Annotated in this window: 107 protein-coding genes and 2 pseudogenes (1 of these 109 cut by a window edge); 53 read left to right on the top strand and 56 right to left on the bottom strand. The window is 72.9% G+C overall.

What is annotated here, in order from left to right; all coding sequences use genetic code 11:
* Positions 1-229: the start of a polyphosphate kinase 2 gene (gene ppk2 / locus OO62_RS04685; RefSeq protein WP_033265891.1), read on the bottom strand. 590 nt of this gene lie to the left of the window's left edge; 229 of the gene's 819 nt are visible here — the first part of the coding sequence; its start codon is at positions 227-229; its stop codon lies off the left edge, out of view.
* A gap of 135 nt (positions 230-364) precedes the next feature.
* Between ppk2 and OO62_RS04680 the strand changes: the two genes are divergently transcribed.
* Entirely contained in the window at positions 365-1,048 is a 684-nt protein-coding gene (locus tag OO62_RS04680; RefSeq protein WP_033265890.1) for a CBS domain-containing protein, read from the top strand.
* A gap of 39 nt (positions 1,049-1,087) precedes the next feature.
* Positions 1,088-1,705 carry a CBS domain-containing protein gene (locus OO62_RS04675; protein ID WP_033265889.1) on the top strand — a complete coding sequence of 206 codons (618 nt, stop codon included), beginning with the start codon at positions 1,088-1,090 and terminating at the stop codon, positions 1,703-1,705.
* Positions 1,706-1,760: 55 nt separating this feature from the next.
* Here OO62_RS04675 and OO62_RS04670 read toward each other — a convergent pair whose 3' ends face one another.
* On the bottom strand, positions 1,761-2,336 hold the full coding sequence (locus OO62_RS04670) for an Rv1733c family protein (protein ID WP_033265888.1): 576 nt from the start codon (positions 2,334-2,336) through the stop codon (positions 1,761-1,763).
* A 177-nt stretch (positions 2,337-2,513) separates the two neighbouring features.
* Here OO62_RS04670 and OO62_RS04665 point away from each other — a divergent pair, with 177 nt between their 5' ends.
* Complete coding sequence (locus OO62_RS04665; protein WP_033265887.1) at positions 2,514-3,215, top strand: response regulator; 702 nt, start codon at positions 2,514-2,516, stop codon at positions 3,213-3,215.
* A 75-nt stretch (positions 3,216-3,290) separates the two neighbouring features.
* On the opposite strand, the gene OO62_RS04660 is transcribed toward OO62_RS04665, so the two are convergent.
* A complete protein-coding gene (locus tag OO62_RS04660) occupies positions 3,291-4,997 on the bottom strand; it encodes a sensor histidine kinase (protein WP_033265886.1) in 1,707 nt (568 codons plus the stop codon).
* A 265-nt stretch (positions 4,998-5,262) separates the two neighbouring features.
* Here OO62_RS04660 and OO62_RS04655 point away from each other — a divergent pair, with 265 nt between their 5' ends.
* On the top strand, positions 5,263-6,144 hold the full coding sequence (locus OO62_RS04655) for a universal stress protein (protein WP_033265885.1): 882 nt from the start codon (positions 5,263-5,265) through the stop codon (positions 6,142-6,144).
* A gap of 26 nt (positions 6,145-6,170) precedes the next feature.
* Here the strand turns inward: OO62_RS04655 and OO62_RS04650 are convergent, their stop codons facing one another.
* The 3 genes from OO62_RS04650 to OO62_RS36335 all read right to left on the bottom strand — a co-directional run bounded on the left by OO62_RS04650 (position 6,171) and on the right by OO62_RS36335 (position 8,039).
* Entirely contained in the window at positions 6,171-7,007 is an 837-nt protein-coding gene (locus OO62_RS04650) for a universal stress protein (protein ID WP_033265884.1), read from the bottom strand.
* A 109-nt stretch (positions 7,008-7,116) separates the two neighbouring features.
* Positions 7,117-7,821, bottom strand: coding sequence for a pyridoxamine 5'-phosphate oxidase family protein (locus tag OO62_RS04645; RefSeq protein WP_051732702.1), 705 nt, complete (start codon positions 7,819-7,821; stop codon positions 7,117-7,119).
* Positions 7,818-8,039, bottom strand: a complete 222-nt coding sequence (locus OO62_RS36335; RefSeq protein WP_051732700.1) for a CBS domain-containing protein — start codon at positions 8,037-8,039, stop codon at positions 7,818-7,820. Before OO62_RS36335 ends, OO62_RS04645 begins: the two co-directional genes overlap by 4 nt.
* 238 nt (positions 8,040-8,277) lie before the next feature.
* On the opposite strand from OO62_RS36335, the gene OO62_RS04635 reads away from it, so the two are divergent.
* Entirely contained in the window at positions 8,278-9,267 is a 990-nt protein-coding gene (locus tag OO62_RS04635; RefSeq protein WP_033265883.1) for an Acg family FMN-binding oxidoreductase, read from the top strand.
* Positions 9,268-9,399: 132 nt separating this feature from the next.
* On the top strand, positions 9,400-9,912 hold the full coding sequence (locus tag OO62_RS04630; protein ID WP_033266016.1) for a SixA phosphatase family protein: 513 nt from the start codon (positions 9,400-9,402) through the stop codon (positions 9,910-9,912).
* Here OO62_RS04630 and OO62_RS04625 read toward each other — a convergent pair.
* Both OO62_RS04625 and OO62_RS04620 read right to left on the bottom strand, forming a co-directional pair.
* Positions 9,875-10,666, bottom strand: a complete 792-nt coding sequence (locus OO62_RS04625) for a class I SAM-dependent methyltransferase (protein ID WP_051732697.1) — start codon at positions 10,664-10,666, stop codon at positions 9,875-9,877. The two genes, OO62_RS04630 and OO62_RS04625, sit on opposite strands and share 38 nt — an antisense overlap.
* Before the next feature lie 303 nt (positions 10,667-10,969).
* Entirely contained in the window at positions 10,970-12,046 is a 1,077-nt protein-coding gene (locus OO62_RS04620; RefSeq protein WP_435857946.1) for a S1 family peptidase, read from the bottom strand.
* A 410-nt stretch (positions 12,047-12,456) separates the two neighbouring features.
* Here OO62_RS04620 and OO62_RS04615 point away from each other — a divergent pair, with 410 nt between their 5' ends.
* Positions 12,457-14,211 (top strand): alkaline phosphatase family protein, encoded by a 1,755-nt coding sequence (locus OO62_RS04615; protein ID WP_228332380.1) that lies wholly within the window; start codon positions 12,457-12,459, stop codon positions 14,209-14,211.
* Positions 14,212-14,221: 10 nt separating this feature from the next.
* Here OO62_RS04615 and OO62_RS04610 read toward each other — a convergent pair whose 3' ends face one another.
* Complete coding sequence (locus OO62_RS04610; RefSeq protein ID WP_033265881.1) at positions 14,222-15,145, bottom strand: MBL fold metallo-hydrolase; 924 nt, start codon at positions 15,143-15,145, stop codon at positions 14,222-14,224.
* A gap of 168 nt (positions 15,146-15,313) precedes the next feature.
* On the opposite strand from OO62_RS04610, the gene OO62_RS04605 reads away from it, so the two are divergent.
* From OO62_RS04605 to OO62_RS04580, 6 genes are all read left to right on the top strand, one after another.
* Positions 15,314-15,523, top strand: coding sequence for a hypothetical protein (locus tag OO62_RS04605; protein ID WP_033265880.1), 210 nt, complete (start codon positions 15,314-15,316; stop codon positions 15,521-15,523).
* Entirely contained in the window at positions 15,510-16,907 is a 1,398-nt protein-coding gene (locus OO62_RS04600; RefSeq protein WP_033265879.1) for an Asp-tRNA(Asn)/Glu-tRNA(Gln) amidotransferase GatCAB subunit A, read from the top strand. Before OO62_RS04605 ends, OO62_RS04600 begins: the two co-directional genes overlap by 14 nt.
* A 79-nt stretch (positions 16,908-16,986) precedes the next feature.
* Positions 16,987-17,544, top strand: coding sequence for a TetR/AcrR family transcriptional regulator (locus OO62_RS04595; RefSeq protein ID WP_206738484.1), 558 nt, complete (start codon positions 16,987-16,989; stop codon positions 17,542-17,544).
* Positions 17,545-17,772: 228 nt separating this feature from the next.
* Positions 17,773-18,990: an EfeM/EfeO family lipoprotein gene (locus tag OO62_RS04590; RefSeq protein ID WP_033265877.1), complete on the top strand. Its 1,218-nt coding sequence runs from the start codon at positions 17,773-17,775 to the stop codon at positions 18,988-18,990.
* A 5-nt stretch (positions 18,991-18,995) separates the two neighbouring features.
* Positions 18,996-20,285, top strand: a complete 1,290-nt coding sequence (efeB, locus tag OO62_RS04585) for an iron uptake transporter deferrochelatase/peroxidase subunit (protein ID WP_033265876.1) — start codon at positions 18,996-18,998, stop codon at positions 20,283-20,285.
* Between the two features lie 174 nt (positions 20,286-20,459).
* A complete protein-coding gene (locus OO62_RS04580) occupies positions 20,460-22,277 on the top strand; it encodes a phospholipase C (RefSeq protein WP_106974808.1) in 1,818 nt (605 codons plus the stop codon).
* A gap of 115 nt (positions 22,278-22,392) precedes the next feature.
* Here OO62_RS04580 and OO62_RS04575 read toward each other — a convergent pair whose 3' ends face one another.
* The gene (locus OO62_RS04575) at positions 22,393-23,151 is read right to left on the bottom strand and encodes a DeoR/GlpR family DNA-binding transcription regulator (protein WP_033265874.1); all 759 of its coding nucleotides are present in this window, start codon (positions 23,149-23,151) and stop codon (positions 22,393-22,395) included.
* Positions 23,152-23,225: 74 nt separating this feature from the next.
* On the opposite strand from OO62_RS04575, the gene OO62_RS04570 reads away from it, so the two are divergent.
* Both OO62_RS04570 and OO62_RS04565 read left to right on the top strand, forming a co-directional pair.
* Positions 23,226-24,422, top strand: coding sequence for an MFS transporter (locus OO62_RS04570; RefSeq protein ID WP_033266013.1), 1,197 nt, complete (start codon positions 23,226-23,228; stop codon positions 24,420-24,422).
* A 151-nt stretch (positions 24,423-24,573) separates the two neighbouring features.
* Positions 24,574-25,581, top strand: coding sequence for a DUF2278 family protein (locus OO62_RS04565; RefSeq protein WP_033265873.1), 1,008 nt, complete (start codon positions 24,574-24,576; stop codon positions 25,579-25,581).
* 139 nt (positions 25,582-25,720) lie between these two features.
* Here OO62_RS04565 and OO62_RS04560 read toward each other — a convergent pair whose 3' ends face one another.
* Positions 25,721-27,283, bottom strand: a complete 1,563-nt coding sequence (locus OO62_RS04560) for a glycosyltransferase family 39 protein (protein ID WP_051732695.1) — start codon at positions 27,281-27,283, stop codon at positions 25,721-25,723.
* 251 nt (positions 27,284-27,534) lie between these two features.
* On the opposite strand from OO62_RS04560, the gene OO62_RS04555 reads away from it, so the two are divergent.
* The 4 genes from OO62_RS04555 to OO62_RS04540 all read left to right on the top strand — a co-directional run bounded on the left by OO62_RS04555 (position 27,535) and on the right by OO62_RS04540 (position 32,290).
* On the top strand, positions 27,535-28,005 hold the full coding sequence (locus tag OO62_RS04555; protein ID WP_033266012.1) for an Hsp20/alpha crystallin family protein: 471 nt from the start codon (positions 27,535-27,537) through the stop codon (positions 28,003-28,005).
* A 113-nt stretch (positions 28,006-28,118) separates the two neighbouring features.
* On the top strand, positions 28,119-29,261 hold the full coding sequence (locus OO62_RS04550) for an XdhC family protein (RefSeq protein WP_051732693.1): 1,143 nt from the start codon (positions 28,119-28,121) through the stop codon (positions 29,259-29,261).
* 70 nt (positions 29,262-29,331) lie between these two features.
* On the top strand, positions 29,332-30,417 hold the full coding sequence (locus OO62_RS04545; RefSeq protein WP_033265871.1) for a hypothetical protein: 1,086 nt from the start codon (positions 29,332-29,334) through the stop codon (positions 30,415-30,417).
* 199 nt (positions 30,418-30,616) lie between these two features.
* The gene (locus OO62_RS04540) at positions 30,617-32,290 is read left to right on the top strand and encodes a CocE/NonD family hydrolase (protein ID WP_033265870.1); all 1,674 of its coding nucleotides are present in this window, start codon (positions 30,617-30,619) and stop codon (positions 32,288-32,290) included.
* 68 nt (positions 32,291-32,358) lie between these two features.
* On the opposite strand, the gene OO62_RS04535 is transcribed toward OO62_RS04540, so the two are convergent.
* Entirely contained in the window at positions 32,359-33,180 is an 822-nt protein-coding gene (locus OO62_RS04535; protein ID WP_033265869.1) for an NAD(P)H-binding protein, read from the bottom strand.
* 87 nt (positions 33,181-33,267) lie between these two features.
* On the opposite strand from OO62_RS04535, the gene OO62_RS04530 reads away from it, so the two are divergent.
* The gene (locus tag OO62_RS04530; protein WP_033265868.1) at positions 33,268-33,687 is read left to right on the top strand and encodes a winged helix-turn-helix transcriptional regulator; all 420 of its coding nucleotides are present in this window, start codon (positions 33,268-33,270) and stop codon (positions 33,685-33,687) included.
* 30 nt (positions 33,688-33,717) lie between these two features.
* Here OO62_RS04530 and OO62_RS04525 read toward each other — a convergent pair whose 3' ends face one another.
* Entirely contained in the window at positions 33,718-34,311 is a 594-nt protein-coding gene (locus OO62_RS04525) for an isochorismatase family protein (protein WP_033265867.1), read from the bottom strand.
* 200 nt (positions 34,312-34,511) lie between these two features.
* Here OO62_RS04525 and OO62_RS04520 point away from each other — a divergent pair, with 200 nt between their 5' ends.
* Entirely contained in the window at positions 34,512-35,576 is a 1,065-nt protein-coding gene (locus OO62_RS04520; protein ID WP_051732691.1) for a GlxA family transcriptional regulator, read from the top strand.
* 73 nt (positions 35,577-35,649) lie between these two features.
* On the opposite strand, the gene OO62_RS04515 is transcribed toward OO62_RS04520, so the two are convergent.
* Entirely contained in the window at positions 35,650-35,895 is a 246-nt protein-coding gene (locus OO62_RS04515) for a hypothetical protein (RefSeq protein WP_033265866.1), read from the bottom strand.
* A 156-nt stretch (positions 35,896-36,051) separates the two neighbouring features.
* Here OO62_RS04515 and OO62_RS04510 point away from each other — a divergent pair, with 156 nt between their 5' ends.
* The 3 genes from OO62_RS04510 to OO62_RS04500 all read left to right on the top strand — a co-directional run bounded on the left by OO62_RS04510 (position 36,052) and on the right by OO62_RS04500 (position 38,747).
* Entirely contained in the window at positions 36,052-36,849 is a 798-nt protein-coding gene (locus OO62_RS04510) for a DUF899 domain-containing protein (RefSeq protein ID WP_033266009.1), read from the top strand.
* A 78-nt stretch (positions 36,850-36,927) separates the two neighbouring features.
* Complete coding sequence (locus tag OO62_RS04505; protein ID WP_398742072.1) at positions 36,928-38,022, top strand: M20 family metallopeptidase; 1,095 nt, start codon at positions 36,928-36,930, stop codon at positions 38,020-38,022.
* 104 nt (positions 38,023-38,126) lie between these two features.
* A complete protein-coding gene (locus tag OO62_RS04500; RefSeq protein ID WP_033265864.1) occupies positions 38,127-38,747 on the top strand; it encodes an L-threonylcarbamoyladenylate synthase in 621 nt (206 codons plus the stop codon).
* A gap of 14 nt (positions 38,748-38,761) precedes the next feature.
* Here OO62_RS04500 and OO62_RS04495 read toward each other — a convergent pair whose 3' ends face one another.
* Positions 38,762-39,178: a hypothetical protein gene (locus OO62_RS04495; protein WP_033265863.1), complete on the bottom strand. Its 417-nt coding sequence runs from the start codon at positions 39,176-39,178 to the stop codon at positions 38,762-38,764.
* A gap of 248 nt (positions 39,179-39,426) precedes the next feature.
* Positions 39,427-40,113 (bottom strand): formylglycine-generating enzyme family protein, encoded by a 687-nt coding sequence (locus tag OO62_RS04490; protein WP_033265862.1) that lies wholly within the window; start codon positions 40,111-40,113, stop codon positions 39,427-39,429.
* Positions 40,114-40,164: 51 nt separating this feature from the next.
* Between OO62_RS04490 and OO62_RS04485 the strand changes: the two genes are divergently transcribed.
* Both OO62_RS04485 and OO62_RS04480 read left to right on the top strand, forming a co-directional pair.
* Complete coding sequence (locus OO62_RS04485; RefSeq protein ID WP_228332379.1) at positions 40,165-41,202, top strand: tetratricopeptide repeat protein; 1,038 nt, start codon at positions 40,165-40,167, stop codon at positions 41,200-41,202.
* Between the two features lie 241 nt (positions 41,203-41,443).
* Positions 41,444-42,142, top strand: a complete 699-nt coding sequence (locus OO62_RS04480) for a zinc metalloprotease (protein WP_033265861.1) — start codon at positions 41,444-41,446, stop codon at positions 42,140-42,142.
* Positions 42,143-42,161: 19 nt separating this feature from the next.
* Here the strand turns inward: OO62_RS04480 and OO62_RS39890 are convergent, their stop codons facing one another.
* Positions 42,162-42,413, bottom strand: a complete 252-nt coding sequence (locus OO62_RS39890; protein ID WP_143686402.1) for a hypothetical protein — start codon at positions 42,411-42,413, stop codon at positions 42,162-42,164.
* On the opposite strand from OO62_RS39890, the gene OO62_RS04475 reads away from it, so the two are divergent.
* Positions 42,412-42,834: a TIGR03668 family PPOX class F420-dependent oxidoreductase gene (locus OO62_RS04475; RefSeq protein ID WP_398742069.1), complete on the top strand. Its 423-nt coding sequence runs from the start codon at positions 42,412-42,414 to the stop codon at positions 42,832-42,834. The two genes, OO62_RS39890 and OO62_RS04475, sit on opposite strands and share 2 nt — an antisense overlap.
* A gap of 112 nt (positions 42,835-42,946) precedes the next feature.
* Here OO62_RS04475 and OO62_RS04470 read toward each other — a convergent pair whose 3' ends face one another.
* Positions 42,947-44,401, bottom strand: a complete 1,455-nt coding sequence (locus OO62_RS04470; RefSeq protein ID WP_033265859.1) for a Dyp-type peroxidase — start codon at positions 44,399-44,401, stop codon at positions 42,947-42,949.
* Positions 44,402-44,895: 494 nt separating this feature from the next.
* Here OO62_RS04470 and OO62_RS04465 point away from each other — a divergent pair, with 494 nt between their 5' ends.
* The 4 genes from OO62_RS04465 to OO62_RS04450 are packed head-to-tail and all read left to right on the top strand — an operon-like array spanning position 44,896 to position 48,578.
* Positions 44,896-47,241, top strand: a complete 2,346-nt coding sequence (locus tag OO62_RS04465) for a sensor histidine kinase (protein WP_051732689.1) — start codon at positions 44,896-44,898, stop codon at positions 47,239-47,241.
* Complete coding sequence (locus OO62_RS04460; RefSeq protein WP_033265857.1) at positions 47,238-47,639, top strand: roadblock/LC7 domain-containing protein; 402 nt, start codon at positions 47,238-47,240, stop codon at positions 47,637-47,639. The genes OO62_RS04465 and OO62_RS04460 overlap by 4 nt, the downstream gene beginning before the upstream one ends.
* Entirely contained in the window at positions 47,594-48,001 is a 408-nt protein-coding gene (locus tag OO62_RS04455; protein WP_078617012.1) for a DUF742 domain-containing protein, read from the top strand. The genes OO62_RS04460 and OO62_RS04455 overlap by 46 nt, the downstream gene beginning before the upstream one ends.
* Positions 47,988-48,578, top strand: a complete 591-nt coding sequence (locus tag OO62_RS04450; RefSeq protein WP_033265855.1) for a GTP-binding protein — start codon at positions 47,988-47,990, stop codon at positions 48,576-48,578. Before OO62_RS04455 ends, OO62_RS04450 begins: the two co-directional genes overlap by 14 nt.
* Positions 48,579-48,624: 46 nt before the next feature.
* On the opposite strand, the gene OO62_RS04445 is transcribed toward OO62_RS04450, so the two are convergent.
* Positions 48,625-49,059 (bottom strand): DUF2267 domain-containing protein, encoded by a 435-nt coding sequence (locus OO62_RS04445; protein ID WP_051732687.1) that lies wholly within the window; start codon positions 49,057-49,059, stop codon positions 48,625-48,627.
* Between the two features lie 166 nt (positions 49,060-49,225).
* Between OO62_RS04445 and OO62_RS04440 the strand changes: the two genes are divergently transcribed.
* Both OO62_RS04440 and OO62_RS04435 read left to right on the top strand, forming a co-directional pair.
* Positions 49,226-49,891 carry a serine/threonine-protein kinase gene (locus OO62_RS04440; protein ID WP_033265854.1) on the top strand — a complete coding sequence of 222 codons (666 nt, stop codon included), beginning with the start codon at positions 49,226-49,228 and terminating at the stop codon, positions 49,889-49,891.
* A gap of 107 nt (positions 49,892-49,998) precedes the next feature.
* Positions 49,999-50,418: a J domain-containing protein gene (locus tag OO62_RS04435; protein WP_051732685.1), complete on the top strand. Its 420-nt coding sequence runs from the start codon at positions 49,999-50,001 to the stop codon at positions 50,416-50,418.
* A gap of 21 nt (positions 50,419-50,439) precedes the next feature.
* Here OO62_RS04435 and OO62_RS04430 read toward each other — a convergent pair whose 3' ends face one another.
* Together OO62_RS04430 and OO62_RS04425 are read right to left on the bottom strand one after the other, a co-directional pair.
* Positions 50,440-52,527 (bottom strand): SpoIIE family protein phosphatase, encoded by a 2,088-nt coding sequence (locus OO62_RS04430; protein ID WP_033265853.1) that lies wholly within the window; start codon positions 52,525-52,527, stop codon positions 50,440-50,442.
* A 269-nt stretch (positions 52,528-52,796) separates the two neighbouring features.
* Positions 52,797-53,180, bottom strand: a complete 384-nt coding sequence (locus tag OO62_RS04425) for a DUF5997 family protein (RefSeq protein WP_033265852.1) — start codon at positions 53,178-53,180, stop codon at positions 52,797-52,799.
* Between the two features lie 58 nt (positions 53,181-53,238).
* Between OO62_RS04425 and OO62_RS04420 the strand changes: the two genes are divergently transcribed.
* Positions 53,239-54,024: a LysR substrate-binding domain-containing protein gene (locus OO62_RS04420; RefSeq protein ID WP_051732683.1), complete on the top strand. Its 786-nt coding sequence runs from the start codon at positions 53,239-53,241 to the stop codon at positions 54,022-54,024.
* 181 nt (positions 54,025-54,205) lie between these two features.
* Entirely contained in the window at positions 54,206-55,762 is a 1,557-nt protein-coding gene (locus OO62_RS04415) for a GMC family oxidoreductase (protein WP_033265850.1), read from the top strand.
* Positions 55,763-55,801: 39 nt separating this feature from the next.
* Here the strand turns inward: OO62_RS04415 and OO62_RS04410 are convergent, their stop codons facing one another.
* Genes OO62_RS04410 through OO62_RS37615 form a run of 3 tightly spaced genes read right to left on the bottom strand, consistent with a single transcriptional unit; the run spans position 55,802 to position 59,112 of the window.
* Positions 55,802-57,058, bottom strand: a complete 1,257-nt coding sequence (locus OO62_RS04410; RefSeq protein WP_033265849.1) for an MDR family MFS transporter — start codon at positions 57,056-57,058, stop codon at positions 55,802-55,804.
* Positions 57,059-57,091: 33 nt separating this feature from the next.
* Positions 57,092-58,723, bottom strand: coding sequence for a class I adenylate-forming enzyme family protein (locus OO62_RS04405; protein WP_051732679.1), 1,632 nt, complete (start codon positions 58,721-58,723; stop codon positions 57,092-57,094).
* A 50-nt stretch (positions 58,724-58,773) separates the two neighbouring features.
* A complete protein-coding gene (locus OO62_RS37615; RefSeq protein WP_051732677.1) occupies positions 58,774-59,112 on the bottom strand; it encodes a phosphopantetheine-binding protein in 339 nt (112 codons plus the stop codon).
* Between the two features lie 247 nt (positions 59,113-59,359).
* Here OO62_RS37615 and nudC point away from each other — a divergent pair, with 247 nt between their 5' ends.
* Positions 59,360-60,343, top strand: coding sequence for an NAD(+) diphosphatase (gene nudC / locus OO62_RS41270; protein WP_033265848.1), 984 nt, complete (start codon positions 59,360-59,362; stop codon positions 60,341-60,343).
* 25 nt (positions 60,344-60,368) lie between these two features.
* On the opposite strand, the gene OO62_RS04390 is transcribed toward nudC, so the two are convergent.
* The 4 genes from OO62_RS04390 to OO62_RS04375 form a co-directional block, all read right to left on the bottom strand.
* The gene (locus tag OO62_RS04390; RefSeq protein WP_051732675.1) at positions 60,369-61,931 is read right to left on the bottom strand and encodes an amino acid adenylation domain-containing protein; all 1,563 of its coding nucleotides are present in this window, start codon (positions 61,929-61,931) and stop codon (positions 60,369-60,371) included.
* Complete coding sequence (locus tag OO62_RS04385; protein ID WP_033265847.1) at positions 61,928-62,740, bottom strand: BtpA/SgcQ family protein; 813 nt, start codon at positions 62,738-62,740, stop codon at positions 61,928-61,930. The genes OO62_RS04390 and OO62_RS04385 overlap by 4 nt, the downstream gene beginning before the upstream one ends.
* A complete protein-coding gene (locus tag OO62_RS04380; RefSeq protein ID WP_051732673.1) occupies positions 62,733-64,307 on the bottom strand; it encodes a pyridoxal phosphate-dependent aminotransferase in 1,575 nt (524 codons plus the stop codon). The genes OO62_RS04385 and OO62_RS04380 overlap by 8 nt, the downstream gene beginning before the upstream one ends.
* 62 nt (positions 64,308-64,369) lie before the next feature.
* Positions 64,370-65,083: a TauD/TfdA family dioxygenase gene (locus OO62_RS04375; RefSeq protein WP_077191577.1), complete on the bottom strand. Its 714-nt coding sequence runs from the start codon at positions 65,081-65,083 to the stop codon at positions 64,370-64,372.
* 811 nt (positions 65,084-65,894) lie between these two features.
* Here OO62_RS04375 and OO62_RS04370 point away from each other — a divergent pair.
* From OO62_RS04370 to OO62_RS04335, 8 genes are all read left to right on the top strand, one after another.
* On the top strand, positions 65,895-66,833 hold the full coding sequence (locus tag OO62_RS04370; protein ID WP_228332378.1) for an aldose epimerase family protein: 939 nt from the start codon (positions 65,895-65,897) through the stop codon (positions 66,831-66,833).
* A 56-nt stretch (positions 66,834-66,889) separates the two neighbouring features.
* Entirely contained in the window at positions 66,890-67,408 is a 519-nt protein-coding gene (locus OO62_RS04365) for a GNAT family N-acetyltransferase (protein WP_051732669.1), read from the top strand.
* Between the two features lie 56 nt (positions 67,409-67,464).
* Complete coding sequence (locus tag OO62_RS04360; protein ID WP_033265845.1) at positions 67,465-68,412, top strand: TIGR03560 family F420-dependent LLM class oxidoreductase; 948 nt, start codon at positions 67,465-67,467, stop codon at positions 68,410-68,412.
* Positions 68,413-68,430: 18 nt separating this feature from the next.
* On the top strand, positions 68,431-69,525 hold the full coding sequence (locus tag OO62_RS04355; RefSeq protein ID WP_033265844.1) for an SIS domain-containing protein: 1,095 nt from the start codon (positions 68,431-68,433) through the stop codon (positions 69,523-69,525).
* A 104-nt stretch (positions 69,526-69,629) separates the two neighbouring features.
* On the top strand, positions 69,630-69,956 hold the full coding sequence (locus OO62_RS04350; RefSeq protein WP_033265843.1) for an acyl carrier protein: 327 nt from the start codon (positions 69,630-69,632) through the stop codon (positions 69,954-69,956).
* Positions 69,953-71,401, top strand: coding sequence for a serine hydrolase domain-containing protein (locus tag OO62_RS04345; RefSeq protein ID WP_033265842.1), 1,449 nt, complete (start codon positions 69,953-69,955; stop codon positions 71,399-71,401). The genes OO62_RS04350 and OO62_RS04345 overlap by 4 nt, the downstream gene beginning before the upstream one ends.
* 90 nt (positions 71,402-71,491) lie before the next feature.
* Positions 71,492-72,265 carry a class I SAM-dependent DNA methyltransferase gene (locus OO62_RS36895; RefSeq protein ID WP_051732667.1) on the top strand — a complete coding sequence of 258 codons (774 nt, stop codon included), beginning with the start codon at positions 71,492-71,494 and terminating at the stop codon, positions 72,263-72,265.
* Positions 72,266-72,314: 49 nt separating this feature from the next.
* Entirely contained in the window at positions 72,315-73,040 is a 726-nt protein-coding gene (locus tag OO62_RS04335) for a hypothetical protein (protein ID WP_228332377.1), read from the top strand.
* A gap of 64 nt (positions 73,041-73,104) precedes the next feature.
* Here OO62_RS04335 and OO62_RS04330 read toward each other — a convergent pair whose 3' ends face one another.
* From OO62_RS04330 to OO62_RS04300, 7 genes are all read right to left on the bottom strand, one after another.
* Positions 73,105-73,605 (bottom strand): GNAT family N-acetyltransferase, encoded by a 501-nt coding sequence (locus OO62_RS04330; protein ID WP_033265841.1) that lies wholly within the window; start codon positions 73,603-73,605, stop codon positions 73,105-73,107.
* A 96-nt stretch (positions 73,606-73,701) separates the two neighbouring features.
* Positions 73,702-75,402, bottom strand: a complete 1,701-nt coding sequence (locus tag OO62_RS04325; protein ID WP_033265840.1) for a cholesterol oxidase substrate-binding domain-containing protein — start codon at positions 75,400-75,402, stop codon at positions 73,702-73,704.
* A 209-nt stretch (positions 75,403-75,611) separates the two neighbouring features.
* A complete protein-coding gene (locus OO62_RS04320) occupies positions 75,612-76,763 on the bottom strand; it encodes a substrate-binding domain-containing protein (protein ID WP_033265839.1) in 1,152 nt (383 codons plus the stop codon).
* Positions 76,764-76,836: 73 nt separating this feature from the next.
* On the bottom strand, positions 76,837-77,874 hold the full coding sequence (locus OO62_RS36330; RefSeq protein WP_106974810.1) for an ABC transporter permease: 1,038 nt from the start codon (positions 77,872-77,874) through the stop codon (positions 76,837-76,839).
* A 2-nt stretch (positions 77,875-77,876) separates the two neighbouring features.
* A complete protein-coding gene (locus OO62_RS04310) occupies positions 77,877-79,406 on the bottom strand; it encodes a sugar ABC transporter ATP-binding protein (protein WP_033265838.1) in 1,530 nt (509 codons plus the stop codon).
* A 163-nt stretch (positions 79,407-79,569) separates the two neighbouring features.
* Positions 79,570-82,416 (bottom strand): SpoIIE family protein phosphatase, encoded by a 2,847-nt coding sequence (locus OO62_RS04305; protein ID WP_033265837.1) that lies wholly within the window; start codon positions 82,414-82,416, stop codon positions 79,570-79,572.
* A gap of 167 nt (positions 82,417-82,583) precedes the next feature.
* Positions 82,584-83,552 (bottom strand): cyclase family protein, encoded by a 969-nt coding sequence (locus OO62_RS04300; RefSeq protein WP_033265836.1) that lies wholly within the window; start codon positions 83,550-83,552, stop codon positions 82,584-82,586.
* A gap of 236 nt (positions 83,553-83,788) precedes the next feature.
* On the opposite strand from OO62_RS04300, the gene OO62_RS04295 reads away from it, so the two are divergent.
* On the top strand, positions 83,789-84,406 hold the full coding sequence (locus OO62_RS04295; protein ID WP_033265835.1) for a GOLPH3/VPS74 family protein: 618 nt from the start codon (positions 83,789-83,791) through the stop codon (positions 84,404-84,406).
* Positions 84,407-84,409: 3 nt separating this feature from the next.
* Here the strand turns inward: OO62_RS04295 and OO62_RS04290 are convergent, their stop codons facing one another.
* From OO62_RS04290 to OO62_RS04280, 3 genes are all read right to left on the bottom strand, one after another.
* On the bottom strand, positions 84,410-85,747 hold the full coding sequence (locus OO62_RS04290; protein ID WP_033265834.1) for an enolase C-terminal domain-like protein: 1,338 nt from the start codon (positions 85,745-85,747) through the stop codon (positions 84,410-84,412).
* A gap of 49 nt (positions 85,748-85,796) precedes the next feature.
* On the bottom strand, positions 85,797-87,134 hold the full coding sequence (locus tag OO62_RS04285; RefSeq protein WP_033265833.1) for a gluconate:H+ symporter: 1,338 nt from the start codon (positions 87,132-87,134) through the stop codon (positions 85,797-85,799).
* 120 nt (positions 87,135-87,254) lie between these two features.
* A complete protein-coding gene (locus OO62_RS04280) occupies positions 87,255-88,202 on the bottom strand; it encodes a 5-dehydro-4-deoxyglucarate dehydratase (protein ID WP_033265832.1) in 948 nt (315 codons plus the stop codon).
* A gap of 411 nt (positions 88,203-88,613) precedes the next feature.
* Here OO62_RS04280 and OO62_RS04275 point away from each other — a divergent pair, with 411 nt between their 5' ends.
* On the top strand, positions 88,614-89,690 hold the full coding sequence (locus OO62_RS04275; RefSeq protein ID WP_033265831.1) for a mechanosensitive ion channel family protein: 1,077 nt from the start codon (positions 88,614-88,616) through the stop codon (positions 89,688-89,690).
* A 98-nt stretch (positions 89,691-89,788) separates the two neighbouring features.
* On the opposite strand, the gene OO62_RS04270 is transcribed toward OO62_RS04275, so the two are convergent.
* From OO62_RS04270 to OO62_RS04225, 10 genes and pseudogenes are all read right to left on the bottom strand, one after another.
* Positions 89,789-90,481, bottom strand: coding sequence for a hypothetical protein (locus OO62_RS04270; RefSeq protein WP_051732663.1), 693 nt, complete (start codon positions 90,479-90,481; stop codon positions 89,789-89,791).
* 182 nt (positions 90,482-90,663) lie between these two features.
* On the bottom strand, positions 90,664-90,921 hold the full coding sequence (gene tatA, locus OO62_RS04265; RefSeq protein WP_051732661.1) for a Sec-independent protein translocase subunit TatA: 258 nt from the start codon (positions 90,919-90,921) through the stop codon (positions 90,664-90,666).
* Positions 90,922-91,283: 362 nt separating this feature from the next.
* Complete coding sequence (locus OO62_RS04260) at positions 91,284-91,574, bottom strand: hypothetical protein (protein WP_033265830.1); 291 nt, start codon at positions 91,572-91,574, stop codon at positions 91,284-91,286.
* Complete coding sequence (locus OO62_RS04255) at positions 91,571-92,299, bottom strand: HNH endonuclease family protein (RefSeq protein WP_106974807.1); 729 nt, start codon at positions 92,297-92,299, stop codon at positions 91,571-91,573. The genes OO62_RS04260 and OO62_RS04255 overlap by 4 nt, the downstream gene beginning before the upstream one ends.
* A gap of 203 nt (positions 92,300-92,502) precedes the next feature.
* A complete protein-coding gene (locus OO62_RS41265; protein WP_033265829.1) occupies positions 92,503-93,618 on the bottom strand; it encodes a TerD family protein in 1,116 nt (371 codons plus the stop codon).
* Between the two features lie 257 nt (positions 93,619-93,875).
* Positions 93,876-96,638: a magnesium-translocating P-type ATPase gene (gene mgtA, locus OO62_RS04245; protein WP_078617009.1), complete on the bottom strand. Its 2,763-nt coding sequence runs from the start codon at positions 96,636-96,638 to the stop codon at positions 93,876-93,878.
* Positions 96,547-96,840: an ArsR/SmtB family transcription factor gene (locus OO62_RS04240; RefSeq protein WP_078617022.1), complete on the bottom strand. Its 294-nt coding sequence runs from the start codon at positions 96,838-96,840 to the stop codon at positions 96,547-96,549. The genes mgtA and OO62_RS04240 overlap by 92 nt, the downstream gene beginning before the upstream one ends.
* Before the next feature lie 451 nt (positions 96,841-97,291).
* Positions 97,292-98,506 (bottom strand): beta-ketoacyl-[acyl-carrier-protein] synthase family protein, encoded by a 1,215-nt coding sequence (locus OO62_RS04235; RefSeq protein WP_033265826.1) that lies wholly within the window; start codon positions 98,504-98,506, stop codon positions 97,292-97,294.
* Positions 98,507-98,803: 297 nt separating this feature from the next.
* Positions 98,804-100,252 carry a 3-hydroxybutyrate oligomer hydrolase family protein gene (locus OO62_RS04230; RefSeq protein WP_033265825.1) on the bottom strand — a complete coding sequence of 483 codons (1,449 nt, stop codon included), beginning with the start codon at positions 100,250-100,252 and terminating at the stop codon, positions 98,804-98,806.
* A 66-nt stretch (positions 100,253-100,318) separates the two neighbouring features.
* Positions 100,319-101,395, bottom strand: a pseudogene (locus tag OO62_RS04225) (extracellular catalytic domain type 1 short-chain-length polyhydroxyalkanoate depolymerase); the annotation flags it as partial.
* 216 nt (positions 101,396-101,611) lie between these two features.
* On the opposite strand from OO62_RS04225, the pseudogene OO62_RS37605 reads away from it, so the two are divergent.
* A pseudogene (locus OO62_RS37605) lies at positions 101,612-102,221 on the top strand (transposase); the annotation flags it as partial.
* Between the two features lie 104 nt (positions 102,222-102,325).
* On the opposite strand, the gene OO62_RS04220 reads toward OO62_RS37605, so the two are convergent.
* Genes OO62_RS04220 through OO62_RS04205 form a run of 4 tightly spaced genes read right to left on the bottom strand, consistent with a single transcriptional unit; the run spans position 102,326 to position 104,375 of the window.
* The gene (locus tag OO62_RS04220; RefSeq protein WP_033265824.1) at positions 102,326-102,904 is read right to left on the bottom strand and encodes a DUF3159 domain-containing protein; all 579 of its coding nucleotides are present in this window, start codon (positions 102,902-102,904) and stop codon (positions 102,326-102,328) included.
* A complete protein-coding gene (locus OO62_RS04215; protein WP_051732659.1) occupies positions 102,901-103,218 on the bottom strand; it encodes a hypothetical protein in 318 nt (105 codons plus the stop codon). The genes OO62_RS04220 and OO62_RS04215 overlap by 4 nt, the downstream gene beginning before the upstream one ends.
* A gap of 3 nt (positions 103,219-103,221) precedes the next feature.
* A complete protein-coding gene (locus OO62_RS04210; protein WP_033265823.1) occupies positions 103,222-103,698 on the bottom strand; it encodes a DUF2269 family protein in 477 nt (158 codons plus the stop codon).
* Positions 103,695-104,375, bottom strand: a complete 681-nt coding sequence (locus tag OO62_RS04205) for a DJ-1/PfpI family protein (RefSeq protein ID WP_033265822.1) — start codon at positions 104,373-104,375, stop codon at positions 103,695-103,697. Before OO62_RS04205 ends, OO62_RS04210 begins: the two co-directional genes overlap by 4 nt.
* A 188-nt stretch (positions 104,376-104,563) precedes the next feature.
* Between OO62_RS04205 and OO62_RS04200 the strand changes: the two genes are divergently transcribed.
* Positions 104,564-105,511 (top strand): GlxA family transcriptional regulator, encoded by a 948-nt coding sequence (locus tag OO62_RS04200; RefSeq protein ID WP_033265821.1) that lies wholly within the window; start codon positions 104,564-104,566, stop codon positions 105,509-105,511.
* Between the two features lie 141 nt (positions 105,512-105,652).
* Here the strand turns inward: OO62_RS04200 and OO62_RS04195 are convergent, their stop codons facing one another.
* Both OO62_RS04195 and OO62_RS04190 read right to left on the bottom strand, forming a co-directional pair.
* Entirely contained in the window at positions 105,653-106,213 is a 561-nt protein-coding gene (locus OO62_RS04195; protein ID WP_078617008.1) for a DinB family protein, read from the bottom strand.
* A gap of 137 nt (positions 106,214-106,350) precedes the next feature.
* Positions 106,351-106,950 carry a TetR/AcrR family transcriptional regulator gene (locus tag OO62_RS04190; RefSeq protein WP_033265819.1) on the bottom strand — a complete coding sequence of 200 codons (600 nt, stop codon included), beginning with the start codon at positions 106,948-106,950 and terminating at the stop codon, positions 106,351-106,353.
* Between the two features lie 150 nt (positions 106,951-107,100).
* On the opposite strand from OO62_RS04190, the gene OO62_RS04185 reads away from it, so the two are divergent.
* The gene (locus tag OO62_RS04185) at positions 107,101-108,057 is read left to right on the top strand and encodes an alpha/beta fold hydrolase (protein WP_033265818.1); all 957 of its coding nucleotides are present in this window, start codon (positions 107,101-107,103) and stop codon (positions 108,055-108,057) included.
* Positions 108,058-108,078: 21 nt separating this feature from the next.
* Here the strand turns inward: OO62_RS04185 and OO62_RS04180 are convergent, their stop codons facing one another.
* Positions 108,079-108,558 (bottom strand): SAM-dependent methyltransferase, encoded by a 480-nt coding sequence (locus OO62_RS04180; protein ID WP_033265817.1) that lies wholly within the window; start codon positions 108,556-108,558, stop codon positions 108,079-108,081.
* Positions 108,559-108,944: 386 nt separating this feature from the next.
* Between OO62_RS04180 and OO62_RS04175 the strand changes: the two genes are divergently transcribed.
* The 4 genes from OO62_RS04175 to OO62_RS04160 all read left to right on the top strand — a co-directional run bounded on the left by OO62_RS04175 (position 108,945) and on the right by OO62_RS04160 (position 112,645).
* Complete coding sequence (locus OO62_RS04175) at positions 108,945-109,778, top strand: EamA family transporter (protein WP_078617007.1); 834 nt, start codon at positions 108,945-108,947, stop codon at positions 109,776-109,778.
* Positions 109,779-110,311: 533 nt separating this feature from the next.
* A complete protein-coding gene (locus tag OO62_RS04170) occupies positions 110,312-110,899 on the top strand; it encodes a response regulator transcription factor (RefSeq protein ID WP_272868185.1) in 588 nt (195 codons plus the stop codon).
* 86 nt (positions 110,900-110,985) lie between these two features.
* Positions 110,986-111,816, top strand: a complete 831-nt coding sequence (locus OO62_RS04165) for an MOSC domain-containing protein (protein ID WP_033265816.1) — start codon at positions 110,986-110,988, stop codon at positions 111,814-111,816.
* Positions 111,817-111,886: 70 nt separating this feature from the next.
* Positions 111,887-112,645: a nucleoside/nucleotide kinase family protein gene (locus tag OO62_RS04160; RefSeq protein WP_051732657.1), complete on the top strand. Its 759-nt coding sequence runs from the start codon at positions 111,887-111,889 to the stop codon at positions 112,643-112,645.
* Positions 112,646-112,684: 39 nt separating this feature from the next.
* On the opposite strand, the gene OO62_RS04155 is transcribed toward OO62_RS04160, so the two are convergent.
* Positions 112,685-112,885: alpha/beta fold hydrolase (locus OO62_RS04155; protein ID WP_033265815.1), on the bottom strand; the 201-nt coding region annotated here is incomplete at its 5' end.

Raw genomic sequence — 112,885 nt, 5'->3', positions numbered from 1 at the left:
GGGGCAGTGCCACGATCCGCGCCACGCGGGGGTTCAGGTACTGGGTGACCCGTTTGATCGTGCTGCCCTTGCCCGCCGCGTCGCGCCCCTCGAAGACCACGACGAGCCGGGCGCCCTCGGCCCGTACCCACTCCTGAACCTTCACCAGCTCCGTCTGGAGCCGGTAGAGCTCCCGCTCGTACAGCGGCTTCGGCAGCTTTCCGCGGTCCTTGCCGTCATGCTTCGCCATGGGACGACGGTACGGAGAAAAGGCGCGGCGTGCGGCGGGTGATTGGTCCGTACGGCCCCTGCCCGGCGACGGCGGGGGAGGGGAGGCTGGAGGTGTCGCCACGGCCGCGCGGCGGCCGCTGCCGAGGAGGGCGTCATGGCACACACCCCGTGCACCGTCAGCGATGTGATGACCCGGGCCGTGTACGCGGTTGGCCAGGAGGCGGGTTTCAAGGAGATCGTCGAGACCATGGAGCGGCGGAAGGTCAGCGCACTGCCCGTGCTCGCCGGGGAAGGGCGGGTGATCGGCGTGGTCTCCGAGGCCGATCTGCTGCCCAAGGAGGAGTTCCGGGAGGTGGATCCGAGCCGGCTGGAGCAGCTGGACCGGCTGGACGACGTCCGCAAGGCCGGTGCCCTGACCGCGCGGGAGCTGATGAGCGCGCCCGCACTGACCGTGCGGGCCGGCGACACCGTGGCGCAGGCGGCGCGGACGATGGCCCACAAGTCCGTCAAACGCCTTCCGGTGGTCGATGGGCAGGGAATGCTGGAAGGCATCGTCAGCCGCTCCGACCTGCTGAAAGTGTTCCTGCGCTCCGATGCGGAGCTGGCGGCGGAGATCCGCACGGAGATCGTCGGCCGGCTCTTCCCCGCCGTGGACGACATCTCGGTGGAGGTCGCCGACGGGATGGTCACCCTCCGGGGCCCGCTCCGCGGCAGGGCGCTCCGGGCGGTGGCGGCCCGTCTCGTGCGGGCGGTGGAGGGCGTCGTCGACGTGACCTTCCACGTCACCGGCCCGGCTCCGGCCCGCACGGGGCCGGGGGCGGGGACCTTCGGTTCGTGAAGGGCACCGGACGGGCTCGGTCCGGAGGGAGGACCCGACATGAAGCGCCGACGGGTCGGGAGCGTCATGACCGATGAGGTGGTCCGGGCGCGCAGCGGGACACCGGCCGCTCAACTGGCGTGCTGGCTGCGGGAGTACGACATCAACGGCCTGCCGGTGGTGGACGCCGACGACCGGGTGATCGGGGTCGTCTCGGCCACGGACCTGGCCCGGGCGGCGCGCGGCGCGGCAGGGAGCGGGGACCTGACCGCCGGTGCGGTGATGTCCGCTCCCGCCCGGACGGTGCGGGCCGACGACTCCGTAGTCCGGGCGGCCCGGCTCATGAGCGCGAGCGGCATCGAGCGGCTTCCGGTGGTGGACGAGGAGGCCCGGCTGATCGGCATGCTCACCCGGCGGGACGTGCTGCGGATCTTCGCCCGCGCGGACGCCGAGATCCACGAAGAGGTGTCCGACGACATCCTGGTACGGGCGCTGTGGCTGAGCCCGACGAGCGTGGCGGTGTCCGTCCACGACGGCGTGGTGACGCTCGGCGGGTCCCTGGAGAGCAGCGGCCAAGTGGCCCTCGCCGTACGGATGACCCGGCAGGTCGACGGGGTCACCGCGGTCGTCAACCGCCTCACCTACCGGCACGAGGCGCCCTGGCGTCAGCGGGCGTGACCGCCGGCCGGGCACGACGGGGCGCCGGCGCGGACCTCCGGCGGTGCCGCGGGGCTCAGGTCTGGCGGTGCCGCCACTCGGCGTCCACTTCCGCCCACTCCCGCTCCCACTGCGCCGCGCGCCGCCGGTTCAGCAGCGCGGCGCCGGCCCGCTCGGCGCCCACCAGCAGCAGACCGGTGCCGGACGCGGCGACGGTGCCCACCGCGATGGTCTGCGCCAGGGAGTCCGCGGGCGTCAAAGGATCACGCACCAGCGCTCCGTGCCGGTCGAGCCAGGCGGTGGTCCGGTCACCCGCCCGCAGCCCCGGTGCCACCGCTGTCTCCCCGGTCCGCACCGCGCCGTCGCCGGCCGTCCACCGCACCGTCACATGGACCCGGCCCGCCGCGCCGCTGGGGGAGTCGACCCCGATGCGCGCGGGCGGATCGGCCGTCAGCACGGCGGAGACGCTGTGCCAGTCGTGGCTCTGCCGCTGGGCCGCGGCGTCCACCGCGCCGGCGGCCGTGACGCCGGCGGCCGGTGCCAGCACGGCGACCAGCACGCCGGTGACCAGGATCATCCAGGACTCCGCGACATCCGTGCCGCGCCTGAGCGGGCCGTGCTGCCACGGCAGGCAGAACTTCCGGAGAGGCATCGCGCACCCCTTTCGCCTGTCCTTCGACCGTGCCACGCCGGACGGCCCGGTGTGAGGGGCCGAACGGCCCCGGTCGCACGGCGCTCACCGGGCCGGGGGGCGCCGCCCTGGCACCGGCCCGCGATCGGGGCCACGATGGGGGCAGCGGGCGGAGTGCGGTATCCGTCGGAGGACGTCATGAGCGAGGCTGCGGCATTCTCACCGGAGCGGCCGATCCGGGTGTTCCTGCTCGACGACCACGAGGTGGTCCGCCGGGGGGTGCAGGACCTGCTCGACGCCGAGCCGGACATCGAGGTGGTCGGCGACGCCGGCACGGCCGACCACGCGCTGGCCCGCGGTCCCGCGCTGCGGCCGGATGTCGCGGTGCTGGACGTGCGGCTGCCGGACGGCGACGGGGTCTCGGTCTGCCGGGAACTGCGCTCGCGCATGCCGGGCCTGGCCTGTCTGATGCTCACCTCGTTCGACGACGACGATGCGCTGCTCGACGCGATCATGGCCGGTGCGGCCGGTTATGTGCTCAAGGAGATCAAGGGAGCCGACCTCGTCGCCGCCGTACGGACGGTCGCCTCCGGGCGCTCGATGCTGGACCCGGCGACGACCACGCGGCTGATGACCACGCTGCGCGGCGAGGAGAACGCCACCGAGCCGCCGGCGGACGCGCTGTCCGGCCTCTCCCCGCGGGAGCGGGAGATCGTCGGGCTCATCGGCGAAGGGCTGACGAACCGTCAGATCGGTAAGCGGCTCTACCTCTCCGAGAAGACCGTCAAGAACCACATCTCCCGCCTGCTGGCGAAACTCGGTGTGGAGCGGCGCATCCAGGCAGCGGTCCTCGCCACCCAGGCCACCTCCCCGCCCGAAACGCACCCGCGCCGGCCGTGAGCCCGCCAGTGGTCCGGACAGGAAACCCCGCCCTCCGACGACCAACCGCAGGTCGCCGCTCGCCCCGCAGGCGCCTCACTCCCGCAGCGGCGCCCACCAAGCCAGCCGGGTCCCGCCCTCCGCCGGGGCCTCGACGCTCATCCCGCCGCCCGCCCGCCGGGCCCGCTCGGCCAGATTGCGCAGGCCGCTGCGCCGGCCGCCGGCGCCGATACCCACCCCGTCGTCCTCGACGGTCAGTGTCAGCCTCCGGTCACGAACGCGCAGGGCGACGTCCGCGGCGCCCGCGCGCGCATGCCGCGCCACGTTGCTCAGCGCCTCACCGAGGACGGCGACCACGTCGTCGGCCAGTGCGCCCGGCACCTCCGTATCGAGCAGCCCCTCCATCTGGAGGGACGGGGTGAACCCCAGCGCACGGGCCTCCTGCTCCACGGTGGCGACCGTACGCAGCCGCAGCCCGTGCCTGCCGTCGGACCGGCCCCGGGCGCGGAGCCCGAAGATGGTGGACCGGATGATCTTGATCGTCTCGTCCAGGTCGTCCACCGCGCGCAACAGCCGCTCGCTCGCCTCCGGATGGTCCACGAACCGGACCGCGCTCTGCAGCGTCATACCGGTGGCGAAGAGCCGCTGGATCGCCAGATCGTGCAGGTCACGGGCGATGCGCTCACGCTCTTCGAACAGCGCCATCTGCTCCGCCGCCGCCCGCCGCTCCGACAGCTCCAGCGCGAGGGCCGCCTGGCCGGCGAAGGTCCGCAGGGGTGCGGTCTCCGCGTCGGTGAACACGGCGCGGCCACGCCCCCGGGCGAGCAGCAACACGCCACGGACCCGCTCGCCGGTGAGCATCGGCACGGCGACCGCGGGCCCCAGCCCGGCCCAGCGGGGCGGGCCGGCGGTGATTCGCGGGTCGTGCTCGACGTCCGAGCTGAGCGTCGGCGCGCCCGCGGTCAGCGCCGCACCCACGAAGGAGCCGTGCCGGGGGAGGACCAGGCCGCGGTGCAACTCGGCATCGACACCGGTCGCGAGCTCCACGCGCAGGCTGTCCCCCTCCATGGGCAGCGCCAGCACACCGAGATCCGCCGAGAGAATGCGGACGGCGTGCCCCACGATCGTCTCGAGGACGCCGTGCTCGTCCGCACCCGACAGCAGACCGGCCACGATGTCCCTGTTGGCGGCCAGCCACTGCTGGCGGTACCGGGTCTCCTCGTACAGCCGGGCATTCTCGATGGCGATGCCGGCCGCCACCGCCAGCGTCGACAGCACCGTCTCGTCGTCGGCGTCAAAGGCCCTGCCGCCGCGCTTCTCGGTGAGGTAGAGATTGCCGAAGACCTCGTCGCGCACCCTGATCGGCACGCCCAGGAACGAGCGCATCGGCGGATGGTGCGAGGGAAAGCCGTACGACGAGGGGTGCTTCCCCAGTTCGGCCAGCCGCAGCGGAGCGGGGTGGCGGATCAGCTCACCGAGGATCCCGTGGCCGGCCGGCAGCGCGCCGATGGCCCTGACCTGCTTCTCGGTGACACCGACGGGGATGAATTCGCGGAGCTGGGTGTCGTCCCCGATCACCCCGAGCGCGCCGTATTCGGCATCGACGAGCACCACAGCGGCCTCGACGATGCGACGCAGCACCAAGGGCAGCTCCAGCCCCTTGCCCACCGACAACACGGCTTCGAGCAGCAGACGGAGCGACTGGCCCGTGGTCCGCTCCACCGTGTGAAGGCGTTCTTGCAGGTCACCGGGCAGCGCGTGCAGGCTCAGCCGGGTGCTCCCGCTCCGTCCCTCGTCCTCCACGACGCCCTCCGATGGCCCACAGCGTTCAGGGCTGCGGCCACACCCACCACGGTAGTCGCGGTGCGGGCCGGACGGCGCGGCGTGCGAGCAGGGGCCGTTCGGCCTCCCCCCGGCGCCCAACGGCTCATTGGCCGCCGCCCCCGGCGTCCGGCAAGCTCGGTGACACGGGTGGGCGGCGCCGCCCGAGCGGAACGCTGTTCACGCCGGTCCGGGCCCGGGTGCCCGCCGCCGGCGTGCGCCCCTCGCCCGGGAAGGAAGGACAGTCATGGAGCCGGACATCATCACCGCGGGGCTCGACGGCTCCCCGGAGAGCCTGGCGGCCGCGCAGTGGGCAGCGGACGAAGCGGACCGCCGCGGGGCGGTGCTGAGGCTGCTGCACGCCTGGATACTGCTCGCCCCCGAAACGCCCGGTACGCCTCCCGACCGGGACCGGAACGCCCACGCCCGGCAGATCGTCCTCGGGGCCGGGGAGGCGGTCAGGGAACGTCACCCGAGGCTGCAACTCGTCGAGGAACTGGTCGCTTCGGAGGCCGAGCCGGCGCTGCTGCGCGCGGCGGAGGACTCGCGAATGGTGGTGCTCGGCTCGCGGGCGCTCGGCACGTGGGAGAGCTTTCTGCTCGGCGATGTCAGCCTGGACGTCGTGAGCCGGGCCGAGGGCCCCGTCGTCCTCGTCCGGGACGGCCGGCGGGCGGCCGCACCCGAGGCCGGCGCGGCCGGCCCACCGCCGAGGATCGTCGTCGGAATGAGCCTCAACGCGCCCTGCGACCGGCTGCTGGACTTCGCCTTCGACGCGGCGGCCTGCCGCCGGCTCCCGCTGCAGGCCGTGCACGGCCGCCCGCTCCCGGTGAACGCCTACGCCCCCTGGGGCGCCGACCCCGACGTGGCGGCAGAGGTCACCGAGGAGGCCACCGGCGCGCTGCACGAGGCCCTCCGCCCGTGGTGCGCGCGCTTCCCCGACGTAGAGGTCGAGCTGACGGTGCTGCCGGAGAGCCCGACCCGCGCCCTGGTCCAGTCGGTCCCGGGGGCCGCCCTCCTCGCGGTCGGCCGCAGACGGCACCGTCCCTTCCTCGCACCCCGCGTCGGTCCCGTCGCGCATGCCGCGATCCACCACGCGACCTGCCCGGTGGCCGTCGTCGCGCACGACTGAGCCGGGTGCGCCGGCCGGCGTGCGGCTCAGCTCCGTGGGATGACCGCCACCGGGCAGCGCGCATGGTGCAGGACCGCGAGGACGACGGGGCCGAGCGGCAGCGGCGAACGCTCCAGCCGGCGCCCGATGACCAGCAGACCGGCCCGCGAACAGGCCGCCAGCAGCACCGGCACCACACGGCCCGGCCTGGCTTCCGCGATCACGTCGACAGCGGGGAACCTCGTCCGCCAGGGACTCAGGGCCTCCACGAGCACCTTCCGCTCCCCGGCCGGCGGCTCCGCCGCGTCGTCCGGACTCGCCCGCACCACGCGCAGGCACGCGTCGTGCGCGTCGGCCGCCGTGAACGCGAAATCGAGCACGGCCTCGTCGTCCGGCTCCGGATCGCGGCACCCGCCCGTGTCCTGGACGCCGACCACGATCTCCGGCCGCGACCCGACCGCGGCCGGCTCCTCCTCCCGGACCGTGACCACCGGGAACGCGGCGCGGCCGAGGACGTGCAGACTGACCGAGCCCAGCAGGAAACCGGCGATCGCGCCGTGCCCGCGCGACCCGAGCACCGTCAGCGTGGCTCGCCGGCCGCGGTCCAGCAGCGCCTCCACCGCGTGCTCAGGAACCTCCTCGGTCGTCACCTCCAGCCCCGGCCGCAGTTCCTGCGCCGTGGTTTCGGCCAGGCCGAGCGCCGCGGCACCGTATTGCTGCTTGGTGTCGGCCTGCTGCCCGGCGGGCACGTCCCGGGGCTGGGAGGCCCAGGAGTGCAGGAGGTGGAGCGGCAGCCCGCGGGCGGCCGCCTCCTCGGCGCCCCAGCGCACCGCCGCCACGCTGCTCACCGTGCCGTCCAGTCCTACGAGAACAGAGCCGCCCATGACCCACCTCCGCAAAGTCCCCGGCTCCGGCGGTGCGGTGCCGCACCGGGCCGCGCCGTCCGGTCGGACGAGGCCGGCCGGATGCGTGCGGGCGCCGGACCGGTGAGCCTCATGTCGCAGCCGTCCACGTGGGGGCTCCCCTGACCAGGATCCGGCGGCCGGTGATCCGCCGGGGGCGGATGGTGATCCACTGTTCCCGGCCGTCGCCCGCCCAGGGCCCGGTGGGTGCGAGGTCCGCGAGGCGCCGCGCCTCGGCGGCGTCGGTGACGGCGTGGGCGGGCCCCACGACCAGCACGCTCCAGCCCTGGCTGAAGGCGTCATCGAGGTGGTCGACCTCCAGCGCGACCTCGTGTCCGGCTGCCGCGGCCGGTCCGGCGCGCGGTGCGGTGCGGTAGGCGATCAGCTCGCCGGCGACGGTGTAGTTGACGGGGAAGACCGCGGGCGCGTCGTCCACGGTCACCGCGACACGGCCCACCCCGTGGGTGGACAGCTTCGCGCGGCACTCCTCGGGACCGAGCGCCACCATCTCGGGGTGGGCCGCGGCCCGGCCGACGCCCGCGGGCAGTTCGGTCGTCCCGCCGGTCAGCTCGGCCACCGTCGTCTCCAGCGCGCCGGCGAGCCGCAGCAGGAACCCGATGCCGGGGCTGGCGCCACTCTCCTCGACGTACCGGAGATAGCCCGGCGAGGCGGCGGCACGCGCCGCGACCTCCGCTCGGGTCAGGCCCAGTTGCCGCCTGCGGAGCGCGGCCCGCCGCCCCAGGTCACTGCGGCTCCGGCCGGGCTCCGGCGCGGAACCGGTCGCTTCGGTCGTCATGGTGCACACCTCTCCTCCACCATGCCCCTGTCCCCGCCCGTCGGCGCCAGGTCCTCGGACACCGAGACGATCCCGGCCGGCCGGCCCGGACCGTCGAGCACCGGCGCCGCGCTCACCGCGTTGTCGGCGAGTGTCCGCACGATGTCCTTGAACGGTGTGTCGAGCCGAACGCTGACGACTTTCCTGGTCATGAGCTCGTCCATGGTGCGGTGCGCCATCTCCGGCTCCTTCCGCCGCGGCGGCCGGCCGGTGCACGCGGGGCCGCCCGCCACTTCCAGGGTGTGCACCGCGCCCCCGGCCCCGGCATGAGCCGGTCGGCCCCCGCGGGGGTCCGGCCGACCCTCGGGCCCGGGTGGCCCGGCGGCAGGGACCTACGGCCTCTGGCGCCGGCCGGTGCGGCCGTCGCACGCTGAGGAGAGCGACAGGCCCGCCGTCCGATTTCCCGGGAGGCTCCCGGTGTTCACCCAGTTCCTCGACGACACGCTGGTCCGGGCACTCGTGTCCGAAGCCGTCAGCGCGCCGTCCATGCACAACGCCCAGCCGTGGCGCTTCGGCTACGCCCGCCACAGCCGGACCTTCACGCTCTCCGCCGACCTGGAGCGCACGATGCCGCAGGCCGACCCCGCCACCCGCGCCCTGCACCTGGGCTGTGGAGCGGCGCTGCTCAACCTGCGGGTGGCCGCGGCGCACGTCGGTCACCGCACCTCGACGACCCTGCTGCCCGACCCCCGGCGCCCCGAGCTCCTGGCGACCGTGCGGCTGGACGCGCCGCACGAGCCCGCGGACGAGTCCCTCCCCGCGCTCCATCCGGCGATCCGCGCCCGCCACAGCAGCCGGTACCCGCTCTCGGAACGACCGATTCCGGAGAGCACCCGCGCCGCCCTCGTCGAGGCCGCCGCCCGGGAAGGCGCGGAACTGGCCTTCCTGACCGCGGTCCACCGCGCGAACGTTCTGGACCTGATCGAGCACGCCGAGGGCTACAACCGCATGGACGACGCCCGGGACGCCGAGCAGCGGCACTGGACCCGCGACAGTGCCGCGGGCACGTCCGACGACGGGGTCCCCGACTACGCCTTCGGGCCCCGGAAGCGAGGCGGCGCGGCCCCCGCCCGCGACTTCGCCGGGCGGGGCACGGTGCCCGGCCGGGCCCGCGCCGACTTCGAGGCGCATCCCCAGATGGCGTCGCTCAGCACCAGCGGTGACGGACCGGCCGACTGGCTGCGCGCCGGCCAGGCCCTGGAACGCGTTCTGCTGCTCGCCACCCAGGAGGGGCTGGCCGGCTCCCTCGCCGCGCAGGCTCTCGAATGGCCCGAACTCCGCTGGATCCTGCGGGACCCGGTCTCCGGGACCGGCCACGTCCAGATGATCCTGCGGCTGGGCTACGGCCCGGCGGGCCCCCGCACCCCGCGCCGCCCGGTGGACGAGGTGCTGACCATCACGCCGTGAACCGAGCCCACCGGGGCACAACCATCGGAGGTGACCGCCGCACGCGCTTTCGCGGACCGCGCCGGGGTGTGAAGCTGGCGGTCGGACAACAGACTTTCACCGTCGACCCCATGGGGAGGCCCCGTGACCGGAGTGCGCCGGCTCGTCGTCCTGAGGCATGCCAAGTCCGCCCGGCCACCGGGCGTGGACGACCACGCCCGGCCGCTCGCCGGGCGCGGGCGGCGCGACGCGGTGGCCGCGGGCCGCTGGCTGCGGGACGCCGACTGCCTCCCGGACCTGGTGATCTGTTCCACCGCGGCCCGGGCGCGGGAGACCTGGGAGCTCGCCGCCGCCCAGTTGCCGGCGCCGCCCCCGGTCCGTCACGACGGCCGGCTCTACGGCGCGGACGCCGCCGACCTGCTCGCCGTCGTCCACGAAACCCCGGACATCGTGGGCACGTTGCTGCTGGTGGGGCACAATCCCGCGGTGCAGGACCTCGTTCTGCTGCTCGCCGCGGAGGCCCTCAGCGACGCCCTGGAACGCGTCCGCGAGAAGCTCCCCACCAGCGCGATCGCCGTTCTCGCCCAGCACGACCCCTGGCCGCGGGCCACCCCGCGCACTGCCCTGCTCACCGATCTGGCCGTGCCGCGCGGTCCGGACCACTGAGTGCGGCCGGCGGCCACGGCCGGGCGTCGCGGCGGAAGAGCGCCGTCCAGAGGAACGGCTCGCCGAAGCACGCCGACTCCGGCGACTCGTCGTGCATCCGGCGCAGTGCGACTTCCGTCAGGTCACCGAAGATCCGGCGCAGCGACTCGGGGGTGTAGGCGAGGCCACCGTGCAGGCCGGACCGGCGGTAGAAGTCGGTGTCGTCGAGCTCCGAGCCCATCGCACCGGACGCGAAACAGGTGAGGGCGAAGTGCCCGCCGGGGGCGAGCGACCGGTCGAGGAGCGCCAGGTAGCTGATCCGGCGGTGCGGCGGCAGATGGTGGAAGCAGCCGGAGTCGTAGATCAGGTCGTACGGGCCGCGGAGCGCGCCGCCGTCCGCGAGCGCGAACGCGTCGCCGGGCAGGAACCGCACCCCGGCCCCCGCCGTGCGGGCCCGCTCCTCGGCCCAGGCGAGGGCCGCGGGGGAGAGGTCCACCGCGTCGACCTCGAAGCCCCGCGAGGCGAGCTCCAGGGCGTTGCGCCCCGGGCCGCAGCCCAGGTCGAGCGCGCGCCCCGGGCCGAGCAGGCCGCGGTCGAGGTACTCGACCAGGTTCTCGTCGGGCTTCGCCACGAAGAACGGCACCGCCTTGGAGCGGTCGGCGTAGAAGTCGTCCCACCACGCGGCCCCGTCGGCCGTCCAGCGGTCCGCCTCCGGCGCGAACAGGCCGTCCAGCAGCCTGAGGACGTCGTCGACGGTGCGGATGCTCCGGTCCATCCGGATCCCCCTTCCCGATCCGTCGATCGTAGGGTCGACCGCGGGGAAAGCCCAGCTCGGAGCGGGTGGCCGGAGGTCATGACCGGCCGTGTGAGCGCCCTGGGGGAGGCGGTGTGGGGCCGTCCCTCACGGCAAGGGTCCGGGCGCCGTCGGAGCCCCGGGAGGGCCCGTTACGGGGCCGTTCCCGGCCCCGCCGGGCCGGCTTTTTCCGACGACCGGTAACTGGCCTGCGCTGTGGTGGACTTGGGGCCACGGCCGGCCGTACGGGCCCGCCCGGGAGGGGGGCCCGCCGGCGGCGCGGGGTCAGCCGAGTTGCGTCCCGGTACGCGCCAGGGCCTCGCCCACCGGCTGGTAGAAGCTCTCACCGCCTGACGTGCAGTCACCGCGGCCGCCGGACGTCAGGCCGAGCGCGGCGGCGTCCTCGAAGAGCGGGCCGCCGCTGTCCCCGGCCTCCGCGCAGACGCTGGTCTGGATCAGGCCCTCGACCGGCCCCTGCTGGTAGTTGGCCGTCACGTCGACCGCGAGCACCTCACCGTCGTGGACGTGCGAGGTGCTGCCGCTGCGCCGCACCCGCTGTCCGACGATCGCCTCACCCACGCCGGTGATGCGCTGCATGCTGCCGTTGTAGAGGTTCACCTCACCGGGGTGCACCATGTCCGCCGCCGTGTACTTGACGATCCCGAAGTCGTCGCCGGGGAAGCTGCCGCCCTCCGACACGGCGGTCTCGGGGCCCCCTTGCGTGGCCGACCAGCTCCGTACCGCATGCGTGCAGTGACCGGCCGTCAGGAAGTACGGCTGGCCGGCCTTGGTGACGTTGAAGCCGAGCGAGCAGCGTGCGGTGGCGCCCCAGATGGCGTCGCCGCCGGCGAGCAGCGGACGCAGCGTGCCCGAGGACAGGCGCAGGGCGGCGCGGTCACCGAGGGAGGAGGTGACCTCCCGCAGCCGCTCCAGGCGGTCTCCGCGGACCGTGCGGTCGGCGGTGACGATCACCTTGTTGCTGCGCGGATCCATCGCCCAGGACGTGCCCGGGATCGAGGCGTGCTGTTCGAGGGTGGCGCGGGCGGCGTCCAGCGAGGCCAGCGAATGCTTGACGATCTTGACGTCGGCGCCGGCCCCACGGGCCTTGGCGGCGGCGCTCTCGCTGGTCACGTTCACGATGAGCTTGTGGTTCTCGGCGTCGTAGTAGGAGCCCGCCCCCTCGTTGCCGAGGGTCGAACCGATCTGCTTGGCGCGCTGGGCGGCGGTGGCGGCCGTCGGAGGGTCGGGTACCGGGCGGGGCGCGGCGGTGGCGTGCGGCAGGGCGAGAGCGGTGGTGATCAGCACCACCGCGCCGGCGCCGGCGAGGACGGTACGCGGCGTGGACGGGCTCATGTGCGTCAACTCGAAACCTCTGGTGGGGGTGGGGCCGGCCGGGCTGCTCCGGCACCGTCGGAGGCGGGGGCGTTCCCCTTGCCATCGAGGTCGCGTCAGCGCCACGGCCTCTGCTCAGGGACGCCTGTCGGGGTGCCCTATTCCTTTCCTGCTCCCCGCGCGCCCCACACCCGCCCGGCCGCGGCTCCGCAGGAATCACCTGGACGGCGGTGGCCGGACCACGCGGGCGGCCGAGAGCTCGGGGAGGCGGCAGCGGTCGCCGGGGCCCGCGGCCGATGGGGGGAGAATGCCGGGTGCCGGGAAACGGCCCCTTGCTGTTGAACGCGGTGCGCCCGCGGGACGTACCGCTAACGACGGCCCCGGCCCCATCGGCCTCGTCCGCCACTTCATCACCGGGCTTCGCACGGAAGGACCTTCGGGTGCTGCTCTTCACGCGCTCTCACAAGCTGCCGGACACGGACCGGGCCACCGTGGAGGAGGACCCGGTGCCGGAGGGCGCCGGGCAGCCCGCACCGGACGAGGCCGCGCCCGGTCGCGGCCTGCGCGGCCGGTACCCGGCAGCGGCGCGCGCCGCGGCCCGGGTGACCACCGTCCTGGCCGCGCTGCTCGTGCTGGGCGCGCTCCTGCTGCCCAATCAGCTCACCGCTCTGACGCCCGGCGCCTTCCTGTGCCTCCCGGTGGAGGGGATCGTCGGCGCGGCCGTCCTGCTCGTCCTGCCGCCGCGGCCGAGGCGGGTGGCGGCGCTGCTGGCCGGCGCCGGCCTGGGCCTGCTGACCGTGCTGAACTGCCTGGACATGGGCTTCTTCGCGGTGCTCGACCGGCCCTTCGACCCGGTGCTCGACTGGGGCCTGTTCGGCGACGCCGAGTCGTTCCTGGAGGACGCGGCCGGCCCGACGGGCGCCGTGGGCGCGGTGCTCGGGATCGTGGTCCTCGTCCTCGCGCTGCTGGTCTCGATGACGCTGGCGGTCGGCCGGCTGAGCCGCCTGATATCCCGGCACAGTGCGCTGGCGACCCGTACCACCTTCGTCCTCGGCACCGTGTGGGTCACCTGCGCCGCGCTCGGCACCCAGCTCGCCGGTGCGCCGGTCGCCGCCGGCCGCGCGGCCGCACTCGTCCAGGACCGGGCCGACCGGGTGCGGGTGAGCGTCGAGGACGAGCGGGTGTTCGCCAAGGAAGCGGCCACCGACACCTTCCGCGACGTGCCCGCCCGCCGGCTGCTGACCGGACTGCGCGGCAAGGACGTCATCTTCACCTTCATCGAGAGCTACGGGCGCAGCGCCGTCCAGGACCCGCGGATGGACGCACAGGTCGACGCGGCGCTCGCCGACAACACCCGCCGGCTGGACCGGGCCGGGTTCCACTCGCAGAGCGCTTTCCTCACCTCCCCGACGTCGGGCGGCGGCAGCTGGCTGGCGCACTCCACCTTCATGTCGGGCCTGTGGATCACCAACCAGCAGCGCTACCACACCGTCACCTCCAGCGACCGCATGAGCCTGACCGGTGCCTTCCGGCGGACCGGTGCCTGGCAGACGGTCGGCATCATGCCCGGCGTCAACCGGTCCTGGCCCGAGGGGAAGTTCTACGGCCTCGACAGCGTCTACGACTCCCGCAACCTCGGCTACCGGGGCCCGAAGTTCAGCTGGTCGAGCATGCCCGACCAGTACAGTCTGGCGTCGTTCGAGCGGCTGCGGCACGGCAAGCCGGGCGGCAAACCGCTGATGTCGGAGATCATCCTGACGTCCAGTCACAACCCCTGGGCGCCGCTCCCCAGGATGATCGGCTGGAACAAGGTCGGTGACGGCTCGGTCTACAACGCCATCCACCGGGCGGGCAAGGACCCCAAGGAGGTCTGGCAGGACCCCGATCAGGTGCGCACCGAGTACGCGCGGTCCATCCGGTACTCGCTGGACAGCCTGGTCTCCTACGTCACGAAGTACGGGAAGAAGAACACCGTCCTGGTCTTCCTCGGCGACCACCAGCCTGTCAAGGCCGTCACCGGCGAGAACGCCGGCCATGACGTGCCGGTCGCGATCGTCGCCCATGACCGGGCGGTGCTGGACCGGATCCACCGCTGGGGCTGGAAGGAGGGCCTCAACCCCGGCCCGAAGGCCCCGGTATGGCGGATGGACACCTTCCGCGACCGCTTCCTGACCGCGTACGGAGCCCGGTCCTAGACACCCGTTCTCAGGCGCTCGGAGGGACGGGCGTGAACCCGTACGCGTCGCCGTGCGCGGTCACCAGCCCGGCGGTCGGGGCGGGGAAGTGGGTGCCGAGGACCAGCGTGCCGCTGTCGGCGAGGGAGGCCAGCAGCCGGCGGCGGGTGGCGGCCGCCTGGCGGGGGTCGATGTCCACACAGGACGTGATGCCGGGATGCGCCATCTGCACGGGGTGGTGGAGGGCGTCGCCGGTGATCAGGGCGGTGGCGGTGCCGCCGTGCAGCTCCACGGCGACGTGGCCGGGGGTGTGCCCCGGCGTGGGGACCAGACGTAGGCCGGGTGCGACCTCGGCCCCCTCCTCGGGCAGATCGACGAGGTCGAGCTGCCCGGCCTCCCTGACGGGGTGCACGGAGTCCCGGAACATCTGCTGCCGGGCGGCGTCCATCTCCGTCGCCGCCCAGTGGTCCCACTCCGCGCGGCTGGTGACATAGCGGGCGCGCGGGAAGGTGGGGCGCCAGGCCGCGCCGTCGGCGCGGGTGTTCCATCCGACGTGATCGGTGTGCAGGTGGGTGAGGATGACCAGATCGACGGTCTCGGGGTCGAAGCCCGCCGCGCTCAGCCGGGCGGGATAGTCGCTGTCGAGGTTGTGCCACGCCGGATTGGCGCGCGGTTTGCCGTTGCCGATGCCGGTGTCGACCAGCACCCGCATGCCGTCCACCTCGAACGCGAAGCTCTGGCTGACCAGGCGCAGGGCCCCGGCCTCGTCGGCGAAGCCGGGCCGCAGCCAGGGCACGTCGGACACCAGCTCCGGGGTCGCGTCCGGCAGCAGCCAGTGGCCGGTCTCCGCGGGCAGCGGCACCTCGTCGATGCGATGGACGGTAAGGTCCCCGACCGTCCAGGTGGGTGACGGGGCGTCAGGCGAGGACGCCGAGGGGTCCGTGGGGGTGTGCATCCGGCTCTCCGTTCTCGTAAAGCTATTTATTTGCGTTAGCTGGAGAGTAGCCCCTAAGCTCCCCTAACGCAAACACTTCGCTTTTACGGTGAGCGCTGTCCCGGCCCCGAACGACGGGCCGGCCACCCTGCCGTCCACCATCCGCCCTCCGCACAGCAAGGACATGCCATGAACCCACAGGAACTGACCGCCCAGGAGGCCGCCCGGTGGGCGCTCCGCGAGGGTCTCCCGCTGGAGGCCGGCCGGCACGCCGACGTGGCCGCCACCGCGCACCACATCCGCACCGTCATCGGCACCCTGCGCGAGCTGGACTTCGGGGACACCCCGCCCGCCGCCGTCTACGCCGCCGGACAGGAGGCCGACCATGCGTCCCTTTGAGCTGACCCTGACCGAGGCGGCCGCCGCCCTCGACGGGGGCAGCCTCTCCCCGGTGGAGCTGACCGAGTCCGTACTGGAACGGATCGGCGCCGTCGACGAACAGCTGGGCGCGTACGTCACCGTGGTGGCCGGAGCGGCACGCCACGCGGCCGCGCGAGCGGAACGCGAGCGTGCGGCCGGCCGGCACCGCGGCCCCCTGCACGGCATCCCCTTCGCGCTGAAGGACGTGATCGACGCGGCCGGACTGCCGACCACCGCCAGCTCCCGGGTCAGATCCGGCCACGTCGCGCAGACGGACAGTGCGGTGGCCGGCCGCCTGGCCGAGGCCGGCGCGGTCCTGGTCGGCAAGACCCACACCCACGAGTTCGCCTACGGACTGACCACGCCGCAGACCCGCAACGCCCGGGACCGGAGCCGGGTCGCGGGCGGATCGAGCGGCGGGTCGGCGGTCGCCGTGGCCGCCGGAGCGGCCACCTTCGCCCTGGGGACGGACACCGGCGGTTCGATCCGGGTGCCCGCCGCACTGAACGGAGTGGTCGGCCTCAAGCCCACCTACGGCCTGGTCTCCCGGCACGGCGTGACCCCGCTGTCCTGGTCCCTCGACCACGTCGGGCCGCTCACCCGCACGGTGCGGGACGCGGCGTTCGTGCTGTCCGCGCTGGCGGGCCACGACCCCCGCGACCCGGCCACCCTGCGCGACGCACCGGCCCCCGACGCCCTCGTCCCGGACGGAGACCTCACGGGCCTGCGGATCGGCGTACCGGCCAACTACTACTTCGACCGGGTCGCTCCCGAGGTCGAGACCGCGGTGCGCGACGCCCTCACCCGGATGTCCGCCATGGGGGCCGAACTCGTCGACGTCGAGATCCCGTTGACCCGCTACCTTCAGGCCACCCAGTGGGGGCTGATGGTCCCCGAGGCGACCGCCGCCCACGAGCGCACCCTGCGCGCGGTCCCCGAGCTGTACGCGCCCGACGTACGGATCCTGCTGGAGGCCGGCGAACTGGTCTCGGCGGGCGACTACCTCCGCGCCCAGCGCGCCCGGACCCTGATGCGCCGGGCGTGGCGGGACCTCTTCGACCGGGTCGATCTGCTCGCCGCGCCCACGGTGCCGATGACGGCTGTCCCCTCCGGCCAGGAGAACGTCAGCTGGCCCGACGGCACCACGGAGAGCGTCGCCGACGCCTACGTCCGGCTCTGCGCCCCCGCGAACATCACCGGCCTGCCGGCCCTGAGCCTGCCGGTCGGCCGCGACCACGACGGTCTGCCCATCGGCATGCAGCTGATCGGACGGCCGCTCGCCGAAGCCACCGTGCTGCGCGCCGGCCACGCCTACGAAACCGCGCACGGCCCGCTCGGCGAGGTGGCCGGGAGCGGGGCCTGAGGCCCCGGGCACGGGCCGTCCGCCGCCCGCCCCAGACGCAAAAAATGTGCCTTAAGGTGGTGCCATGAGCCGCAAGCCCATGGCCCGCCCGGGCGGGCGCAGCGCCCGCGTCCAGGCGTCCGTGCATGCCGCCGTACGGGAGATCGAGGCGGAAGCGGGCCGCGCCGCGCTGACGGTGCCGGCCGTCGCCGCCCGCGCCGGGGTCACCCCCTCGACGATCTACCGCCGCTGGGGCGACCTCCAGGAACTGCTGTCGGACGTGGCGGTCGAGCGGCTGCGCCCGGAGGAGCCCCCGGCCGACCGCGGCAGCCTCGACGCCGACCTGACCTCCTGGGCCCGGCAGTTCCTCGACGAGATGGCCTCCGGACCCGGCCGCGCCTACGTCCGCGACGCCCTGCTCGGCGACCCGGACGGCAGCAACGCCGGGCGCTGCTCGGCCTACGCCGCCGACCAGATCGAGGCCGTCGTGGCCCGCGCGGCGGAGCGCGGCGAAACCGCCCCCACCGTCGAAGCGGTGCTGGACCACGTGGTGGCCCCGATGATGTACCGCATCCTCTTCCGCCCGGGCCCGCTGCCCGCCGCGTACGCCGACCAGCTCGTACGAGCCGTCCTGGCGGCGCCGCCCACGGGCCGCTGACCGGTGCCGGGGCACCCGGGCACCGCGCCGCGGCCCTGTACCGGCCCACGGCCCGGTGAACCCCCGGCCAACTTTCGGCATCTCTTCGGGCGTACGGATGTACGCGTGTCCCGCGCTGCCTAGCATGGGGTCGCCGGCGCTCGCCGGCCGGCACGGCAGGCGCGGTGCCGCGGCGAACCCCTCATTGAACGATCTGAACGATCTGAACGACTCCTCGGGAGGCCCGGAGTGCCGCGATCCGGCCCCAAGAAGCTGTTCACACCCCGGGCATGCGGAATCGGCGGCGCGCTCCTCGCCGGCGGGCTGCTGGCGGGCCTGGTGGTGGCCGGCGGGGGAGCGGCCGACGGCGCGGGGCGCGCACCGGCCGCGGCGGACGGGCTGCCGCACACGAGCGTGGAGGTGTCGTCGGGCGGGTGCGGACGGGGGTGGCGGCACGCCCGGCCGGGAACCCAGGTCTTCGATCTGCACAACACCTCCGACGTGGCGGCCGAGGTGTACCTCAAGTCCCCGCGCACCGGCGCGCTCTACGGCGAGGTGGAGGGCGTCGGCCCCGGCACGACGCGGCAGCTGCGGGTCCGGCTGGGCGGCGGGACGTACGCCTTCATGTGCCTGCCGGACGACGCCGACGCGGTCACCGGGCCCACCGTCCGGATCCGCGGCGGCGGCACCGGCGGACCGGCGGCGGCCCCGGTCACCGAGCACGATCTGATTCCGCCGGCGCTGGACTACCAGAAGTGGGTCGGCCGCGGACTGGACGAACTCGTCGGGCGGACCGGGCAGCTGCGGGACGCCGTGGCGCGCGGGGACCTGGCGGGCGCGCGGCACGCCTGGCTGCCCGCGCACCTCACCTACGAGCGGCTGGGCGCCGCGTACGGCACCTTCGGCGACGCCGACCGGAAGATCAACGGCACCGGCGCGGGACTGCCGCGCGGCGACCGGGATCCGGGCTTCAGCGGTTTCCACCGCCTCGAGTACGGACTGTGGCACGGCGAGTCCGCCGGCGCGCTGCGGGCACCGGCCGCCGCGCTCGCCGCCGACGTGCGGCGGCTGCGGGACGACTGGGCGCAGGCACGTATGGAGCCGGCCGACCTCGGCCTGCGGGCCCACGAGATCCTGGAGAACACCCTGCAGTTCGAACTGACCGGCCGGACCGACCACGGCAGCGGCAGCAACCTCGCCACCGCCCGCGCCAACCTCGACGGCACCCGGGCCGTGCTGAGCCGCCTGCGACCGCTCCTGGTCTCCCGCTATCCCGGACTGCCGGCACTGGAAAGGGAGTTGGACCGTGCGCAGGATCTGCTCGACGGGTTCCGGCGCGGTGGGCGGTGGACGGCGCCGGACCAGCTGGACCGGTCCCGGCGGGAGCGCACCGATGCGCTGCTCGGAGACCTGGTGGAGCGGCTGGCGTCGGTGGCGACGCTGTGCGACGCGCGGAGGACGGTGTGAGCGGGATGAGTGACGGCAGCGGCGTGCACGGCGTCGGCAGACGACGGTTCCTGCGCGGTGCCGCGCTCGCCGGTGCCGGGCTCGCGGCCGGCGGCGCCGCGCCCGCTGACGGCTCCGGGGCCGGCGTCACGGTTCCGACGCCCGGCCCCGCGGCGGCGCCCCCCGTCCCGCCGCCGGTCGCGTTCCACGGCGTCCACCAGGCGTCGGTGCTCGCCACGCCCCGCCGCGTCACCGCGTTCACCGCGTTCGACGTGACCGCCGGGGACCGCCGGGAGCTGGCCGACCTGCTGCGCACCGTCACCGACCGGGCGCGCTTCCTGACCGGCGGGGGCACCCCCGAGTCCGTCGGCATCACCGGACCGCCCACCGACTCGGGCCTGCTCGGGGCGCGGGTGCCCGGCGGTGCGCTGTCGGTGACGCTCGGGGTGGGGGCGGCGCTCTTCGCCGCGGACCGGTTCGGGCTGCACGACCGCGCCCCGCGCCGGCTGACCACCATGCCCGTCTTCCCCGACGACGACCTGCGGGCCGACTGGTGCCACGGCGACCTGAGCCTCCAACTGGCCGCCGACGACCCGGACACCGTGCTGCACGCCCTGCGGGACATCGCCCGGCACACCCGGGGCGGCATGCAGGTGCGCTGGCGGCTGGACGGCTTCGCCAGTCCGCCCCGCCCGTCCGGCACGCCCCGCAACCTCCTGGGCTTCAAGGACGGCACGGCGAACCCGGACGCCCGCAGCGCCCGGGAGATGGACCGGCTGGTGTGGGTCGGGCGCGGCGCCGGCGAGCCCGGGTGGGCCGTCGGCGGCAGCTATCAGGTCGTACGGCTGATCCGCATGCTGGTGGAGTTCTGGGACCGGGTCTCGCTGTCGGAGCAGGAGCGGATGTTCGGCCGCGCCCGGGAGAGCGGGGCGCCCCTCGACGGCGACCGGGAGCACGACGCGCCCGACTACCCCCGCGACCCCAAGGGCGAGGTGATTCCCCTGGACAGCCACATCCGGCTGGCCAACCCCCGTACCGCGGCCACCGCCGACCAGCGGATCCTGCGCCGCGCGTACAACTACGACCGGGGCGTCGACAGCAACGGCAACCTCGACATGGGCCTGCTGTTCTGCTGCTACCAGCAGGACCCGGCCCGCCAGTTCGAGACCGTGCAGCGCCGGCTGGCCGGCGAACCGCTGACGGACTACATCACGCCCTTCGGCGGCGGCTACTTCTTCGCACTGCCGGGCGTACGCGACGAAGCGGACTGGTTCGGCCGGGCCCTGCTGACCCAAAAGGGCAGCGAACGATCGTGAAAGGTCAACACCCGGTCAAGCTTTGACCTGACTTACCTGACCCAGTGTTCACTCCGGCGCCATCATGGCTCTGCCGACCCGCCGCCCGGCGGGCAGAGCATCCGGCCGTACAGCACAACCGCGTTCTTGTCCGGAGGGTGAACAAGCATGGCCAGTAGAGGAAGCCGAGCAGCGATGCGCAGACTGGGGGCGCTCACGGGTGTCGCAGCCCTCGCGGTCCTGGGCGCGGGAGCGCCTGCCGGGGCCGCCGACGGGCACCACCCCACACCTTCCCGCACGGCCACACCCATCAAGCACGTGGTCGTCCTCTTCGGCGAGAACATCTCGTTCGACCATTACTTCGCGACCTACCCGAAGGCCGCCAACACCGACGGCACCAAGTTCACCGCCTCGCCGCGCACCCCCAGGGACATCGACAACCTGCGCACCGCCGGCCTGCTGAAGCACAACCCCAACCAGTACGCGCCCAAGCGGCTCACCCCCCAGCAAGCCATGACCTGTGACCAGAACCACGACTACGGGCCCGAGCAGTACGCGTACAACGGCGGCAAGGCCGACCGGTTCGTCGAGAACACCGACTCCGGCAAGTGCTCCGGCGGGCTCTTCGGCGAGCCCGGTCTGGTGATGGACTACTACGACGGCAACACCGTCACCGGGCTGTGGAACTACGCCCAGCACTACGCCCTGAACGACCGCTCGTTCAGCTCGGTCTACGGCCCGTCCACCCCCGGAGCCCTCAACCTGGTCTCCGGGCAGACGCACGGCGTCATCTCCACCGACCCGGCCTCCGGCACCGAGAACCCCCGGCAGACCGCCACGCCCGACCCGCACGCCGTGCAGTCGCCCGACGCGAAGGGCGTCGGCACGATGGTCAACGACCCGGACCCGGCGTACGACGACTGCTCCGACAAGGACCACACCAGCAAGAACGCGCTCGCCGCGATGCAGGGACGCAACATCGGCGACGTCCTCAACTCCCGCAAGGTGAGCTGGGGATGGTTCCAGGGCGGCTTCCGGGCCAGCACCCCGTGGGACGGCACCGCGGGCCACTACGCCAAGTGCGGCGGGACCACCCACACCAACGTCGGGGGAGCGGCGGCCGTCGACTACAGCCCGCACCACTCGCCGTTCCAGTACTACAAGTCGACGGCCAACCCGCACCACCTGCCCCCGAAGAGCGTCGACGAGATCGGCCACGCCGGACCGGCCAACCACAACTACGACCTGACCGACTTCGACGCGGTCCTCAAGGCGGGCAAGCTCCCGGCCGTCAGCTTCCTCAAGGCACCCGAGTACCAGGACGCCCACGCCGGCTACTCCGACCCGCTCGACGAACAGCACTACCTGGTCAACCAGATCAACCACATCCAGCAGTCGCCGCAGTGGAAGGACACCGCGATCGTCGTCGCCTACGACGACTCCGACGGCTGGTACGACCACGCCTACGCCACGCCGCGCAACGGCTCCAAGGACACCTCGACCGGCTCCAACGGCAAGCCCACCGACAGTCCCGCCTGCCAGGCGGGCCCCGCGGCGGCCGGCGGCTACGCGGACCGCTGCGGCCCCGGCACCCGGCAGCCGCTGCTGGTGATCTCCCCGTACAGCAAGGTCAACCGGATCGACCACACGCCGACCGAGCAGACCTCGATCATCAAGTTCGTCGAGGACAACTGGCACACCGGCCGGATCGGCGACGCCTCCTTCGACAGCCGGGCCGGCTCGCTGAAGGGCATGTTCGACTTCCGGCACCCCAACAACAAGCAGGTGCTGCTGAACGCGGACGGCTCGGTCAAGTCGGTCGGGCCGGTGCGGCACGTCGAGCCGGTCGCGACGACCATCACGCAGGGGCCGGCCATGCAGAACGCGGCCTCGGCCACCGACTCCACCGGCTTCCCCGCGCTGCCGGCCGGTATCGGCGCGGCGGTGGTCGCGGCCGGCGCCACCGGCACCGTCCTGGTACTGCGCCGCCGCAAGGGTCGTGGCACCGCCTGAAACCCGGCCGTGAGCGCGTGAGCCCCGCGCCCTGAGGGGGGCGGGGCCGGCTGCCCGGCGGAGCACCGATCCCGGTGATCCGCCGGGCAGTTGCGTGTGCGCGGCCGGCCGGCGGTCACACCTGCCGTACGGTCACGCCGGCGCGGGTCAGCGCACCGGTCTCCTCGTCCGGGGCGGTCCCGTCGGTGACGAGGGCGTGCAGCGCGGTGGCGGGGGCGACGTGGGCGAGCGCGGTACGGCCGAACTTCGCCGCCTCCGCGACGGCGATGACGCGCCGGGACGAGGCGATCGCGGCCTGTTTGACGGCCGCGTCGTCCAGGTCGTAGGCGGTCAGGCCATCCGTCGCGTGCACTCCGCAGCAGCCGAGGACGGCGGTGTCGAAGCGCAGCGCGGCCAGCGACGCCGCGGTCAGCGGGCCGGTCAGCGCCAGCTCCCCCGGGCGGGGCCGGCCGCCGGGGACCAGCAGCGTCACCTGCGGGGCACCGGACAGCGCGTTCACCGCGTGCAGGGACAGCGGCATGACCGTCAGCCGGCGGTGTTCCAGGGCCCGGGCGACCTCCAGGCAGGTGGTGCCGCTGTCGAGGACGACCGACTCGCCGTCGGCGATCAGCCCGGCGACCTCCGCGGCGATCCGCCGCTTGACCTCCAGCCCCTCCTGCGACCGCAGCGCGAAGGGGGGCTCCGCACCGCGCAGCAGCAGGCTCCGGGCCCCGCCGCGGTAGCGCTCCAGCACCCCCTGCTCGGCCAGCGCCTCCAGGTCGCGGCGGACGGTCATCTCCGACGCACCCGTGAGGGCGGCCAGTTCCGCCACGCCGACGCTGCCGGCCGCGCGCACCGCGTCGGTGATCTGCCTCAGTCGCTCTGCACTCCCCATGGGCCGGATTGAACACTGCCCCCGCGCGAAAAGCAATCTTTCAAACATCAGACTTGTTCGTTATGTTCGTTCCCATGTTCATTTCGTGGAAGAGCCCCCTGCGGGCCGGCCGCCTGGCGACCTTCGCCTACTTCGCCCTGAACGGCTTCCTGATGGGGATGTGGGTCGTCCACATCCCGGTCGTCGAGCACCGCGCCGGCATCGGCCACGCGGTGCTCGGCTGGCTCCTGCTGCTGCTCGGCGCCGGGGCGTTCGCCGGGATGCGGATCGCCGGCCCGCTCACCGACCGCTTCGGCGCCCGCACCGTCGTACCGGCCGGTGCGGCGCTGTGCAGCGCCGCCCTCGTCCTGCCCGGGCTGGCCACGAACGGCTGGACGCTGGGCGCGGCACTGCTGGTGCTGGGCTGCGGCAACGGATGCCTGGACGTCAGCATGAACGCGCACGCCGTCCAGGTGGAGCGCGGCTACCGCAGGCCCGTCATGTCCGCCTTCCACGCCACCTTCTCCCTCGGCGGTGTCGCGGCCGCACTGGCCGGCGCCCGCGCCCTCGACCTCGGCTGGAGCCCGGCACTGACCCTCGGCGCGGTGGCGCTGCTCGGCCTGGTCGTCGCCGCCCTGGCCACGCCCGCGCTGCTGCCCGCCCAGCCCCGCAGTGCGACTCCGGCGCCCGCGGCCGACCGGGGTCGGCGCCGCACGCACCGGCGCATCCAGGTGCTGGCCGCGCTGGCACTGATGCTCATGCTGTGCGAGGGCGTCGCCAACGACTGGAGCGTGCTCCAGCTCCGGGACGTCCTGGGGGCGTCGCCCGCCACCGCCGCGCTCGCCTACGGGGCCTTCGCCACCGCGATGACCGCCGGCCGCCTGCTCACCGACCGGGCGGCCGGGCGCTTCGGCCCGGTCGCGATCCTCCGTTACGGCGCGTCCGCGGCCGCACTCGGCCTGACCGCGGCGGCACTGTCCCCGTGGGTCCCGCTGGCCCTGCTCGGCTGGACCCTGTTCGGCGCCGGACTGTCCGGCTGCATTCCGCAGCTCTTCAGCGCCGCCGGCCACGCGGACCGGGACGCGGCCGGGGCCAATGTCTCGCGGGTCGCCGGCCTCGGTTACCTCGGCATGCTGGCCGGCCCCGCCGTCATCGGTCCGCTGACCCGTCTGATGCCGCTCAACCTCACCTTCTTCCTGCCCGTGGCCTGCTGCCTCGCCGCCGCGTGCGCGGCAGGCGTCCTGCGGACGGAGCGGCCGGTATCCGCCGCCCTGAAGCCCGAGACCGTATGACCGCCGCCCCGGCCACGGCGACAGCTCCCGCCGGGGGCGTCGCCCCTGTGGGCCATTCACCCGAATGGCCCACAGGGGATTTGCGGTGGCGGGCCGCGGCTTACGGTCGAATCGTTCGGTGCTGTCCCGCTGGGTGAGGGAGGACGGGCATATGCCGCTGCAAGACTATGGCGTATTGGCGGGTAGAGCGGTCGACCGGCGGCGGGAAGGCGCCGCCCATACCCCGCATTACCAAATCCATCTCATGGACAACAGCGGCGCCTCCTATCGCGCCGCGGTCAACGTCCTTTCCCAGCAGGCGCCGTCCGAGCTCCTGTACATGGTCGTCGACGACTTCCGGCACCCCGTGACGCAACTGCTCCCGCCGGCCGGCAGCGGCTTCACCGCGCTGCCGTCGCGGGCGGGCGGCGCGAGTCTCGACTTCGTGCGCGGCAACCTCTTCGATCCCGCCAAAATGCGCACGCTGCCACCGGAACTGCCCGGCGTGGACAACGACTTGGCCGATCTGCTCGACCACACGGTGGAGCGCGCCATCGCCGATTCCACGGCCTCGGTCTATGTTTTCGGGCAGCGGTTCGGTGACCGGCCCCCCGAGGACAAGGTGTTCCACTTCCGTCCGGACGACGGAATCCACGACATCCACATGAACCAGGGCAACACCGGGAAATTCCGAGCCGACGACGGCGTGTGGCAGGACGGCGGCCTGCTCGTGCACCTACCCGTCGAATCCCGGTGGGTCGGCGTCTTCCTGGCCTTCCAGTCGCAGAGCTGGCACACCGACGACACCACCGGCCACACCCTCCCCACCGCGCCGCATGCGCTGCCCGCCGAGGACGAGGCGACCCTGCGCATCCTCGCCGCGCTGGTCAATCCCGTGGGGCACGCGGCCGGGGACGAGACCGTCACCCTGGTCAACACCTCCGCCGACCCGGTCGACCTGGCCGGATGGCACCTCGCCGACCAGCAGCGGCACCGGCTGCCGCTGCCGCCCGGGACCGTCGATCCCGGGAGCACCCTCGTCGTCCCGGTGCACGACGGGTTCGAGCTCGGCGACCACGGCGGATCGATCACCCTGCTCGGCCCCGACGGGCTGAAGGTCCACGGCGTCGCCTACACCGCACAACAGGCCCGCCGCGAGGGACAGACGCTCACCTTCTGACCCGCAACGACGGTCACCTGCGTCAGGTACGTGCTCCGTCCTGCTGGCCGCGTCGCCGTCGGCCCGGGAACCTCCCGTGAGGTCCCGCGTCGGCGGCGGGCTGCGGAATCCGACGGCGCAGCCGCATCAGCGCCCGTGATCAGCGGGCCCTTTCGTACACCGCCACCCGGCGCCCCCCGGTGTCGGCGGTCGTGACGCGGACGAAGTACCGGTCGAGAACCGTGCGTTTGACCAGGTCGCGGGGGGCGGGCGGCAGCGGGGCGGGCTCGGTGTCGCTGACCAGGACGATGCGGTGGCGGGCCAGCATGGCGGCCCTTATGCGGGCGGGCGACGCCTCGACGCCGTACAGCGTCCCGGAGGTGACCGGGTCCTCCGCCAGCGCGAGGTCGTCGAGTCCGCGGAACGACGACGGCGTCACGAGCGCGGCATCACGCCGCTGGTCGGGTATGTACACGACGCCGTCCCCGGGGTGGGCGAGCGCCGCGACCTCTGCCGCCGCCACCCGCACGTCGTCGGTGCGGCTCGTCGGCTCGCGCAGGCCCAGTTCGAGCGGCAGCAGCGCCAGGAACACCACCGCGACGATTCCGGCGAGCAGCGCCTCGCCCCGCACCCGCACCCCGCCGCGCCTCCAGGCGTACGCGCCCGCCGTCCGCACCGCCCAGCCGACGGCGGGGCCGACGAGCAGCGCCAGCCCGAGGTAGGAGAACAGCACATAGCGGTCGACGTAGAGCGGCGTGACGAGCCAGGAGGCCAGCAGCAGCCCGAGTTGCGGCACGGCGAGCAGCGGCAGGCCCACCGACACCGGCGACGGCTCGGTGCCCGCGGGGCGCGGCACCCGGGCACACGCCAGGGCGACCACCAGCATCGCGGTCACCCCGAGCAGACTGGCAGCGGAGGCGGGCGGTATCCACGCCACCTGGCCCGCCTGCGGACGGCTGGCGAGAACGAGCGGCAGGGCCCCCGGCACTATGACCGCGGCGGCCGTCAACCACCGTGCCGGCTGCGGGCGTTGACCGGACCGCCGGGCGATCAGGACGGTGACGCCGTGGGCCGCCAGGGCGAACAGCGACAGCCAGTTGAGCAGGGCGGTGCCGAGCATGACGACCGTGTAGCCGGCCCAGCGCCACCCGTACGCCATCCGCCGCCCGCGACCGTCCCGCGGGCCGTCGGACTCCGCCGGGCACAGCACGCCCACCAGAAGCCAGGTCGCCACCGCCACCCCGGCGGTCACCAGCGCGAACGAGCGGCCCTCCTGCGCGTAGCGCTGCATCACCGGCAGCAGGGCCGGTACCAGCCCGGCCGCGAGTGCGCCCATGGGGCCGGTGAGCCGGCGGGCGGTCGCCGCGGTGGCCGCCGCGGCGACGGTGACGGCCAGCACCGAGGGCAGCCGCAGCACGGCCGGACCGGCTCCGAAGACCTCGAACACCGCGTGGATCAGCAGGTAGTAGAGCCCGTGGACGACGTCGACGTGACCGAGCAGGTGCCAGATCTCGGGCAGTGACCGTTGGGCCACCTCCCACGTCGCGGCCTCGTCCCGCCACAGTGCGTCCTGGCGGCGCAACCCCCACAGTCCCAGTGCGAGCGCCAGGAGCGCGGGGCCGCCGGGGACCACCCAGGACGGCCACCGGCGCGGTCCCGCGGGGCCGCGCGTGGCTGTCCGCTCACCGGCACCGGGGGATCCATGACGGAGATCGACAGCCATGGCGGGCACTATACGGTCGGGGTATACGAATCTGCCCCCATGTGTGCGCGCCTGACCCGCACCTGACCGAGCGTCAGGTGTCAGTTCCGGCGGACGGCGGGGATTCGTCGCCCGGGATGTGCGTCCGGTCACCCTCCGTAAGGAGGGTTCGGGTCCCCGGGGCGGCGCGGGCGGCCGAGGTGCCGGTCGCGCGGGCCGCCGTCAGCATGGAAGAAGCATCTGCACTGCCGTCCCTCAGCGAGGTGATCGCGATGACTCTGCCCGCCCGACACCGTCACGGCACCCTGACGGAGCGGGGATCCCCCCGGTCCGAGATGACCACCGACTTCGAGGACATCTTCGAGCGGATGAACCGCTTCCTGGAGTCGGCCGGGCTCTCCCGGTCCTTGAGCGAGACGATGGCCTGGGCGCCACTGGCCGACATGACCGAGACCGACGACGCATATGTGATCGAGTGCGAACTGCCCGGCGCGAAGCGCGAGGACATCGATGTCGAGATCACCGAGCACGAGCTGGCCATCACGGGGGAAATCACCGAACGCGAACGGGAGGGCGTGCTGCGCCGCCGGGGGCGCCCGGTGGGCCGCTTCGAGTACCGCGCCCTGCTGCCCACGGACGTCAGGGCCGACGACGTCGAGGCAGCCCTTTCCGACGGCGTCCTCAAGGTGACCATCCCCAAGGCCAAGGCGGCCAAGCCGCGTCATATCGAGATCCAGGGCTGAGCCGGCCCGCGCGCGACCCGTGCGGCCGGTGGTGGCACCGGTCGCGCGGTCGGTCACGGACCCGGCGCCCCGGGCGCGCCGCCGGGCGTCGCCGCCCTGGTGAGGAGGCCGGGATGCTGGAGATCGCCGAGGAGCTGCACCGCTGGGCCGGGCAGGGCCGCCCGTTCGCCGTCGCCACCGTGGTGGAGGTCGGCGGCAGCGCGCCCCGTCAGCTGGGCGCCGCGCTGGCCGTGGACGGTGCGGGCACCGCGATCGGCTCGGTGTCCGGAGGTTGCGTGGAGGGCGCGGTCTACGAGTTGTGCCGGCAGGTGCTCGACGACGGCAGACCCGTGCGTGAACGCTTCGGCTACCACCCTGAGGACGCCTTCGCCGTCGGCCTGACCTGCGGCGGCAGCCTCGACGTCCTGGTCACCCGGGTCGACGGCGGGGTCGTCCCCGAAGGTCTGGCGGCCGCTGCGGCGGGCCGGCCGGTCGCCCTGGCCCGCATCAGCGACGGCCCGGCCGGTCTGCTGGGCCGCGTCCTGCTCGTCCGCGCCGACGGTTCCTTCGAGGGCAGCCTCGGTGCCGGCCCGGGCCCGGACCGCGCCGCGGCCGACGAGGCGGTGGCGCTGCTGGATGCCGGCCGTACGGGCTCCGTCGTCATCGGCGAGGACGGCGGCCGTTGCGGCCGTCCGCTGACGCTGTTCGTCGAGTCGAGTGTCCCCGCACCCCGCATGATCGTCTTCGGTGCGATCGACTTCGCGTCGGCGCTGGTACGGGTGGGCCGGTTCCTCGGCTACCGCGTGACGGTCTGCGACGCCCGGCCCGTCTTCGCGACGCCCGCCCGCTTCCCGGACGCCGACGAGATCGTCGTCGAGTGGCCGCACCGCTATCTGGCGGCGACGGAGGTGGACGCCCGTACGGTGCTGTGCGTCCTGACCCACGACCACAAGTTCGACGTGCCGCTCCTCGCGCTCGCGCTGACGCTCCCGGTCGCCTACGTCGGCGCGATGGGCTCGCGGCGTACGCACCGGGACCGCGCCCGGCGGCTGCGCGAAGCGGGTGTCAGCGAGGCCGAACTGTCCCGGCTGCGCAGCCCCATCGGCCTCGACCTCGGCGCCCGGACGCCGCAGGAGACGGCCCTCTCCATCGCCGCGGAGATCATCGCCGACCGCCACGGCGGCACCGGGGTCCCGCTGTCGGCCGCCGCGCACCCCGCCATCCACCCGCCCCCATGCGCGAGCGTGCCGTCTTCGGCCGGTCCGCCGCCGGGTTGACGCCGTCCCGGGGGAGGCGCCCCGTACGCTGCCCTCGTCGAGGTGGGAGTGCGGGAAGGAGCGGACCGGGGTGCGTGTACTGCTGGGCGTCGCCGGTGCCGTTGTCGTGCTCGGGCTCTTCTCCTCGGTGCTGCACTCGCTGGTGATTCCCCGGCCGACGCGTTCCAGCTTCGGCCGCTTCTTCCAGCGCCTGGTCCACGGGGCGTTCCAGCTGGTCGCCGACCGCCTGCCGAGCGCCGAGGCCAAGGACCGGGTGCTCGCCCCGATGGGGCCGGTGGCCATTGTCGTCACCCTGATCGGCTGGCTGACGTCCTTCATGGTCGGCTATGCGCTGCTGGAGGCCGCGGTGAGCCGACTGGGCGTCAGGGCGGCGCTGATCGAGTCGGGTTCCTCGCTGTTCACGCTCGGCTTCGCCAGCGGCAACCGCGTGACCCTGAACGCCATCGACTTCCTCGCCGCCGTCACGGGCCCGATCGTGATCGGTTTGCAGGTCGGCTATCTGCCCGCGCTCTACGGCGCCTACCAGCGCAGGGAGACCGAGGTGACACTGCTGCAGGCCCGCGCCGGCAGTCCGCCCTGGGGGCCGGAGATCCTCGCCCGTTACGCGCAGGTCGGCCTGCTGGACAGCCTCACCGAACTGTTCCGCAACTGGGAGCGGTGGAGCGCCGGGGTGAGTGAGAGCCACACCACCTATCCGATCCTGATCCACTTCCGGTCCCCGAAGGCGCACCGCAACTGGTTGATCGCGCTGTTGTCGGTCATGGACGCCGCGGCCCTGCGGCTGGCCTTCAGCCCCTCACAGCCGCAGGCCGAGGTCCGGATGGCGCTGCGGGCGGGCTTCATCTGCCTGCGCGACATCGCCGAGATCGAAGGCATCCCCTACGACCGCGACCCCCACCCCGACGACGCGCTGCGGCTGACCTACGAGGAGTTCCTGCTCGGCGTGGAGCGGATGCGGGAGCAGGGCTACCCGATGGAGCGCACGCCCGAGGAGGCATGGCCGCAGTTCCGTGGCTGGCGGGTCAACTACGAGGCGCTCGCCTACCGTTTGGCCCGCGACATCGAGGCGGTGCCGGCCCCCTGGTCCGGCACCCGGCGCCGGGCCGTGGCCATCCGCGCGCCGCGCACCCCGGTCGACCGCCGCCCTGCCCGGTAGCGCCCGCGCCGGCCGCCTACGGGCCGGGAAGCGCCACCGTGGACGCCGCCCCCGCGGGTTCCGGCCAACGGGGGTTACCCGAGAGTAATTTTTGGCTGATCATCGTCTCACCAGCGCTGATGCGCCGCCCGTACGCTTCCGGTCACCGCAACGGACCGGTGCCGCCGTGGCACCGCGGTCAGATCCTGAGGGAGCATCGATGGCGCGATCCCGCCGTACGCCCGGCAGTCTCCGCGGCCGGCGCAGGACGACAACTGCCGTGCTGGTCACGGCACTTGTCCTGAGCGGCGCCCTCGCCCCGCCTCCTGCCACGGCGGCCGGCCGCCCCGGCCCCGCGGTCACCGCCGCCGCACACGGCGCGCCGTCGTTCCGCACCACCGACATCCCGATGAAGGACGGCACCGTCCTCAAGGCCCATGTCTTCACCCCCGCCCCCGGCACGCCCGGCGCCGACCGGAAGGGCCGCTACCCGCTGGTCGTCCAGCCGGCCAGCTGGGGGCAGAACGACCTGGAGTACGTCGCCCAGGGCAGGCAACTGGCCGCCGACGGCTACGTCGCCGTGACGTACACGGTCCGCGGTTTCTGGCGCTCCGGGGGCCAGGTCGACGTCGGAGGGCCCAAGGACGTCGCCGATGTGTCCTCGGTCATCGACTGGGCCCTCGCCCACACCCCCGCCGACCGCCGGCGCATCGGCATGGTGGGGCTCTCCCTGGGCGGGGGCCTGACCCTCCTGGGCGCCGCCTTCGACCCGCGGATCAAGGCGGTCGCGGCGATGAGCGGCTGGGCGGACCTGACCGACTCCCTCTACGGCGGGCAGACCCGGCACCTCCAGGCGGCGGCTCTGCTCACCGCCATCCAGACGCCCACCGGCCGCCGGAGCCCGGAGTTCGCCCGGATCCTGGCGGACCTCTTTGCCGACCGCGACCTGCCCGATGTCGTCGCGTGGGCGCACACCAGGTCCCCGGCCACGTACGTCGACCGGATCAACGCCCACGGCACGGCCGTCTTCCTCGCCAACGCCTGGGGCGACAGCATCTTCAACCCCAGCCAGATGACGGCCTTCTACCAGCGGCTGAGCGGCCCCAAGCGGCTCGAACTGCGCCCCGGAGACCACGCCACACAGGAGCTGACCAGCCTGCTGGGGCTGGACAACGCCACCTGGGCGAGCGCCCGCCACTGGCTCGACCAGCACCTCAAGGCCACCACCGGCAGTGAGGCCCCCCGGCGGCCGGTGGAACTGGAGGTCCGCCCGAGCGGCACGCACGAGAGCTACCCGGACTGGCAGGCCGTCAGCACGCGGACCGCGCAACTGCGGATGGGCGGCCCGGACCCCCGCGGCACCGGCACGCTCGGCGGGACAGCGGGTCCCGGGTGGCACCAGCAGGTCGTCGGCGGCACGGATTCCGGCGCCGACGGCGGCATCCCCGAACTGTCCGGCCTGCTCGACCAGCTCGCCGCCCTGCCCCCGACCGTCCTCGTCCCGCTGCTGCCGCGCCGGTCAGCGGCCGTGTGGCAGTCGGCGCCCTACCAAACGGTGCAACACCTGCGCGGCGCCGCGCGGTTGCACACGACGGTCACCGCCTCCACCTCGCGCGGCACGGCGTTCGCCTACCTCTACGACGTCAACGCCCTCGGCGTCGGCAAGCTGATCTCGCACGCCCCGCAGAGTTGGTCGAACCGCACGCCGGGACGTGCCTTCCCGCTGGACCTCCCGCTCTACACCACCGCCTACGACCTGCCCGCCGGACACCGGCTGGCGCTGGTCGTGGACACCAAGGACCCCCTGTACGGCGGCCGTAGCCCACGGGGAAGCCAGGTCTCGTTCAGCTCCACCACGGCCGACCCGTCCGAACTGACGCTGCCCCTGCGCTGACCCACACCCCTCGGCGCCGCCCCGGCCCGCCGCGGTCCCTTCCCGGGGCCGCGCAGGTCACCGTGTTCCTAGGCGCTCGTTTCCGGTCGCGTGGCGGACGCGGCTGCGACGGCCGTAGCCAGTGGGTCGCGGGCCGGGCGGCCGAGAAGGTCTGCGAGGTCGGGGGTGGTGCCGTCCAGGAAACCGTGGCGGATTCCGGTGGCGATCGAGGCGAGCATGGGCGGTTGGAACGACAGCAGCCCCGGCGTCTCCTCCAGGAGCCTGCGCCGGTACTCGCCCAGGTCGATGGTGCGGTGCGGGACCCCGAGCCGGTCGGCCACCTGACCCGCCGTGATCGGCGTGCCGACGAGGTCGTGGACGCGCCCGCTGTGTCGTGCCGGATCCGCCGCAACGAGCGCCGCGGCATCGGCGAGATCCTCCCGCGCGACCGCGGCCAGGGCGCCGTCCCCGAACGCGGATTCCACGCCGTTCCCGGCCCACCTCAGCAGGCCGCCGAAGAGTTCGGCGTACAGGCCGTTGCGCAGGATCGTCCACGGCAATCCGCTGGCCTGCACAAGGCGTTCGGTCGCCCGGTGCGCGAGCGCGAAGCCGAGGTGGTCGCCGGCGGTGGTGAGACTCGTGTAGACGACGTGGCGAACGCCGTCGCGGACGGCGGCGTCCAGGACCGCCGCGTGCCGCCCGACGACCTGGTCGTCCTCGGCATAACCGGCGGAGACCAGCACCAGGGTCGACACCTCGGCGAGATCGAGGCTCGTAGGGTCGTCGAAGTCGAGACGCCGCATCCCCGCACCCGGCATGCGGCTGCCGCCCGTCGCGGCGACGCCGCGGGCGCGCAGCGCCGCAAGGGTGGCCGAGCCGAGGTTTCCGTTTGCTCCGGTCACCAAGATCATGTCAATCGCCGTCTTCCGTCGTGGTTCTCATCGGTAACTAGGCTTGATCCTTGATCGCACGCCCGCCGGCCACAAGAAGGCAGTTCCATGTCACTCACGCACACCGGAGTAACCGCCCCCGCCGACCTCGATCCCTGCGGACGCGAGGACCACCCCGACTGCGGCATCCGCGACGTCCTGGACCGCATCGGCGACAAATGGTCGGTGCTCGTGATCGTTGAACTTGCGAGCGGGCCGCGCCGGTTCCGCGCACTGCAGCGCGCCATCGACGGCATTTCCCAGCGCATGCTCACCCTGACCGTGCGCAGGCTCGAACGCGACGGCCTCGTGCTGCGCACCGTCTACCCGACCGTCCCGGCCCAGGTCGACTACCGCCTGACCGAGACCGGGGCCGGCCTGACCCACCTGGTCAAGGCGCTCGCCGACTGGTCGCTGGCTCACCGTTCCGCCATCGCCGAGGCGCGGCACGCGTACGACCGGACCCACCCCGACCACGACATCCGCTGAGCACAGCACGCGGTGGGCGTGCCCGGTCCGTCAGCTCAAGGACGCCTCGGAGGCGACGACGACTCCGTACAGGTCAGCGATCGTTGCGAGCGCGCTGTGGTGGAGCTGTTCCGCGGACACGTCGGCCACCACGGTCTGCAGCGGCCGGGTCGCGCAGGCGTCGGCGACCACTGTCGGCTGGTTGCCGCGCAGGAACGCCCCTTCCGCGGTGAAGGTCACGCACATGTTGGTCATGAACCCGGCGATGATGACGTTCTTGTGGCCGGCGGCGTCGAGGTGTTCACCCAGGTCGGTGCCGACAAACGCGTTGGGGGCGGCCGTCTTCACCACGACGGGTTCGCCCTCGACGGGAGCCACCCGGGGGTGGATCCGGCCGATCTCGGCCCGGATGTCGTACGGGCTGCCCGCACCGCCGTCGTTCATGACGTGGATGACCTTCGTGCCGGCCTTCCGGGCCCTGGCCAGCAGCGCGGCGGCGGCGTCGAGGGCGGATTCCCATCCCGTCAGCTCCAACACGCCGCTGGTGTAGGTGTTCTGGTAGTCGATCAGGATCAGCGTCGCATCGGCCGGCGAGGCGGGGGTCCGGTCGAGGCCGTTGAGCTCACGCAGGGTCGTCGTAGCCATGGAAGTGCCCTCCTGGGGCGTGGAGTTGAAAGGTGAGGGCCGCCGCGCGGTGGCTGTGCTGAGAACGCTACGACCCACCAGAGGTGTCGGCAATGTCGTCTAACATGCAGATACAGACATCCGCAGATACAGACATCGCGTCGCGGGCGGTGGCGCCCCGTCGGTGCCGACCGGGCGGGCCGGGGAGGGGCGGACACCACATGAGCACCGTCAAGCGACTGGTGGTCGTCGTTCTCTTCGACGGCGTCGACCTGCTGGATGTCACCGGGCCCCCGGAAGTGTTCGCGCTGCTGCAGCGCGAGGTGGACGAGGCGACGGGCTACCAGGTCGTACTGGCCGCCGAGACCCTGGCCCCCGTCACCACCTCGGCGGGGGTGCGCGTCCTCCCCGACACCACCCTCCGGGAGGTGTCCACGAGGCGCATCGACACCCTGCTGGTGCCCGGCGCGGTCGAAGTCGACAGCCGGCGCCGCGTGCGTGCCCTCACCGACCCCGCAGTCGTCGCCTGGGTGCGGACACTCGCCGGCAGGGCGCGACGCGTCGCCTCGGTCTGTGTGGGAGCGCACCTTCTCGCGGAGGCAGGGCTGCTGGACGGCAAGCGCGCCACCACCCACTGGTCCACCGCGCGGCAACTCGCGGCCGCTCACCCGTCGATCGAGGTCGACGCGGATCCGATCTTCATTCGCGATCACAACGTGTGGACCGGCGCGGGGATCAGCGCCTGCCTCGACCTGTCGCTCGCCCTGGTCGCCGACGACTTCGGCGAACCCGTCGCCCTGCGGGTCGCCCGGCAGCTCGTGATGTATCTGAAACGGCCGGGCGGGCAGAGCCAATTCAGCGTTCCGCTCGAACCCGTCTCGACGACGCGACGGGTCGAGGATCTCCGCCACTACATCACGCGGAACATCACCACACCGCTCACGGTCGCCGACCTCGCCACTCAGGCCCACGTGAGCGAACGGCAACTCACCCGGATCTTCAAGACCGAACTCGGCATGACGCCGGCCGCGTACCTCGAATCGGCCCGCGTCGAAGTGGCACGCCACCACCTCGAATCCACCGATGAAACCCTCGATCGCATCGCGTCGTCCTGCGGCTTCCAGACGATCGACACCTTGATCCGTGCCTTCCGCCGGAGACTCGACACGACCCCCACGGAATACCGCAACCGATTCCGGCACTCCCGCGAGGGCGGTGGAGGCCGCGGCGACCGTACCCCGCCGCCCGCCGTCCGGGCGGCGGACCCCATCGGCCCGGTCGCCTGAGGCAAGCGGCCGGCGCGCACCTCGCGGCCCGCCTCCGCGTCAGGCCGGCCCGCCTCCTCGCCTGCCCGGGCGGTCACCGTCGGGCCTCTTCGGCGGTCGGTTCCCATGTCTGCTGCTTGAGGGCCATCCGCGCGGCCGGGGCCCGGCCGGGGACGGTGGCCCAGTACGGGTGCGTGGTGATCCGTACCGACAGCCGCTGCAGCGTGCGCCGCAGCACCGTGGTCCGGGAGGGATTCTCCTCCTGTGCGAGCTGCCGGTAGGCGGCGTACCAGTCGCGCTGGGCCTTGAGGAGATCGTCGGGGAAGGCATAGGAAGTCACCACTGAATTGCATCACGCGTTCGAATTGCGGTGCAGCACACGTACGGGTGAAACCGACGCTGAGTGCGTGCGCGCAAGGGGGCGGAGTCGGGCGCAAGCTGGAGGTAAAGGGGCTTATGTCGCGAATTGGACGACGAGGGCGTGGTGAGGGACGAGATGAGCACGAGGGTGAACCTGCCCGAGGTGGTGTCGCGCGAGGAGTGGCTCGCCGCCCGCAAGGAGCTGCTGGCCAAGGAGAAGGAGCTCACCCGGGCGCGCGACCGGGTCAACGCCGAACGGCGACGGCTGCCGATGGTCCGCGTCGACAAGCCGTACACCTTTGACGGCCCGCACGGGAAGGTGGGCCTGCTGGACCTGTTCGACGGGCGGCCCCAGCTGGTCATGCACCACTTCATGTGGCTCTTCGACATCGACGCCGACGGCGCCGAGCACCCTCGCCCGACCGGCTGCCCCAGCTGCTCGTCCGCGGCCGACGGCATCGGCAACCTGCGCCAACTGCACGTCCGCAACACGACGCTGGTCGCGGTGACGCGGGCGCCGTACGCGACGCTCGCCGCGTTCCGGGCGCGGATGGGATGGACCTTCCCCTGGTACTCGTCGGAGGGCAGCGACTTCAACTACGACTTCCACGCGACCGTCGACGAACGGGTCGCGCCGGTGCAGATCTTCCACCGCACCGAGTCCGAGCTGGCCGAGGCCGGAACGCCGTGGTCGGAGAGCATGCGCGGCGACTGGCCCGGCATCAGCGCATTCCTGCGCGTCGGGGACGAGGTCTTCCACACCTACTCCACGTTCGGCCGCGGCATCGAGGAGTTCCACAACGGCTACCCCTACCTCGACCTCACCGCGCTCGGCCGCCAGGAGGCGTGGGAGGAGCCGACGGGCCGCGCGGTCCCGCTCGGTCTGCACGTCGGCGGCCCCGCCATGCGCCTCCCCGACGCATACGACGCCTGACCACGCACCGGCCACGCCCGCCCGGCAGGTGGCCCCCTCTTCCGGTGGCGGCGTGCCCAGTACCCTTGCACGGTGACGATGCACGAGAGCGTCGATGTGAGCGTTGACGCGATGCTGGAAGACCTCAGGACCCTCGTCGAGATCGAGTCCCCCTCGCGCGACCGGGACGCGTTGCGGGCATCGGCCACCGCGGTCGCCGCCGTCATTGAGAGCCGCCTCGGCGGGCAGGCCGTCCTCGTCGAGAGCGAAGCCGGACCGCACGTCCACTGGTCGGCCGGCGGCGCTCCCGCCGTGCTGATCCTCGGTCACCACGACACGGTGTTTCCGCTCGGCACCCTTGAACGCCGCCCGTTCAAGGTCGCGGACGGGAAGGCGACCGGCCCCGGGGTCTTCGACATGCTCGGCGGTCTGGTGCAGGCCATCCACGGCTTGGCGGCGCTCGACGACCGGTCCGGCGTCGAGATCCTGGTGACCGCCGACGAAGAGGTCGGCTCCCGCTCCTCCCGGGCCCTCATCGAGGAACGGGCCCTGGCCTGCGGCGCCGTGCTCGTGTTCGAGGGAGCCGCCGAGGGCGGAGCCCTGAAGACCGGCCGCAAGGGCTGCGGCACGTTCGAGGTCTCCGTCGCGGGCCGGGCGTCACACGCCGGGCTGGAGCCCGCCGCCGGGGTCAACGCCCTGATCGAGGCAGCGCACCAGGTGCTGGACATCGCCGCACTCGGCCGCCCCGACCTCGGCACGACCGTCACCCCGACCGTCGCGTCCGCGGGAACCCTGGACAACGTGGTGCCCGCGGAGGCGACCGTCATCGTTGACGTCCGGGTCGAGTCGGCCGACGAGAAGGAGCGCATCGAAGCCGCCTTCGCGGCACTGGCTCCCCATCTGGACGAGGCGGAGATCACGGTTCAGGGAGCGGTCGGCCGGCCCCCGATGCCCGAGTCGGCGGCGGCCGGGCTGTTCGCGGTGGCGCAGCGACTGCTTCCCGGCATCGAAGGCAGGGCGGTCGGCGGCGGCAGCGACGGCAATTTCACCGCCGCACTCGGGGTGCCGACGCTCGACGGCCTCGGAGCGGTCGGGGGCGGTGCGCACGCCGACCACGAGTACCTGGTGATCGGTGCCATGGCCGAGCGGGCGAACCTCGTGGCCGGCCTGGTGAGGGCGATTCAGCAGGCGTAGTGGAACAGGAGCCGGGCGGGTGAAAAGTCAACCCGCGGGCAAATGTGCCGTGTACTGCGCTTTTGTCGGAAGCGCAAGGTCAGGAGAGCACCTAGACTCGCCGGATGGCGAAGTACTTCGACGTGCACCCCGAGAACCCGCAGCGCCGCACCATCAGCACGGTGGCCGACAGCATCCGCTCCGGCGCGCTCATCGCGTATCCGACGGACTCCTGCTTCGCACTCGGATGCCAGCTGGGCAGTCGCGACGGCATCGATCGCATCCGGTCGATCCGGAACCTCGACGACCGTCACCACTTCACGCTGGTATGCGAGAACTTCGCCCAGCTGGGTCAGTTCGTGCAGATCGACAACGATGTGTTCCGCGCGATCAAGGCGGCCACGCCCGGCAGTTACACGTTCATCCTCCCCGCGACGCGGGAGGTGCCGCGCAAGCTGCTGCACCCGAAGAAGAAGACGGTCGGCGTACGGATCCCCGACCACGTCGTGGCCCAGGCCCTGCTGGCCGAGCTCGGTGAGCCGCTGCTCTCCAGCACGCTGCTGCTGCCGGACGAGGAAGAGCCGCTGACGCAGGGCTGGGAGATCAAGGAACGGCTCGACCACGTGGTGGACGCCGTGGTCGACTCCGGCGAGTGCGGCACCGAGCCGACCACCGTGATCGACTTCTCCGGCGGCGCGCCCGAGATCGTACGCCGGGGGGCCGGCGACGCCACGCGCTTCGAGTAGCCGCCGCGCGCTACTCATCCGACGGCGAACACCGCCCGCAGGTGCTTGCCGTTCACGAGCGCGGCGACGCCCAGCAGGACGAGCCCGCACACGCCCTGTTCGATCTTCAGCCACAGCGGGAAGGCGCCGGGCACCGCGAGGATGACGGCTATGGCCACCAGCATCACGCCCGAAAGGATCCGCAGGCGGCGATACGCCCGCCGGGATCCGCGGGCGGTGCGGACGGCGGAGACGAACATCAGCAGGGCACTGGCGACGACGATGACCACCCGCACCCATACGGCGTCGGTCACCAGTGCCGCGTCGCCGCGGAGCAGGACGATCGCGACGAGGGTGAGGACGCTGATGCCGAGGTGGCAGCCGACGAGCAGCTTCGTGGCCCGGAACGCCGTCAGGCTGCGCGGCTGGTGCAGGTTCTCCTCGGCTGTCACAGCTCCTCCTCGGTGGTGTCCCGGTGCCCTGGTGCCCCGCTGTCGGCCTCCTTCGCGGACCGACGTTCCCAGCATCGGTCCCGTCCGCCGTCGTCTCGTCGACCGTGCGGACGAGACGCCTCGCGGCCGGCCTCAGGGGTCCGTCGGGGTGGGCCCGTAGTGGGAGGGACAGCCGTGGCCGCCACCACCTCGGCCTCGCGCTCGGCACCAAGCTCCTGCCCGAGGCGGGCTTCCCGCGCGGCCGGTGGTCAGCCCACGACGGAACGGGCGACGCGGAACCCCACGTCATCGACCTGGAAGGTCGGATGGCTGCGGCGACGCGCCGAGGCCCGGCAACTCCAGTGCTCGTCGAACCAGCCGCCGCCCCGCAGCACCCGGTAACTGCCGTAGACCGCGGGGTCGTAGACGTCCCAGCACCAGTCCCAGACGTTGCCGAGCATGTCGTAGAGGCCCCACACGTTGGGACGCTTGCCGGCCACCTCGTGGAGGCGCTCCTGCGAGTTGCCGCGGTACCACGCGATCTCGTCGAGCGGCCCGTAATGCGGTCCGGTCGTACCGGCGCGGCAGGCGTGCTCCCACTCGGCCTCGGTCGGCAGCCGGTACCCGTCGGCCGTGGCGTCCCAGGTGATGCCGGCGCCCTCGGAGTCGAGGGCGGCATCGAGCCGGTAGGCGGGCGCGAGCCCCTCGCTCCGGGACAGTGCGTTGCAGAACCGGACCGCGTCCCACCAGGAGACGCCCTCGACGGGCAGCCGGTCCCCCCGCACGGTGCCCGGACGCAGGCCGGTGATCTGCGCGTACAGCGCCTGGGTCACCGGGTACGCGGCGAGCCGGAAGGGCGCGAGCTCGACCGGCCAACTGCGCCGCGTCCGGCGGTCGGACAGGGTGACCCGTCCCGGCGGGATGGCGACCATCCGGTGTGCTGTGCGGGTGTCCATGATCAGGAAACCCTACGACATCGGCGCCGGGCACTCGCTAGCGTTCGCCTCATGTCTGTTACGCGCGCAGTCGAGGCCGTCGCCACCATGCCGCCCATGGCGTCCTCGGAGTACCACGTCGTGGCGACCGGGATAGCGGAGCGGCTCGCGGCACCGGAGCTGGACGCCCTGGAACGCTGCATCGCCGACGCGTCGGACCCGCAGCGCGGCTTCAACGCGCTCTACGTCCTGCTGGCCCGGCACCGCCGCGCCCTGGACGCCAGCCGCTTCCGGGCGCTGTACCAGCGGCATGCGGCCCGTTTCGACGGGGTGCCGATGCGCGCCGTCCTGGACTCCGACATGGCGATGCTGGAACAGGCCGGGCCCGACCTGGTGACCGCGCTGCGCCACGCGGAGACGGCGCTGGCCGCCTACCCGGGCAATCTGGCGCTGGTCGCCCATCACGCCCGCATCCTGGCGGAGTACGCGTGGAGCGGGGGAGAGGTCGGACGGGAGGATCTCGCCTCGGCCGTCCGCCGGATGGAGCGGGCCATCGAAACGGCCCCCGAGCGCCCGCGCTTCCGTGCCGTGCATGCCCAACTCACGGGATTATTGGGGGACTTCGACCTCGCGCTCGCCTCCATCCAGCGCGCCCTCGATCTGGAGGACTCCGAGCAGACCGGGTATGCGATGCGGGTCGTCGAGTACCACCGGATCAGGGCGGACATCACGCTGCACCGCGAGGCGACGGCCATCCGGGCCCGCCTGGAGGAGGCCACCACGCAGGTCGCCGACACCCTCCAGGAGCGGCTGGACAAGGCCGTCGCCGACGTCGGGCAGCAGGCGAGGACCGAGCTCGGGAAGGTCAGGGCGGAGACGCTCGGCACGCTGGGGCTGCTCGCGGCCGTCATCGCCTTCATCGTCACCACCACGCAGATCGCCGACCGGCAGCCCGTCGACGCGGCACTGCGCCTGCTCACCGGCTGCGCCGGCATGCTCTCCCTCGTCTTCTCCGCATTCGCCGCCGTCTTCGGAGTGGCCCGCCCGACCCGGCTGATCCTGCCCGCACTCCTGGGCGGCGGGCTGCTGCTGGTCGCCTTCCTGACCTGAAGATTCCTGATACCTGACGCATCGTCATCGGACCGGCTCGTTACGGGGCGTCGATGCGCGCACCCCTCACTCCTTGGGGGCGGTGCGGGGCTCGGGCCGCGCGTGGCGGCCCTCCAAGCAGATCAACCGCCCTGCCGTGCAGCGAAGTTGATCAAGTTTGGTAGGCAACTGATCCCCGCGCTCGTACGTCTGATGTGAAGAGTCGACACAATCCCCCCACAACTTCATAAGGAGCCTCCGCATGCGCAAAACCCTCGCCGGCGCCGCCGCAGCCCTCACGGTGTGCGCCGTCCTCACCACCCCCACCCCCACACATGCCGCCACCCTCATCACCGCCGGCACCGGGTGGAAAATCGCCACGCAGCTGGGCGTCACCTCGATTTCCCCCAGCCGGACGTACACCATCACGTTCGCCACCGAGACCCTGCGGAAGCGCTACACCCCGCTCCTCGCCCCGGCCGTTCCCCAGATCAACGCGGCCGGCATCCATCTCAAGATCGGTGGGGTCGAGACGGTGAACCCCGCGAAGTGCGGTCCCGCTTACCACGTGCAGATCATCGAGATCTACCGGCCCATGGGCCGCGCCGGCTTCAGTCAGGCCATGCCCTGCCCCAACCCGGCCGGCGGAGTCGGCATCGGCGGGATGGTCGCCTACGACTCCGAGTACTGGACCGGCTACCCCATCGAGCCGTACAAGCTGCGGAACACACTCGTTCACGAGCCGCTGCACGCCCTCGGCCTCGATCACCCCAACCGCCTGGACGCGGCCGGCCAGGCCGTCCCGTACGGCTGCGTGGCCACCAGCTACGGCAACACCCCGATCATGTGCAGCCCCAACGGCGGCTACAAGACCGCCACCGGCATGGGTCACCTCACCGGCTACGACATCAACGGATTAAGGGCCTTACTCGCCAACGCCAAGGCCCAGGGCATCAAGTAGGCGTGTTCGCACTTGTCAGTCAGCTGCCGCTGACCCGCCGTACGCCGCGTTCGGCGATCGCCCGGTCGGACGCACGGATTGTTGTGGCGCGGCCGATCGGGGTACCTCGCCTGGGAGTGCGGGAGAGCGCGCCGTGCGCAATTGCCTCTCCTGGGTACCCGGAGCCGAAGGAGTCGCTGTGCAGTTCGGTGTGTCGACGTTCCTCACCGATCAGCTCGTCGACGTCATGGAACGCGTCACATGAGCCGGCCGGGTGCGCAGTGCCGCGCATGACGAGCGGGCAGGCCCGGGAGCGCTTCGCGCAGGCCCGGATCGCCCGGCTCGCGACCGTTGACGTCGACGGCCGGCCGCACCTGGTCCCGGTGGTGTTCGCCCTCACCGGTGACACCGTGGTCTTCGCCGTGGACCACAAGCCGAAACGGTCGGACCGGCTGAAGCGGCTGGCCAACATCCGGGCGCACCCCGAGGTCTGCGTCCTCGTCGACGGCTACGACGAGGACTGGGGCCGCCTGTGGTGGGCGCGGGCGGACGGGACAGCCGTCGTGCTGCCACCGCCGGACGGCTCACCGGCGGCCGCGCGCCACGTCCGCCTGCTGGTGGACAAGTACCGGCAGCAGTACGCCGCGTGCCCGCCGGAAGGGCCGGTGGTGGAGATCACGGTGGGTCGCTGGTCCGGGTGGCACGCCACCTGAGGGGCTCCGTGCGCGGGCAGGTCCGCCGGGTGCGTGCGCCCACACCGCCCGGGCCCCGGGGGCGGGGCGCCGGGCGGCTGCGGTCAGATCTCAGGGCTCCGGGAGCCGGGGGTCAGCCGGCCGTGGCGACGCCCTTGAGGAAGCCCATGCTGGGGATGAAGAAGTATTCGCCTCCCCTCATGTGCACGGCCTGCTGCAGGCTCAGGGTGATCTTCTTCGTGGAGCCGTACTTCTCGGGCCACTGCTGCGGGATTTCCGTGCCCTGACCGACGACGGGGTCCAGACCGGTCTTCGGCTGCGCCTGGACGAAATCGGGGTTGTTGATCCACGACGCCTGCATGAATTCGAACTGGCGCTTGATGTCCTTCTGGACGCACAGGAACAGCAGGCCGACCTTGCCGTTGCTCTCGAAGCTGATCGCCCGGCGGGAGATACGACGGGTGCGCTCGTCCTTCAGCGTGCCGCCGAGCCGCTTGGTGTCTCCGCGCGGGTTCGCCTTCCGGATGTGTGCCTGGAAGGGGCACTTCAGCCCGTCGGTATCGGCGTCGAAGTTGAAGTTGTTCGGAATTCCCTTGTCGGTGCCTTCCGGCGTTGCCTTCTCCGAGACCGGGAATCCGTCCGGGAAGCGCCCCACCATGTACGCGCCCGCCAGCTCACGGTCGGCGTGGTTGGGCTCGGTCCGCCCGTCCGCCTTGGCGAGGGCCTTGGCCAGCTCGTGGCGGTCCCGGTTGAACCGGTCGACGTCCTGTTCGAGCTTGCGGTACACCAGGAAGGTCCCGTACCCGGTCGTCGCGTCGCCGCCGGGGTCCTTGACCAGGGCGAGCTTGAGCGGCGCGGCCGGGTTCCAGTTGGTGGTCTGCTCCCGGGCGATGTCCTTGGCGAAGTACAGCGGGTCGCTGACCCCGTCGGCGAAGCCGAAGTGCTCGTGGACGGGGCCGTTCTCCCCGCGCCGCAGGGCCTTGCCGACCTCCACGTGCACGACCTTGCCGGACGTGAGCGAGGTGGTGATGGCCTTGGCCTCGGTGGCGACCTTGCCGGGGTCGTCGTCCGCGATGATGACGAGTGCGTGCATCTCCGCGGTGTTGAACGGCGCTTCCCATTTCTCTCTGGGAGGGTCGGCGAGTGCCTCTACCGCGCCGGCGGCACCGCCGCGGAACGTTTCGTCGTCGGGTCTCTTGCTGCTGAGGTCCAGGACGTCGTACCCCTTCGACGACAGCATGACGTTGATGAAGATGCTGCTGGGCTGCTTGGCCAGCTCGGTGCTGAGGTACGCCTCGGGGTCGTCCTTGCTCTCCGAGGCCGCGAAGATGCCGGCTCGGGTGCGGGAGTCGTCCCACTGCTTGAGCGCGGAGGTCACCTTGTTCTTCGCCAGCTCGGCGAGCCAGGTCCTGGCCTCCTTCTTCTTCGCGGCGTCAAAGGTGATGAAGAGGTGCTGGCTGTGGTCCCGGCCGTGGCTCTTGAGGATGTTCCCCTGGATGTCACCGAGAAGGGCCTTCTCTTCCTCGGAGAGCTTCCCGTTCGGATCCTTGGGTCCGAAACCGTTTTCCGTATCGAAGTCGATGGCCATTGATTGCTCCGTTCCTACGGGGGCGAATGGGCGGCAGTGCCGCGCCTTCTTCGTCCCCGGGTGCGGATAGCTCGCCACGCGGGCCACCTCCAGATCCCCCGTACGTCCGTGCGATTCATCCATATGGCGACGTCATATGCTCCGAAAAAGGTGCCTTGGGCAAGGGTATTGCGGGGCTCCTGACGGGCCGCCGGTCGGGCCGGACGTACCGAAGCCTGACGGGTCGTGAAGTGTGCGGCGGGGGCCGCGATGGGTGCCTTTTCCGCGTTCGCCGCCCTCGCGGAGGTATCGGCCGGCCTGTGGCTGCCGTCGGCCCGTCAGGTGCCCCTCCCAGGACCTCGATCACCCCCGCGACCTCACGTTTTCCTGTCCTGGCTGGTTATGATCGGCTCCCCCCACGGCCTCACCGATGCCGGACCGGCGCCTTCCGTTCCCCTGACGGAATGGCCGACCCGTTATTGGTCTTCTGTTCCCCTCTCCGCCCACGAGGACTGATGACTGCCACAGCCCCTGAAGGCCCCCCGCCCGAAGGCCCAAGAGAGCCCGCGAAGAGACGCCGACGGAGCGTCATACGCCTGCGCACCCTGCTGGTCTGGCTCGCGGTGGTGCCCACCGTGGCGATGGGCGCCCAGGTCGTCGTCACCGCCGACCGGCTGCTCCAGCAGTCCGCGCACCTGCGCGCCGATGTGGCCGACGGTGAGCGGGTCGGCCGGCCGCTGTACGAACTCATGGCCGACCTGCAGGCCGAGCGCAGCACGACCGCCGCGCGCTGGGCCGGCTCGCCGGTGCCGAAGGGCGAGCTGAGCCGTCGGCGCGCGGCCACGGACCGCGGCGTCGCCGCGTTCCGGCGCGCGGCCGACTCCGCGGACGCGCGTGCGGACGACCGCGTCGACGGCTACGTCAGCGCGGTGGAAAAGGAGCTCGAAGGGCTGGACGCCTACCGCGAGCGCACCGACGCCCGCAGCGGCAGCGCCGACCGGGCCACCGGCTACTACAGCGGTGTGATCGAGCGGATGCTCCGCGTCTTCCAAGAGTTCAGCAACATGGACGACGCGACGGTCACCCAGCAGAGCCGGCCGGTGGTCGCCCTGGTCGAGGCGTCGGAGGTGCTCGCCCGCGAGGACACCCTCCTCGCCTCCGCGGGGCCGGCCGGAAAGCTGAGCACCGCCCGGTTCGCCGAGCTCACCAACGCCGTGGGTGCCCACCGGTTCCTGTTCGGCACGACGGTCGTTCCCTACCTGCCCGAGAACGGCCGGCAGGGCTACGCCCGGATCGCCGCCTCGGACGCCTGGAAGACCAAGACCCGCATCGAGGACGCGGTACTGGCCGACCATCACGACATCCCGGGCGGGATCGCGTTGCCCGGCGCCGTGCACGGCTGGCCGGCGATGTACGGCAAGCTCGTCCCGCAGCTGTCCGCGCTCGACGCCGAGCAGCTGCGCGGGGTCATCGAGGCCGCCGACACCACCGCCGACGAACTGGAGACCCAGGTCTTCTGGCTGGTCGCGGGCAGCGGCGCCGGCCTGCTCCTCGTCGTGGCCGTCGTGGTGTTCACCACGCGCACGGTGCTGCGCCGCATGGCCAACCTGCACCGGCGCACGGTGACCGTCGCCCAGAAGACCCTGCCGGACATTGTGGAGCGGCTGCAGCGCGGGCAGCGCATCGACCCCGACGCGCTGCCGGAGCGGAGCCGGGACCGGGACGAGGTCGGCCGGATCAGCGACGCGTTCGCCCGGGCCGTCTCGGTGTCCGTCGAGGGATACCGGCAGCTCGCCGACGAACGCCAGGGCTTCGGCATGTTCGCCGCGGGCATCGCGTCCCGCACCGGGAACCTGGTCAGCCGTCAGCTGAGCCTGACCGAGGACCTCCAGGACACCTTCGGCCATGACGAAGCGCTGCTCGCCCAGCTGATGAAGTCCGACCAGCTGACGGTGGGTATGCGCCGGCAGATCGAGAACCTGCTCATCCTCGCCGGCGGTGAGGTCCCCGACCCGCACACCGAGCCCATGCGCGTCGCGGACGTGCTGCGCGAGGCCGCCGCCGAGGTCGAGGAATTCCGGCGGATCGAGCGGGTCGCGCTCGACGAGGTCAGTGTGGAACCGCGGGTGATCAGCGCGATCAGCCACCTGCTCGCCGAGCTGCTGGACAACGCGACGCGGTTCTCCCCGCCGGCCTCCAGGGTGTCCATCCGCGCCGAGCTCGTCACGGACGGGCTGTCGGTGGAGATCGAGGACCGCGGGCCGCGGGTGGCCCCCGAGCGCTACGAGGAGATGAACGGACGGCTGCACGCCGCTCCGCCGTACGCCGTGCTGGCGGAGAACGCCCACCGGCTCGGCCTCTTCGTGGTCGGTCACCTCGCCGACCAGCTCGGGGCCAGGGTCACCCTGCGGCGCTCGACGTACGGCGGGACGGCGGCCATCGTGATCCTCCCCGAGGAGCACCTGATCCGTACCGAAGAGCGGTCCGAGGGCGGTGCGGAACCCCGCGTCCCCGCGCCGCAGCGCCCGGCCGAGCGCAAGCCCGAACTCCTCCTCACCGCGCGCGCTGCCGCGCCGGCCGATCCCGCGCCGGCCGATCCCGTGCCGGCCGGCGCCGGCCTGCCCCGCCGCCGGCCGGCCGAGGCGCCGGCGGCCCCGACCACGCCCGGCGAGAAGTCCGCCCTGCCGCCGTTGCCGGAGCGCGTACCGCAGACCCACCTCGCCAAGCAGCTCCGCGAGCAGCGCACGCCGGAACCGGCCGACGAGGACACCGCGACGCCCGAAGAGGTGGCCGACGCCTGGGCGGACTACGAGCAGGGCACCGAGACAGTGGAAACAGAGCTTCGACAGGACCAGCCATGACGACGAACGACATGATCTACAGCATTCTGGACAGCCACCTGAGCAGGATCGCCGGCATCGAAGGTGCCGTGCTGCTCTCCAACGACGGCATCAAGCTCAGCGCCTACCTGCTGGAACGGGACCAGGCGGAGCGGATAGCCGCGGCGTCCTCCGGCATCGCGGCCACCATGAAGGCGATCTCCCGGGAGGTCGGCGGCGGCCGGGTGATCCGCCAGCTGGTGGAGATGAACGACCGTTACCTCTGCATCGTCGGGTGCGGCGAGGGCAGCACGCTGATCGTCGTCACCTCGCGCAAGGCCCGGCTCGGGGAGCTGGGCGGTGAGGTGGTACGGGCCTCGCAGGCGCTCGGTGAATGGCTCGGCACCCCGGAGCGGGCGCCGGCGCCCAAGCCGTCATGACGGCCGATCAACCGCCGGTCAGGCCGCGCCGCCCGCGGTTGTACGCCCTCACCGACGGGCGGACGGCCGCGCCGTGCACCGTCCTGACCATGGACACCCTGATCACGGCGACGGTCGCGGCGGACGCCGACGGCAGCCTGGCCACCGAATGGCAGGCCATCCTCGGCATGTGCCAGCCGCCGAACGGGCGGGCCGTCGCCGAGATCGCCGCCCGCATGCACATCCGCCTCACCCCGATGACGGTCCTTCTCAGCGAGCTGGCGGACCGCGGTTTGATCCATCACCGGCCGCCCCTCGAAGCGGCCGAAACGTCCAACGTCCACCTGCTCATGAGAATCAGGGACAACCTTGCCCGGATATGACACAGACGCCCAGGAAGAGTCCCCCGTCAAGATCCTGATCGCCGGTGGATTCGGCGTCGGCAAGACGACCTTGGTCGAAGCGATCTCGGAGATCGAGCCGCTGCGCACCGAGGAGCGGCTGACCGCCGCGGGCATCGGCGTCGACGACCTCGACGGCATCGAGTCCAAGACGGCGACGACCGTCGCGATGGACTTCGGCCGGATCACCCTCACCGACGCCGGAGTCGTCCTCTACCTGTTCGGCACGCCCGGCCAGGAACGCTTCTGGTTCATGTGGGACGACCTGCTGGCGGGGGCGCTCGGGGCGATCGTCCTGGTCGACACCCGGCGGCTGGACCGCAGCTTCCCGGCCGTCGACTTCTTCGAGAACCGCGGGCTGCCGTTCGTCATCGGCGCGAACTGCTTCGACGGCGAACAGCCCTACACCGCCGAGCAGATCAAGGCGGCGCTGCACCTGAGCGACCCGGACACGCCCATCCTCATGCTCGACGCCCGCTCCCGCGCGGACGTACGCGCCGCGCTGCTGTCGCTGCTGGACCTGCTCATCGCCGGCGCGGAAGCCGCCACCCCGGTCTGACGCCGACGGGACGGGTGGGGACCGGGGCGCCGACGCGCCCCGGCCCTCATCCCGCCGGCCCGGCGTGCGCCACCCCCTGCCCCGCCTCGGCCCCCTCGGGGCGGCCGAAGAGCAGGTCGTAGCCCGGGGGCAGCTGGAGCAGCACCCGCTGGAGGAGTTCGTCCCCCGCGGCGTCGGCGGCGACGCTGAGGACGGCGCCGACGTCCCACTTGGCGGTCTCCTCGGTGGCGCCCTCAATCCACGCCGCGGTGGCCCGGACGAACCGGTCGGGGTCCAGTGGCTCGGCGGCCTGGAGCGGGTTCAGCAGTATCAGGGCGTACGTCTCCGGCAGCCGCGCGGCCAGTTCGGCGCGTTCCTCACCGACCAGGTGTGCGCCCAGCAGGGCCAGGACGACTCTGGCCGCCCGTTCCGCTTCCTGCGGGGTGGCGTACTCACCGCGTTCCTGGACGTGCGCCAGGAACGCCTCCCATCGCATCGACACGACCGCTTGCCCCCTTGTCTGCCGGAGCGCGGAGGGCGGCTGCGGGAGCGCGTCCGCTCCGGGCTCCGTCGATGGCCCAGGTGCCTTGTCCACTTCCTGTTGTAACTTGTCATCTATCGGATGACAAGCGTGAAGTCCCCCGCAAGCGAGGAAAGGGGGCGAAGGCATGTCTGACCTGGATCATTCGCCGGAATCCGGCCCCGCCTCCTTCCGTGCCGTCGAGGCCGCGCTGCGGAGCGTCGACGAGGCACTGCGCACCGCGCACAGCACGCGCTCCGCCGACCGCACCGGCGCCGAGGCGGCCGGTCCCGGGGAGGCGTTGGCCGCGCTGTCCCTGCTGGGTGAGGTACGCCGGCAGCTCGCCGGATGGGAAACCGGGCTGATCGAAACCGCTCGGGCGGCGGGCGCCAGCTGGGCCGATCTCGCCGAGGCGCTCGGTGTCGCCAGCCGCCAGGCCGCCGAACGCCGCTATCTGCGCCTGCGCCCCGGCGCCGCCGGCACCACCGGCGAGCAGCGCGTCAAGGCGGCCCGCGACCGCCGTGCCGCCGACCGCAGCGTCACCGCCTGGGCCCGCCACCACGCCGCCGACCTGCGCGGGCTCGCCGGCCGGATCACCGCGCTGACCGATCTGCCCGCCACCGCCCGCCGCCCCGTCGAGCAACTCAGGACGGCGCTCGCCGGCGACGACGCGGCCGGTCTGGTCGGCCCCCTCGCCGCCGTGCTGCCCCATCTGCGGCGCCGGCACCCGGCTCTCGCGGCCCGCATCGAGGAGTTCACCCGGCACACCGAGCGGGTGCGGCAGGACAGTGACGACCAGCGACGGGACCGCTGACACCGGGCTTCCGTTTGACAACGGCCCCGCGGGCCCTTATCGAGGGGTGCAGAAGCTTCTTCTTCGGCGGTCCGCGCCGCCCGACGACCGGGCAGGAGGTGGTGGCGATGCCGGCACCGGAACACGATCCCTACGCCGTCCTGGGAGTCCCGCCCTCCGCGTCCGCGCGGGAGATCACCGTGGCCTACCGCAGGCTGGTGCGCACCCTGCACCCGGACACCGGCGCCGGCCGCCCGGCCGCCCGGCACGGGCTCGACGAGGTCCTGGCCGCGTACCGCACCCTGCACGACCCGCGCCGCCGGGCCGCCCACGACGCGGCACGCCGCCGTCGCGAGCGGAGCGGCCGGCCCGCCACGGACGCACAGCCCGTGGTCCGCGTCCACCGGTCCGAGGCGCCGATCCGGCTGCGTACGGGCCCGGTGCGCATGGAGTTCACGTACGAACTCCGGCTGCGGCGCGACGAACGGGACGCCGTGGAGAGCCTCCTGGCGTGGCTCCTGCGGCCGTTGCGGGGCCGGGACCGCTGAGGGCGCGCGCCCGGTACGCCGCTACGGGCCGGGTGCGAAGGGCTGGGTGCGGGCGATCAGCAGGGCGACGTCGTCGGGGTCCTCCGGGCGCCGGAGTTCGCGCAGCAGCAGGTCGCAGGTCTCCTCCAGGGAGAGGCCGGGCGCGTCGAGCAGCTGGCGGAGGGTTTCCAGGCGTTCGTCGATGGCGTGGTGGCGGGTCTCGACCAACCCATCGGTGTACAGGACGAGTTGATCGCCGGGCTCCAGTCCGAAGGTCGTGGTGGTGAAGGGGACGCCGCCGACGCCGAGCGGGGTACCGGTGGGCAGGTCGAGCAGTTCGGGACGCCGCCCGCTGCGGACGAGGACGGGGGGCAGATGGCCGGCGGTGGCGATGTGGCACGCGGCGCGGTGCGGATCGTAGGCGGCGTAGACGCAGGTGGCGATGTAGTGCTCCAGCCCCGCGGTGATCTTGTCGAGGTGCTGGAGGACCTGCGCGGGATCGAGGTCGAGGTCGGCGAAGGCACTGGTGGCGGTGCGCAGCCGGCCCATGGTGGCGGCCGCGTCGATCCCGCTGCCCATGACGTCCCCCACGACCAGCGCGGTCTTGTCGTCGTCGAGCGGGAGGACGTCGTACCAGTCGCCGCCGATCTCGTACGTGGCCTGCGCGGGCCGGTAGCGGGAGGCGATCTGCAGGCCGGGGAGGTGGGGCGGGTGATCGGGGAGCAGGCTGCGCTGCAGCGCCTCGGCGGCGTTGCGCACGCTCTGGTGCGAACGGGCGTTGTCGATGCAGACCGCGGCGCGGGAGGCCAGCTCGGCGGCGAGGGTCAGGTCGTCCTCGTCGAACGGCTGCGGGTTGCGGGTGCGGCTGAGGCCCAGGAAGCCGAGGATCTGGCCGCGGGCGGTGAGCGGGACCAGCATGTACGAGTGCAGCCCGGCGCGGGCCAGCAGGGTGGCGGCGTGGCCGTCGCGGGCGATCTGCGCGAGGTCGTCGTCGTTCACGCGGGGGATCAGGATCGGGCGGCCGGTGCGCACGCAGCGGGTGGCGAGGCGGTCGGCGTCGTAGGCGACGGTCTCACCGGGCGGGTCCGCGGCCTCCGCGGCTTCGGTGGGGTAGGCGGCCTGCACCGCGAGGGCGCGGAAGACCGCGGGGCCGTAGCCGGAGGCCCGGCGGTGCTCGTCGAGGACGGAGTCGAGTACGTCGACCGTGGCCATGTCGGCGAGCTCGGGAACGGTGACCTCGGCCAGCTCCTGGGCGGTCTGCCCCACCTCCAGGGTGGTGCCGATGTGCGCCGAGCCGTCGGCTATCAGGGCCAGGCGCTGCCGGGCCTCGGCGGCCTCCACGGACGCCTGGTAGCGGTCGGTGACGTCCACCACCAGATCGGCGACCCCGAGCACCCGCCCCTGGGGGTCCTCCAGCCGGTACAGCGAGATCGACCAGGCGTGGAGGTGGTCGAGGTCGGCGGGGGTGCGGCCGACGATGGTGGCCTGGTCGACCATGGGGACACCGGTCTCCAGGACCTGCCGCATCGCGGCTTCGGGCACCTCGAACTTCGCCGCGCTCATGATCTCGCGGTAGTGGCGGCCCAGGTGCTCCTTCGCGGGGACGCCGTGCATCCGCTCCAGGGCGGGGTTGACGGCCACGTACCGCAGGTCGGTGTCGAGGATCGCCACCCCGATGGGGGACTGCGAGATCAGCCGGGTGGAGAGCGCGACCTCCCGCTCCAGCTCGCGCAGCGTCGTGGAGTCGGTGGCGAGCCCGAGGGCGTAGAAGTCGCCGCGGTCGTCCAGCAGCCGCATGTTGCGCAGCTCCACCAGACGTTCGGTGCCGTCCTTGTGCCGTACCGGGAACACCCCGCCCCAGCTCCGGCCGGTGTCCATGACCTCGGCGAACTTCTTGATCACCAGGTCCCAGTGCTCTTCCTGGACCAGCAGCGGAGCGGCGTACTGCCCCAGCGCCTCCTCCGAGGTGTAGCCGTAGAGGTCCGCCGCCTGCGGGCTCCACAGGACGATCCGCCCCTCGTCGTCCAGGAGCACCGCGGCCACACCGAGGAGGTCCAGCAGGCCACTCGGCTCTGCCGGCCGGTCCTGCGGCTCACCGGCTTCGGGCGGACGACCGTCGGCTGCGCTCACCCGGCACTCCTTCCACCTGACGGACCACGTGGGCTGTCCCCTCGCGCCGGTCCGTGGCCTGTCCACTCGCCTGTGGGCTGTCCCCTGTCCGGTGAGAGCTTCGTCGTCTCCATCGTCCCCCTGGACCGGCGGAACGCACACTCCGTCCCGGGCCCGGCGGAGCGCGGCCGGCCGGGAGTGGCGCAGGGTGCCGGGAAGGATGCGCTGGGTAGTGGCGTTACCGCAAAAGGACGGCCCGCCGGGTGTGGCGGGCCGGCCGGGGTGGACCCCTACTCCGTGTCCTTCGCCTTCTTCTCCTTCAGGCGCTGCGCTTCCTTGCGGACCTCGGCCTGGGTGGCGCGTTCCCGCTCCAGCCACTCGGGGCCTTCGTCCTTCAGCGCGTCGATCTGCTCCGTGGTGAGCGGCTCGGTGACCCCGCCCCGGGCGAGACCCGAGATCGAGATGCCCAGCTTCGCGGCGACCACCGGCCGGGGGTGCGGCCCGTTGCGTCGCAGTTCGCGCAGCCACTCGGGCGGGTCGGCCTGGAGCGCGTTCAGTTCGGAGCGCGAGACGACACCCTCCTGGAACTCGGCGGGGGTGGCCTCGAGGTAGACACCCAGCTTCTTCGCCGCGGTGGCGGGCTTCATGGTCTGGGTGTTGTGGTGCGACGTCATGCTGCCCAGGATATCGAGCGTATGCACTACCGCTGACCACGGCCGTTACCCTGGTGCGGTGACAGGCTCGGAAGAAACCCCTTCGTTCCGGCTCGCGTACGTCCCGGGAGTGACGCCCACGAAGTGGGTGCGGATCTGGAACGAGCGGCTGCCCGACATCCCCCTGGACCTCGTCCAGGTGCCCGCCGCCGACGCGTTCGGCACCCTGCGGGCCGGCGGCGCCGACGCGGGCTTCGTACGCCTCCCGGTCGACGGTGCGGACCTCGCCGCGATCCCCCTCTACACCGAGACGACGGTCGTCGTGATCCCCAAGGACCACCTCGTCGCGGCGGTCGACGAGGTGACCACCGAGGACCTGGCCGACGACATCGTGCTGCACCCCCTCGACGACAGCCTCGACTGGGAACGGATGCCCGGACGGCCCGCGATCGAGCGGCCGGCCACCACGGCCGACGCCATCGAGCTGGTGGCGGCGGGAGTGGGAGTGCTGGTGGTCCCGCAGTCACTCGCCCGCCTGCACCACCGCAAGGACCTCACCTACCGGCCGGTTTCGGACGCGCCCGTCTCGCGGGTCGCGCTGTCGTGGCCGCAGGACGAGACCACCGACCGGGTCGAGGACTTCATCGGGATCGTGCGCGGACGCACGGTCAACAGCTCGCGCGGACGCCGCCCGGACCCGGCGGAGCCGAAGGCCGGGCGCACCGCGACCGCGACGGGCGGCGCACGGCGCAAGCCCACCGCCGGCAAGCCCACCGCCGGCAAGCAGACCGGCGACGGCCGTCGGCGCGGTTCCGGCGCGGCCCCCAAGGGCGGCAAACGCGGCAAGCCCCGCCGCCGCTCGTAACCCTCTGGGCGCCGGCTCCCCGGCGCCGGCCGACGACGTCGGGACCGGCCCGTTCCCAGCCGTGGGCGGCCCCGCTGACCGCCCCGGAATCCCCTGACAATGGCCGGATACCCGGTGTGCCCGGCCTCGCCCGTACGGCTTGGGTGGAGGGGGCCGCGGGAGCGTCGGGTGAGGGGGACGGATGTACGACTACATCGTCGTGGGTGCGGGGTCGGCCGGGTGTGTGCTGGCGGCCCGGCTGACCGAGGACGCGGACGTCCGCGTGCTGCTCGTCGAGGCCGGGCCGGTGGACGACGCCCGGGAGATCCACGTGCCGGCGGCCTTCGCCCAGCTGTTCCAGACCAAGTACGACTGGAGCTACCTGAGCGCCTGCGAACCCGGACTGGACGGCCGCCGCCGGTTCCTGCCCCGCGGCCGGATGCTCGGCGGGTCGTCGTCGATGAACGCGATGATCTACATCCGCGGCAACCGGCGCGACTACGACGCCTGGGCCGCCGCCGGCGCCGAGCAGTGGAGCTGGGACGACGTCCTGCCGTACTTCCTGCGGGCCGAGGACTTCCAGGGGCCGACGTCACCCTGGCACGGCACCGGCGGGCCCCTCACGGTCAGCGAGGGCCGCTCCCGGCACCCGCTGATGGCCGCGTACGTGGCGGCCGCCCAGGAAGCCGGCCACCCCTTCACCGCCGACTTCAACGGCCCCGAACAGGACGGCGTGGGCTACTACCACCTCACCCAGCGGGACGGCCTGCGCTGCAGCACGGCCGTCGGCTACCTGCGCCCCGCCCTGCCGCGGCCGAACCTCGACGTGCTCACCGACGCCCGGTGCACCCGGGTGCTGTTCGACGGCGACCGCGCGACCGGCGTCGAGGTGGACCGGGCCGGTGAGCTGGTGCCGCTGCGCGCCGAGCGGGAAGTGGTGCTCTCGGCCGGCGCCTACAACTCGCCGCAGCTGCTGATGCTGTCCGGCATCGGCGTGGCGGACGAACTGGCGGCCCACGGCATCACCGCCCGGGTGGACCTGCCGGTGGGGGAGAACCTCCAGGACCACCCGCACGTCGGCCTCTCCTACCTGACCGACACCCCCTCCCTGCTGACCGCCCAAACGCCGGACAACGTACGGCTGTTGGAGACCGAGGGCCGCGGCCCGCTCACCTCCAACGTCGGCGAGGCCGGGGCCTTCCACCGCACCCGCGCGGACCTCGACGCCCCCGACATCCAGGTGCACGCCGTCCCGGTGATGTTCCACGAGGAAGGCATCAGCCCCGCCTTCGACCACGCCTTCATGTTCGGCGCGGTGCTGCTCACGCCCACCAGCCGGGGCAAGGTCTCCCTGCGGTCGGCGCTCCCCAGCGCCGCCCCGCACATCCTGCACAACTACCTGACCACCGAGGACGACCGCGCCACGATGGTGCGGGCGATCAGGTTGCTGCTGGACATTGCCGACCGGCCCAGCCTGCGCAAGCACCGCAGGGCCGACTTCAAGGTCCCCGCCTCCGCGACCGACGAGGACCTGCTGGCCTTCGCCCGCCGCGAACTGCAGACCCTCTACCATCCGGCGGGCACCTGCCCCATCGGCCCCGTCGTCGACTCCCGGCTCCGGGTGCACGGCGTCCGCGGCCTGCGCGTGGCGGACGCCTCCGTGATGCCCACCCTCGTCCGCGGCAACACCAACGCCCCCACCATCATGATCGCCGAAAAGGCCGCGGACCTGCTCCGCGACGTCCCGGCCCGGACCTGACGCGCGTGCCGGCCGCCGGGGAGGTCGGCAACGCCCGGATCACGCCACCGTGTCCGGTGTCTTCGCGCGGGTGTCCGACGCGGCCGTCTCCCAGGGCCGGCGCATGACGTGGGCGTAGCCGAGGGCGGCGAGCACGCCGACGGCCAGGCTTCCCAGCCAGAGGACGGGGGCGCCGAACCGGTCGATGACCGAGCCGCCGAGCAGCGGGGCCGCGAAGGCGGCGACCGACCACGAGAGGGTGTAGACGCCCTGATAGCGGCCGCGGCCCTCGACCGGGGAGAGGCGGGCCACCAGGGACATCTGGGTGGGCGAGTTGACGATCTCGCCCAGCGTCCAGACGCAGACGGTCAGGACGTAGAAGGGGACGGAGTCGGCGAGGGCGCAGAGGCCGAAGCCGACGCCGGTGAGGAGGGCCGAGAGCACCAGCAGCGGGCCCGGTGAGCGGTGTTCGATGAAGCGTGTCACCGGGATCTGCAGTGCCACGATGAGCACACCGTTGGCCGCGATCACCACGCCGAAGTCGGTGCTGTCGAAACCGGCCCGGCCCATCGCCAACGGCAGGGCGACCAGGCCCTGTTGGTAGAGCATCACCAGGAGCAGGTTCAGCCCGACCACGGTCATGAAGCGGACGTCGCGCAGCACCGTCCACAGCGAGGTGGCGCCGGCCGGATCGGGTCCCGGTCGCGCCGGGCCGGGGCCGGGGCGGGTCTCCGGCAGGCGGAAGTACGCCACGACCGCGCAGAGGGCGGTCAGCAGGGCCTCGCCCAGGAAGAGCCAGAGGTAGGAGTAGCGCGCGATGAGTCCCGCCGCGGACGCCGACAGGGCGAACCCGAGGTTGATGGCCCAGTAGTTGAGGGCGAACGCCCGGACCCGCCGCCGTTCCGGCACGAGGTCGGTCATCATCGCCTGCACCGCGGGCCGGGACGCGCTGGTGGCCATCCCGGCGAGCGCGGCGAGCGCCGCGATCGTCGTGGGACGGGAGGCGAAACCGAGCAGCGCGACGGTGCCGGCGGTGGCCATCTGGGACGCCAGCAGCGTCGGCCGGCGGCCCAGCCGGTCCGTGAGCACCCCCGCCACCAGATTTCCCGCCGCCCCACCCAGCCCGTACAGCGCGGCGACCAGGCCCGCGTAGGACGCCGAATAGCCCTTCTGGACGGTGAGGTACAGCGCGAGGAAGGTGGAGACGAACGCCCCGAGCCGGTTGATCAACGTGCTCGCCCAGAGCCACCAGAACGCGGCCGGCAGCCCGGAGAAGGTGTTCCGGACGGCGCGGGTGGCCGTAGCCGTGGTCGACATGCGTGTTCTCGTCGTCATGGACCGGACCGCCGGTCAGGACTGCGGGCCGGTCGCGGGCAGCGCCCGGGGGGTCGCCGCGAGCAGCTCCCGCAGTCTGGGCCGGAGGACCTTGCCGGTGGCGGTCCGCGGAATGCTCGGCATCCGTACGAAGCGGGCGGGCAGCACCGCCGGGTCGAAGAAGCGCCCCAGGTGCTCCAGCAGCACGGCGTCGGTGGTGTCGTCGGCGGTGGCCACCGCCGCCACCACGACCTCGCCCAGGAAGCGGTCCGGGGCGGTGTCGCAGGCCGCGTCGCGGACCGCGGGCAAGGTCTTGAGGGCCCGTTCCATCTCCTCCAGCGACACCGTTTCGCCGCGCACCTTGGCGATGTTCTTGGCCCGCCCGGTGAGGACGACGAAGCGCAGTCCGGTCTCCGGCTCGACGACTTCGTAGCCCAGGTCCTGGGAGTGGAACCAGCCGTCCGCGAACGCCTCCGCGGTCGCCTCCGGGTTCCCTTGGTAGCGCGACATCACGTTGTGCCCGCGCATGCACACCTCACCCCGCTCGCCGGGCTCGGCCCGCTGCCCGTCGGGGCGGAGTACGGCCACCTCGTTGCCGTACAGGGCGGTGCCGGCGGAGGGGATGTCGCAGTCCAGCATCAGGGCACGGTAGGCGGCGTCGGACAGGCCGCGCGGCATGGTGGTGGAGAAGTTGGTCGTCTCGGTCAGGCCGTACCCCTGGAGGATCCGGACGCCCCAGCGCTCGTGCACCGCGCGCGCCGTGGACCGGGACAGCGGGGCCGCGGCCGAGACGAAGTAGGCGAACTCCTGGGGGAATTGCGGGGTGCGCCAGGTCTGCAGCAGTGTCTCCAGGATGCTGGGGACGACGCTCGCGATCCGTGGGCGGTACTCGTTCAGCACGCGTGGGTAGCCGAAGGGGTCGAATCCGGTGAGCAGGATGCCGTGCGCCCCGGCGGCGAGGGTGCCGAACAGGGTGAAGTGCATGCCGTTGACGTGGTGGACCGGCAGGCAGCCGAGGAAGCGGTCGCCCGGTCCGAGACCGTGGTGCCGGCGCAGCGCCTCGGCGTTGACCGCGCCGTTGTAGTGCGACTGCGCTACCAGTTTGGCGGCGGCCGTCGACCCCGACGTGCCGAAGTAGAAGGCGTCCGCCCCCGGGTCGAGGTCCGGACCGGTCCAGTCGTCGTCGGCCGCGGGCAGTTCCCGGGGGTCGGGGAGCGGGACCCACGGCACCGTGGCGTCGGCGGCGGCGTCCGGGGCGCGCAGCAGGGCCTTGGCGCCCAGCGCCTCGGCCTGCTCGGTGATCCGGCCCGCCGGGTCGGCCGGGTTCAGCGAGAGGATCGAGCAGCCGGCGAGCAGCAGCCCGAACACGGCGGTCACCGACCGCAGTTCGTTGACCGGGGCGAGGGCGAAGACGTCCCCGGGGCGGGCGTCCAGCTCCCGGGCCGCCCATGCCGCCAGGCGGCGGCTGAGCCGGAGGGTGTCGCGGTAGGTGAGGGTGAGCGCGGTGTGGTCGGCGCCGTGGAAGGTCAGGTACGGCGCGGACCCGTCGCGGTCGGCCCGGTGGGCCAGCAGCTCCGGCATCGTCGGGTGCACGGGGAGCCGGTCGGTGAACTCCCGTTCCGTGCAGCGGTGGGCGAGCCGGTGGTCCTCGTCGGGGGTGGCGTGCATGGTTCCTCGTCGTGGTAGGGGCGTGGTGCGGTTGGCGCGGAGGGGAGGGGTCAGCCGGCAGGGGGTGCCGCGGGCGCGGCTCCGGACGCCTTGAGGGCGTCGGCGATCGTGCGGATGCTGCCGAAGGTCTCGGCGGTCACCGCGTCCGAGGGGAAGGTGACGCCCAGCGTCTCCTCCAGATCCACCAACAGGCGCACCACACCCAGCGAGTCGAAGCCGTGCTCCGGGAGCGGGGCGTCCGGTCCGGCGGACGCCAGCGACGCGCGGTCGGGGGCGTTGCGCAGGACGACCTCGCTCACCGCCGCGAGCAGCTCACTCGCGGCAGCGGCCGAGGGGTCGGGAGCGGTCGAGCGGGCGGGCTCCGGCGGGTGCTCCGGGGGTTCGTGCACGACGATCGTCCTTTCTGCGGTGGTGAGTTCGCGCGGCTTGTGGGCGGGCCGCTGCTCGGTGATTAGCCCGTTATGCGGGTCTTGTGATGCTTTTCACTCATTGCTGGATTGGCGGCCGTATGCCTTGTTCCGTCCGGAGGCATGGCCTAGGTTCCCGAGCGGAACATGACACGACGTCAACTGCACGCTCGTCAGTCGTACTTCGGCCGCAGCCCCGGCGGCCCCGGACCGTCCCAGTGAGGCTCATGTGAAGCACCCGTCCCCCTCGGCACGGCAGGACACCGCGCACCACGTCCCCAGCGGAACGCCGGCCGCCGGGCCCCCGGAGCCGCTGGACCGCGCCGCCGGCCGGCGGGAGGACGCGGCATGGCTCCGCGCGGCCTGGGAGCGGGAGAGCACCCGGGTGCTGCCGCTGGCCGAGGGCCGCACCCATGTGAGCGAGGGGCCCGACGGGTGGCGGCTGGCGCTGGTCCGGCCGCGCGACTGCCCGCCGGACGGCACCCGCTACTTCCTCGGTACCGACCGCACCGGCGCCGCGTACTTCGCGTACGCCACCGGCCGGCTGCCCGCCCCGCCCACCGGCACCGCGCGCGTCGCCGCCCTCGACGACGGGGCGTATCCGCTCGGCGACCGGGACCACGGCATGCTCGTGCACGCCACCGCCCTGGAGAACTGGCACCGCACGCACGGCCGTTGCCCCCGCTGCGGCGACCCCACCGCGGTGGAGTGCGGCGGCCACGTCCGGCGCTGCGGGGCGTGCGGCGCCGAGCACCATCCCCGTACCGACCCCGCCGTGCTCATGCTGATCACCGACGCGGGCGACCGGTGTCTGCTGGGCAGCCGGACCCGCTGGCCCGCGCACCAGTACTCGGTGCTCGCCGGATACGTCGAGCCCGGGGAGACGGCGGAAGCCGCGGTGCGGCGCGAGGCCGCGGAGGAGGCGGGGGTCGCGATCGGCGCGGTGCGGTGCGTGGAGACCGAGGCGCACCCCTTCCCCGGCAGCCTGATGCTGGGCTACGAGGCCGGCGCCGTCTCGTCCGCCGCGCGCGCCGACGGGAGCGAGATGGCGGCCGTCCGCTGGTTCACCCGAGACGCGCTGGCCCACGCCGTGCGCACCGGAGACGTGGCGCTGCCGGACCGCCGCTACCTCGCCCGCCGGCTGGTCGAGCGGTGGTACGGGGGCCCGCTCGACCCCGCGCCGGAGTCGGCCGGCGCCCCGTGGACCGAGTGAGCGGCCGGGGCGGCGCGTCGGCTGGTCAGTGCGCACCGGCGCCCACCCCGGCGCCCAGCGCCACCCGGTCGATCTTCCCGGCCGGGGTCAGCGGCATGGCCGCGACCACGCGGTAGGCGGACGGCCGCATCCACTCCGGCAGGCGCAGCGCCGCGTGCGCGCGGACCTGCTCCAGGCTCGTCCCCGGCGCCGTCCGCAGGCACGCCGCCAGCACGCCCACCCCGCCCTGGGTGTGGGGCAGCACCACGGACTCCAGCACCCCCGGGCAGTCGGCGAGCGCGGCCTCGACCTCCCCCAGCTCCACGCGGTACCCGCGCACCTTGACCTGGTGGTCGGTGCGGCCCAGGAACTCCAGCCGGCCGTCCGGCGTCCGGCGGGCGCGGTCCCCGGTCCGGTACATCCGCGTGCCGTCCGCGGCCCACGGGTCGGGCAGGAACCGCTGCGCGGTCAGGCCGGGGCGGCCGAGGTAGCCGCGGGCCAGCGTGGGGCCCGCCACGTACAGCTCGCCCGGCTCGCCGACGGCCACCGGGCGCAGCCGGTCGTCCAGCAGGCGGACGGTCTGGCCGGGCAGCGGGGTCCCGAGGTGCGGCTCCACCCCGTCCGTTATCGGTGCCCACAGGCTGTCCACCGTCGTCTCCGTGGTGCCGTACACGTTGACCGCGTCCAGGACGCCCGCGGCACGGTGCCCGGCCAGGGTCCGCCACAGCGCGGGCGGCACCGCCTCGCCCCCGACCCACAGGCGCAGGCCGGAGCCGGCCGGCAGGGCGCGGGCCAGCCGGTCGGCCGTCAACTCGGCCAGGCCGGGGGTGAGATCGAGGTCGGTGAGCCGGGCCTCCGTCACGGCCCGCACCAGCCGCTGGGGGACGCGGCGCGCCAGGTCGTCGACGATCACCACGGTGTCACCGCGGCAGACCCGGGCCCATTGCTGGAGCGAGGCGTCGAAGGAGGGGCTGGCGCTCCAGCCGACCCGGGCCGGGCCCGGCCGGACGGCGCCGGCCGCCTCCAGGCCGGCCAGGAAGGCGGCCAGCGCGCCGTGCTCGACCTGGACGCCCTTCGGCCGGCCGGTCGACCCGGAGGTGTAGATGACGTAGGCGAGTTGGCCGGAACCGACCGCCGGCAGCGGGGTGCCGGCGTCCGGGGGCGGGCCGGCGTCGGCCGGCGACAGGACGGTCAGGTGCGCGGGGAAGACGTCCTCCGGCGGCCGCGGCGCGTCGTCGCCGCCCGTCAGGACGACGGTGGTCCCGCTGTCCCGCACCAGATAACGCAGCCGGTCGGCGGGGTAGGCCGGGTCCAGCGGCAGGAAGGCGCCGCCCGCCCGCAGGACGCCGAGCGCGGCGGCGATGAAGTCCGCCGAGCGCGGCAGGCACAGCCCGACGACGGTCTCCGCGCCGACGCCGTGGGCCAGCAGGCGGGCCGCCACGGCCGCACTGCGCCCGGCCAGCTCCGCGAACGTCGTCCGGGTCCCGCCGTCCTCGACGGCCACCGCGTCGGGCCGCGCCGACGCGGTGGCGAGGAAGCGCGCCGGGAGCAGGCCCGGCCGGCCGTCCGGCGGTCCGCCGGGCGGCCCGGCCGGTGGCCGAAGGGTCACGGCCGGCCTCCCGTGGTGCGTACGGCGTCCATGTACGACGCCACCCGGGCCGGGTCGATCTCACTGCCCCAGCCGGAGCGTTCCAGGCAGCTGCCGACGAACGCGCCGTCGGCGGCCGCCAGCAGCCGTGCGGCGTTGTCGTGGTGGGTGTGCCCGGCGAGGATGACCGGCAGGTCCGGGGCCGCCGCGCGCACCGCGTCGATCATGCGCAGGGTGGTGTCGTCGTCGCGGTGGCACAGCGAGACGGCATCGGCGCCCGCGCCCGCGGCCGCCTTCGCCACCTCCGCCGTGGTCTTCCCGCCGCCGAACCACGAGAAGTGCATCGAGTCGATGTCGGCGATGATGCCGAGGTCCTCGCCCGCGATCTTCCGGCGGTATTCCATGATCCGCAGCGGGTCCGGAGTGACCATGCCGTGCGGGGAGAGGGTCTGTCCGACCAGCGCGCCGACCCGGACGAAGGAGCCGCCGGTCACCTTCGCCACGCCCAGGGAGGCGCTGACGGCGTGGCGCATCATCTGCACACCCACGTGGAAGCCGGCGCCGGTGGCCCGTACGACGGCGTCGGTGATCAGGGTCATGGCGGCGGTCCGTGCCGGATCGGACTCGTCCGCCACGCTGTAGACCCGCTCGACGGTCTGGATGAGGCAGCCGTCCGCGCCGCCCCGCTCCAGGGCCACGGCCGACCGTACGGCGCTGTCCAACGTCTTGCCCAGCGTGCCGTCCTGATGGAACGGGGTGCCGGGCAGCGGCCGCAGGTGGATCATGCCGAGGACCGTCTTGCGGCCGTCCCGGCGTGGGAAGTCAGCCATGGCGCACCGCGTCCCGGGCCGCGTAGGCCCCCAGCCGGCCGACGGCGGTGTCGAGGTCGCGCCAGCTGCGGGCCGAGGTCACCCGCACCGTCCCGCCGGAGAAGCAGAAGTTGAGGATGCCGGGGTAGGTGGACACGCCGGTCTCGCGCAGCAGGTCGCGGAAGCACCGGTAGGAGTCGTCCCAGCCGGGCAGCGTGAGCGCGGTGTTGATCGAGTAGCGCGGTTTGAGCACGGTCGCGAACTCCGACAGGCGGGCGTGCGTGGCGTCGCGCAACGTGAGCAGACTCCGCTCGCGGGCGTCCCGTTCGGTGGCGTAGTTGGTGTACGCGGCCTGGAGTCGCTCCGCCGTCAGACCGTAGGACGCCTCGAACTCGCGGACCTGCTCGGCGCCGACGGCCTGCAGGCCGGTGACCCGCCAGCGCTCCATCCGGGCCAGCACCTCGATGAGCGTGTAGAAGAAGGACGGCGGCCCGCCGAAGTGGGTGGAGGCGTACTCGTAGTACTCGGCGATCAGATCGCTGTCGGCGGTGATCCAGCCGGCCTTGATACCGGGCGCCGACCAGTGCTTGGAGAGGCTGGAGATGCGGACGACATTGCGCGCGGCGCGCGCCGGCGACAGCGGGTTCACCGGCCCGAGCCACTCGTGGCACTCGTCGAGCAGGATCAGCGTGGACGGCGACAGCGCGTTCAGCAGCCGGACCAGGTCGGCCTCTGCCACCCCGGCGCCGGTCGGGTTCGCGGCCGTCTGCAGCATCACCAGCGGGGTGTCCGGGGACAGCGCCGCCAGCAGCGGCTCCACCGACATCCGGCCGTCCTGCGTCGGCAGCGGCACCAGGCGGGTGCCGGTGCGGCAGGCGATCGACTCCACCAGCGGCGGGTAGTTGGGTGTCGCGCACAGCGCGGGGGCGGTGCGCGGCCCGGAGCGGGAGGTGAGGAAGTCGGCCATCGTGCTGACCGCCACGGTGCCGCCCATGGTGAGCGCGATGTTGCCGGCCTCGTAGGTGGCGCCGGGAATCCGGGCGCTCTCGTACGCGGCCACCGCCTCGCGGGCCTGCAGCCGCCCGCAGGAGTCGGAGTAGCCGTACCAGTCGCGTTCGAGGGCGTAGCGGATGCACTCCTTGAGGACCTCGGGGAGCCCCCACTCCTCCTCGTCGACCGCGCCGCCGGAGAGCATCAGGTGGTCGTCGGAGCGCAGGTCGCCGTAGAGGTCGTCACGGAAGTAGAAGTTGAACAGCTCCTTGACGAACCGCACCGTGGCCCGTGAGGTCAGCACCTCCTCCGCGGTCGTGCTCCGCCGCACCCTGGCGGAACGCCACTGCTCGGCAAGCCGGGGACGGGCGGCGTGCGCACCCGACTCCGCGTCCACCCGCCCCACCCACAGACGGCACAGTTCGAAGGGGTCCCCGGGGTCGGCCGCCCGGTTGTAGACGTCCAGCATCCGTTCGTCGACGCCGGGCAGGAAGCACCCGCCGTCGTCGTCGAGGAGCCGCGCCGCGGCCGCGCTCTCGGCCGCCTCGGCCGGGATGCTGAAACATCGCTCTCGTAAGGGGTGGGGGAAGAGTTCCACTGAGGGCTCCAGGATCAGTTACGTGGGGGTCGAGGGGTGGCGTACCGGAGCGCGGGACGGCGTCATCCCCCGAGGAGACGCAGGCGCTTGAGATGCCTCGGGATCTCCGGGACACGGCCGTCACCCGCGGTTCTGCCGTGGAAGAAGCGGTGGTTGTCCACGGCGAGGAGCATGCCGCGCCGCCACTCGACGGCGCGGGCTTCGGCAGGGTGGTACATCGCGGCCAGCAGGCGACGCAGGGCCGGGCCGACCTCGTCGCCGTCGGCCGGGTCGCCGGCCAGCTCCCACTCCAGCGGTGCGGTGTGGAAGTCGCGGAAGGAGAAGACCGGTGCCCCGTCGACGGTGCGCAGCAGGGGCGGCGGGCTGTCGGCGGCACGGTAGCGGACCCGGGCCAGCAGCGCGGCGTCGTCCGGCGACAGCCGCCGCCGGACCGCGGCCATCGGCACGACGACGGTACGGGCTGCCGTGCCGTCCCCCGGTTCGCAGCACATCAGCACGATGAGACGCGGTTGCCGCTGGGCGGGCCGGGTACTGCCTTCGGTGTGCAGCGTCAGGAAGTTCGTGGCGAAAGGCTGCAGGGAAGCGTCCGAGGTATGCCCCGCATCGGCCGTCAAATTCAGCATGATGCCGTGTTCGACATACGGCAGGACCGCCGCGTCGGTCTCCGGCATCGGGTCGCCGAGCGTCTTTCCCACGGCAATGAAATCAGCGGTCGACAATGGCTCGTCGAGCTGTAGGAGAGCATATCCGTCGGCCGTGAGACGGTCGCGCAGCAACGTCGCTGCATTGTCCGCCCCGGCATCGGGTGGAAGGTGGGCGTTGGGCTGGAGCGTTAAAGCGGCATCCGTCTCCAGTAATTCATGGCGGAGGGCTAAGTGTTGATCTGCCTTTGATTCGGCAAAACAGCCGCTGGTCAATGTGTGCGTCCCCTAACTGACTTACGTGGGATAGCACGGCCACCTTCCATAGGATCCGGCGTCCTTGTCAATAGCTGTAGCAGTCAACTGGGCGTCGAGCGACGGGATCCGGGCTGGTGGCGGCCGGAAACGGAAGGGGAGGCAACCCCGGAGCGCCCGCGTCCGTCTTCCCCTTCAGTCCGCTTCGGTGGGTGCCGCCGGCATAGTAGGGGCGCACCGCCATTGTCGTGCCGGAGGTGGTGTCAACGTACTTGTGGTGAGCATGAGTTGACGTTCTGTGGTCACGGGTGCGGTGCGGCCGGTGACCGGTCGAATGGTCGCCGCGGTGGCGCAAAAAAGTATGGCCGGAGGCTGAAAGGTGGCTGTCGCTCACCGGCGTTCCGAGCAAGATCAGAATATGCAGAACAAACACTTCCGGTCCTTCCGGGGATCGGGTAGCGTCGCCCTCACGCCTCGGTCGACCACGGGTGCGTTCAGGAAGCTGATGGCCCGTTGCCGCGGGTGACGCGCGATGTGTCGCGATCCCCGCGCCGATACGCGAAAGAGCACAGGATTCTCTTCCGGTGGCTCAGTGCACAGTTCTTCTCTTGTCGCCTGTGGGGGACTCTTGTACATACGCAGCGAGTTCGTGGGAATGACAGCTGGAAATACCCGGCAACCGGCTGCCCCGGTGGACGCCTATACCCTCGGCAACGGCAACGGCACGGAAGTCGTGGTCTGGACCTACGGGGCGACGCTCGTCGAGGTCCGGATTCCCGGCCGCGACGGCCGGACGGACAATGTGGTCCACCGGTTACCCACCCTGGCCGCCTACGAGGACCGGGCGGCGAACGCCTATGTCGGCGCGACCGTCGGCCGGTTCTGCCGGAACGTCGCCCACGGCGCGTTCACCCTTGACGGCGTCCGCCACGTGCTGGACCGCAACGAGGGCCCGCACCACCTCCACGGAGGCAGCTACGGGTTCGACCGGCTGGTGTGGGCCGCCGCCACGGAGCGGGACGCGGACCACGCGACCCTCACACTGACCGTGCACAGCCCCGACGGCGACCAGGGCTACCCCGGGCACCTGCGGGCCGAGACCCGCTACCGGCTCGGCCGGGACTCCACCCTGACGATCGCCTTCCGGGCCACCACCACCGCCCCCACGGTGGTCGGCCTGACCAACCACGCCTTCTGGAACCTGGCCGGCGCGCACCGCCCCCTCGACGGCCACCACCTCGCCGTCAACGCCGCCCGCGTCCTGCGGTTCGACGAGGACCAGGTCCCGCTCCCCGGCCCCCCGGCCCCCGTCGCCGGCACCCCGCTCCACCTCACCGGCAGCGCCCCGGTCGACGGCCTGCGGCTGGACAACTTCTACGCGCTCGACGCCCCGCACACCTGGGCGGCCGACCTCCACGACCCGGACTCCGGACGGCAACTGCGCCTGTCCACGGACCAGACCGGCATGGGCGTCTACACCGGCGACGGCCTCCACCCCGCCCGTGCCGGCCTGTGTCTCCAGCCCGGCCCCTGGCCCGACGCCCCCAACCGCCCGGACTTCCCCTCCGCCCGGCTCGATCCGGGACAGACCTACACCGCCACCACGCGCTACGCGTTCTCCGTCCGCTGACCGCACACCCCCACCGTGCCCCGGGCCCTCCCACCCCCACACGAACGGCATCCCACATGACCACGCATCCCGCACCGGCCCCCGCCTGGGAACCGGCTGAGAGCGCCGAGGAGGTCCACGCGCTGCTGCGCGCCTCGGACCTCCACACGGCCGAGCTGTACGGCCTGCCGGTCCCGGAGCGCCGTCTCGAACGCAGCCGTGCGCTGGTCGGCGAACGCGCCGTCCACCTGCTGCGCCACGGCGACACCGCCATCGCCATGTTCACCCTGACCGGCCGGCCGCCCTTCAGCCGCGCCCTGGACGTCTTCCCGCCGGCCCGCGCACCCCTGTACCTCCAGCGCCTCGCCGTCCATCCCGACCGGGCACGACGGGACGCCACGCTCGGCCTGCGCGCGGTGCGCAGGGCCTGCGAGACCGCCCGCGCCGCCGGCGCCGACGCGCTGCGCGCGGAGGCCAACCCCGACCTGCGCAAGAGCGTGGAACTGCTCACCGGCCTGGGCTTCGTCGCGTACGGCGAGGTGGAGACCGAGGACTGGATGCGCCGCGTGTACCTGCAACGGGCGCTCGACCGCTGAGCGTCCCCGACCCGCTGCTCGTCGCCCCCGGCACCCGGCACAGAAGGCGTGGAGAGATGAGACTGCACGATGACACCGTCCGCTGCGGTGTGCACTCAGGACAGCAGTACCGGACCTTCGACGAGGTCCTCGAACTGTGGCGGCGCGCCGAGGACGCGGGCTACGACTGGGTCTCCGTCTTCGACCACCTGCGCCCCCACCTCACCGGGCCCGACGGCCCCTGCTTCGAGGGCCCCACCCTGCTGGCCGCCCTCGCCGCGAACACCCGCCGGGTACGCTGCGCGATCCTGGTCTCCGCCGTCTCCTGGCGCCACCCCGCGCTGCTCGCCAACATCGCCTCGACCCTCGACCACATCTCCGGCGGGCGCGTCGAACTGGGCCTGGGAGCAGGCGGATTCGACCTCGCGCACGCGCAGTACGGGATGCCGTTCCCGCCGGCCGCCGAGCGGCTGCGCCGGCTGGACGAGAGCTGCCAGGTGATCCGCCGCCTGTGGGAGCGGCCGGTCACCGACTTCGACGGCACCCACTACCAGCTCCGCGAGGCCCATCTGCAACCCCGCCCGGTGCAGAGCCGGCTGCCGCTGACCGTCGGCGGCTCCGGGGAGCGGCACCTGCTCCGCATCGCGGCCGCGCACGCCGACACCTGGAACTCCCTGTTCACCACCCCCGAGGAGTACGCGCACCGGCGCGAGGTGCTGACCGCGCACGCCCGCGACGTCGGCCGCGACCCCGCCGCGATCCGCGGCTCGCTGACCTTCCGGGCGGTGCTCGGCGACGATCCGCGCGAGGTGGCGGAACGCCGGGAGCGGATCGCCGCCACCGTCCCCGCCGACCTGCCGGAGTACGCGTTCTTCGGCACCCCGGAGGAGTGCGTGGAGCGGCTGACGCCCTATCTGCGGCTGGGGGTGCGGGACTTCCTCCTCGGCCTGCGGCCGCCCGTGGACCACCGCACCCTCGACCTCTTCGCCGAACGCGTCGCCCCCGTGCTGCGCGCCGCCCTCTGACACGTCTGGAAGACACCCATGTACGCCACCGGCACCATGCTGCGGCAGTCCGCCGCGCTCGCCGCCGACATCGAGGGCCTGACCGGGCCGGTCGCCTCCCGGGTGGGGGAGGCCCTGGCCACCGTGCCCGGCGAGGCCCTGCGGCGGGTGGTCCTCGTCGGCAGCGGCGACTCCCACCACGCCGGCCGCGCCGCCCAGCTGGCCTTCTTACGCCTCACCGGACTCCCCTGCGAGGCGCTCGGCACCCAGCAGTTCCTCGACTACGGCATGCTCGGCCCGGCCAGCCCGCATGCCGCCACCCTCGTGGTCGCGGTGTCCGCCTCGGGCAGCAGCCCGCGGCTGGTGACCACCGTGCGGCGCGCCCGCGCCCACGGCTTCCCGACCCTGGCCGTCACCGGCCGCGCGGGCAGCGCCCTCGGCGAGGCGGCGGGACGGGAGGTGGCGGCCGCGCTCGGCCTGACGGAGCGCAGCCCCGGCATCCGCACCTACCAGGCCAGCCTGCTCGCCCTGCTGCTGCTCGCCGTGCGGCTGGGCGGCGTACGGCACGCACTGCCCGGCGGCGGCCCGGCGGCGGAGGACGCCCTGGTGGCGGAGATAGCGGCCACGGCGGACGCGGTACGCGCCACCGCGGACGCTGCCGACGGACCCTGCCGCGAGCTGGCGGCACGGCTGACGGAGGCCGGGCGTCCGTGGGCCCCCCTCGTCTTCGCGGGCACCGGCCCGGCCGGCGGCACCGCGATGTACGCCGCGGCCAAGGTGGTGGAGGCCGCCGGACTGCCCGCCTACGCCCAGGACCTGGAGGAGTACTGGCACATCGAGCGGTTCGCCGACCCCGCCGACGCACCGCTGGTCGTCCTCGCCCCACCGGGCCTCGGCCACCCGCGGGCGGCCGAGCTCGCCGCCGCGGCAACGGGGCGCGGGCGGCGGGTCATCGCGGTGACCGGCCCGGACGACACCGCCCTGACCGGTACCGCCTGGCACACCGTGCCGGTCACCGGGACGGCCCGTGAGGAGTGGTCGCCGCTGACCGGCCACGTCTTCGCCGGGCTCCTCGGCGCCCGGCTCGCCGACCGGCTGGACCGCACCCCCTTCTCCGGCGGCGGCCCGGACTGACCGGACCGGCGCCGCGCCCACCCAGCACGGCGACATCCACCGCGGCGGGACGACCGCGGCCGACGGCGCCCCGCACGGGGCGCACACCACCACGGGAGGCTGGCATGACCGACCATCACACGGCACCACCGGAGCCGACCGCACCCGGCCGGGTCCGGGCCGTCGTCACCGAGGAGTGGAGCGGGGCACTCGGCCTGCCGCAGTCCCCGCAACTCCGCGGCGACGAGGACTTCTTCGAGATCGGCGGCAACTCGATGCAGGCCATCGTCATGCTCGACCGCATCGGTGCCCGGCTGGCGGTGGAACCCTCGGTGGAGGCGCTCTACCTGGACGGCACCCTCGACGCCCTCGTCGAGCACTGCGAGGACGTCGTCAGGGAAGAGCACCGGGCCGGCGAGGTGACCGGCGGACGGGACACCGGACCGCGATGACCCTGCTACCGGGAAGCCGGCAGACCCGGGCCGCCGCCCTGCCCCGCACCGGCCGTCCGGCCGAGGACCTGGCCGGCGAGCTGGCCGCCCTGCGGACCGCCTGGCGGGTGCCGGGCGTCGCCGTGACCGTCGTGCACGGCGACGACGCGGCCGTCCTCGTCGACGGCACCCGCGACCCCGCCACCGGCGCCCCACTGACCGCGCGCACCCTCTTCCCCCTCGGGTCGCTCACCAAGAGCCTCATCGCGGCCCTGCTCGCCCGGCTCGTCGAACAGGGCCTGACCGGCTGGGAGACCGGCCAACTGACCGACGTGCTGCCGCACGGCGCGCCGCGCGCCGGCTACACCCTGACCCAGCTGCTCACCCACTCCTCCGGACTGCCCTCGTACGACATGCTGCTGGCCGGGTGCGCCGACACCGCCCCCGGCGAGGCGGCCCGGGGCCGGCTGCCGCACCTGGTGACGGTCCGCCCGCCCGGCGGCGACCGGTTCTCCTACAGCGACCTGGCCTACGTACTCGCCTGCCACCTCGCCGAGGAGGCCACCGGCCGGCCCTGGCACCGGCTCACCGGGGACCTCCTCGCCGACCTCGGCGTGCGCGACCCCGGCCCCGCGGGGGACGCCGCACGCGGCTACGAGCCGGACGGGAACGGCGGCTTCACCGACGCCGGTACGCCCCCGCTCTCCGGGCTCTCCACCGCCATCTCCGGCATCCGGGCGAGCGCCGAGGACATGGTCGCGCTGCTCCGCTTCCACCTGTCCGGGCACGGCGCGCGCGGCCGGCTGCTCGGCGCGCCCGTCCTGGAACATCTGCGCACCCCGCGCATGCCCGCCCCGACGACCTCCGCCAACCATCCGGCATGCGTGGCCGCGGACGGCTACGGATACGGCTGGCTGGTCGGCCGCTACCACGGTGAACGGGCCCTGGTGCACAGCAGCAGCGTCGGCGCGCTGCGCGGCATGACGGTCGTGCTGCCCGGCCGCGACCTGGCCGTCAACGTCTTCTGCAACACCGGCGTGCGGCACTCCCCGGGCCGCGCACACTGCTGCTTCCGCTGCGCCGTGGCGTTCTGCCTGATCGACGTCCTGAGCGGCCGGGAGACCGACACCGTGCGCCGGCTGCCGGTCGGCGAGCCCGAGCGGATGGCCGGCGTCGCGCCGGGCCCGGCGGCGGACCTGGACTCCCTGGCGACGCTGCCGGGCACGTACCACCACCCGGGATTCGGTGACCTGCGCATCGTGCCGGACGCGTCGGGGGCGGGCGCGGTGTTCCGGTACGGGCCCGTGGCGGGCCCGGTGCGGCGCACCGCACGCGGCGCCCTGTTCACGACGTGCCCCGCCGACCCCGGCCCGGTCGCGCTCACCCCCCTGGACCCGGACCGCGTCGCGGTGCGGATGGAACGCTCCGTACCGGCCTTCGAGTTCACCCGGACGGCGGCCTCATGACGGCGGGCGGCACCGCCGCGCCGCACGACCACCGGCCACGGACAACCCCCGTGCACGCCTTGCGTGTCCCCTCCGAAAGGTGTCAGTGCCATGACGTATTACACACGTGAGTTCTCCGTCTTCTTCGAGAGCTTCTACACCGGCTGGGTCCGCCACTACTCACCACGGCTCGCCACCTTCCTGCGCGAGTCGGCGCCGGACACCCGGTCCGTCCTGGACCTGTGCTGCGGCACGGGCGTCACCGCGGAAGTGCTGTGCGACGAGGGGTGGCGGGTCACCGGCGTGGACCGCTCCCCGGGCATGCTCGACGTGGCACGGCGCAAACTCGCCGGCCTCATGGACACCGGCCATCTCCGGCTGTCGGAACAGGACGCCCGGGACTTCTCCCTCCCGGAGCCGGTCGACGCCGCCGTTTGCCTGGACGGCGCCCTCAACCACCTCGACGCCCCCGGCGACCTGGAGCGCTGCTTCCACCGGGTCGGCGCGGCCCTGGCGGACGGCGGCCAGTTCCTGTTCGACGTCTTCGAGACCTCGCACTTCCGCCACTGGAACAACCTCACGCTGCTCGACGAGGACGCCGCCGTGATTGCCAAGAGGGGGGTGTGGGACGTGGATTCCGGCACCGGGATGCTGCGGGTCTCCGGGGTCGTGGAGGACGACGGCCGGCCGTACCGGGTGAACCAGACCCTGCGCAGCCGCTACTACGGGCCGGACGAGATCACCACCGCCCTCAAGAGTGCCGGACTCACCCCGGCGGACCACGACATCGAGGCGTCCTACGTCAAGTGCGAGTCGGGGTCCTGCTCCAGGACGCCGGCTCCCTGCCGCACCATCTACCGCGCCGTGAAGTCCCCCTCCCGGTAAGGGACGAGGGACCCGGACCGGTTGCACCGATCGCACAAGGAGAGTTCGCATGACCGAGTTCATGAAGTTCACCCCCGACGACGAAAACGAGGTCCATGACGTGGTGGACTTCAGCGACCCGGGCCGATGTCATGTCACACCCGTCATCCAGCTGCCCGCCGAGATCTCCCTCGCCATCACCGACGCCCTGGGCGGCGTGGTGCGCGCCGCGCACCGCACCCCGGCCGCGACCACGCAGAACGGGGACGGCATCCAGCGCGCCCAGACCTTCGAGGAGGGGGACGTCTACATGCTGGACGCCCCCTTCGACGGGTTCTTCGCCGACCGCTACCTCATGGACTTCTACGACGTCATCGACCGGGACATCTGCTCCCGGATGCACCTGCACACCGGGCTGCGCTTCGTGCGCATGATGACCGGCCCCGACACCCGCATCCGGGTGTCCAGCCTCTCGCCCATCGACGTGACCCACGTCGAGGGCGTCACGCCGTTCCGGCCGGAGGTGTTCGAGGACGCCGCCCCCGACGCCCCCGACGGCGTGCACCGCACCCGCTACAACCTGGTCGTCCCGGAGAACTCCTGGGCCGACATGCAGATCCCGCGCGGTGTCAGCCACCAGTTCAACGCGCACGGCCCGCACGCCGTCATCGACTCGGTGCACCCCGAGGAGTCCATCGAGACGTTCCGCGAGCGCATCAGCGGCTACAAGATGATGGCCCAGACGATATTCCTCGCCAAGGAACAGCCGGCCTCGGAAGCCTGCAAGCTCGACTGAGCCGCCCCGCCCGCCGGTAGCCACGGTGCCCCCGCGGCTACCGGCGGAGCGGTGGAACGGTCCCTCAGCCCGGGCCGGGGGAGAGGCGCCGGGCCATGACCCGCTCCCGGCTGCCGTCCGGCAGCACGTCGCCGAGCTGCCCGGTGTCCGCGAATCCGTGGCGCCGGTACAGCGCGACCGCGCGCGCGTTCCCGGGCGTGACCGCGAGCTCCACCACCTCGGCCCGCTCCCGCTCGGCCCACCCCACGACCGCCTCGATCAGACGGTCGCCCACGCCGCGCCCCCGGGCCTTCCCGGCGACCCACAGGGAGATCAACTCGACGACGCCGTCCCGCGAGCCGGGGACACCACTGGCCATCCCGGCCGGTTCCCCGTCCCACAGCGCGAGGAGGTTGTGCGAGCCGGGAACGCTCAGCCGGCCACGCCACCGCTCCTCCCGGTCGCCGTCACCCTGCCAGTCCGCCAGCGTGGACCCGAAGGCGTACGGCGCCTCGGCGAGCGCGGCCAGCCTCAGCTCGCGCCATCTGCCCCAGTCGTCCGGTGTCAGTACCACCAACTCGATCATGCACGGAGACTGCCCGGAACGGGCGCCGGCGGCAACTCCGTATCCGCGCGGTACGGCGTCGGCGTCACGGGGGCCGGCGCCGGGTCCCGGGGCGTCTCAGGGCAGCAGGGTGTCGAGGAAGGCGTTGGAGAACACCCGTGCCGGATCGTAGGAGTTGAGGGTGTCCCGGGCGGTGCGCCACTCGTCGAACGCGGCGGGCACGGTCCCGGCCAGCACCGCGGGGTCGGTCCACGGCCCGCCGTCCGTATAGGCCCATCCCTTGGACCACTCGGGGCGCACGGTCGCGTACCCGCCGGTGTACGTCTGCCAGATCCACTGCTCCATCTCACGGAAGAAGGGCGCCGCGCCGGGCGTGCCCGGATACGTGGCGAAGTCCAGCCACACCACCGTGTCCCACTCGGGGTGGTCGGCCCGGGCCCGGGCCGGGGAGAGCAGCGGACCGTCCACCGGGTCGGTCCCGGTGACGCGCAGCTCGATCGGGCCGTTGACGGGGTAGGAACCACGTCCCTGATAGGCCGTCAGCACCTTCTGGTATTGGGCGTGGAAGTCGCTCACCACGCGCTGCACCTGGCTCCGGGAGGTCAGGACCGCCCACCCCGCCTCGACGATCCGCAGGGTGGTGGGCTCGACGTACAGCAGGCTGTTCCTCGACCATCCCCAGACGTCCCAGGTGCCGGTGACGATCAGCCCGGACCCGACGATGGACATGGCGAGCTTGGTGAAGGCCGGCGTCCGGTCGCCCCCGCCCGCCGCGATCTCCCCGAGAAGCTTCGACATGTCCTCGGTGACCCGGTTGGCGAAGCTGTACGGATACGGCGCGTCGATCCGCTTGGCCAGCAGCGGCTTGGCCGGTGCCACGCTCCAGACCTTCAGCCACGGCACGTCCGTGAACGGGAACCAGATCGCCTCGACGCGGCCGGTGCGCTCCACGTAGGAACTGAGCGTCCGGCCGCCCGTGCCCGGCGCGCCGAAGACCGTGCCCACGTTGACGTCGTACCAATTCTGGCAGCGCAGGCGGGTGTTGGCGGCGGCGGTCAGCGTCACCTGGGTGACGAAGGCGCGGCCCAGATGGACGAGGAAGGCACGGAGGTCGGGGTCGGAGCGGGTGAACGTCCGCAGCACGTAGCGGCCCTGCGCCGCGCTCCACACCACGGCGGTGAGCGAGCTGACCAGCGAGCTGAGCGTGCCGAAGCCGGAACCGGCCGGCGGGTGTTCGGTGGCGGTGGGCAGCCCGGTGCCGTGGGCGCCGATGGCGAGCACCCCGCCGACGGTGAGGTCACCGGGCGCCGGCATGGTGGCGAGGCCGAGCCCCGCCTCCTCCAGGCGGGCGAGCACGGTGTCGAGGGTCGCCCCCGTCTGCGCGGTGACGCTCCCCGGGCTGCCGTCCCGCACGCTGACCGCGGTGAGGTGGGAGGTGGTGTCGACGAGGACGGTGCGGGAGGTGTCGGCGCCGGCCGGTAACACCAGCGGCGACCAGGTGTGGCCCTTGCCCCGGGCCCGGAGCCGGTAGCCGTGCTCGTGCGCCCAGTTCGCGAGGGCCACCACGTCGTCGGGGGTGCGGGCCGCAGCGGTCCAGACGTTCTCGACGATGATCTCCAACGACCAGTTGCGGAAGGTCTGTTGGGCGAGCGGGATGCCGGCCGGGAAGTCGGGCGGCGGGGTGAGGGTGGAGGCGGCGCTGCCCGCGGGGATGCCGGGGGCGGTGCGCGGCCCGGCCGTTGCGGCGAGGCCCGCGGCAGCCGCGGTGAGCAGCGTGCGACGGGTGAGGGAGCTTCTTCGAGCGCTGTCGTCGGACATGGCTGTCCTTCCGGCGCGCGGCGCGCCGGCCCCGCTGCACCGCGCACGGATCGTAGGGGTGAGACCGTACGAGCGCCCCGGTGCGGTGGGGGTGCCGGAAGGGTAGGGTGACGGGCCGTCAGTAGCAAGGGTCGTGCAGGCAACGGCGGCCGCGGGCCCGTCGGTGGGCGCGGCGGCCGGCGCGTCGGGCGGCACCGCGGCGCGGTGTCCTATCTGCCCCAGATCTTGCGGTACGCCGCGCGGTAGCCGGGCGGATCCCAGGTGGTGGCCCCGCGGCTGTTGGCGGCCGTGGAGAGGTGCACGGACGCCACGTAGCCGCTGTCGGGTCTGCCGGCGAAGGCGCGGTTGAACTCGTCGAGGATCTGCCAGCCCTGCTGGGAGAACGGCTCGGGCACGGTGGCGGCCTGGAACTCCCGGCTGTTGATGCGCTGGAAGGCGGACGGATCGCCGTCCCCGGCACCGATGTTGAAGGGCGGGCCGGCGCCCTTCTTCCGGGCCGCGCGCAGGGCCGGGGCGGCGTCGGCGAAGTACACGTCGTTGATGGCGACGGAGTGCGTCCACCGGTCCCCGAACCGGGAGAGCAGGGACGAGACCTCCTGGGGGGTGCGGCTGCTGGTGTCCGGGAGCGGGATGTTCTCCTCGGCCAGCAGCTTCAGGCCGCGACAGGTGGCGAGATCCTTCTTGATCAGTTCGGACTTGTTCCTGGCGAACGGGATCGAGGCATCGGTGAACACCACCACTCCGGCGGTGCCGTGGGAGTGTGCGATCACCCAGTCCGCGCTGATCCTCGCGACGTCCTGGACCCAGGTGGTGATGTTGGTGAAGAGCGCGGGGTCCTTGCTCGGGCCGGGGGAGTCGACCGCGTGCCAGCCGATGAGCGGCAGGTGTTCCGCCTCGGCCCGCGCGACCTGCTGCGCCGTCAGACGGGGATCGAAGCCGCCGATCACGATGCCCGACGGACGGAGGGCGAGGGCCTGGCTGAACGCCGCCTGGATCCCGGCGGGGGTGCCCTGGCCGTCGATCACCCGGACCCGCCAGCCGATGACCTTCGCGGCCTCCGCCATGCCCCTGGCGGCGCCCGCGACACCGGGGTTGGTCATGCTCTGCGCGACGTAGACGATGTCCTTGCCGGAGGCCGCCCGGGGACCAGTGGTCGGGCCGTGCCAGGCGGAGCGGACCTGCTGGGCCCGCTGCACGGACTGCCGCGCGCCGGCCAGAACGGTGGGGCAGCCGTTGCGTGCCGGTCCCGGCGCGTACGGTCCGGCGCCGGCCGACGTGCCCCGCTCGCAGCCGAGGAGGGCGGTGGCCGCCAGCACCAGCAGGACGGCGCCGTTCCGGGCGGCCTTGCGGGAGGGATGCACGGGGGCTCCTTGCGGAAGGACGGCAGGGACTACGGGCGAGCAGGGACGACGGGGGCGGCGGGACGCGGGGCGGTCAGGGCGCCTGCGCGGCTTCCGGGGCTTCCGGGGTGGTGGTGGCACGGCGGCGGCGCAGCTGCCGGCGCGCGGCGTAACCGGCCATGCCGACGGCGATGAGCAGGGTCACGCCGTTGAACAGCGGGGTGACCCAGAACTGCGCGCCGAGTTGGCCGATACCGGCGAGGCCGACGGCGAGGATGCTGACGGCGACCAGGGTGCCCAGGGCGTTCGGGCGGCCGGGCCGGATCGCGGTGGAGCCGAGCAGGGCGCCGACGAACGCCGGCAGCAGGTAGTCCAGGCCGACGCTGGGGTTGCCGATCCGCTGCTGCGCGGCGAGCAGGAAACCGGCGATGCCGACGAGCAGGCCCGAGCCGGCGAAGGCGAGCACGACGTAGCGCCGGGCGGGGATGCCGACCAGCTCCGCGGTCCGGGGGTTGGCGCCGATGACGTACAGGTACCGGCCGAGCGGCAGCCGTTCCAGCAGCAGCCACAGCGCGGCGGTGAGGGCGAGGACGTAGAAGGCGGGGACGGGCAGGCCGAGGAACCGCGAGTCGTACAGGTCGGTGAAGGCGGCCGGCAGGCCGTGCGGCCCGGGAACGATCCGCGCCCCGTTGGTGATCCAGCCGGTGACGGCGTACAGGATGCTGCCGGTGCCCAGGGTGGCGATAAAGGAGTTGATCTTCGCGAATTCGACGACGACACCGTTGAAGGTGCCGACCAGCGCCCCGCCGGCGGCCACCACCAGGCAGACCAGCGGCCAGGGCCACCCCTCGTTGACGAGGAGCTGCATGGTCATGACGTGCCCGAGCCCGAGGCCGTAGCCGAGGGACAGGTCGAACTTGCCGGTGGCGATGGGGATCATCGCGCCGAGCGCCAGGATCGCGGGGATCGACTGGTTGGACAGCACGGCGGAGATGTTGTCCAGGGTGGGGAAGGTGTCCGGCAGGGCGAGCGAGAAGGCCAGGAACAGCAGGGCGGTCAGGGCCAGCAGCCCGTAGGCGCCGATGAGGTGTCCGATGCGGTGGACCGGCCAGGAGCGCGGGGAACGGGCCACGGTCACGTCGTCCCGGTGAGGGCGGGCATCGCCGAGGAGGCGCGGGCCAGCCCGCCCACGGTCAGGGACGCACCGCTCAGCTCCGTCGTCATCGCCCCGCGGACGAACACCAGCGCCCGGTGGCACACCTCGGCGACCTCCTCGAAGTCGGTGGACAGCAACAGCACGGCCAGGCCCTCGTCCAGCGCCTCCTGCAGCAGGCGGTAGAGCGCCGCCTTGGCGCCCACGTCCACCCCCGCGGTCGGCTCTTCGAGGATCAGCAGCCGCCGGCTCGTGCGGAGTCCCCGGCCGACCAGGACCTTCTGCTGGTTCCCACCGGAGAGGGTGGCGATCGGCGCTTCGGTGTCCCCGGGGTGCACCGAGAACCGCCGGACCAGGGCCGCGGCCTCGGCCCGCTCGCGCCGCGGGCTGACCCAGCGCCAGGCCGGCCGCCCGGCCGCCCGCGGGTTGGCCAGGAAGTTCTCCCGTACGGTCAGTTCGGCGGCGCAGCCCTCCTCCTGGCGGTTGCTGGTCACCAGGCCCACGCCGGACGCGACGGCCGCCGCGACCGAACGCGGCGCGTACGGCCGCCCGTCGAGCGACGCCCGGCCGCCCAGCAGCGGCCCGGAACCGGCGAGCGCGCGGCCCAGTTCCCGGTGTCCGGCGCCGGTGAGCCCCACCATGCCGAGGATCTCCCCGGCGCGCACGTCCAGGCTGACCGGCGCGGTGTTCTCGGTACGGACCTCGCGCAGCCTCAGCACGACCGGGCCGGCGGCCGGGGCGAACCGGTGGCCGCCGGGGTGGTGGCCCACGATGTCCTGCACCAGCCGCGCCGGACTGTGCCCGGCGAGCGGGCCCCGGCGCACGAGGCGACCGTCGCGCAGTACGGCGAAGGAGTCGGCGACCTGGTACACCTCGTCCAGCCGGTGGGTGACGTGCACGAGGGCGTGGCCCCGGTCGCGCAGGGCGTGCAGCACGTCGAAGAGCCGGGCGCAGTCTGCCGCCGGCAGACTGGCGGTCGGTTCGTCGAGGACGAGGAGTTCGGCGTCGGTGGCCAGCGCGCGGGCGATGGCCACCAGCGAGCGTTCGGCACGCGGGAGGCCGGCGACGGTGGCGCGCGGGTCGAGGTGCGCGGCGACGAGGTCCAGCGCCGCGGCGCCCCGCCGGCGGGTCGCCCGCCAGGAGATCAGCCCCGCACGGCGCGGATAGCCGGTGCCCAGCGCGATGTTCTCGGCCACCGTCATCCACTCGACCAGTCCCAGGTCCTGGTGGATGAACGCCATGGTGCGGGAGGCCGCCTCGCTGCCGAGCGGATGCCCGGCGACGGTCACCTCGCCCTCGTCCGCGCGGTGGATGCCCGCGAGCACCTTGATGAGGGTGGACTTTCCGGCGCCGTTGGGCCCGAGCAGGGCGAGCACACTGCCCGCGTGGATGTCGAGGTCGACGGCGTCCAGCGCGACGGTGCCGCCGAACCGCTTGCCGAGACCGCGTATGCGGACGAGGGGCGCGGGGCCGTGGCGGGACGGAGCGTGATTCTCGGGAGCGTCGTGCACGGACTTCTCCGGGGGTCGGCCTCGGTTCTTCCCGACGGCATCGGTACTGCCGGTGAGGGCTGTGACCGGTGAACGCGTCGCGGTGTTCCTCGCGGCGCACACCACCTGCTACCGCCTTTCGGTCATGCTACGACCCCCTTTGGCCGTGATGCCGGACAGGCTGTCAGATGGCGGGAATGTCGTGAAGATAGCTTTCGGCGGCGTCCGACCGGCCGCTGGTCGCGTCGAGCGCGCACTCCGCCCAGATGACCTTCCCGTCCGCGGTGTACCGCGTCCCCCAGGTCTGGGCGAGCTGGGCGACGAGGAACAGGCCGCGGCCGCCCTCGTCCGTGGTGGCCGCCCGGCGCAGGTGCGGAGCGGTGCTGCTGGTGTCGGCGACCTCGCAGGTGAGCGTGCGGTCGTGGAGCAGACGGACCTGGATGGGACCGCTGCCGTAGCGGATGGCGTTGGTGACCAGCTCGCTGAGCAGCAGTTGGGTGGCGTACACGACCTCGTCCAGACCCCATTCGGACAGCCGGCGGGTGACGGCGGCCCGGATGTCGCGGACGCGCGACGGGTCGGTGGGCAGCTCCCAGGTGGCGATCCGGCCGGGAGCCAGCGCGTGGGTACGGGCGACGAGCAGGGCGATGTCGTCCGTCGGATGCAGCGGCACCACGCTGTGGCACACCGCGTCACAGGTGTCCTCCGGAGCGCGGTTCGGCTGCGCCAGGACCCGCCCCAGCTGGTCGAGCGCCGTGTCGAGGTCGCGCCGCCGGTCCGCGACCAGCCCGTCGGTGTAGAGGACGAGCTGGCTGCCCTCGGGGAGGTGGAACGCGGCGGTCTCGAACGGCAGCCCGCCCAGGCCCAGCGGCGGCCCCGCCGGCAGGTCGGGAAAGGTGACCGAGCCGTCCGGAGCGACCAGCGCGGGCGGCGGGTGGCCGGCCCGGGCCATGACGCACTGCTGCGAGGTGGGGTCGTAGATGGCGTACAGGCAGGTCGCGCCGATGATGCCGGTACCGCCGGCGGACGGGTCCTCGAATCCCTCGTCCCGGTCGAGACGCCCCACCAGATTGTCGAGGTGCGTCAGGAGTTCGTCCGGGGCGAGGTCCAGTTCGGCGAAGTTGCGTGCCGCGGTACGCAACCGGCCCATGGTGGCGGCGGCGTGCAGGCCGTGGCCGACGACGTCCCCGACGACGAGGGCGACGCGCGTGCTCGACAGCGGAATGACGTCGAACCAGTCGCCGCCCACACCCGACGCGGCCGGCATGTACCGGTGGGCGACCTCGACGGCGTTCTGCTCGGGGAAGCTGTGCGGCAGCAGGCTGCGCTGGAGGGCCAGCACCATGGAGTGCTCGCGGGTGTAACGGCGGGCGTTGTCAATGCAGATGGCGGCACGGGTGGCGAGCTCCAGCGCCAGGGAACGGTCGTCGTCCCCGTAAGGCGCCGGGTCCCGCGAGCGGTAGAAACTCGCGACGCCCAGGGCGATCCCGCGGGCCAGCAGGGGCACGGCGACGAGGGAGTGCACCCCGTGGTCGAGAATGCTCCGGGCGTGCTCGGGGTTCTGGGCGATCCACCCCGCGGCGCTGCTCAGCTCGGGTTCGAGCACCGGCTGGCCGTCGGCCAGCGCGCGCAGCTGGGGGGTGGTGGAGCGCAGCTCGACCCGTTCACCGGCCGGGTAGAAGGGGCAGTCCGCGCGAAAGCCGTGCACCACGGTGCGGTGCAGGCCGGTACGGGGGTCGCTGGGCTCCTCGCCGCGCAGCACCGTGGGGGACAGGTCGATGGTGACGAAGTCGGCCAGGCGCGGCACGGCCATCTCGGCGAGTTCCCGGGCCGTGCCGGCCACGTCCAGGGTGGTGCCGATACGGGTGCTGGCCTCGGACAGCAGCTCCAGGCGGCGCCGGGCGGCCACCGCGTACCTGCCCACTTCCGGCTCGCCCACCATGATCAGCCCGCCGGGCTCCCGGCCGGTGGCGTCGCCGGTCGTGCCGGGCGTACGGGCCGTCGTGACCGGCCGGCCGGTCACGCCGTCGGGGCTCCGCGGCGGCGGCCGGTCGGTGGGCGCCCCCGGCTGCTGTGCCGGGCCGCCCGGTGCCTCGGCGTCGACGGGGACGGCGAGGCGCTGACCGGGGGCGAAGACCGCTTCGATCGCGACGCCCTCCACCCCGGAGGGGCTGGTCACCGGGTGGCTCAGCAGGGTGACCTGCCGGCCGCCGGGCAGCCACACGTCGACGGCGGCCCGCTGGGCCGCGGAGATCAGGCCGGCGGCCTGCTCCTTCAGGACCGTCTCGTCGCGCCGGTCCAGACCGCGCGCGCCGAGCCCGGCCGGCTGCCCGTCCGCGCCCCTGCCGCCGGCCGGCGCGCGGCGCTGCCTGGCGTCGAGGTACGCCTGCAGCAGGGCGCGCTCACGCGCCGAACTCTGCTTCAGCAACCGTCGTTCGATGGCGCCGGCCGCCCGGCGGATCAGGAGGTTCAGCTCCGCGTCCGCCTCCGCGTCGGCGAGCGGGTAGCCGAAGCAGAGAATGCCCTCGATCCGCCCACTGAGCGGGTCCCGTACGGGAATTGCCGAGCAGGCATTCGCCTGGGCGCGCTCCGCGAAGTGCTCGGCGCCGTAGACGTTGATCAGCTGTCGTTCCGCGAGGGCGAGGCCGATGCCGTTGGTCCCGGCGAACTGCTCGGCGAACACGAAGCCCGGGACGCTCTGGATCGCGGCCAGCTGGCGGGCCATGGCGGGGCTGCCGAACCGGCGTTGCAGCACCGCCCCGTGGCCGTCGGCGAGGGACACGTTCATGTTCATCCCGGCGAAGCGCGCCTCCAAGCGGTCCATTACGGGGCGGGCGGCGCTGACGAGCCGGCCCTCCAGGTCGATGTCCGGGCGGTAGGGCAGGTCGCAGGCATCCGGTGAGAGCCCCAGCTCCTGGGAACGCTGCCACGAACTGAGGATCGGGCTGCGCACGGCCCCCTCGACCGTCCCGCCGCGAAGGAACTGCTCACGGACGCGCGCGGGGCCGCTGCCCACACCCACGACCCCCATCCGAACCACTTCCCTCATCGGTACCGGCCCGGCCGCCCGCACCCCGGAGCAGCTGTGCCATTGGCCCCAATTGTAGATGTTTGTACATCTCGCGGCTGATCACGAAGGGGGGCGAAAGGCGGGCGGGCCGCCCGCCCCCGGACCTGCGGCCGCCGCGCGCCGGCCGGTCACAGGACCGCGACCGGATTGACCGGCGAGCCGGTCCCACCGGGGACGTTCAGGGGCGCCACCACCAGCAGGAACGCGTACCGGCCCGTCTCGCCGCCGGCCACCGAGAGCGCCTCCAGGTCGAGGTTGTCCAGCAGCGGGACCCCCATCGCCGCGATCGCCAGCGCGTGAACCGGGGAATGCACACCGTCGACCGGTGAGGGCCGTACGTCACTGTCCCCGTCACCCCCGAGCAGGGCGATGCCGCGCTCCGCCAGCAGCGGCACGGCGTCCACATGCAGACCGGCGCTCGCCGTGCCGGGGTCCCAGGCGCCCCGTTCCCGGCGGCGCCGCAGGCCACCGCACCGCAGCAGCACCGCGTCGCCCTCCTCGACCGTCACGCCGAGCGCCCGCTCCGCGGCCACGAGGTCCTCGGCGTGCACGGCCTGCCCGGGCTCCAGCCAGTCGACCCCCAGGACCCTGGGCAGGTCCAGGAGCACCCCCCTGGTGACGAGGGCACCGAGCGCGGAGACGGCACCGAAGCGGGCACCCGCGGCACCGACCAGGTCGCGCGCCGTACCGCCGTCGTAGAGGCACCCGCGGTAGGCGACGTGGGCCAGCGCGTCCAGGTGGCTGACGGCCTTGCCGTGGAAGTCGACGGCGAGGAAGTCCTTGTGAGTGGCCGGTTCCGGCGCCTCCACGTCACCGAGGTCGGACATGTAGTGCAGGGCGGGCCTGCTGTTGTCCGGCCCGGCCACGGTGTCCCAGGGGCGCGCCATCGGGACGACCGTCCCGGACCGGACCAGCGCCGCGGCCCGCCGTACCCGGTCCGCGGTGATCCGGTTGCAGGCGCCACGGTCGGCGGGGGTCCAGCGGCCCCAGGTGCGGACCGACGCGAACAGCGCGTCGAACTCCGCACGGGAGACGGCCGGCCCGTTGCCCGCCCGGTCCGGCGGGGGCACCGGCACCTCGCCGGCACTGCCGGTCATCTGCGGCTCCGGCCCATGAGTCGCTCCTTCCCCACGGTCCGCCGCCTACGGCCTGCCTCCGCCCCTGTCAGCCATCATCCCCCCGGCCGTGGCGTGCCGCAGTGCCCGCGCGGGCCGCGTCCGGCGCGGGATGCAGCGGTGGTCGGCACTCCGTAAGCTCGGGTACGGGAGTGCTCGTCGGCGGGCCTGGTGCCCTCGGGCACCCTTGCTGCCGACGTCCTGACGGGGAGCCGTCCGTGACCACACCGCGGGATCTGCTGATCATTGCCCTGGACGAGGAGTCCAGCCGCCCCTTGGAGCGCGGCGACCTGTCGCTCGCGCTCGCCGGGGCCGAGCTGACCGACCTCCTGAACGCGCAGGCGGTAAGCCTGGACGGCGCTCACCTCGTGCCCGGCTACCGGCCGACCATCGCCGACCGCCTCCTGGACGAGGCGGCGGGCTCCCTGGTGGACCGGACGCCGTACGAGTCGGTCGACGACTGGCTGTGGCGCAGGGGTCGCGATCTGTCCACGGCCTACCTCGCCGCCTTCGAGGAGGAGGGGCAGCTCACCCGGCAACGGCGCCGCGGCCGGCGGCCCTTCAGAGGCAGCGAGATGGTGCTGGCCGACACCCCCGCCCGGCGCGCCGCGACGGACCGCTGGGCGGCGGAGGAGCCCGTCCTGGTCACCCTCGCGGCGTCCCTCGGCATCGGCGACGAGCGCACCGACAGCCCCCCGGACGTGCCCGAGGGCGCGGTGGCGACGGTGCTCGGCGCGGTCGATGACGCACTGCGCCAGCTGGAGTTCGAGCGGCAGCGGCGCGCCCTCGACAAGGCCGCCTTCGACAACGTGTGGCGCGGCCCCGGCGGCGACTGACCGCTACCGCACCAGACAGGGACGCTTGCTGTCGAAGGTCCAGCCGGGCACGAGGTACCGCATCCCGGCCGCGTCGTCCCGCGCCCCCAGCGCCTTCTCCCGGTACAGCTCGTGCGCAGCCAGCAGCCGGTCCATGTCGAGCCGGATGCCGAGGCCCGGGGCGCTCGGGAGGGCGATCTCACCGCCGACGATGCGCGGAGGGTCGACGGTGAGCCGCTCCAGGCCCTCCTGCCAGATCCAGTGCGTGTCCAGGGCGTTGTACTCCCCGGGCGCCGCGGCCCCGCAGTGCGCCACCATGGCCAGCGAGATGTCGAAGTGGTTGTTCGAGTGGCATCCCCAGGTCAGGCCCATCGCATGGCAGAGCTGGGCGACCCGTACCGAGCCCCGCATGGTCCAGAAGTGCGGGTCGGCAAGCGGGATGGACACGCTCTGCAGGGCCAGGGCGTGGGTCAGCTGCCGCCAGTCCGTCGCGATCATGTTGGTGGCCGTGGGGAGGCCGGTGGCGCGCCGGAACTCGGCCAGGACCTCGCGGCCCGAGTAACCGTTCTCGGCGCCGCACGGGTCCTCGGCGTACGCGAGGGTGCCGACCAGCGGCCGGCACAGCTCGATCGCCTCCGGCAGCGACCACGCGCCGTTGGGGTCGAGGGTGATCCGCGCCTCGGGGAAGCGGTCCTTGAGCCTGCGGATCGCCTTGACCTCCTCGCTGCCGTCCAGCACCCCGCCCTTGAGCTTGAAGTCCCGGAAGCCGTAGAGGTCGTGGCCGGCCTCGGCCTGACGCACGATCGCCTCGGCGGTCAGCGCCTCCTCGTGGCGGATCCGGTACCACTTCACGGGGGAGTCCGGTTCGCGTACGTACTCCAGGTCGGTGCGGTCGGGGTCGCCCACGTAGAAGAGGTAGCCGAGGACGCGTACCGACGCACGCTGCTGCCCCTCTCCGAGCAGGGCCGCCACCGGGACGTCGAGGTGCTGCCCCAGGAGGTCCAGCAGACCCGCCTCGACGGCGGTGACGGCGTGGACGGTGGTGCGCTGGTCGAAGGTCTGCGGGCCTCTGCCGCCGGCGTCCCGGTCGCCGAACCGCGCGCCGATCTCCCGCAGCACGCGCTGGTAGTCGCCCACCTTGGCGCCGACGACGAGGGACTCGGCGTCGCGCAGCGTCCGCGTGATCTGCTCCCCGCCCGGTACCTCGCCGAGCCCCGTACGGCCCTCCGAGTCCTTCAGGACGACCACGTTGCGGGTGAAGAAGGGGCCGTGCGCGCCGGAGAGGTTCAGCTCCATCGAGTCCCGGCCGGCGACGGGGTACACGGAGAACTCGGTGACGGTCGGCTGGTTGTCGTTCCTCATGAGGGTTCCTTTACGTCCTGGTCTCAGCGGGGTTCCGCATGTGCGAAGGTCAGAGGGCGAGGGCGTCGAGGGTCCACTCGACGGCGAGTACGCCGCCCAGGCCGAGGACCGCGAGCACGGTCGTGTATGTCGTCCGCGCCTTGATCGCGTCGAGGACCGACAGGTTGAAGTACTCCTTGAACATCCAGAACCCGGGGTCGTTGACGTGGCTGAAGGCGATCGAGCCGCAGGAGACGGCGAGCACCATGAGCTCGGGGTGGACACCGCTGCCCGCCAGGAGCGGCTGCACCACGCCGGCCGCCGTGACCACCGCGACCGTCGCCGACCCGAGCGCGATGCGGAGGATGACCGCGACGAGCCAGGCCAGCAGGATCGGTGAGACGGGCCAGCTGTGGGTGACGTCCTTGATGTAGTCCGATATCCCGGCCTCGACGAGGACGTTCTTGAACGCGCCACCCGCACCGATCACCAGCAGGATCATGGCCATGGCCTTGGCCGACGAGGTGCACGACGCACTGACCTCGTCCAGTCCGCGGCCGATCCGCGGGCCGAACGCCCAGACGGCGAGGAGCAGGGTCAGCAGCAGGGCGATCGGGGCGGAGCCGAGGAAGGAGACGACGGGCAGCACCGGGTTGGGCCCCGGCACGGCCATCTTGGCCACCGCGGCACCCGCGATCAGCACGACCGGGAACAAGGCCACCAGCATCGACCAGGCCATGCCCGGCATCTCGTCCTCGTCGAACACCCGCTCCGTGACCAGCCCGTGAGGGATGGTGGGGTTCATCTTCCGGATGAACGGCAGCCGCGGCCACACCAGGGCGACGAGCGCGCCGAACGGCACGGCGAAGAAGAGGCCGTAGAACAGCGTGTGGCCCACCGAGGCGTGGAAGGTGGCGGCGACGGCGGTGGGGCCGGGGTGCGGCGGCAGGAAACTGTGCATGGTGGACAGGGCGATCGACATCGGGAGCCCCACCCACAACAGGTTCTTGCGGGTGACCCGGACGAGGGTGAACGCCACGGGCACGATGATGACGAAGGCGACCTCGTAGAACATGGTCACCCCGATGAGCATGGCCGTCACGACCATGGCGACCTGCACGAAGCGGAGCCCGAAGGCGTCGACGAGCCGGTTCGCGACGCGCTGGGCGGCGCCCGAGTCGCCCATGACGCGGCCCACAATGGCGCCGAGCCCGACGACGAGCATCGTGTCGCCTATCTGGCCGCCGACGCCCTCCGCGAGGACGTCCGGGATCTTCTCGACCGACACCCCCTCGACCAGTGCGACCCCGACGGCCACCAGGAGCAGGGCGATGAAGCCGTTGAGTTTCAGCTTCGTCATGAGGAACAGCAGGATCAGTACGCTGATGCCGACGACAACAAGAGGCATGGGTCAGTTCCCCTTTGAACTGCGCTCAGAAAGGTGCCCTCCGGTCCGTCGGACGTGGCACGGGCCGGGGGCGAGGAAGTGCGGGGGGTGACGTGCGGGCGGTGCGCGGCAGGGCGTGGCTCAGTCCGCGGATCCCACCAGCTCAAGCCCGGTGGCCAGCAGCTTCTCCAGCTCGTCCAGGTCCTCCGGGCCGGGGTCGGTGAGCGGGGCGCGGACCGGGCCGACGGGCCTGCCGCGCAGCCGGGCGGCGGCCTTGACCAGGGAGACCGCATAGCCGGGCACCCGGTCGCGCAACTCGACCAGCGGGACGTAGAAGCCGCGCAGCAGTGCGTCGGCGGTGGCCCGGTCGTCGTCCCGCACCGCGGTGAAGAAGGCGTCGGCGATCTCGGGAGCGAAGGCGTGCACCGCCGAGGAGTAGGCGGGCACGCCGACCGCGGCGTAGGCCCGGGCCTGTAGTTCGGCGGTGGCGGCCCCGTTGAAGAAGAGCAGGTGATCGGGCGCGGACAGGGTCAGGCGCTGCAGGCGGTCCAGGTCGCCGTGCCCGTCCTTGAGGCCGATGACGGTGGGGAGTTCGGCGATCCGGCGCAGGCTCTCGACGGTGAACGCCACCTGGTCGCGCTGGTAGGCGATGAGCGGCAGCCGGGTCCCGGCGGCGATCCGGCGCAGCTGCTCGACCAGGCCCCGCTGGGGGGCCTGGAGGAGATAGTGGGGGAGCACCAGCGCGGCGTCCGCACCGGCCTCCTCCGCGATCCGGGCGAACCGCAGGGCCTGCGCCCAGCCGTAGCCGAGTCCGGCGACGACCGGCAGCCGTCCGGCGGCCACCTCGACCGCCGCGGTGACGACCTGGCGGTACTCGTCCTCGTCCAGTGCCGTGAACTCGCCCGTGCCGCAGGCCGGGAAGACGGCGCCGGGGGAGGTGGCCAACTGCTGGGCCAGGTAGGCGCGGTAGGCGTCCAGGTCGAGGCTGCCGTCGGGGCGGAAGCTGGTGAGCGGGAAGGACAGCACGCCGCGCACCATGCCGTCGCGTAGCCGGCTGGCCACGTCCTGAGCCGCCGCGTTCAGTGACATGAACTAGCCTCCAAGTACATGGACTTGATTTACATATGAAGATGGAGGCTAAGGTCAGGCACCCGGCGGGTCAATGGGTGTATCACCATGGATTCCGGGGGCGCCCCAAGTCAGGCCGTACGCAGGTCCTGAGAGAAGGAGGCGCCGGTCCCGTCGCCCTGTTCAGAAGGGGGAACGGGCCCGCGTCACGCGAACCCGGAACGCACCGCGACGACCGGGCCGGGCACGACGGCGACGGACGTGGGGCACCCGCTGCGCGCCGCGGCACGTGCGGCAGGATGGCAGCGCGGGTGGGACGTCCGCGGACGTCCCGGCGCATTCACAATCCTAGAGACAAGCAGGTGTCAAGGTGACGCAACATCACAAACGGTGCACGACGGAGGCGTTCGTTCGCTCAGCGGGAGCCGGCCGGTGAACCGTGACCTCACACCGCATGACGTGATCTTCGCCGGGGCCGCGCTGGCCGCCGGTCTCGCCGCCGGCCTGTTGCTGCGCATCGCCCTGCGCTGGCTGGGCAAGCACGCGCGCCGGACGCGGTGGAGCGGGGACGACGTCATCGTGGACGCGCTGCGGTCCGTGGTGCCCTGGGCCGCGATCTGCGCCGGCCTGGCGGCGGCCGCCGCGGTGCTGCCGTTCACGGCGACGGTCCGGCACAACGTCAACCGGACGCTGACCGTGGTGTTCATCTTCGTGGTCACCTTCACCGCCGCGCGGGTGATCACCAGCCTGGTGAAGTCCCTGGCCCAGTCCAGGTCCGGAGTGGCGGGCTCGGCCACCATCTTCGCCAACATCACCCGCATCGTGGTGCTGGCGATGGGCATGCTCGTCGTGCTCCAGACGCTGGGCATCTCCATAGCCCCCCTGCTCACCGCCCTGGGGGTGGGCGGTCTCGCGGTGGCACTGGCGCTGCAGGACACCCTCGCGAACCTCTTCGCCGGTGTGCACGTCCTCGCGTCGAAGACGGTGCAGCCCGGCGACTACATCCGCCTCAGCAGCGGCGAGGAGGGCTACGTCGTCGACATCAACTGGCGCAACACCGTGGTGCGTCAGCTCTCCAACAACCTGGTGATCATCCCCAACGCCCAGCTGGCCGGCACCAACATGACCAACTTCACCCGGCCGGAACAGCAGTTGTCGATCCTGGTGCAGGTCGGCGTCGGCTACGACAGCGACCTGGAACACGTCGAGCGGGTCACCACCGAGGTCGTCGCGAGCGTGATGACCGACATCACCGGGGCCGTCCCCGACCATGAACCGGCCGTCCGCTTCCACACGTTCGGAGACTCCAGGATCGGCTTCACGGTGATCCTCGGGGTCGGCGAATTCAGCGACCAGTACCGGATCAAGCACGAGTTCATCAAGCGGCTGCACCAGCGCTACCGGGACGAGGGCATCAGGATTCCCGCCCCGGCGCGGACCGTGGCCCTGCAGCAGGCGGACGGCATCGCGATCCCGCACCAGCGGGGAACCTCGGACCTGGTGCCGTAGCGACCGCGCGCTGCCGGGCCGGCCGGGCACGACGTCCGTGCCCGGCAGCGCCCCGGCAGCCGGCGGTGGTCAGCCGTCGAAGGCCCCGCCGCCGCTGCTCACTCCCTGCCGGGCGCCTCGGGACCGGTGACGTCCGGGCCGCTGACGCCGGGGCCCGTGAGGCCGGGCCCGCGCTTCCGGCCCGGGTCGTCGAGCAGTCCGAGCAGAAAGGGCAGCACCCCGCGCTCCAGCAGGGCCTGTTGCCAGGCTTCGTACGCCTCCGCGAGCGGGGTGCCGGCCCCGCCCGGCCCACCGGCCTCGGCCGCCGAGCGGTTGCGGGCCGCCGCGATCAGCATCCACAGCAGCCCGACCGAGGTCGCCGCCGCTGCCACACCCGCAGCCGTGAGACCGGCGTCGACCAGCTCGTCCGCGAAGCCGGACGGCAGGCCGACGGCCCGCAGCCCGAAGCCGAGGGCCAGGAAGAGGACGGCAGCGGTCGCCGACAGCGCCGGCACCAGCACACCGAGCGCCGGGAGCAGCCCGCTCGCGGCGGTGGTGGCCGGCACGGGCGGTGACGAAGGGCGGGACGCCGCCGCGGCGGCCCGCAGCTGGAGGTAATCGCGGTATTCCGGCACCGCGGTGGCGACGAGGGCGGCTCTCGCCTGAAGCGCCCGGGTGCGCAACTGCTCGGCATTGAGCGCTCCGTCCGTACGGCGCACCGCCTCCCTGATCTCCTCGGAGCGCAGCGCCCGGTCCAGGAGGTGTTCGAAGTCCGGCGCGTCCTGCGCCTGTAAGCGGTCTGCGTCGTGCATGCATGTCCCCCGGTGGGTACGCGGTTGAAGGCCACGGTGGCCGGCCTCTTCGGAGTGGGACGGCCACGCCGGCCACTGAGCGGGGCCGGCGCGGCGCCCGGACGCCCTGACGCACCTCATGATGGTTCCCTCATTGCGCAATCTTTAAATTGTTGCTCATGGGCGAATGCGCCCGACGGTCCTCACCGCACGGGATCCGGGCCGCTCTCCGTACGGGGATGCGGCGGCGGCTCGGGCGCGCGACGGGGTTGCGGGCCGGTGGTGAAGGTGGCGCTCGGCGGCGCGTCGTCGGAGGCCATCGCCTTCGCCTCGCTCTTGAGGATCCGCAGCGACTTGCCCAGCGCGCGTGCGGTGTCCGGCAGCCTCTTGGAGCCGAAGAGCAGGATCACCACCAGCGCCACGATCAGCAGGTGCCAGGGCTCCAGTCCGTTGCGCAACATCGCTGCCCGCCTTTCTCCTCGTCGAAATTCACGTCGTAGCCGTGAGCCATGGGGCGTGCCCGTGAGCCGCAAGCCGCGAGTCGCGAGCCGCAAGCAGCGGTCGGGGCCGGTCGCGGTCCGTGCGGGCCGGACTCCCTCATCACTTGCTACATTGCGCAACCGTACAACCTTCGACGGTCGTGCGCCGTCTTCCCCCACGAGAAGAACGCCCGGACAGAGGTGCAGACGTGACAGGCAGCCACACGGCACGCCGGGAACGCCGCGGTGACGGGTCTCCGGCCCGCGGGCGAGGGCAGGCGCAGCAGGGCGCGTACGGCCGCCGGCGGCAGCAACGTGCCTTCCCGGTCCCTGCGGTGCGGCCGTCAGCGGGGTGCTTCGGCGCCGCCTCCTCGCCGGACGCGGTGGACCACCTCGGAGTGCAGGGCGGCCAGCCCGCCGGGCGGCAGCGGGCTGGGGCTGCCGGTCAGGGTGTACCACTCCTCGGCGCCGGTGTACTGGACGGCGACGGCCGCGCGACCGTCGGGCAGGGTGCTGGTGGCGATCGTGAGGTCGCCGGTGACGACGCCGACCTCCTCGGTCATCGCGCCGCCGGGCCCGGCGGTCACGTCGTCCTTCAGCCGCTCGGGCCCGGGCGGGGTGTCGTGGCCGGTCATCCGGCGCAGGTGTCCAGCATCTCGGTCAGCTTCTCCTTCTCCGCCTTGGTGACCGACAGGGCGTAGGTGGCCTTGACCGAGGTCCAGGCCCGCCCGTACGTGCACCAGAACGTCTTGGCCGGCGGCTGCCACTCGTCGGGGCCCTGGTCGCCCTTCGACCGGTTGGAAGCGGCCGAGACGGCGAGCAGCTGCGGGTGGATGAGGTCGTTGGCGAACGCCTTCCGCCGGGCCGGGGCCCAGGAACGGGCCCCGGAGCGCCAGGCGTTGGCGAGCGGCACCATGTGGTCGATGTCGGCCGCGGAGGCGACGCTGAACTTCTTGCCGTCGTACGGACTGACCCATGAACCGGACACCGCGCGGCACTCCTTGTCCCGCCGTACGCCGGTGCCGTCCCGCTGCAGCACCCGTTCCCGCGTGTCGCAGTGCGCACCCTGCTCCGCCCAGTGCGGGAAGGCGGAGCGGCGGTAGCCGGTCATCGGGCCGTGCGGCGCCACCTTGAGGGCGGCCAGCTCACTGCGCGCCTTCCGCACGCTCGGTACGCCCGGCAGCGTCCCCGCCGCGCCGGCCTTGCCGCCTCCCGCGGCGGGCGAGGACGCCTCCGCACCCGGCACCGACGGCTTGTTGTCGTGCGAGCCGGTGTGCTTGCCGTCGGGCGTGCAGCCGGCCACTGCTATGACGGCGGCCACCGCCACGCACCGCCCCCACCAAGGCTGTTGAGCCCGCATCCTGGTCCCTCCTGTCACCTGCCGGCCTGTTCCGGCTCACGCGCCGCCGCCGGCTTGTGCCGGGCACGGCTGGGGGAACGCTATCGGAGCCCTTCCGGCGGGCGTCAGGGCCCGCGGCCCGGCGGGTACGTCCCCGGCGGCTGCCCGCGCACGCCGGCGCCCGGCCGGCCGGTGACGGTCGCGGCCGGGCGAAGGGAAGCCGGTCAGTCCTCGTAGTAGTTGTTGACGATCACCTCGGGCTCGTCGTCGTCGAACGCCTCGTTGAGCAGGGCCCCGCCGACCAGGCCGGCCGCGCCGGCACCGATGAGCGCGCCGGTGCCGAAGCGACGCCCCTGCTGCTGGCCCGGCTGCTGCTGGTGGTAGTCCTGCGGCACCGGCTGCGGGTACCCCTGCGGCACCGGCTGCGGATACCCCGCCTGGGGAGCGGTGTAGTACGGCGGCGGCGTGGTCTGGACCCGCTGGGCGCAGCCGCCGCACGCCTGGATCTGGCGCGGGACGCCCCACTGCGGGGACCACGTCACATACGCCGAGCCGGGGCCGTGCTGGGGGTCGAAGAAGCAGGTCATGGAGGAACTCCCGTCGGGTTGCTGGGGTGTGGGGGCGGATCCCGGGCCGGGGGACTCCCAGCCGGTGGTGGTGCCGGAGGATTCCCAGCCGGTGGTGGTGCCCGCCATCGGGACGGCGCCGGCCGGCCCGGGGGAGGGGGCGGGAACCGGCGGGGCGCCGGCCGCTGGGTCCGGGCGCAGGACGTCGACGCCGAAGTCCTGGGCGATCCCCGCCAGCCCGGAGGCGTAGCCCTGGCCGACGGCGCGGAACTTCCACTCGGCGCCGTGACGGTAGAGCTCGCCGAAGACCATGGCGGTTTCCGCGGCGGCGGCACCGCGCAGGTCGTAGCGGGCGATTTCGGTGCCGGTCTCCCGGTCGGCCACGCGGATGTGAGCGCTGCGGACCTGGCCGAAATTCTGCCGGCGCTGCTCGGCCTCGTAGAGGGAGACCGGGAAGACGATCTTCGCCACCTCGGCGGGGACCGCGGTGAGGTCGACCTGGATCTGCTCGTTGTCCCCGCCGCTGCCGCCAGCCGGGTCGCTCCCGGAGTGCCGCACCGAACCGTCCGGGCTGCGCAGGTTGTTGAAGAAGACGAAGTGCGCGTCGGAGAGGACCTTCCCGGTCCCGTCGCACAACAGCGCGCTGGCGTCCAGGTCGTAGCCGGGCCCTCCGGCGCCTCCCACCTGCCAGCCCAGCCCCACCGTCACGGCGGTCAGGCCGGGGGCCTGTTTGCTGAGCGACACATTGCCGCCCTTGGTCAGGGCCACACTCATCTGCTTCCTCCACAACTGTCCGGGCCTTCGGCGTCCTTCGGCTCAACGCAACGGAAATCCGCAGAGTTCCCGGCTTGCGCAATACCTGAAGTATGGGCCGGACCCCTTTGGGCCCTCAGGAAGTCATGAACGCCAATCAGGTGATCGTGCACGCCGAAGGCCGGGGTGGGATCACGACGTCACGGGCGTCGAGATCACTCCGTGCACCGCGAAGTGCCACTCCGTCGCTGTCCACGGCCTCCCGGACGACCGGACGCTCACGTCCGGCGGGCCGGGTGGCGCTTGTAGGTGGCGGAGAGGGCCAGGCCGTAGAGGGTGAGTACGGCCGCGAGGAGGGCGTAATACAGCGGCGGTGGGGCGGACATGTCCAGCGGTGGGCCGAGGGGGGAGAGCGGCAGCAGTATGCCGATCACGGCGAGGGCCGCGGCAGCGAGGTGGACCGGTCCGGGGGCGCGGCCTTCGGCGGCGTGCCGGCCGGTCCGCAGCAGCAGCATCACCATGGCCTGGGTCAGCAGGTTCTCGGTGAACCACCCCGCGTGGAACACGACCGGATCGCCGGCGTGCGCCGTCGTGTGCGAGGCGAAGGCGAGCACGCCGAAGGTGGCGATGTCGGCGGCGGCGTTGAGCAGCCCGAAGGCGGTGATGAAGCGGAGGAACGTACGCGGTCGCAGCACCGCGGGCTTGCGTTCCGCGGCGGGCCCGGGGCGGTCGAAGGCGAACGCGAGCTGGGCCGCGTCGAAGCAGAGGTTCTGCACCAGTACCTGCGCGGGCAGCATGGGCAGGAACGGCAGCAGCAGCCCGGCGGCGAGCATCGCGATGACGTTGCCGAGGTTGGACGACAGGGTGATGCGCAGATAGCCGGCGATGGTGCTGCTGCTCCTGCGGCCGGCGGTGATCGCCCGGTCGATCGCGGTGAGGTCCTTCTCGGCGAGCACCACGTCCGCGCCCTCGCGCGCCACCGTCACCGCCCCGCGCGGACAGATGCCGACATCGGCCGCGCGCAGCGCGGGCAGGTCGTTGACGCCGTCCCCGAGGAACCCGGTGATCCGGCCGCCGGCCCGCAGGGCGGTGACGATCCGGGCCTTGTCCTGGGCCGTGCAGCGCGCCACGACCGTGGCCCGGGCGACCGCTTCGGCGAGCGGCGGCCCGCTGAGGTCGCCGAGCCGGCCGGCGGTGAGCACCTCCCCGGGGTCGAGGCCGAGATCACGACAGGCGCGGGCGGCGGTTCCGGGGTGGTCGCCGGTGAGGATCTTCACCGCCACCCCGCGCCGGGCGAGGTCCTCCAGCGCGTCGGTGGCGGTGGGGGCGAGCGCGTCGCGGAGCGCGACGAAGCCGAGGAAGGTCAGCCCGCGCAGGTCCTTGTCGCTGTACGGGCCGGGGCGGCCCGGGCGTTCGGCGCGCGCGACGGCGAGCAGCCGCAGACCGCCGGCGGCCTCCTCGGCGGCGAGGCCGAGCAGCCGCTCGCGGCGCGCCGCGTCCAGTGCGGCGTCCGCGCCGTCGACGGCCACCGCCCCGCACCGGTCGAGAACGTCCTCGACCGCGCCCTTCACCACGAGCGTGTGCGTGCCGTGCCGGCCCGGCCGGCGGACGACGGCCGTGGCGAGCCGGTGCGACGGATCGAACGGCAGCGCGGCGATCCCGTCGTACGCAAAGGGGTCGGCGCCGTGTTCCCCGGCGGCGTCGAGGATCGCTTCGTCGAGGGTGTCGGGGACGGGCAGCTCGGCGAGTTCCACGGTCCAGAAGCTGTTGACCGCCGCCCACTCCAGCACGTCCGGGTCCTCGTCGCCGCGCGCGTCCAGGACGCGTTCCACGACCGGACGGTCCTGGGTGAGGGTGCCGGTCTTGTCCAGACACAGGACGTCGATCGCCCCGAGGTCGTGCAGCGCGGGCAGCCGTTTGACGATCACGCCACTGGTGCGGGCGAGCGCGGAGGCTCCCCGGGCGAGCGCCGCGGTCACGATCACCGGCAGCATCTCGGGCGTCAGCCCCACCGCCACGGCGACGGCGAACGGCAGGGTCTCCAGCCCCCGCCCGCGCAGCGCGGCATTGGCCATCAGCACCAGCGGCGGGGTGAGCAGCATGAAGCGGATCAGGGTCCAGGCGATGCCGTGGACCGAGCGGTCGAACGCGGTCTCACCGCGTCGCCGCGCCGGACCTCCGTAGGCGGCGGCGAACCGGGTGTCCGGGCCGGTGGCGATCACCAGCGCGGTGCCGCTCCCGGAGGCCACGCTGCTGCCCTGGAAGCACAGGTGCGGCGGCTCGGGCGGCTCCGCGCCCCCGCCGGCCGGTGCGTCGAGGGCGTCCTTCGGGACGGGGACGGACTCGCCGGTGAGCGCGGCCTGATGCACGGTCAGCCCGCTCGCGCGGAGCAGCCGCACATCGGCCGGGACCAGATCCCCGGGCCCCAGGCGCACCACGTCTCCGACGACGAGCTGGTCGACGGGGATCTCCCGTACCCGCGGCGGGGCGTCGTCCGCCGGCCGCCGCTGTACGGACGCCGTGGTGGGGACCAGTTCGCGCAGGGCGGCCATGGAGCGGCCGGCCTGGTGCTCGCCCCCCGACCGCAGGGCGCAGCTGACCACCACGAGCACCATGATCACGCAGGCGGTGCCCCAGGAGGCCACGGCCGCCGAAACGACCCCGAGGCACAGCAGGACGGCGGTGAACGGGTCCCGGAGGCTGCCCAGGAAACGCCGCGGCCAGGAGGGCGGCCGCCGGGCGGGGACCACGTTCTCGCCGTACCGCAGCAGGCGCTCCTCGGCCTGTTCCTCGGTCAGCCCGCGCGGGCCGCTGTCCAGCAGCCGCAGCACCTGCAGCGTGGTCAGCGCGGCCGGTTCCCCGGCGTCGGTGAACGGCGGCAGGCCGCGACCCGGCCGTACGCCCTGGGAGTGCGGGGGTCTACGGCCGGTCGTGGGGGCCGCGGTGGTCTCAGGCACCGACGTCCCGGAGGCGGACCGGTGCCGGCTGTCCGGAGCGGGCGGCCAGCTGGACGACCAGCAGCCGTACCACCGCCACCACATCGGGATCGTCGACGAGGTACACCACCCGGCGGCCCTCCCGCCGCGAGCGCACCAGGCCGGCGAGCTTCAGCTTCGACAGGTGCTGGCTCACCGCGGGCAGCGCCCCGCCGACCCGCTCCGCGAGCCCGCTCACATCGCTCTCCCCTTGCGCCAGCGCCCAGACGATGTGCAGCCGCGGGGGCGAGGCCAGCAGTCCGAACATCGCGGCCGCCTCGGTCAGCACCTCGGCGGACGGGTCCGCCGTGCCGCCCTGGTCCTCGACGCTCTTCACCACTGCGCTCTCCGTCCACCTGGGACGTGCCTCCCCGTCCCCGAACCGCCCAGTGTAGGTGCCGGCCCCCCGGCCCTCCGCAGCTTCCCGGCCACGCCCCCAGAGAGGCCCGCGCGATGGCTGCCGAGCCCGGTCATGCCGGTCCGCCCGCGCTCCTTTCGGGGCGCCCGCCTGCCACGCGCAGCCGCATCGCAGGAGCCGCACCCGGGTGCCGAGGCCGGTGCGGGGCGCGAGGCAGGCTCCTCCTGAGGTTGAACTCGTGATGCCGTGACCGGCCTGCCTGATGGTCAGGTCGGTATGGGCGACGAGACGACATCACGAGTGGGCGGCAGCCGGGCCTGAGGGGCCCGTGCCGCCCAGCGTGGCGGTCAAGGTCTCGTCGTCACTTGGTGAGGACGAGGCTGACGTTGTGTCCGCCGAACCCGAACGAGTTGGCCAGCGCAGCAGACCACTGACCGGTGCGCGGCTCACCGCGTACCACGTCCAGTTCCACGCGCGGGTCGAGGTCATCAAGGTTGCGCGTGGCCGGCACCGTGCCGTCCTTGAGCGCGAGGAGAGCGGTCATGGCGCCAACCGTTCCGGACGCGCCCATCATGTGACCTGTCATCGACTTGGTCGCCGTTATTGCAGCGTGGCTGCCGATCACCCGGCCGATCGCCTCGGCCTCCGCCAGGTCACCGGACTCCGTCGAGGTGGCGTGGGCGTGCACGACCCCGATGTCCGCCGGGGCCAGGCCGGCGTCGCGCAGCGCCAGTTCCATGGCGACGACCTGGCCTTCCGCGTCGGAGGCCGTGATGTGGTTCGCGCTCGAACTCACGGAACTGCCTGCCAGCGTGCCGTAGGCGCGTGCTCCACGGGCCCGGGCGAACTCGGCGCGTTCGAGGACCATCATCCCCGCGCCCTCGCCCATCACGAACCCGGACCGCTTGACGTCGAACGGGCGGGACACGGTCTCCGGGTCCACGGATTGTGTCGACAGGGCCTTCATCTGGGCGAATGCCGCGATGGTGAAGGGGTGCAGGCATGCCTCCACCCCACCGGCGACGACCACGTCCGCCCGCCCGCTGCGGATCAGATCCTGCCCCAGGGCGAGGGCTTCTGCTCCGGACGCACAGGCACTCACCGGAGTCCTGGCGCCTCCCTTCGCGCCCAGGTCCATGCTCACCCAAGCAGCTGGCCCGTTGGGCATCAGCATGGGTACCGCGAACGGTGACAGCCGGCGGATCCCGGCGCGTTCGAAGACGTCGTCCTGCCCCAGCGTGCTGAGGACCCCACCGGTCCCTGTGCCAATGACGACGGCGAATCGTTCCGGCTCGACCTGTGGAGCACCGGCGTCCTGCCAAGCTTCGCGCGCACTGAGGATGGCGACCTGCTCACCGCGGTCCAGCTTCCTGGCCTCGGCCCTCGGAAGCAGGGAGGCAGGGTCCACCGTGAGCCCGGCCGCGACGTGCACGGGCAGGTCCGCAGCCCACTCCTCCTCCAGGAAACGCACCCCCGACTTACCGTCCAGCAGCCCCGACCACGTCGACGGCGCATCGGCGCCCAGTGGCGTCATCGCACCGACGCCCGTCACCAGCGCATGACCGTTACGGGTCACACGAGCCTCCTTGAGTTGTTCAGATGCTACATAGTGGCTGACTTGCCCTCATGGGGATCATGTCAATGTTCGGAAGGGAAGTCAGGGTGAGGGGCGATCGATTCGAAGGCGCGAGATTGTATTGTTCCGACAATTGACGAGGTTGACTCGTGGGTGAGGTCGCAGACGTTGATGGGGGTCACCTGCCGGGCTTCACCGGGGCATGGGGGATCCACAAGGGGGTGCGTCGGGCACGTCCGCGGCTGGGCCGGGGGGGCCTGACATCCGACGGCCCGCGGGGCCAGTTGGCGGCCTCGGTCAGGACAGCGGGCAGTGGTTGATCAAGGTTGCGGCGTCGGTTGCCCTGGGGAGGGGCACGGTGTGGTCGGGGGGCGGCAGGTGACGGTGGTTCAGCCAGTTCTCCAGGGCCGTGAAGGCCGACCGGTGGCACGGGGTGAGGGGGCGCAGCCGGTCGGGGAACGTGTCGAAGAGCGCGTCGACGTGCGTGCCCCCTTCGATGCGGTAGTAGCGGTACAGGGCGTCCCGCCCGGCGTCGTGCACCATCCGCGCGTAGACGTCGGAATCCCGGCTGATGGGCAGCAGGACGTCCAGGGTGCCGTGCAGGGTGATCAGCGGCTTGCCGATGCGCCCGGTGAGGGCGATCTTCGAGACGGCGGCGCGGACCGGTTCCGGGCGGGCGGCGTAGTCGTAGTCGGCGTCGCACGCGGGGGTGCCCGAGGCGCAGAACGGGGTGCCGGCCTGCGTGGCGCCGTCGAAGCCGGGATCCAGTTCCTCGCGGTAGGTGCGCTGGGTGACGTCCCAGTAGTTCCGGTGGTGGAAGGGCCACAGGAACTCGGAGCCGGCCGGGAATCCCGCGGCGAGCAGCGCCGCGTGGGCCCGCCCGGCGTCCGCGCCGCCCTTCGCGTACGCGGGATAGGCGCGCAGCGCGGGCGGCAGGAAGGTGAGCAGGTTCGGGCCCTGCGGTCGCCACAGGGTGCCCTCCCAGTCCACGCCGCCGTCGTAGAGCTCGGGGTGGTTCTCCAGCTGCCACCGTACGAGGTAGCCGCCGTTGGACAGGCCGGTGACCAGGGTGCGGGCCGGTGGGCGCCGGTACCGCTGGGTGGCCACCGTGCGGGCGGCGCGGGTGAGTTGGGTGACCCGCTGGTTCCATTCCGCGAGGGCGTCACCGGGGGCCGCACCGTCGCGGTAGAAGTCCGTGCCGGTGTTGCCCTTGTCGGTGGCGGCGAACGCGTAGCCGCGGGCGAGCACCCAGTCACCGATCGCACGGTCGTTGGCGTACTGCCTGCGCGTCCCGGGAGAGCCGGAGATCACCAGGCCGCCGTTCCAGTGGTCGGGCAGACGGATGACGAACTGGGCGTCGTGCTGCCAGCCGTGGTGGGTGTTCGTGGCCGACGTATCGGGAAAGTAGCCGTCGATCTGGACGCCCGGCACGCCCCGGGGCGTCGGCAGGCCCGCCGGGGTCAGCCCGGCCCAGTCCGCCGGGTCGGTGTGCCCTGACGTGACGGTGCCCGCGGTGGTCAACTCGGCCAGACAGGCGAGCTGTTGACGGGCCGCGCCCGGTACGTGCAGCCGGGCCGCCGGGGCGCAGTGCGACGGCCGCGGGGAATGCTCCGGCGAGGCGTCGGCCGGGGGAGCGGTGAGGGCGAGGAGCGCCGCGGCCCCGAGGGCGGTGCCCAGGGCCGTCGGGCGCGGGCACGGCCGGCGGGAGCGCGCGGCCGGCCCGCCGGGTGGGGTGCCGAGGGGCATCCGGTACCTCCGTGGAAGGGGGGCGGGGCGGGAGCCGGCCGGTCAGCGTCCGGAGCGGGCGGACGGGCCGCCGAGGCCGAAGAAGTCGGTGATCCAGTAGCTGGAGCAGATCGACTGGATGAAGTGGGCGGTGCCGGTCCGGCCGCACTGCTCGGGCCCGGTCCCCGGATCGACCGGGGTGCCGTGGCCGATTCCCGGCACCTTGTTCACCTGCACGGTCACGCTCCCGTCCCCGGCCAGGTACTCCTCCCTGCGGGTGCGGTCCGGGCCGATGGTGGAGGTGCGGTCGGGTGTCTGGTCCAGCCCGTGCACCGCGGTCCACTGGTCCCGGAGCTCATCGGCGTTCCTCGGCGCAACGGTGGGGTCCTGGTCCCCGTGCCAGACGGCCACCCGCGGCCACGGGCCCGTATAGGAGGGGAAGGCGTCACGGACCCGCTTGGCCCAGTCCGCCGGGGTGCGGTCCACGCCGGGGCTCATGCAGGTGAACGGCCCGGTGTCCTTGGTGCAGTTGTAGGGGAGACCGGCGATGACCGCCCCTGCCTGGAACACCTCCGGATACGTGGCCAGCATCACCGAGGTCATCGCGCCGCCGGCCGAGAGTCCGGTGACGTAGGTGCGGGACGGGTCCCCACCGTAGGCGGAGTCGGCGTGCGCGACCATCTGCCGGATCGACGCGGCCTCGCCCTGGCCCCGCTGGTTGTCCAGGGGCTGGAACCAGTTGAAGCACCGGTTGAGGTTGTTCGCGGTGGTCGTCTCGGCGAACACCACCAGGAAGCCGTGCCGGTCGGCCAGTGTCGTCAGACCCGAGTTGTCGGCGTAGACCTGGGCGCTCTGGGTGCAGCCGTGCAGGGCCACCACGACCGCCGGCTGTGGGGCGAGATGGGCCGGCCGGTAGACGTACATGGTCAGATTGCCGGGATTCGAGCCGAAGTTGCCGACTCTCTCCAAGGCGACGCCCGCCTCGCGAACGGGCCGGCCCACCGCGGGAGTCGGGGCGAGCAGGGTGCTCACGGCGACGGCAACCGCGCAGGCGCCGGCGGACAGCCGCGCCCCGAGGCCACGGCGCCTCGGCCGCGTGGCCGGGCCGGACGGGGCGACCGGCTGCACCGGTGGGGTGGGCGGTGTCGGTGGTGGGGTGGGCAGTGGCACCGGGTGACCTCCCGAGGCGGCGGCACGGAACCGGTCGGCCCCGTGCGTGCGGCGGTGCGCGACGGCCGGGAGCGGCGGCGCACCACTGTGGTGCGGTCACCTTAGGAGGTCACCCCTCCGCCCAGACATGGCATCCGGCGCCACAACTGCCGTGTCTCCAGGTGCACTTCACCTGTTGCGCGGGCGATCGGGGGCTGCTACTGACCTTTGATCGCGCGGATGCTGCACCGGCACGGCTTCAGCCACCAGGTCCCGGCCCGCCGGGCCATCGAGCGTGACGAGCAGGCCGTGGCGGGCTGGGTGAAGGAGACCTGGCCGCAGGTGGAAGGTCCGTGGCGGCGCTCGACGCCTGGCTGTGTTTCGAAGACGAAGCCGGCTTCTCGATGACGCCGCCCACCGCCAAATCTGGGCCCGGCGCGGACACACACCCGTCAACCGGGTCCGGGGACGCTCTCAGCGCCGCTTCTCCATAGCCGCTCTGGCCTGCTACAAGCACGGTGAACACCCACGGCTGATCTACCGGCCCAAGCGGCATCTCGATCACAAACGCGGCGGCAGACGCAGTTTCACCTGGACCGAATACCGCGACCTGCTCATCGCCGCACACCAGCAGCTCGGCGCACCCATCGTGCTGGTGTGGGACAACCTGAACGTCCACAAGGACCGCCGATTACGGCAGTTCATCGACACCCGCGACTGGATCACCTGTTACTTCCTGCCGGCCTACGCCCCGGACCGCAACCCCGTCGAGGGCATCTGGTCCCTGCTGAGACGTAGCAGCCAGGTCAACACCGCCTTCACCGACCCCGGCCACCTCATCACGCCGACAACGTCAGTAACACTTTGGCAAGTTTCCTCTATATGCGGGTCCACGCTGCGTACAGCGCCAGGACCGCTTGCGATTCCCTGGATGCCGGACCTGTATCAGGCGGCCGAGGCGCGGTGGCGGGCCACGGCCATGCGCGACAGCGCCAGCGTGGCTGCGGTGATCCCGGGCCACAGCGCTCCCATGACGACGTGGAGGACACCGAGCGAGGCGATCTCCGCACGGCTGTAGAGGGCGGCCTGCGCAGCCAGACTCGCCAGGCACACCAGGCCGATGCACACCGTCATCCAACGATAGAAACGGTGCAGGGGCCGGTGCGACCGCCAGCGCGGTGGGCCGCCCACGACCCGGTTCGCCACCAGGCCGGCCAGGGGACGGCCTGCCAGCACCGACAGCAGGCAGGCCGCCGAGGATGCCGCGGGCAGCAGCATGGGCAGCAGGAAGAAGCCCCGTGCCTGCCCGGTACCGGCCGCCACGGCCGCGCAGGTCACCGCCAGCAGCGCGCCCACCGCCGCATGCTGGAGGTACCGGCGGGTCCCCAGAGCACACGCGAGGACCAGTACACCGGCCGCTGTGGCCGCCACGAGGGCGGTCCGCAGCCCGTCGGCACCGTAGGCCGCCACGAACGCCAGGGTCGGCGCCGCCGTAGCCGCGAGCCCGGCAAGGCGGGCTCTCATCGTGCCCCCGATCCGGTGTCCGGAGCGGCCTGCGCGTCGGCACGCTCCAGGGCACGGAGCGCGAGCAGGCCCCCGATGCCAGGGATGACGGCGCGCAGCGTGGCGCCGGTGCTGCGCCGCGGATCGCGCCCGGTGGCCAGGACGCCGAAAAGCCAGGCGACCCCGTGCACGGGCCCGAACAGCGCGGCGATCTCCCGGGCGTCCCCGGTGGCGATGTTGACCAACAACACGGCGAGGCTGACCAGTTCGATGGTTGCTGAGGCGCGCAGCGGCCTGCGTGCGAGCCGTGGCACGGGTACGGAGTCGGCGGTCATGGGTCACACTCCCGTGGTGGAGCCGGGGCGGAGAATCATCAGGACGGTGACCGTCGCCCAGAGCAGGTTGAAGGCGCCGGTCAGCATGGCCAGGCGCGCGGTCTGCGCGCGCTCGACGGCCGCCGTCCCGGCCGCGGACCCGGCCAGCTGGGCGAGGAGGCGTTCCTGGGCCGGCAGAACCAGCAGCGCCAGCACCAATGCGGCTGCACCCGTCAGCGCGATCGACATGATCAGCCAGGGGCTGCCCAGGACGTGCAGCCCGCTCGCGGTGGCGAAGCCGAGGACGGGAACGGCCAGGCCGAGGGCGGCGTAGACCCGGCAGACGCGGTGCAGCACCCGTACCGTGGCGAGTGCCTCGGGCTGGTCGGGCGTGCCGGCGGCACGGCGGGCCGCGGCGGGAAACATGCTGCCCGCCACGGTCACCGGGCCGACGGCGACGATCGCCGCGAGCACATGCAGGATGAGCAGGAGCTTGGTCACCGCGGCTGCTCCGCGCCGGCGGGGGACATCGGCTCAAACCCCTGGTCGCGCCAGACGACGCCGCGGCGCTCGTGGGCGAACAGCTGCTCCACCGCGAGCGCGACTTTCGGCCCGACCTCCCGTTCCAGCAGATACAGGCCCAGATCGAGGCCAGAGGTGACGCCGCCGGCGGTGACCAGGTCGCCGTCGTCGACGACCCGGCCCGGGGCGACGTGCACACCGCCCGCGGCCAGCAGGTCCAGACCCTGGTGATGGGTGGTGGCGTGGCGGCCGTGCACAAGCCCGGCCATCGACAGCACCAGCGACCCGCCGCAGACCGTGGCCACCGTGGTGCCCTCTGCGGCCAGCGCGTCGGCCAGCAATTTCGGGAGCTCCGTGGTCAGCGCGCGGCCGAGGATCACGGGAATCTGTTCCTCAGCAGAGTCGTCCGCGCCCTGCCCGGGGAGCCTGCCGGCCGCGCCCGGCACAACGACCAGGTCCGCGCGATCCGGGGCCAGAAGAGCGGCGGCCGTCAGCGCGACGCCGGGTATTCCGCTCGGCACCTGCCTGGCTCCTTCCGCACAGGCCAGTTCGACGGTCACCCGATCGGTGAAGGCCCGGGCGGCGCTGAAGACCTCGAACGGAGCGATGACATCCAACGGGTCGAAACCATCGAAGAGGACGAACTGTGCCAGCATCAGCGACTCTCATTTCCCTCGGTTCCTGACTGCCGCGCTCACGCTAGGCGGCACGACAGACGTCGACCATGGGCTTGAATGACACAACTCAACGAGTTCTCGCCACTTCGCTGACCAGGGCTTTCGTGACCCTGAACTTCTGGACCTGCACCGTGTGTTACGGCGGGAAGTGGGCGTAGCCTGCGTGGATGCACACCGTGGCGATTCTTGCGCTGGACCAGACGGTGGCCTTCGACATGGCCATCCCGGTCGAGGTGTTCGGACGCGTGCGCCTGCCGGACGGGCGTCGCCCCTACCGGGTGCGCGTCTGTGGAACCCGACCGGAGGTGCCGACCGAGACGTTCACCATCCGTGTGCCCTGGGGGCTGGACGGCCTCGCCGGTGCCGACACGATCATCGTGCCCGGCCGGGAGGAGCATGCGGGGCCGCCCCCGGCCGAGGCTCTCCAGGCACTGTGTGACGCCGCCGCCGACGGCGCGCGCATCGCCTCGATCTGCGGCGGCGCCTTCACCTTGGCCGCCACCGGCCTGCTGGACGGCCTGGCCGCGACCACTCACTGGATCGCCGCCGACCAACTCACCCGGCAGTACCCGAAAATCGAAGTGCGCCCGGACGTGCTCTACGTGGACAACGGCCAACTGCTCACCTCCGCCGGGGCCTCCGCCGGCATGGACCTGTGCTTGCACCTGGTCCGCCGCGACCTGGGCTCGGCCGTCGCGGCGGACGCGGCCCGACTGGCCGTCACCCCCCTGGAACGGGAGGGCGGCCAGGCCCAGTACATCGTCCACGAACCCCCGCCGCTGCCTCGCGGCTCACTTCTGGAACCGACACTGGCCTGGATCCAGGACCACCTCGGCGAGGATCTCACTCTGGAGGCCATGGCTGCCCGCTGCGCCATGAGCCCCCGCACCTTCAGCCGCCGCTTCCGCGAACAGACCGGCACGACCCCACTGCAGTGGCTGCTCCGCGCACGCGTCCGACACGCCCAGTACCTACTTGAGCACAGCGACCATCCCGTCGAACGTATCGCCGTGCAGGCCGGTTTTGGATCCGCGACCGCCTTCCGCGAACGGTTCAAGCGCGTCACCGGCACGACACCGCAGACCTACCGGGCCACCTTCCGCCGTCCTTGCTGAAACCCGGGTCACGCCCACTGGGGTGGTGCACCGACGGCCACTCGGTGCCTCGGTGGTGCCGACCACCCCGCGGGCCAGCACCCACGCGCCGACCATCATGGTGGCCGAGCGCACCGCGCAGGCGGGTCAGTCCGGTCCTCGTTACTGGCCCACCCTTCCGTCGATGCACTCGCGCAACAGGTCGGCGTGCCCGCAGTGGCGGGCGTACTCCTCGACCCTGTGCACCATCAGCTCCCGGACCGCGATCCTGTCCTTCCCCACGCGTTTGCCCAGGTCCGGGTGCTCGGCCAGCGCGGCGTCGGTCGCGGCCTGCTCACGCTCCAGATCGACGAACGCGGCGTCCACCACGGCCTGTTCGGCGACCGCGCCGTGGAAGTCCGCGTCGCGCGCGCCGTACAGCTTCGGCACCGGGTCACCCTCGCTGATCCAGCTGCGCCAGTCCCGTTCCACCTCGACGAGGTGTCGCACCAGGCCGAGCAGCGACATCGTCGACGGCGGAACCGAACGGCGCGCCAGTTGCTCCGCATCCAGGCCCTCGCACTTCATCCGCAGGGTGAGGCGGTAGCTCGTCAGGAAGTCCTGAAGCGTCGCCAGCTCGCCGTCGGGGCCGGGGCCTTCGCTGTCGCGGGGGTCGTCGGCAGGATCGGTCCACATGTCGGGGTAGACGGTTGCCTGGCTCCATCGCGCGGGTTGGTCATTCATGCGTGGCATGGTCGTCCGTGCCGGCCCGCGTCCGCTACCGAGTTTTCGGATCGAGGGGACGCCGTGGTGGTCTCAGGGCGGGGCGGCGCTCTCGGTGACCAGGCCCTTCAGCGGGCCGGGGCGGTACGGCGTCCGCTTCAGCTTCCGGATGCTGCCCGGGCGAGGGTGTCCGCCACCGTCGTGCAGGCCAGCCGGGCCACCGAGCGCAGCTCCGGATCCGGTGTGCCGGCACGGCTCAGTACGGCCAGCGACTGGTTGACGGCGACGATGTAGGTGGCCAGCTCGTCCAGCACCTGGGGGTCGGCGGGGGAGCCCGTCAGCGCCTCGCGTACCCGCCGGTGCTGGGCGTCGAGCAGGCCGCGCACCCGGGCGCTGTTCTCCTCCTTCAGCGTCGGCGACTGCGTGGCGGACTGGGCGATGAGGCACCCCGTGGGGACCTCCGGGTCGGCGATACGGGCCAGGGTGACGTCGAAGAACGCGTGCACCGCGCGAACCGGATCACCAGGGTGGGCGGCGAGTGCCTGCTCGTACCGGGTGCCGTAGAGCGCCGCGTAGCGGTCGAGGCACTGGCGGAACAGGGCGTCCTTGTTGCCGAAGGTGCCGTAGAGGGAGCCGCGGCCGAGGCCGGTGGCGGACCCCAGGGCGTCGAGCGAGGCGTCCGCGTACCCGCGCTGCCAGAACACCCGCATGGCCTGGTCGAGGGCCGCACCGACCTCGAACTGCTTCCGGCCCGACATGCCGCGCCACCTCCCGTTCGCCGACTCTCCTGTGACCCTACCCGCATCTTGGACCGATTGGTCAGCTATGTTTGAACGATCGATCCAAGATGGCTTGGCGTGGCGGTCCGGAGCCCGCATCCCCGTCGAGCCCGGCGAAAGGTGACCACCATGAGTTCCTCGCCCCTCCGTCTGCCCGCGCCCGAAGGCCCCGGCTCCGTCTCCCGGGTGCCACACCTCCCGGCCGGGTTCACCGACACCTTCACCAGCCGCTACGTCGACACCGGCGAGCTGCGTCTGCACGCCGTCACCGGCGGCGAAGGGCCCGCGCTGCTGCTCCTGGGCGGCTGGCCCCAGACGTGGTACGCCTGGCGCCTCCTGATGCCGGCGCTGGCCCGGGACTTCCGGGTCGTCGCGGTCGATCCGCGCGGTGTCGGGCTCTCCGACAAACCGTCGGACGGGTACGACACCGGCACGCTCGCCGGCGACATGGTGGCGCTGATGGACGCGCTCGGGCATCAGCGGTTCGCCATGGTCGGCCACGACGTCGGGATGTGGACCGGCTACGCCCTGGCCGCCGACCACCCGGACCGGCTCGACCGGCTGGCCGTCGCCGAGGCCGCCATCCCGGGACTGTCCCCCTCACCGCCGCTCTTCGGCGGACAGCAGGCCAACGACAGCCTCTGGCACTTCGCCTTCAACCGCCTCACCGACGTCAACGAGCAGTTGGTCAGGGGCCGCGAGCACCTCTACTTCGGCCACCAGTTCGCCACGAAAGCCGCGAAGGCCCTGCCCGACCACGCCGTCCAGCACTACGTCGACACCCTCGCCGCCGACCCGGCGGCGCTGCGCTGCAGTTTCGCCTTCTACCGCGCCCTCGACACGACCATCGCGCAGAACCAGCAGCGCGCCGGCCGGCCGCTCACCCTCCCCGTCCTGACGATCGCGGGAGCGGAGAACCTGGGCGACGCGGTCGGCGCGACGATGCGGCTCGCCGCGCAGGACGTGGCGAGCGTGGTCCTCCCGGACTGCGGCCACTACCCCGCCGAGGAGGCCCCGGACGCGGTGCTGTCCGCGCTGACCGCGTTCCTGGCTCCGTACCGGGACGGCCGGCAGGGCAGGGCCTGACGGCCGTCCGGGAGGTGCGGATCAGTAGTAGCGGCGCATGAGGGCGGTGGCCCAGTCGGGCTGGCTGGTGGCGCCGAGCGGGCCGAACTCCGCCATGTAGGGCTTGATGTCGAGCACGGGAGTGCCGTCGACCGCGTCGAGGCCCTGCACATGGACGTCGAGTCCGTCGGTGCGCAGCAGGCGACAGCGGGAGACGCCGAGCCGGTTGGGACGGTTCTTGCCGCGCTGGCCGAAGATCCCCACGAGCGGCCAGTCGGTGTTGCCGCGCGGATGACGCGCACCGGTCTCCATCTTCTCCACCGGCACCCGGTCGAAGTGGTAGACGACCTCCAGATGCGAGAAGTCGTTCAGTCCGGCCAGGGCGTCCGGCCCGAACTGCGCCGCGTCCAGCCGGATGACGGCGGACACCGGCCCCCAGTCGTCGTCCCGGACCTCGCTCCGCCCGCCGACCACCCGGCCGACCGGACGGAGAACCACCTCATCCGTGGTGTTCTCGGACATGCGCTGCGCCTTTCGTGACGGTGGACCCCTACGTACCCGCAGGCCGGGCGGCGGCACCGGAGAGCGGACACCGCTACCGGGGCGATCATGCCGGACCCCTCGCCGCCGGGGGCGAACTCCCGCCAAAAGGCCCGCCCCGCCACGGCCGTGCCCGGTCGGTCGCGCGGGCCTCGGCCGAGCGGCTCCGGTCGCCGATCGCAAGGTCAAATCGCCCTGACGGCTGCGGATTTCGTTGGTCGTCGGAGGGTTGTGGCGGTGTTTCCGTCAGTGCCACGCTGCACCACGTCGCGAAGGAGGCACCCATCAGTCAGCTCACCACGCGCCGTGCGCACGCGGCGGCCGCCCTCGGCCGGGGGCTGGGCGCGGTGCCCGCCCCGGGGCTGGTCATGGGAGGCGTGCTCGGCCTCCAGTGCGGGGCCGCGCTCGCCACCCGCCTCTACCCGGCCGTCGGTCCGGCCGGAGTGGTGACCCTGCGCCTGTGCCTCGCCGCCGTCATCCTGACCGTGCTGTGGCGGCCGGGGCTGCGCGGGGACCGGCCCACGCTCGGCATTGCGGCCACCGCCGGGACCCTGCTCGCCGTCCACCACCTCAGCTTTTACGAAGCGGTCGACCGCGTACCGCTGGGTGCCGCCACCACGATGGAGTTCCTCGGCCCGTTCGCCCTCGCACTGTTCGGCTCACGCCGGGCCGCCGATCTGCTGTGGGCGTGTCTGGCCGCCGCCGGCGTCGTGCTGCTCAGCCACTCCGGCATCCCGCTCGACGCCGTGGGGTTGGGCTTCGCCACCCTGGCGGGGTGTTGCTGGGGCGGCTACATCCTGGTCGGCGCGCGCCTCGCCGCACGCGTCCCCGACGGGCGGGGCCTGGCCCTCGCCGTCACCTGGGGAGCCCTGCTGAGCCTCCCGTACGGGATCGCGCGGGCGGGGGCCCGGCTGCTGGACCCCGGCACGCTCGCGCCGGCCGTCGTCGTCGCCGTCCTCTCCAGCGTGCTGCCCTACACCTGCCACCTCGAAGCCCTCCGCCGTCTGCCGCCCCGCGTCTTCGGCGTCCTGACCAGCCTCGAACCCGCCGTCGGCGCCCTCGTCGGCCTGCTCCTCCTCGGGCAGCACCTCGCCGCGCCGCAGTGGGCGGGAGTGCTCGCGGTGGCCCTCGCCGCCGTCGGCGCCGTCCGCACCCCGGGAGCCGGTTCGGAAGCGAACGGTGACGAGCGGTCGGCAGCGTAGGGAAGCCTGTGCGGGCCGCCGCCGGGCATGGCGGCCGTGCCGGGTGGACCGCCCTCCTGGGCTGGACTTTCGCACCACGTACCGCGTGTGCCGCCCGCTTCTCATCGGGCACAGCCGTCACGGCAGCACCGCCGGATTGCCCAGTCGGCGAACGGGCGTGGTAAGTGGCCACGTTGATGATGGCGGGAAGTCGTTGTCCCTGGCGCCGCGCGGCTTCCGGAAACAGTGGCCCGCCGTGTGTGAGGTTCCTACGACTTCGCTACCGCGAAGTAGGCCGCGGGGCGGGGGAGACCGGTGGGGTGCGACGTCGCGCACGTGGTAGGGCGCCAAGGGCGGCAGCTGACGCGCCGGCCGGTGACCGCCGGATGTGCGACGAGTTGTGGGCTCCTGTCATACGCCACCGCAATGGACGCAATGTCAGTGTGACAAGGGGGCGTGTTTTCCAGTCAATTCCGGTGAAGGTTCGACTGGCGGGAATGCGGACGATGACAATTCAGCAGTGCAAACCGCATGGCCGACTTGAAGGGGCGAGTGTGATCCGGGTCCTGGTGGTCCATGAGACGCGGCTGATGCGATCGGCGCTGGCCGCGCTTCTGCGTGACGAGGAGCAGATCGACGCGGTCGCGGCCTGCTGGCGGAGCGCCCATGGGAAAGCGCGTTCCTTCCGGCCCCAGGTGTGTGTGGTGGACGGCGATGTGGCGGGACCGATGCAGGACACCAGCCCTCCAGGCGGGCCCGACTGCGGCCTGCTCGTCCTGGCGAGCGCCTGCCGGCCCGGCACGCTCCGGCGGGCCGTCGCCGCCAAGGCCCGTGGATTCGTCGACAAGGACGCGCCGCCGGCCCGATTACGACACGCCATAAACCTGGTCGCGGCCGGTCAGCGCTACGTCGACCACACGCTGACCCTGGACTTCCTCCAGGCCGCCGATATGCCGCTCACGCCACGCGAGTTGAACGTGCTGCAACTCGCCGCGGGCGGGGCGTCCGTACCCGAGATAGCCCATGAACTGCATCTGAGCACGGGGACAGTGCGCAACTACATGGCGGCGATCAACCGTAAGACCGGCGCCCGCAACCGGGTCGACGCCATACGCATCTCGCAGGGTGCCGGCTGGGTCTAGGGTCTGTCTCAAACAGTGCCGAGTGCTCCGCCGGCAAGTGACGAAAGCGCGTCATGCGGGTGGCGAGGCGTCCATAAGGTGCTCACATGCCTACAGTTTCCGAACTGATCACCTACCCCATCAAGGGGTGCGCAGGGGTCCCGCTGGCGGAGGCCGGCCTCACTCCGGCAGGACTCCCGCACGACCGCAGCTTCATGGTCGTCAACAATCAGGGCGTGTACCGCACCCAGCGCAGAGATCCGCTGCTGGCGGTGATCCGGCCCGAGGTCAGCTCCGACGGCGGCCAACTCGCGTTGCATCACAGGGGCGTTGAATCCTTGCGCATCGAGGTGGACACCACCTCGTCCCGGAGGGACGTCGACCTCTTCGGCGCACCGTTCCGCGGCATCGACCAGGGCGAGGCGGCAGCCGGCTGGCTGTCCGAGGTACTCGGCACGGACTGCCGACTGGTGCGCGTACCGCCGGAGCACGACCGGGTGGCCGACGGCCGCATCCCGGGCACCTCGGGTTACGCCGACAGCAGCCCGCTGCACATCATTTCCCTGGCCACCTTCAACGACCTCAACGAGCGGCTGGCAGCAGCGGGGAAACCGCCGTTGCCGATGTCCCGGTTCCGGCCGAACATCGTGCTGGACGGGTGGCAGGAGCCGCTCACGGAGGACCGGGTGCACCGGGCCGAGGTGGGCGGCGCCGAGCTGGGGTTCGCCAAGCTCGCCATTCGCTGCGCCGTCACCATGGTCGACCAGGAGACCGGTGCCAAGGCCGGGCCGGAGCCACTGCGGACACTCGCCTCCTATCGACGGGTGCCCGAGGGCGGTGTGGCCTTCGGCTCGAAGTTCTCCGTCGTGCGGACCGGGAAGCTGACGGTGGGCGATGAGTTCACCGTCACGGAATGGGCGGCTGCCGGGCCCTGTTGACCGAGCCGAGCGTGCGCCGGGGCAGAGCGAAAGCGAGGCGGGCAGCAGCGAGGTCACTAGGATCCGCCCCATGGCAGAACTGATCGACAACGAGCCGAGCCGGTACCACGACCACGGCGGCCGACCCACCCGGGACCGGGTCATCGGTCGCATCGCCGACCATATTGCCGGCCGGCGGCCAGGGCACCCGTTGCGGGTTGCGGTGGACGGCATCACCGCCGCTGGAAAGACCACCCTCGCCCGCGCCCTCGCCACGGCGGTGGGCGAGCGGGGCCGAGCGGCGATCCACCTGTCCATGGACGGCTTCCACCACCCGCGCGCCCACCGTCACCGGCAAGGCCGCGACTCCGCGCTCGGTTACTACCAGGACGCCTACGACTTCCCCGCGTTCGCGCGGTCCGTCCTCGTCCCCCTCGGACCCGGCGGCGATCACCGCTACCGCAGCCGCATCATCGACCTGGCAAGCGACCAGGCGATCGACGAGCCGCCGGTCACCGCCCCCGCCGACGCGGTCCTGGTGGTCGACGGCAGCTTCCTGCAGCGGCACGAACTGGCCGGACTGTGGGACGAGGTCGTGTTCGCCGACACCAGCTTCCCCGTCGCCCGCCGCCGCGGCACCCGCCGCGACTCCCAGCTGTTCGGCAGCACCGCAGCGGCCGAGCACGCCTTCGACCATCGCTACCACGCCGCCTGCCGGCGCTACCTGGCCGAGGTCGACCCGGCCGCGCACGCGACGATCGTCGTCGGCAACGACGACCTCGATCACCCCGTGCTGCGCCGGATCGACGGCGAGCACACCGGCACGGGCCACCCCACCCGCACGACGTGACCTCGGTGAGGGTGCGACGGCCCGCAGCCAAGAGCACCTTCAGGACGATGAGCCCTCGATGAAGTCGTGCAGGTCCTGGTTGAGTTGCTCGGTGTGGGTGAGGAAGATGCCGTGTCCCGCTCCGGGGTATTCCTTGTAGACGTTGTCGGGTACGAGTTGTGCCAGGCGGCGTCCGGTGAGGTGGAGGGGGGCGGAGGCGTCGGCGTCGCCGTGGAGGATCAGTGTCGGCACCTGGAGGGC

Source organism: Streptomyces lydicus (assembly GCF_000717345.1).
Classification (GTDB): domain Bacteria; phylum Actinomycetota; class Actinomycetes; order Streptomycetales; family Streptomycetaceae; genus Streptomyces; species Streptomyces lydicus.
The sequence above is the reverse complement of the archived record's forward strand: the minus strand, read 5'-3'. Positions and strand labels throughout refer to the sequence as shown.

Coding starts and splice junctions, on each gene's coding strand:
- OO62_RS04560 (WP_051732695.1), bottom strand. CDS start 27,283: ATGGCTGTCGATCTCCGTCATGGATCCCCCGGTGCCGGTGAGCGGACA.
- OO62_RS04385 (WP_033265847.1), bottom strand. CDS start 62,740: ATGGCTGACTTCCCACGCCGGGACGGCCGCAAGACGGTCCTCGGCATG.
- OO62_RS04300 (WP_033265836.1), bottom strand. CDS start 83,552: ATGACCGGCAGTGCCGGCGAGGTGCCGGTGCCCCCGCCGGACCGGGCG.
- OO62_RS04360 (WP_033265845.1), top strand. CDS start 67,465: ATGAGACTGCACGATGACACCGTCCGCTGCGGTGTGCACTCAGGACAG.
- OO62_RS04525 (WP_033265867.1), bottom strand. CDS start 34,311: ATGGCTACGACGACCCTGCGTGAGCTCAACGGCCTCGACCGGACCCCC.
- OO62_RS04580 (WP_106974808.1), top strand. CDS start 20,460: ATGCGCAGACTGGGGGCGCTCACGGGTGTCGCAGCCCTCGCGGTCCTG.
- OO62_RS04205 (WP_033265822.1), bottom strand. CDS start 104,375: ATGCTGGCACAGTTCGTCCTCTTCGATGGTTTCGACCCGTTGGATGTC.
- OO62_RS04425 (WP_033265852.1), bottom strand. CDS start 53,180: ATGACGTCGCACCACAACACCCAGACCATGAAGCCCGCCACCGCGGCG.
- OO62_RS04185 (WP_033265818.1), top strand. CDS start 107,101: ATGAGTTCCTCGCCCCTCCGTCTGCCCGCGCCCGAAGGCCCCGGCTCC.
- OO62_RS04540 (WP_033265870.1), top strand. CDS start 30,617: ATGGCGCGATCCCGCCGTACGCCCGGCAGTCTCCGCGGCCGGCGCAGG.
- OO62_RS04180 (WP_033265817.1), bottom strand. CDS start 108,558: ATGTCCGAGAACACCACGGATGAGGTGGTTCTCCGTCCGGTCGGCCGG.
- OO62_RS04655 (WP_033265885.1), top strand. CDS start 5,263: ATGGAGCCGGACATCATCACCGCGGGGCTCGACGGCTCCCCGGAGAGC.
- OO62_RS04475 (WP_398742069.1), top strand. CDS start 42,412: ATGACGAGCGGGCAGGCCCGGGAGCGCTTCGCGCAGGCCCGGATCGCC.
- OO62_RS04625 (WP_051732697.1), bottom strand. CDS start 10,666: ATGGACCGGAGCATCCGCACCGTCGACGACGTCCTCAGGCTGCTGGAC.
- OO62_RS04665 (WP_033265887.1), top strand. CDS start 2,514: ATGAGCGAGGCTGCGGCATTCTCACCGGAGCGGCCGATCCGGGTGTTC.
- OO62_RS04510 (WP_033266009.1), top strand. CDS start 36,052: ATGAGCACGAGGGTGAACCTGCCCGAGGTGGTGTCGCGCGAGGAGTGG.
- OO62_RS04460 (WP_033265857.1), top strand. CDS start 47,238: ATGACGACGAACGACATGATCTACAGCATTCTGGACAGCCACCTGAGC.
- OO62_RS04650 (WP_033265884.1), bottom strand. CDS start 7,007: ATGGGCGGCTCTGTTCTCGTAGGACTGGACGGCACGGTGAGCAGCGTG.
- OO62_RS04535 (WP_033265869.1), bottom strand. CDS start 33,180: ATGATCTTGGTGACCGGAGCAAACGGAAACCTCGGCTCGGCCACCCTT.
- OO62_RS41265 (WP_033265829.1), bottom strand. CDS start 93,618: ATGAGTGTGGCCCTGACCAAGGGCGGCAATGTGTCGCTCAGCAAACAG.
- OO62_RS04595 (WP_206738484.1), top strand. CDS start 16,987: ATGGCCCGCCCGGGCGGGCGCAGCGCCCGCGTCCAGGCGTCCGTGCAT.
- OO62_RS04465 (WP_051732689.1), top strand. CDS start 44,896: ATGACTGCCACAGCCCCTGAAGGCCCCCCGCCCGAAGGCCCAAGAGAG.
- OO62_RS04405 (WP_051732679.1), bottom strand. CDS start 58,723: ATGCACGCCACCCCCGACGAGGACCACCGGCTCGCCCACCGCTGCACG.
- OO62_RS36895 (WP_051732667.1), top strand. CDS start 71,492: ATGACGTATTACACACGTGAGTTCTCCGTCTTCTTCGAGAGCTTCTAC.
- OO62_RS36335 (WP_051732700.1), bottom strand. CDS start 8,039: ATGGCGCACCGCACCATGGACGAGCTCATGACCAGGAAAGTCGTCAGC.
- OO62_RS04610 (WP_033265881.1), bottom strand. CDS start 15,145: ATGCACACCCCCACGGACCCCTCGGCGTCCTCGCCTGACGCCCCGTCA.
- tatA (WP_051732661.1), bottom strand. CDS start 90,921: ATGTTGCGCAACGGACTGGAGCCCTGGCACCTGCTGATCGTGGCGCTG.
- OO62_RS04175 (WP_078617007.1), top strand. CDS start 108,945: ATGGGAGGCGTGCTCGGCCTCCAGTGCGGGGCCGCGCTCGCCACCCGC.
- OO62_RS04435 (WP_051732685.1), top strand. CDS start 49,999: ATGCCGGCACCGGAACACGATCCCTACGCCGTCCTGGGAGTCCCGCCC.
- OO62_RS04485 (WP_228332379.1), top strand. CDS start 40,165: ATGTCTGTTACGCGCGCAGTCGAGGCCGTCGCCACCATGCCGCCCATG.
- OO62_RS04600 (WP_033265879.1), top strand. CDS start 15,510: ATGCGTCCCTTTGAGCTGACCCTGACCGAGGCGGCCGCCGCCCTCGAC.
- OO62_RS04680 (WP_033265890.1), top strand. CDS start 365: ATGGCACACACCCCGTGCACCGTCAGCGATGTGATGACCCGGGCCGTG.
- OO62_RS04575 (WP_033265874.1), bottom strand. CDS start 23,151: ATGGGGAGTGCAGAGCGACTGAGGCAGATCACCGACGCGGTGCGCGCG.
- OO62_RS04190 (WP_033265819.1), bottom strand. CDS start 106,950: ATGTCGGGCCGGAAGCAGTTCGAGGTCGGTGCGGCCCTCGACCAGGCC.
- OO62_RS04160 (WP_051732657.1), top strand. CDS start 111,887: ATGGCAGAACTGATCGACAACGAGCCGAGCCGGTACCACGACCACGGC.
- OO62_RS04215 (WP_051732659.1), bottom strand. CDS start 103,218: ATGACCGCCGACTCCGTACCCGTGCCACGGCTCGCACGCAGGCCGCTG.
- OO62_RS04260 (WP_033265830.1), bottom strand. CDS start 91,574: ATGACCGGCCACGACACCCCGCCCGGGCCCGAGCGGCTGAAGGACGAC.
- OO62_RS04345 (WP_033265842.1), top strand. CDS start 69,953: ATGACCCTGCTACCGGGAAGCCGGCAGACCCGGGCCGCCGCCCTGCCC.
- mgtA (WP_078617009.1), bottom strand. CDS start 96,638: ATGTGGTGGCGGTGGTACGGCTGCTGGTCGTCCAGCTGGCCGCCCGCT.
- OO62_RS04670 (WP_033265888.1), bottom strand. CDS start 2,336: ATGCCTCTCCGGAAGTTCTGCCTGCCGTGGCAGCACGGCCCGCTCAGG.
- OO62_RS04455 (WP_078617012.1), top strand. CDS start 47,594: ATGGCTCGGCACCCCGGAGCGGGCGCCGGCGCCCAAGCCGTCATGACG.
- OO62_RS04285 (WP_033265833.1), bottom strand. CDS start 87,134: ATGCCTCTTGTTGTCGTCGGCATCAGCGTACTGATCCTGCTGTTCCTC.
- OO62_RS04335 (WP_228332377.1), top strand. CDS start 72,315: ATGACCGAGTTCATGAAGTTCACCCCCGACGACGAAAACGAGGTCCAT.
- OO62_RS04270 (WP_051732663.1), bottom strand. CDS start 90,481: ATGCACGACGCAGACCGCTTACAGGCGCAGGACGCGCCGGACTTCGAA.
- OO62_RS04230 (WP_033265825.1), bottom strand. CDS start 100,252: ATGCCCCTCGGCACCCCACCCGGCGGGCCGGCCGCGCGCTCCCGCCGG.
- OO62_RS04330 (WP_033265841.1), bottom strand. CDS start 73,605: ATGATCGAGTTGGTGGTACTGACACCGGACGACTGGGGCAGATGGCGC.
- OO62_RS04480 (WP_033265861.1), top strand. CDS start 41,444: ATGCGCAAAACCCTCGCCGGCGCCGCCGCAGCCCTCACGGTGTGCGCC.
- OO62_RS04305 (WP_033265837.1), bottom strand. CDS start 82,416: ATGGGGGTCGTGGGTGTGGGCAGCGGCCCCGCGCGCGTCCGTGAGCAG.
- OO62_RS04555 (WP_033266012.1), top strand. CDS start 27,535: ATGACTCTGCCCGCCCGACACCGTCACGGCACCCTGACGGAGCGGGGA.
- efeB (WP_033265876.1), top strand. CDS start 18,996: ATGAGTGACGGCAGCGGCGTGCACGGCGTCGGCAGACGACGGTTCCTG.
- OO62_RS04410 (WP_033265849.1), bottom strand. CDS start 57,058: ATGTCGACCACGGCTACGGCCACCCGCGCCGTCCGGAACACCTTCTCC.
- OO62_RS04675 (WP_033265889.1), top strand. CDS start 1,088: ATGAAGCGCCGACGGGTCGGGAGCGTCATGACCGATGAGGTGGTCCGG.
- OO62_RS04355 (WP_033265844.1), top strand. CDS start 68,431: ATGTACGCCACCGGCACCATGCTGCGGCAGTCCGCCGCGCTCGCCGCC.
- OO62_RS04165 (WP_033265816.1), top strand. CDS start 110,986: ATGCCTACAGTTTCCGAACTGATCACCTACCCCATCAAGGGGTGCGCA.
- OO62_RS04200 (WP_033265821.1), top strand. CDS start 104,564: ATGCACACCGTGGCGATTCTTGCGCTGGACCAGACGGTGGCCTTCGAC.
- OO62_RS04220 (WP_033265824.1), bottom strand. CDS start 102,904: ATGAGAGCCCGCCTTGCCGGGCTCGCGGCTACGGCGGCGCCGACCCTG.
- OO62_RS04470 (WP_033265859.1), bottom strand. CDS start 44,401: ATGGCCATCGACTTCGATACGGAAAACGGTTTCGGACCCAAGGATCCG.
- OO62_RS04550 (WP_051732693.1), top strand. CDS start 28,119: ATGCTGGAGATCGCCGAGGAGCTGCACCGCTGGGCCGGGCAGGGCCGC.
- OO62_RS04365 (WP_051732669.1), top strand. CDS start 66,890: ATGACCACGCATCCCGCACCGGCCCCCGCCTGGGAACCGGCTGAGAGC.
- OO62_RS04605 (WP_033265880.1), top strand. CDS start 15,314: ATGAACCCACAGGAACTGACCGCCCAGGAGGCCGCCCGGTGGGCGCTC.
- OO62_RS04520 (WP_051732691.1), top strand. CDS start 34,512: ATGAGCACCGTCAAGCGACTGGTGGTCGTCGTTCTCTTCGACGGCGTC.
- OO62_RS04570 (WP_033266013.1), top strand. CDS start 23,226: ATGTTCATTTCGTGGAAGAGCCCCCTGCGGGCCGGCCGCCTGGCGACC.
- OO62_RS04645 (WP_051732702.1), bottom strand. CDS start 7,821: ATGACGACCGAAGCGACCGGTTCCGCGCCGGAGCCCGGCCGGAGCCGC.
- OO62_RS04505 (WP_398742072.1), top strand. CDS start 36,928: ATGCACGAGAGCGTCGATGTGAGCGTTGACGCGATGCTGGAAGACCTC.
- OO62_RS04440 (WP_033265854.1), top strand. CDS start 49,226: ATGTCTGACCTGGATCATTCGCCGGAATCCGGCCCCGCCTCCTTCCGT.
- OO62_RS04500 (WP_033265864.1), top strand. CDS start 38,127: ATGGCGAAGTACTTCGACGTGCACCCCGAGAACCCGCAGCGCCGCACC.
- OO62_RS04490 (WP_033265862.1), bottom strand. CDS start 40,113: ATGGACACCCGCACAGCACACCGGATGGTCGCCATCCCGCCGGGACGG.
- OO62_RS04290 (WP_033265834.1), bottom strand. CDS start 85,747: ATGAGGAACGACAACCAGCCGACCGTCACCGAGTTCTCCGTGTACCCC.
- OO62_RS04565 (WP_033265873.1), top strand. CDS start 24,574: ATGCCGCTGCAAGACTATGGCGTATTGGCGGGTAGAGCGGTCGACCGG.
- OO62_RS04240 (WP_078617022.1), bottom strand. CDS start 96,840: ATGTTCGGACTGCTGGCCTCGCCCCCGCGGCTGCACATCGTCTGGGCG.
- OO62_RS04280 (WP_033265832.1), bottom strand. CDS start 88,202: ATGTCACTGAACGCGGCGGCTCAGGACGTGGCCAGCCGGCTACGCGAC.
- OO62_RS04530 (WP_033265868.1), top strand. CDS start 33,268: ATGTCACTCACGCACACCGGAGTAACCGCCCCCGCCGACCTCGATCCC.
- OO62_RS04255 (WP_106974807.1), bottom strand. CDS start 92,299: ATGCGGGCTCAACAGCCTTGGTGGGGGCGGTGCGTGGCGGTGGCCGCC.
- OO62_RS04325 (WP_033265840.1), bottom strand. CDS start 75,402: ATGTCCGACGACAGCGCTCGAAGAAGCTCCCTCACCCGTCGCACGCTG.
- OO62_RS04415 (WP_033265850.1), top strand. CDS start 54,206: ATGTACGACTACATCGTCGTGGGTGCGGGGTCGGCCGGGTGTGTGCTG.
- OO62_RS04195 (WP_078617008.1), bottom strand. CDS start 106,213: ATGAATGACCAACCCGCGCGATGGAGCCAGGCAACCGTCTACCCCGAC.
- OO62_RS04350 (WP_033265843.1), top strand. CDS start 69,630: ATGACCGACCATCACACGGCACCACCGGAGCCGACCGCACCCGGCCGG.
- OO62_RS39890 (WP_143686402.1), bottom strand. CDS start 42,413: ATGCGCGGCACTGCGCACCCGGCCGGCTCATGTGACGCGTTCCATGAC.